The sequence below is a fragment of the Vibrio intestinalis genome (assembly GCF_025195085.2).
GTDB classification, from domain to species: domain Bacteria; phylum Pseudomonadota; class Gammaproteobacteria; order Enterobacterales; family Vibrionaceae; genus Vibrio; species Vibrio intestinalis.
The window spans coordinates 1-113783 of record NZ_JANAVY020000012.1 but is presented as its reverse complement, the minus strand read 5'-3'; the positions used below and the strand labels follow the sequence as shown (position 1 = coordinate 113783).

108 protein-coding genes, 2 tRNA genes and 1 pseudogene are annotated in these 113783 nt (G+C 45.0%); 82 read left to right on the top strand and 29 right to left on the bottom strand.

Features of this window, described 5'->3' with window-relative positions:
* The first annotated feature begins 38 nt into the window (after positions 1 to 38).
* Together MU515_RS14975 and MU515_RS14970 are read left to right on the top strand one after the other, a co-directional pair.
* Positions 39 to 115 (top strand) — tRNA-Asp (locus tag MU515_RS14975).
* A gap of 36 nt (positions 116 to 151) precedes the next feature.
* Positions 152 to 228: transfer RNA gene (locus MU515_RS14970), tRNA-Trp, on the top strand.
* Positions 229 to 705: 477 nt separating this feature from the next.
* On the opposite strand, the gene MU515_RS14965 is transcribed toward MU515_RS14970, so the two are convergent.
* The gene (locus MU515_RS14965) at positions 706 to 2178 is read right to left on the bottom strand and encodes a phospholipase D family protein (protein ID WP_260261226.1); all 1473 of its coding nucleotides are present in this window, start codon (positions 2176 to 2178) and stop codon (positions 706 to 708) included.
* Between the two features lie 237 nt (positions 2179 to 2415).
* Positions 2416 to 3219, bottom strand: coding sequence for an inositol-1-monophosphatase (gene suhB, locus MU515_RS14960; protein WP_260261225.1), 804 nt, complete (start codon positions 3217 to 3219; stop codon positions 2416 to 2418).
* Between the two features lie 176 nt (positions 3220 to 3395).
* Between suhB and trmJ the strand changes: the two genes are divergently transcribed.
* From trmJ to ndk, 11 genes are all read left to right on the top strand, one after another.
* Positions 3396 to 4124, top strand: a complete 729-nt coding sequence (trmJ, locus tag MU515_RS14955; RefSeq protein WP_260261224.1) for a tRNA (cytosine(32)/uridine(32)-2'-O)-methyltransferase TrmJ — start codon at positions 3396 to 3398, stop codon at positions 4122 to 4124.
* A gap of 116 nt (positions 4125 to 4240) precedes the next feature.
* Complete coding sequence (iscR, locus tag MU515_RS14950) at positions 4241 to 4744, top strand: Fe-S cluster assembly transcriptional regulator IscR (RefSeq protein ID WP_260261223.1); 504 nt, start codon at positions 4241 to 4243, stop codon at positions 4742 to 4744.
* 30 nt (positions 4745 to 4774) lie between these two features.
* Positions 4775 to 5989 carry an IscS subfamily cysteine desulfurase gene (locus MU515_RS14945; protein ID WP_260261222.1) on the top strand — a complete coding sequence of 405 codons (1215 nt, stop codon included), beginning with the start codon at positions 4775 to 4777 and terminating at the stop codon, positions 5987 to 5989.
* 50 nt (positions 5990 to 6039) lie between these two features.
* A complete protein-coding gene (iscU, locus tag MU515_RS14940; protein WP_260261221.1) occupies positions 6040 to 6420 on the top strand; it encodes a Fe-S cluster assembly scaffold IscU in 381 nt (126 codons plus the stop codon).
* A gap of 69 nt (positions 6421 to 6489) precedes the next feature.
* Complete coding sequence (iscA, locus tag MU515_RS14935) at positions 6490 to 6813, top strand: iron-sulfur cluster assembly protein IscA (RefSeq protein WP_260261220.1); 324 nt, start codon at positions 6490 to 6492, stop codon at positions 6811 to 6813.
* Positions 6814 to 6868: 55 nt separating this feature from the next.
* On the top strand, positions 6869 to 7384 hold the full coding sequence (gene hscB, locus MU515_RS14930) for a co-chaperone HscB (RefSeq protein WP_260261219.1): 516 nt from the start codon (positions 6869 to 6871) through the stop codon (positions 7382 to 7384).
* A 20-nt stretch (positions 7385 to 7404) separates the two neighbouring features.
* Positions 7405 to 9258 (top strand): Fe-S protein assembly chaperone HscA, encoded by a 1854-nt coding sequence (gene hscA / locus MU515_RS14925; protein ID WP_260261218.1) that lies wholly within the window; start codon positions 7405 to 7407, stop codon positions 9256 to 9258.
* Between the two features lie 12 nt (positions 9259 to 9270).
* The gene (gene fdx / locus MU515_RS14920) at positions 9271 to 9609 is read left to right on the top strand and encodes an ISC system 2Fe-2S type ferredoxin (protein WP_260261217.1); all 339 of its coding nucleotides are present in this window, start codon (positions 9271 to 9273) and stop codon (positions 9607 to 9609) included.
* A gap of 25 nt (positions 9610 to 9634) precedes the next feature.
* On the top strand, positions 9635 to 9829 hold the full coding sequence (gene iscX, locus MU515_RS14915; RefSeq protein ID WP_260261216.1) for a Fe-S cluster assembly protein IscX: 195 nt from the start codon (positions 9635 to 9637) through the stop codon (positions 9827 to 9829).
* Between the two features lie 218 nt (positions 9830 to 10047).
* Positions 10048 to 11334 (top strand): aminopeptidase PepB, encoded by a 1287-nt coding sequence (pepB, locus tag MU515_RS14910; RefSeq protein ID WP_260261215.1) that lies wholly within the window; start codon positions 10048 to 10050, stop codon positions 11332 to 11334.
* A 71-nt stretch (positions 11335 to 11405) separates the two neighbouring features.
* Positions 11406 to 11831, top strand: coding sequence for a nucleoside-diphosphate kinase (ndk, locus tag MU515_RS14905; RefSeq protein WP_260261214.1), 426 nt, complete (start codon positions 11406 to 11408; stop codon positions 11829 to 11831).
* Between the two features lie 72 nt (positions 11832 to 11903).
* Here ndk and csdA read toward each other — a convergent pair whose 3' ends face one another.
* From csdA to MU515_RS14885, 4 genes are all read right to left on the bottom strand, one after another.
* Positions 11904 to 13115, bottom strand: a complete 1212-nt coding sequence (gene csdA, locus MU515_RS14900; RefSeq protein ID WP_260261213.1) for a cysteine desulfurase CsdA — start codon at positions 13113 to 13115, stop codon at positions 11904 to 11906.
* A complete protein-coding gene (locus MU515_RS14895) occupies positions 13115 to 13714 on the bottom strand; it encodes a DJ-1 family glyoxalase III (RefSeq protein ID WP_260261212.1) in 600 nt (199 codons plus the stop codon). The genes csdA and MU515_RS14895 overlap by 1 nt, the downstream gene beginning before the upstream one ends.
* A gap of 5 nt (positions 13715 to 13719) precedes the next feature.
* Positions 13720 to 14601, bottom strand: coding sequence for a 2-dehydropantoate 2-reductase (gene panE / locus MU515_RS14890; protein ID WP_260261211.1), 882 nt, complete (start codon positions 14599 to 14601; stop codon positions 13720 to 13722).
* A 107-nt stretch (positions 14602 to 14708) separates the two neighbouring features.
* Positions 14709 to 15581 (bottom strand): nucleoside-specific channel-forming Tsx family protein, encoded by an 873-nt coding sequence (locus MU515_RS14885; RefSeq protein ID WP_260261210.1) that lies wholly within the window; start codon positions 15579 to 15581, stop codon positions 14709 to 14711.
* A 341-nt stretch (positions 15582 to 15922) separates the two neighbouring features.
* On the opposite strand from MU515_RS14885, the gene MU515_RS14880 reads away from it, so the two are divergent.
* Genes MU515_RS14880 through MU515_RS14870 form a run of 3 tightly spaced genes read left to right on the top strand, consistent with a single transcriptional unit; the run spans position 15923 to position 17798 of the window.
* A complete protein-coding gene (locus tag MU515_RS14880) occupies positions 15923 to 16495 on the top strand; it encodes an LON peptidase substrate-binding domain-containing protein (protein ID WP_260261209.1) in 573 nt (190 codons plus the stop codon).
* Positions 16496 to 16554: 59 nt separating this feature from the next.
* Positions 16555 to 17139, top strand: a complete 585-nt coding sequence (locus MU515_RS14875) for an RNA polymerase sigma factor (RefSeq protein WP_260261208.1) — start codon at positions 16555 to 16557, stop codon at positions 17137 to 17139.
* Positions 17136 to 17798 carry a ChrR family anti-sigma-E factor gene (locus tag MU515_RS14870; RefSeq protein ID WP_260261207.1) on the top strand — a complete coding sequence of 221 codons (663 nt, stop codon included), beginning with the start codon at positions 17136 to 17138 and terminating at the stop codon, positions 17796 to 17798. Before MU515_RS14875 ends, MU515_RS14870 begins: the two co-directional genes overlap by 4 nt.
* A 53-nt stretch (positions 17799 to 17851) precedes the next feature.
* Here the strand turns inward: MU515_RS14870 and MU515_RS14865 are convergent, their stop codons facing one another.
* The 4 genes from MU515_RS14865 to MU515_RS14850 all read right to left on the bottom strand — a co-directional run bounded on the left by MU515_RS14865 (position 17852) and on the right by MU515_RS14850 (position 21617).
* Positions 17852 to 19204, bottom strand: a complete 1353-nt coding sequence (locus MU515_RS14865; RefSeq protein WP_260261206.1) for an AmpG family muropeptide MFS transporter — start codon at positions 19202 to 19204, stop codon at positions 17852 to 17854.
* Positions 19205 to 19314: 110 nt separating this feature from the next.
* Positions 19315 to 19860: a peptidylprolyl isomerase gene (locus MU515_RS14860; protein ID WP_260261205.1), complete on the bottom strand. Its 546-nt coding sequence runs from the start codon at positions 19858 to 19860 to the stop codon at positions 19315 to 19317.
* Entirely contained in the window at positions 19860 to 20429 is a 570-nt protein-coding gene (locus tag MU515_RS14855; RefSeq protein ID WP_260261204.1) for a YajG family lipoprotein, read from the bottom strand. The genes MU515_RS14860 and MU515_RS14855 overlap by 1 nt, the downstream gene beginning before the upstream one ends.
* Before the next feature lie 57 nt (positions 20430 to 20486).
* Positions 20487 to 21617, bottom strand: coding sequence for a methyltransferase (locus MU515_RS14850; protein ID WP_260261203.1), 1131 nt, complete (start codon positions 21615 to 21617; stop codon positions 20487 to 20489).
* A 179-nt stretch (positions 21618 to 21796) separates the two neighbouring features.
* Here MU515_RS14850 and MU515_RS14845 point away from each other — a divergent pair, with 179 nt between their 5' ends.
* From MU515_RS14845 to nqrM, 9 genes are all read left to right on the top strand, one after another.
* Positions 21797 to 22102 carry a BolA family protein gene (locus MU515_RS14845; protein WP_260261228.1) on the top strand — a complete coding sequence of 102 codons (306 nt, stop codon included), beginning with the start codon at positions 21797 to 21799 and terminating at the stop codon, positions 22100 to 22102.
* A 433-nt stretch (positions 22103 to 22535) separates the two neighbouring features.
* Complete coding sequence (locus MU515_RS14840) at positions 22536 to 23876, top strand: Na(+)-translocating NADH-quinone reductase subunit A (RefSeq protein ID WP_260261202.1); 1341 nt, start codon at positions 22536 to 22538, stop codon at positions 23874 to 23876.
* Between the two features lie 5 nt (positions 23877 to 23881).
* The gene (locus tag MU515_RS14835) at positions 23882 to 25126 is read left to right on the top strand and encodes an NADH:ubiquinone reductase (Na(+)-transporting) subunit B (protein WP_260261201.1); all 1245 of its coding nucleotides are present in this window, start codon (positions 23882 to 23884) and stop codon (positions 25124 to 25126) included.
* The gene (locus tag MU515_RS14830) at positions 25116 to 25886 is read left to right on the top strand and encodes a Na(+)-translocating NADH-quinone reductase subunit C (protein WP_260261200.1); all 771 of its coding nucleotides are present in this window, start codon (positions 25116 to 25118) and stop codon (positions 25884 to 25886) included. Before MU515_RS14835 ends, MU515_RS14830 begins: the two co-directional genes overlap by 11 nt.
* Positions 25886 to 26518, top strand: coding sequence for an NADH:ubiquinone reductase (Na(+)-transporting) subunit D (locus tag MU515_RS14825; RefSeq protein ID WP_260261199.1), 633 nt, complete (start codon positions 25886 to 25888; stop codon positions 26516 to 26518). The genes MU515_RS14830 and MU515_RS14825 overlap by 1 nt, the downstream gene beginning before the upstream one ends.
* A 7-nt stretch (positions 26519 to 26525) precedes the next feature.
* Positions 26526 to 27122 carry an NADH:ubiquinone reductase (Na(+)-transporting) subunit E gene (gene nqrE / locus MU515_RS14820; RefSeq protein ID WP_260261198.1) on the top strand — a complete coding sequence of 199 codons (597 nt, stop codon included), beginning with the start codon at positions 26526 to 26528 and terminating at the stop codon, positions 27120 to 27122.
* 33 nt (positions 27123 to 27155) lie between these two features.
* Positions 27156 to 28382: an NADH:ubiquinone reductase (Na(+)-transporting) subunit F gene (gene nqrF, locus MU515_RS14815; RefSeq protein WP_260261197.1), complete on the top strand. Its 1227-nt coding sequence runs from the start codon at positions 27156 to 27158 to the stop codon at positions 28380 to 28382.
* A 271-nt stretch (positions 28383 to 28653) separates the two neighbouring features.
* Positions 28654 to 29658: an FAD:protein FMN transferase gene (locus MU515_RS14810; RefSeq protein WP_260261196.1), complete on the top strand. Its 1005-nt coding sequence runs from the start codon at positions 28654 to 28656 to the stop codon at positions 29656 to 29658.
* 21 nt (positions 29659 to 29679) lie between these two features.
* The gene (gene nqrM, locus MU515_RS14805; RefSeq protein WP_260261195.1) at positions 29680 to 29913 is read left to right on the top strand and encodes a (Na+)-NQR maturation NqrM; all 234 of its coding nucleotides are present in this window, start codon (positions 29680 to 29682) and stop codon (positions 29911 to 29913) included.
* 66 nt (positions 29914 to 29979) lie between these two features.
* Here nqrM and MU515_RS14800 read toward each other — a convergent pair whose 3' ends face one another.
* Positions 29980 to 31194, bottom strand: a complete 1215-nt coding sequence (locus tag MU515_RS14800) for a diguanylate cyclase (protein ID WP_260261194.1) — start codon at positions 31192 to 31194, stop codon at positions 29980 to 29982.
* Between the two features lie 228 nt (positions 31195 to 31422).
* Between MU515_RS14800 and dinB the strand changes: the two genes are divergently transcribed.
* Positions 31423 to 32487, top strand: a complete 1065-nt coding sequence (gene dinB, locus MU515_RS14795) for a DNA polymerase IV (RefSeq protein ID WP_260261193.1) — start codon at positions 31423 to 31425, stop codon at positions 32485 to 32487.
* On the opposite strand, the gene MU515_RS14790 is transcribed toward dinB, so the two are convergent.
* A complete protein-coding gene (locus tag MU515_RS14790; protein WP_260261192.1) occupies positions 32484 to 34409 on the bottom strand; it encodes a RecQ family ATP-dependent DNA helicase in 1926 nt (641 codons plus the stop codon). The genes dinB and MU515_RS14790 overlap by 4 nt on opposite strands.
* Before the next feature lie 132 nt (positions 34410 to 34541).
* Between MU515_RS14790 and MU515_RS14785 the strand changes: the two genes are divergently transcribed.
* The 3 genes from MU515_RS14785 (at position 34542) to MU515_RS14775 (ending at position 37428) form a co-directional block, all read left to right on the top strand.
* A complete protein-coding gene (locus MU515_RS14785) occupies positions 34542 to 35027 on the top strand; it encodes a GreA/GreB family elongation factor (protein WP_260261191.1) in 486 nt (161 codons plus the stop codon).
* A gap of 63 nt (positions 35028 to 35090) precedes the next feature.
* Positions 35091 to 35834 (top strand): YggN family protein, encoded by a 744-nt coding sequence (locus tag MU515_RS14780; protein WP_260261190.1) that lies wholly within the window; start codon positions 35091 to 35093, stop codon positions 35832 to 35834.
* A gap of 229 nt (positions 35835 to 36063) precedes the next feature.
* Complete coding sequence (locus tag MU515_RS14775; RefSeq protein ID WP_260261189.1) at positions 36064 to 37428, top strand: sodium-dependent transporter; 1365 nt, start codon at positions 36064 to 36066, stop codon at positions 37426 to 37428.
* A gap of 102 nt (positions 37429 to 37530) precedes the next feature.
* Here the strand turns inward: MU515_RS14775 and MU515_RS14770 are convergent, their stop codons facing one another.
* The 4 genes from MU515_RS14770 to MU515_RS14755 all read right to left on the bottom strand — a co-directional run bounded on the left by MU515_RS14770 (position 37531) and on the right by MU515_RS14755 (position 41793).
* Positions 37531 to 38595 (bottom strand): succinylglutamate desuccinylase/aspartoacylase family protein, encoded by a 1065-nt coding sequence (locus MU515_RS14770; RefSeq protein ID WP_260261188.1) that lies wholly within the window; start codon positions 38593 to 38595, stop codon positions 37531 to 37533.
* Complete coding sequence (gene rimK / locus MU515_RS14765; protein ID WP_260261187.1) at positions 38582 to 39487, bottom strand: 30S ribosomal protein S6--L-glutamate ligase; 906 nt, start codon at positions 39485 to 39487, stop codon at positions 38582 to 38584. The genes MU515_RS14770 and rimK overlap by 14 nt, the downstream gene beginning before the upstream one ends.
* The gene (locus MU515_RS14760; protein WP_260261186.1) at positions 39487 to 39930 is read right to left on the bottom strand and encodes an ATP-dependent zinc protease family protein; all 444 of its coding nucleotides are present in this window, start codon (positions 39928 to 39930) and stop codon (positions 39487 to 39489) included. The genes rimK and MU515_RS14760 overlap by 1 nt, the downstream gene beginning before the upstream one ends.
* Positions 39931 to 40320: 390 nt before the next feature.
* A complete protein-coding gene (locus MU515_RS14755; protein WP_260261185.1) occupies positions 40321 to 41793 on the bottom strand; it encodes an aminoacyl-histidine dipeptidase in 1473 nt (490 codons plus the stop codon).
* Between the two features lie 407 nt (positions 41794 to 42200).
* Here MU515_RS14755 and vcdP point away from each other — a divergent pair, with 407 nt between their 5' ends.
* The 15 genes from vcdP to pgpA all read left to right on the top strand — a co-directional run bounded on the left by vcdP (position 42201) and on the right by pgpA (position 55576).
* Complete coding sequence (gene vcdP / locus MU515_RS20095; protein ID WP_490723103.1) at positions 42201 to 42344, top strand: small protein VcdP; 144 nt, start codon at positions 42201 to 42203, stop codon at positions 42342 to 42344.
* 471 nt (positions 42345 to 42815) lie between these two features.
* Entirely contained in the window at positions 42816 to 44105 is a 1290-nt protein-coding gene (locus MU515_RS14750) for an NCS2 family permease (protein ID WP_260261184.1), read from the top strand.
* Between the two features lie 307 nt (positions 44106 to 44412).
* Entirely contained in the window at positions 44413 to 44877 is a 465-nt protein-coding gene (gpt, locus tag MU515_RS14745) for a xanthine phosphoribosyltransferase (RefSeq protein WP_260261183.1), read from the top strand.
* Positions 44878 to 45106: 229 nt separating this feature from the next.
* Positions 45107 to 46354 (top strand): esterase FrsA, encoded by a 1248-nt coding sequence (gene frsA / locus MU515_RS14740; RefSeq protein ID WP_260261182.1) that lies wholly within the window; start codon positions 45107 to 45109, stop codon positions 46352 to 46354.
* An 87-nt stretch (positions 46355 to 46441) separates the two neighbouring features.
* A complete protein-coding gene (gene crl, locus MU515_RS14735; protein ID WP_260261181.1) occupies positions 46442 to 46831 on the top strand; it encodes a sigma factor-binding protein Crl in 390 nt (129 codons plus the stop codon).
* A gap of 117 nt (positions 46832 to 46948) precedes the next feature.
* Positions 46949 to 48088, top strand: a complete 1140-nt coding sequence (proB, locus tag MU515_RS14730) for a glutamate 5-kinase (protein ID WP_260261180.1) — start codon at positions 46949 to 46951, stop codon at positions 48086 to 48088.
* 29 nt (positions 48089 to 48117) lie between these two features.
* Positions 48118 to 49368, top strand: coding sequence for a glutamate-5-semialdehyde dehydrogenase (locus tag MU515_RS14725; RefSeq protein WP_260261179.1), 1251 nt, complete (start codon positions 48118 to 48120; stop codon positions 49366 to 49368).
* A gap of 144 nt (positions 49369 to 49512) precedes the next feature.
* Positions 49513 to 49962 (top strand): transcriptional regulator NrdR, encoded by a 450-nt coding sequence (nrdR, locus tag MU515_RS14720; RefSeq protein WP_260261178.1) that lies wholly within the window; start codon positions 49513 to 49515, stop codon positions 49960 to 49962.
* Positions 49963 to 49972: 10 nt separating this feature from the next.
* Positions 49973 to 51079, top strand: a complete 1107-nt coding sequence (ribD, locus tag MU515_RS14715) for a bifunctional diaminohydroxyphosphoribosylaminopyrimidine deaminase/5-amino-6-(5-phosphoribosylamino)uracil reductase RibD (RefSeq protein WP_260261177.1) — start codon at positions 49973 to 49975, stop codon at positions 51077 to 51079.
* Between the two features lie 2 nt (positions 51080 to 51081).
* Positions 51082 to 51735 carry a riboflavin synthase gene (locus MU515_RS14710; protein ID WP_260261176.1) on the top strand — a complete coding sequence of 218 codons (654 nt, stop codon included), beginning with the start codon at positions 51082 to 51084 and terminating at the stop codon, positions 51733 to 51735.
* Between the two features lie 38 nt (positions 51736 to 51773).
* Positions 51774 to 52883 (top strand): bifunctional 3,4-dihydroxy-2-butanone-4-phosphate synthase/GTP cyclohydrolase II, encoded by a 1110-nt coding sequence (gene ribBA / locus MU515_RS14705; RefSeq protein ID WP_260261175.1) that lies wholly within the window; start codon positions 51774 to 51776, stop codon positions 52881 to 52883.
* A gap of 164 nt (positions 52884 to 53047) precedes the next feature.
* Entirely contained in the window at positions 53048 to 53518 is a 471-nt protein-coding gene (ribH, locus tag MU515_RS14700) for a 6,7-dimethyl-8-ribityllumazine synthase (RefSeq protein WP_004415274.1), read from the top strand.
* Entirely contained in the window at positions 53518 to 53985 is a 468-nt protein-coding gene (nusB, locus tag MU515_RS14695; RefSeq protein ID WP_005473507.1) for a transcription antitermination factor NusB, read from the top strand. Before ribH ends, nusB begins: the two co-directional genes overlap by 1 nt.
* Positions 53986 to 54071: 86 nt before the next feature.
* A complete protein-coding gene (gene thiL, locus MU515_RS14690; RefSeq protein ID WP_260261174.1) occupies positions 54072 to 55058 on the top strand; it encodes a thiamine-phosphate kinase in 987 nt (328 codons plus the stop codon).
* Between the two features lie 11 nt (positions 55059 to 55069).
* Positions 55070 to 55576: a phosphatidylglycerophosphatase A gene (pgpA, locus tag MU515_RS14685; protein WP_260261173.1), complete on the top strand. Its 507-nt coding sequence runs from the start codon at positions 55070 to 55072 to the stop codon at positions 55574 to 55576.
* 62 nt (positions 55577 to 55638) lie between these two features.
* Here the strand turns inward: pgpA and MU515_RS14680 are convergent, their stop codons facing one another.
* The 3 genes from MU515_RS14680 to map form a co-directional block, all read right to left on the bottom strand.
* Positions 55639 to 56022, bottom strand: a complete 384-nt coding sequence (locus tag MU515_RS14680) for a DUF3461 family protein (protein WP_260261172.1) — start codon at positions 56020 to 56022, stop codon at positions 55639 to 55641.
* Positions 56023 to 56129: 107 nt separating this feature from the next.
* Entirely contained in the window at positions 56130 to 58754 is a 2625-nt protein-coding gene (glnD, locus tag MU515_RS14675; protein WP_260261171.1) for a bifunctional uridylyltransferase/uridylyl-removing protein GlnD, read from the bottom strand.
* A gap of 102 nt (positions 58755 to 58856) precedes the next feature.
* Positions 58857 to 59735, bottom strand: a complete 879-nt coding sequence (map, locus tag MU515_RS14670; protein WP_260261170.1) for a type I methionyl aminopeptidase — start codon at positions 59733 to 59735, stop codon at positions 58857 to 58859.
* 483 nt (positions 59736 to 60218) lie between these two features.
* Here map and rpsB point away from each other — a divergent pair, with 483 nt between their 5' ends.
* From rpsB to MU515_RS14570, 20 genes are all read left to right on the top strand, one after another.
* Entirely contained in the window at positions 60219 to 60947 is a 729-nt protein-coding gene (gene rpsB / locus MU515_RS14665) for a 30S ribosomal protein S2 (protein WP_260261169.1), read from the top strand.
* 131 nt (positions 60948 to 61078) lie between these two features.
* Entirely contained in the window at positions 61079 to 61921 is an 843-nt protein-coding gene (gene tsf, locus MU515_RS14660; RefSeq protein ID WP_260261168.1) for a translation elongation factor Ts, read from the top strand.
* 168 nt (positions 61922 to 62089) lie between these two features.
* Positions 62090 to 62821: a UMP kinase gene (gene pyrH / locus MU515_RS14655; RefSeq protein ID WP_260261167.1), complete on the top strand. Its 732-nt coding sequence runs from the start codon at positions 62090 to 62092 to the stop codon at positions 62819 to 62821.
* Positions 62822 to 62913: 92 nt separating this feature from the next.
* Positions 62914 to 63471, top strand: coding sequence for a ribosome recycling factor (gene frr / locus MU515_RS14650; protein WP_260261166.1), 558 nt, complete (start codon positions 62914 to 62916; stop codon positions 63469 to 63471).
* 93 nt (positions 63472 to 63564) lie between these two features.
* Positions 63565 to 64320 carry a polyprenyl diphosphate synthase gene (gene uppS / locus MU515_RS14645; protein ID WP_260261165.1) on the top strand — a complete coding sequence of 252 codons (756 nt, stop codon included), beginning with the start codon at positions 63565 to 63567 and terminating at the stop codon, positions 64318 to 64320.
* Between the two features lie 11 nt (positions 64321 to 64331).
* On the top strand, positions 64332 to 65174 hold the full coding sequence (locus MU515_RS14640; RefSeq protein ID WP_260261164.1) for a phosphatidate cytidylyltransferase: 843 nt from the start codon (positions 64332 to 64334) through the stop codon (positions 65172 to 65174).
* Positions 65175 to 65220: 46 nt separating this feature from the next.
* On the top strand, positions 65221 to 66429 hold the full coding sequence (gene ispC, locus MU515_RS14635; protein WP_260261163.1) for a 1-deoxy-D-xylulose-5-phosphate reductoisomerase: 1209 nt from the start codon (positions 65221 to 65223) through the stop codon (positions 66427 to 66429).
* Entirely contained in the window at positions 66426 to 67784 is a 1359-nt protein-coding gene (gene rseP / locus MU515_RS14630) for a sigma E protease regulator RseP (protein WP_260261162.1), read from the top strand. Before ispC ends, rseP begins: the two co-directional genes overlap by 4 nt.
* A 40-nt stretch (positions 67785 to 67824) precedes the next feature.
* On the top strand, positions 67825 to 70227 hold the full coding sequence (gene bamA, locus MU515_RS14625) for an outer membrane protein assembly factor BamA (protein WP_260261161.1): 2403 nt from the start codon (positions 67825 to 67827) through the stop codon (positions 70225 to 70227).
* Between the two features lie 15 nt (positions 70228 to 70242).
* A complete protein-coding gene (locus MU515_RS14620; protein ID WP_260261160.1) occupies positions 70243 to 70752 on the top strand; it encodes an OmpH/Skp family outer membrane protein in 510 nt (169 codons plus the stop codon).
* A gap of 3 nt (positions 70753 to 70755) precedes the next feature.
* On the top strand, positions 70756 to 71787 hold the full coding sequence (gene lpxD / locus MU515_RS14615; RefSeq protein ID WP_260261159.1) for a UDP-3-O-(3-hydroxymyristoyl)glucosamine N-acyltransferase: 1032 nt from the start codon (positions 70756 to 70758) through the stop codon (positions 71785 to 71787).
* 213 nt (positions 71788 to 72000) lie between these two features.
* Positions 72001 to 72453, top strand: coding sequence for a 3-hydroxyacyl-ACP dehydratase FabZ (fabZ, locus tag MU515_RS14610; protein ID WP_260261227.1), 453 nt, complete (start codon positions 72001 to 72003; stop codon positions 72451 to 72453).
* A 1-nt stretch (position 72454) separates the two neighbouring features.
* The gene (gene lpxA / locus MU515_RS14605; RefSeq protein ID WP_260261158.1) at positions 72455 to 73243 is read left to right on the top strand and encodes an acyl-ACP--UDP-N-acetylglucosamine O-acyltransferase; all 789 of its coding nucleotides are present in this window, start codon (positions 72455 to 72457) and stop codon (positions 73241 to 73243) included.
* A gap of 79 nt (positions 73244 to 73322) precedes the next feature.
* Positions 73323 to 74465: a lipid-A-disaccharide synthase gene (lpxB, locus tag MU515_RS14600; protein WP_260261157.1), complete on the top strand. Its 1143-nt coding sequence runs from the start codon at positions 73323 to 73325 to the stop codon at positions 74463 to 74465.
* Positions 74465 to 75082 carry a ribonuclease HII gene (rnhB, locus tag MU515_RS14595; RefSeq protein ID WP_260261156.1) on the top strand — a complete coding sequence of 206 codons (618 nt, stop codon included), beginning with the start codon at positions 74465 to 74467 and terminating at the stop codon, positions 75080 to 75082. The genes lpxB and rnhB overlap by 1 nt, the downstream gene beginning before the upstream one ends.
* Before the next feature lie 115 nt (positions 75083 to 75197).
* Complete coding sequence (gene dnaE, locus MU515_RS14590; RefSeq protein WP_260261155.1) at positions 75198 to 78677, top strand: DNA polymerase III subunit alpha; 3480 nt, start codon at positions 75198 to 75200, stop codon at positions 78675 to 78677.
* Between the two features lie 37 nt (positions 78678 to 78714).
* On the top strand, positions 78715 to 79674 hold the full coding sequence (gene accA, locus MU515_RS14585) for an acetyl-CoA carboxylase carboxyl transferase subunit alpha (protein ID WP_260261154.1): 960 nt from the start codon (positions 78715 to 78717) through the stop codon (positions 79672 to 79674).
* 116 nt (positions 79675 to 79790) lie between these two features.
* Entirely contained in the window at positions 79791 to 81110 is a 1320-nt protein-coding gene (tilS, locus tag MU515_RS14580; protein ID WP_260261153.1) for a tRNA lysidine(34) synthetase TilS, read from the top strand.
* Positions 81111 to 81181: 71 nt separating this feature from the next.
* Positions 81182 to 81520, top strand: a complete 339-nt coding sequence (gene glnB, locus MU515_RS14575; protein ID WP_040987526.1) for a nitrogen regulatory protein P-II — start codon at positions 81182 to 81184, stop codon at positions 81518 to 81520.
* 69 nt (positions 81521 to 81589) lie between these two features.
* Positions 81590 to 82465, top strand: a complete 876-nt coding sequence (locus tag MU515_RS14570; RefSeq protein ID WP_260261152.1) for an endonuclease/exonuclease/phosphatase family protein — start codon at positions 81590 to 81592, stop codon at positions 82463 to 82465.
* Positions 82466 to 82484: 19 nt separating this feature from the next.
* Here the strand turns inward: MU515_RS14570 and MU515_RS14565 are convergent, their stop codons facing one another.
* The 3 genes from MU515_RS14565 to gloB all read right to left on the bottom strand — a co-directional run bounded on the left by MU515_RS14565 (position 82485) and on the right by gloB (position 85568).
* A complete protein-coding gene (locus MU515_RS14565; protein ID WP_260261151.1) occupies positions 82485 to 83171 on the bottom strand; it encodes a YIP1 family protein in 687 nt (228 codons plus the stop codon).
* A complete protein-coding gene (locus tag MU515_RS14560) occupies positions 83168 to 84739 on the bottom strand; it encodes a LysM peptidoglycan-binding domain-containing protein (protein ID WP_260261150.1) in 1572 nt (523 codons plus the stop codon). The genes MU515_RS14565 and MU515_RS14560 overlap by 4 nt, the downstream gene beginning before the upstream one ends.
* Before the next feature lie 70 nt (positions 84740 to 84809).
* Positions 84810 to 85568, bottom strand: coding sequence for a hydroxyacylglutathione hydrolase (gene gloB / locus MU515_RS14555; protein WP_260261149.1), 759 nt, complete (start codon positions 85566 to 85568; stop codon positions 84810 to 84812).
* Positions 85569 to 85588: 20 nt separating this feature from the next.
* On the opposite strand from gloB, the gene MU515_RS14550 reads away from it, so the two are divergent.
* Entirely contained in the window at positions 85589 to 86323 is a 735-nt protein-coding gene (locus MU515_RS14550; protein ID WP_260261148.1) for a class I SAM-dependent methyltransferase, read from the top strand.
* Positions 86324 to 86329: 6 nt separating this feature from the next.
* On the opposite strand, the gene rnhA is transcribed toward MU515_RS14550, so the two are convergent.
* Positions 86330 to 86794, bottom strand: a complete 465-nt coding sequence (gene rnhA / locus MU515_RS14545; protein WP_260261147.1) for a ribonuclease HI — start codon at positions 86792 to 86794, stop codon at positions 86330 to 86332.
* Between the two features lie 56 nt (positions 86795 to 86850).
* Between rnhA and dnaQ the strand changes: the two genes are divergently transcribed.
* The 5 genes from dnaQ (at position 86851) to MU515_RS14520 (ending at position 92221) form a co-directional block, all read left to right on the top strand.
* Positions 86851 to 87591: a DNA polymerase III subunit epsilon gene (gene dnaQ / locus MU515_RS14540; RefSeq protein WP_260261146.1), complete on the top strand. Its 741-nt coding sequence runs from the start codon at positions 86851 to 86853 to the stop codon at positions 87589 to 87591.
* Positions 87592 to 87599: 8 nt separating this feature from the next.
* Entirely contained in the window at positions 87600 to 88853 is a 1254-nt protein-coding gene (locus MU515_RS14535) for a TIGR03503 family protein (RefSeq protein ID WP_260261145.1), read from the top strand.
* A gap of 250 nt (positions 88854 to 89103) precedes the next feature.
* Entirely contained in the window at positions 89104 to 90642 is a 1539-nt protein-coding gene (locus MU515_RS14530) for a tetratricopeptide repeat protein (protein ID WP_260261144.1), read from the top strand.
* Between the two features lie 151 nt (positions 90643 to 90793).
* Positions 90794 to 91684, top strand: coding sequence for an alanyl-tRNA editing protein (locus tag MU515_RS14525; protein ID WP_260261143.1), 891 nt, complete (start codon positions 90794 to 90796; stop codon positions 91682 to 91684).
* Between the two features lie 309 nt (positions 91685 to 91993).
* Positions 91994 to 92221, top strand: coding sequence for a zinc ribbon domain-containing protein (locus tag MU515_RS14520; RefSeq protein WP_260261142.1), 228 nt, complete (start codon positions 91994 to 91996; stop codon positions 92219 to 92221).
* 42 nt (positions 92222 to 92263) lie between these two features.
* Here MU515_RS14520 and xseA read toward each other — a convergent pair whose 3' ends face one another.
* Positions 92264 to 93619, bottom strand: a complete 1356-nt coding sequence (gene xseA / locus MU515_RS14515; RefSeq protein WP_432816155.1) for an exodeoxyribonuclease VII large subunit — start codon at positions 93617 to 93619, stop codon at positions 92264 to 92266.
* A gap of 233 nt (positions 93620 to 93852) precedes the next feature.
* Here xseA and guaB point away from each other — a divergent pair, with 233 nt between their 5' ends.
* The 6 genes and pseudogenes from guaB (at position 93853) to MU515_RS14485 (ending at position 101778) form a co-directional block, all read left to right on the top strand.
* Complete coding sequence (gene guaB, locus MU515_RS14510) at positions 93853 to 95316, top strand: IMP dehydrogenase (RefSeq protein WP_260261140.1); 1464 nt, start codon at positions 93853 to 93855, stop codon at positions 95314 to 95316.
* A 116-nt stretch (positions 95317 to 95432) separates the two neighbouring features.
* Entirely contained in the window at positions 95433 to 96986 is a 1554-nt protein-coding gene (guaA, locus tag MU515_RS14505) for a glutamine-hydrolyzing GMP synthase (RefSeq protein WP_260261139.1), read from the top strand.
* Between the two features lie 240 nt (positions 96987 to 97226).
* Positions 97227 to 98747: a Na+/H+ antiporter NhaC family protein gene (locus MU515_RS14500; RefSeq protein ID WP_260261138.1), complete on the top strand. Its 1521-nt coding sequence runs from the start codon at positions 97227 to 97229 to the stop codon at positions 98745 to 98747.
* Between the two features lie 249 nt (positions 98748 to 98996).
* Positions 98997 to 100442, top strand: a pseudogene (locus tag MU515_RS14495) (chitinase); the annotation flags it as partial.
* Between the two features lie 238 nt (positions 100443 to 100680).
* Positions 100681 to 101274, top strand: coding sequence for an acetate uptake transporter (locus MU515_RS14490; protein ID WP_260261136.1), 594 nt, complete (start codon positions 100681 to 100683; stop codon positions 101272 to 101274).
* A 153-nt stretch (positions 101275 to 101427) separates the two neighbouring features.
* Complete coding sequence (locus MU515_RS14485) at positions 101428 to 101778, top strand: MerR family transcriptional regulator (RefSeq protein WP_260261135.1); 351 nt, start codon at positions 101428 to 101430, stop codon at positions 101776 to 101778.
* 8 nt (positions 101779 to 101786) lie between these two features.
* Here the strand turns inward: MU515_RS14485 and MU515_RS14480 are convergent, their stop codons facing one another.
* The 4 genes from MU515_RS14480 to metN form a co-directional block, all read right to left on the bottom strand.
* Positions 101787 to 102740 carry an aldo/keto reductase gene (locus tag MU515_RS14480; protein ID WP_260261134.1) on the bottom strand — a complete coding sequence of 318 codons (954 nt, stop codon included), beginning with the start codon at positions 102738 to 102740 and terminating at the stop codon, positions 101787 to 101789.
* Positions 102741 to 102916: 176 nt separating this feature from the next.
* Entirely contained in the window at positions 102917 to 103726 is an 810-nt protein-coding gene (locus tag MU515_RS14475) for a MetQ/NlpA family lipoprotein (protein WP_260261133.1), read from the bottom strand.
* Positions 103727 to 103784: 58 nt separating this feature from the next.
* Positions 103785 to 104462, bottom strand: coding sequence for a methionine ABC transporter permease (locus MU515_RS14470; RefSeq protein WP_260261132.1), 678 nt, complete (start codon positions 104460 to 104462; stop codon positions 103785 to 103787).
* Positions 104452 to 105486, bottom strand: a complete 1035-nt coding sequence (metN, locus tag MU515_RS14465; RefSeq protein WP_260261131.1) for a methionine ABC transporter ATP-binding protein MetN — start codon at positions 105484 to 105486, stop codon at positions 104452 to 104454. Before metN ends, MU515_RS14470 begins: the two co-directional genes overlap by 11 nt.
* Positions 105487 to 105710: 224 nt before the next feature.
* Between metN and gmhB the strand changes: the two genes are divergently transcribed.
* The 5 genes from gmhB to treC all read left to right on the top strand — a co-directional run bounded on the left by gmhB (position 105711) and on the right by treC (position 111081).
* A complete protein-coding gene (gene gmhB, locus MU515_RS14460) occupies positions 105711 to 106262 on the top strand; it encodes a D-glycero-beta-D-manno-heptose 1,7-bisphosphate 7-phosphatase (protein ID WP_260261130.1) in 552 nt (183 codons plus the stop codon).
* Between the two features lie 58 nt (positions 106263 to 106320).
* Positions 106321 to 106680 carry an MliC family protein gene (locus MU515_RS14455; protein WP_260261129.1) on the top strand — a complete coding sequence of 120 codons (360 nt, stop codon included), beginning with the start codon at positions 106321 to 106323 and terminating at the stop codon, positions 106678 to 106680.
* Positions 106681 to 106760: 80 nt separating this feature from the next.
* Entirely contained in the window at positions 106761 to 107708 is a 948-nt protein-coding gene (treR, locus tag MU515_RS14450; protein ID WP_260261128.1) for a trehalose operon repressor TreR, read from the top strand.
* A gap of 167 nt (positions 107709 to 107875) precedes the next feature.
* Entirely contained in the window at positions 107876 to 109300 is a 1425-nt protein-coding gene (gene treB / locus MU515_RS14445; RefSeq protein ID WP_260261127.1) for a PTS trehalose transporter subunit IIBC, read from the top strand.
* A gap of 98 nt (positions 109301 to 109398) precedes the next feature.
* A complete protein-coding gene (gene treC, locus MU515_RS14440) occupies positions 109399 to 111081 on the top strand; it encodes an alpha,alpha-phosphotrehalase (RefSeq protein ID WP_260261126.1) in 1683 nt (560 codons plus the stop codon).
* A 73-nt stretch (positions 111082 to 111154) separates the two neighbouring features.
* Here the strand turns inward: treC and MU515_RS14435 are convergent, their stop codons facing one another.
* Complete coding sequence (locus tag MU515_RS14435; protein WP_260261125.1) at positions 111155 to 111754, bottom strand: DUF6198 family protein; 600 nt, start codon at positions 111752 to 111754, stop codon at positions 111155 to 111157.
* A gap of 343 nt (positions 111755 to 112097) precedes the next feature.
* Between MU515_RS14435 and glyA the strand changes: the two genes are divergently transcribed.
* Positions 112098 to 113348, top strand: coding sequence for a serine hydroxymethyltransferase (gene glyA / locus MU515_RS14430; RefSeq protein WP_260261124.1), 1251 nt, complete (start codon positions 112098 to 112100; stop codon positions 113346 to 113348).
* The last annotated feature ends 435 nt before the right edge of the window (positions 113349 to 113783 follow it).

Below are 113783 nucleotides of genomic sequence, written 5' to 3'. Positions count from 1 at the left end.
CCAGGCTTTAAATTTAGACTCAAGAGTCTAACCAGTGCGGAGCGGTAGTTCAGTTGGTTAGAATACCGGCCTGTCACGCCGGGGGTCGCGGGTTCGAGTCCCGTCCGCTCCGCCACTTATTCCGAGAGTCGTCTCATTAAACACGAACAACAGGGGTGTAGCTCCAATTGGCAGAGCAGCGGATTCCAAATCCGCGTGTTGGGAGTTCGAATCTCTCCACCCCTGCCATATTTAAGGCTCTAGTCGAAAGACTAGAGCCTTTTTCGTTTATCCTAGAAAACTCCAGTTGGCAGAGCTGTGGATTCCCCTAACCACCAAAACAGCGCGTGTTGGGGCGAAGCTTTCGAACCTCTGGATCGCCAGCTCGGTCCACCCCTGCCATATTTAAAGCTCTAGACTAGGCGTCCCCGACGAAAAACTAGAGCCTTTTCCTTTTATCCCTAAAAACTCCAGTTGGCAGAGCAGCGGATTCCCCTAACTACCAAACAGCGGGTGTTGGGGCGAAGCTTTCGAATCTCTGGATTGCCAGCCCGGTCCACACCTGCCATATTTAAGGCTCCAGATTAGGCGTCCCCGCCGAAAGACAGGAGCCTTTTCGTTGGTATCCATAAAAATAGCGAGTATTAGGTACTCGCCATTTTTAACCAAAGAAGGCAACGCGCTTGGTTTTTTGCCATCATCGCAGTCTTTGTCTTTAGTCATTATTTAGAGAATATTCTTAGGCACTATTCTTCGAATCTTCACCTTAATTTGCTTTATCAAGCTAACCTCGCTATCGGGGTTAAAGTCTTCACTGATACGCCATGCGTTCTCTGGTGCCATTTCGATGTTTATCGAGGTGTTTAGAATTTCTGTGATTTTCGGTGAGTGTATGATGGCAAAACTTTCTGTGTTTAAGTTGGCGCTTCGAGGGTCGAAATTGTAGGTTCCGATGACGGACGTTTTGTTATCTATCGTCATCGTTTTCGCGTGTAATCCGAATATAGGCGTTGTCGGCAAGCGTTTGAACATGTGATCTGTCATGACCCGCTGCCTCACTTTAGCATCGGGTTTGAACTCATAAATTTCCACACCTGTATCCAGTAATTCAGAACGATTTCGCTGATAACCACTAAATGCTTCTAGGTTGTCGTTGGAAGCTAAGCTATTAGTAAGGATTTTTACTTTTATCCCTTTATCAACAAGCTGTTTGAGGAATTGACGATCTGCTTTTGTCGTTACTAAGTAGGGAGTTTGAATCAAGATGTTTTGTTGTGCGTTTTCAGCGAGTTCAACGAGTTTTTGTTGAGTTGTACTGCCTCCACCTAAGAATGAACTTTGATTATTTTTACCAGGTTCATCGGAAATATACTCAACGTGTTCAATGAACTGGAAACGCCCTTCTGTTATCAAATGATTGAAAGTATCAGGGACTTTTTGAATTTCTGCGCGTATCTCAGGATGAAAGTTTTCCGGGTTGCAGGCATAGGAGTGCAATCGAGAAAAGTCTGGGTTGTTAGGGTAGGGGTTACTATCGATAAGGCTGGCTACGTTGACGCTTAGGTCGTTGTTCCAGTACTGTTCAAAGGAACGCTCAACATCGGTCACCGCTTTTCCAGCTAAGAATACATCTCTATCTCGAAAGTTATATTCATGGTCAAATCCAAAGTATTCATCGGCGACATTTCTACCGCCGGTAATTGCAATTTTCCCGTCAACGAGAAAGACTTTGTTGTGCATTCTTTGGTTCAAACCATGGAAGTCTGTCAGTACTACCCCAAGTTTATTTATTATATTTTTCCCTATGTTGACATTGGGGTTGTAGATTTTAATCTCGATATTTTCATGTGCTGATAGCATCAAAAGTTCGTCACCTTTTGCATCGAGCATGATGTCATCAACGAGAACTCGAACTTTCACTCCTCGCTCAGCTGCGTGAACAAGATAGTCTGTAGCAATAAGCCCGATATTATCGACTGAGAATATAAAATACTGAATATCAATACTGCGCTCAGCTCTTTCTGTAAGCCAAGCCCGAGACATCATCGCTTCAGCCCCTTGCTCTAAAACGTAGACGCCTGTTTGATTGCTAAGTTTCGATTGGTATGGTTCTAGAAAGAGAGATAAGGGTTTAACTTGATGTTGTGGGATAGCGTCACAATAGTTTTTATCAGATAGTGGGACGCTATCTGGGGTCATATCACAACCAACTAACAATAAGTTGAGTGAGCATAAAAGAGGAACTGTTTTCTTCATCGTCTTAGCAGGGAATTATAAATTGTTCATAACTTATACACTAACCACTGGTTTATATCACCAATTTTGCCTGCTAGCATAGAGAAGCTGACGATTGGAACTGTGTAACGCATATTAGAGGTAATAAAAAAGCCCCGCTCATTGAGCGGGGCTTTTTATATTCAGCTGTGACGGAGCTTATTATTTTAGGATAGCTTCGTTACCGTTTTCACGGATGTTCTTAAGAAGACCTTTCACACCACGTGCGCTTGAAGCAACAACGTTACCAGACTTCATGTAGTCAGTGCCACCTGCAAAGTCAGTTACGATAGCGCCAGCTTCACGAGCGATCAGCTCACCCGCCGCGATGTCCCATGGCTTAAGGCCAAGTTCGAAGAAACCGTCAACACGGCCAGCTGCTAGGTAACATAGGTCTAGAGCAGCAGAACCTGTACGACGGAAGTCAGAGCAGTCTACGAATAGAGAAGACATGATCTTGAAGTAAGATTCAGAGTGTTGCTTCTGCTTGAATGGGAAACCTGTTGCTAGAACAGTACCTTGAAGGTCTTTAAGTTGCTTAACGCGAATACGAGCGTTGTTTAGCTGAGCACCAGCGCCGCGTTGTGCAGTGAATAGTTCGTTTAGCATTGGGTCGTAAACACACGCAACCTCTGTTTTGCCACGGAAGCGAACAGCGATTGAAACTGAGAAGTGTGGTAGACCTTTAACGAAGTTGGTAGTGCCATCCAGTGGGTCGATGATCCATTGTACTTCTTTATCTTTACCTTCGATAACGCCATTTTCTTCAGCAACGATACAGTGCTCTGGGTAAGACGCTTTGATTGTATCGATGATGATAGCTTCCGCTTCTTTGTCTACGTTAGTAACAAAGTCGTTTACGCCTTTCTGAGTCGATTCGATCTTCTCAGCATTTTCTAAAGATTTAGCAATATGGTTGCCAGCTTTTCGTGCAGCACGAATAGCGATATTAAGCATTGGATGCATACTAATTTCCCAACGGATGTTAAAGAACAGAAAAACGAGCGCGAGTATAACAGAATAATGAGCAAATGGAAGTGGTGAATTATTGCACTATTGAGTGCTTTAACGTAAAGCCTAACTCCATTTATTTTTTCTATGTGTTAATATCTCGCAGCTCTAATTTGCTACAGGTTTATTACATGCTTAACAACGTAAAAGTCGTTCTAGTAGGAACTTCTCACTCAGGAAATATCGGCTCTGCAGCCCGCGCGATGAAAGTGATGGGTTTAACAAATATGGTGCTTGTTGATCCTCAATGTGACGTTGATGGACAAGCTATTGCCTTAGCAGCAGGGGCCGCAGATATCGCGCAAAACGCTCAAGTCGTGAGTACTTTGGAAGAAGCTGTTGCAGATTGTGCTTTAGTTGTTGGCTCTAGTGCGCGCTCTCGTACTCTTGAGTGGCCAATGTTAGAACCTCGTGAGTGCGGTGAAAAATGCGCACAAGAAGGTTTAACCAGTAATGTTGCGATTGTATTTGGTCGTGAACGTACAGGCCTTACAAATGAAGAGTTACAAACGTGTCATTATCATGTTTGCATCCCTGCAAATCCCGAATACAGCTCGTTGAATTTAGCGATGGCTGTTCAAACCATCAGTTACGAAATTCGAGTTGCCCATTTAGAGCAAGAAAAAGCGCAGCATCCAGAGCAAGCTCCGGCAGAGTATCCTCGCCATAAAGAACTAGAAATGTTCTTTGAACACCTTGAAAAAGTAATGTTGGATACCCAGTTTATTGCTGAGGACCAGCCTGGAAAAGTAATGAACAAGATGCGCCGCCTATTTAGTCGTGCACGACCAGAGCTGCAAGAAATCAATACACTGAGAGGCGTATTAACTGCTATCGAGAAGAAGATTGGTAGTCGATAATTACGATTTTTGGTCAGCAACTTAATACCTGACTAAATTAGTCAAATAAATACTTGACCATTTTAGTCGGGTATGGAAAACTTCATACCACATAAACGATGTGGATATGGTGTTATATGAGACTTACATCTAAAGGAAGATATGCAGTTACAGCTATGCTAGATGTGGCTTTACACTCTCAGCAGAATCCTGTACCGCTAGCCGACATTTCAGAGCGACAAGGAATATCACTGTCTTACTTAGAGCAGCTTTTTTCTAAGTTACGTAAAGCAGGATTAGTTGCAAGTGTTCGTGGCCCAGGCGGCGGTTACCGCTTAGGTGCTGATGCACACACAATTGCAATAGGAACAGTGATCGCGGCCGTTGATGAGTCCGTAGACGCGACCAAATGCAATGGGAAAGGCGACTGCCAAGGTGGCACGCGTTGTTTAACGCACACCTTATGGCGTGATTTAAGTTCACGCATTAGCGACTTTCTCAACAACATCACTCTTGGCGAGTTGATGAAAGATAACGAAGTATTAGAAATTTCAGACCGACAAGACTTAGATCTTGCGGTTAACCACGGCCTCGCAAATCATACAAATAAAGCGGTTGTGGGTTTAGACGTCCGCTCTTAAGCGGTCAGCAATGTTACATTGGAGTAGAGAATGAAACTGCCGATTTATCTTGATTACTCGGCGACTTGCCCGGTTGACCCGCGAGTTGCAGAAAAGATGGTTCAGTACATGACGATGGACGGAACGTTTGGTAACCCTGCGTCTCGTTCACACCGTTACGGTTGGCAAGCCGAAGAAGCAGTCGATAATGCTCGTGAGCAAATTGCGGAGCTGCTAAATGCTGACCCAAGAGAAATTGTTTTTACATCTGGCGCGACAGAGTCAGATAACCTAGCAATTAAAGGTGCAGCCCACTTCTACGCGAAGAAGGGTAAGCACGTTATTACTTGCAAAACAGAACACAAAGCAGTGCTAGATCCATGCCGTCAGTTGGAACGTGAAGGTTATGAGGTAACTTACCTTGAGCCCGAATCTAACGGTCTTATTGATCTAAATAAGCTTGAATCGGCAATGCGTGACGACACTGTATTAGTGTCAATCATGCACGTAAATAACGAAATCGGTGTTATTCAAGATATCACTGAAATCGGTGAACTTTGTCGTTCTCGTAAGATTGTGTTCCATGTAGATGCAGCGCAATCAGCAGGTAAGATCCCGCTAGACGTTCAAGAAATGAAAGTGGATCTAATTTCACTTTCTGCACACAAAGCATACGGCCCTAAAGGTATCGGTGCATTGTATGTTCGTCGTAAGCCTCGTATTCGTCTTGAGGCTCAAATGCACGGTGGCGGTCATGAGCGTGGTTTCCGCTCTGGCACACTAGCAACTCACCAAATCGTGGGTATGGGTGAAGCATTTGCTATCGCTAAGCAAGATATGCAAAAAGACTTTGACCATGCACTCGCTCTGCGTAACCGCCTGTTTGAAGGTGTTAAAGACCTTGAAGCAGTAACGGTAAACGGTGATTTTGACCAACGTGTACCTCACAACCTTAATATCAGTTTTGCATTCGTTGAAGGTGAATCACTGCTAATGTCTCTAAAAGACTTAGCGGTTTCTTCAGGTAGTGCATGTACTTCTGCAAGTCTAGAACCTTCGTATGTACTTCGTGCATTAGGTCTTGACGATGAGCTAGCGCATAGCTCAGTTCGTTTCTCATTCGGTCGTTTCACGACAGAAGAAGAAGTGGATTACGCAGTAGAACAAATTCGTACAGCAGTAACTAAACTGCGTGACATGTCTCCTCTATGGGATATGTACAAGGAAGGTGTTGATCTAAGTACCGTTGAGTGGGCACACCACTAAACACTAGATCACGCCAATGATGTGTAGGTAGAGGATTCGAGGTAAAGACAATGGCATACAGTGAAAAAGTAATCGATCATTATGAGAACCCACGTAACGTAGGTTCATTTGACAAAGAAGACCCAGCGGTTGGTAGCGGCATGGTTGGCGCGCCAGCATGTGGTGACGTAATGAAGCTTCAAATCAAAGTAACACCAGAAGGTATTATTGAAGATGCGAAGTTCAAAACGTACGGCTGTGGTAGTGCTATCGCTTCTAGCTCACTAGTAACAGAGTGGGTTAAAGGTAAGAGCATTGATGAGGCAGCAGCAATCAAAAACGCTGAAATTGCAGAAGAGCTAGAACTTCCACCAGTAAAGGTTCACTGCTCTATTCTTGCAGAAGATGCAATTAAAGCAGCAGTTGCTGACTACAAGAAAAAACATCAGTAAACTCTCTTTGTCATTAATGGGAGCGAAGTGCTCCCATTTCATTCATAACCAGAACTATCAGGGTGCAGTATGGCCATCACATTAACAGAAGCAGCAGCAAGTCGAGTTAGTGCTTTCTTAGCCAATAGAGGCAAAGGCATTGGGCTACGTCTTGGCGTGAAAACAACAGGCTGTTCCGGTATGGCTTATGTACTTGAGTTTGTCGATGACCTTAATGAAGAAGATGAAGTGTTTGATCATTCAGGGGTTAAGATCATCATCGATAAGAAGAGTCTTGCGTACTTAGATGGAACACAGCTAGATTACGTTAAAGAAGGCTTGAACGAAGGTTTTGAGTTCAACAACCCAAATGCGAAAAGTGAGTGTGGTTGTGGTGAGAGCTTCAACGTCTAACGACTGCTCTCCTGCTGGTTCTTGGTAGGAGAGATTCCCAAGGATCAGAATAACCATGAATCACTTTGAATTATTTGGGCTACCAACTCAGTTTAAGCTGGATGGTAGCCTTCTTTCTTCTCAATTCCGTGAATTGCAAAAGCGTTTTCATCCAGATAACTTTGCTACGGCTTCTGAACGTGATCGCCTAATGGCGGTACAAAAAGCGGCTCAAATCAACGATGCGCACCAAGTTTTAAAGAACCCAATTTCCCGCGCGGAGTACCTGCTGGCAGAAAACCAAGTAGAGATTCGAGGCGAGCAACAAACAATGCAAGATCCTATGTTCTTAATGGAACAAATGGAATTGCGCGAAGAACTCGAAGAGATCCCATCTAAAGGCGATCCTGAAGCGGCTTTGTTTGACTTTGATGGCAAAGTATCAAAGATGTATAAGCAGCAGCTACAAACAGTAGAACAACAACTTAACGATGCTCTGTGGTTGGAAGCGGCAGACAGCGTTCGTAAACTTAAATTTATTGCCAAACTAAAAAATGAAATCGAGTTAGTCGAAGACAAACTACTCGGTTAATTCCAGAGCAAGGATTAACAATGGCATTACTCCAAATTGCAGAACCGGGCCAAAGCTCGGCACCTCATGAGCATAAACTTGCGGCAGGTATCGATTTAGGGACCACTAACTCGTTAGTGGCGTCAGTTCGTAGTGGTAACGCAACCACACTCGCTGATCAGCAAGGTCGTAGCATTCTTCCTTCTGTCGTGCATTATTCAGCAGACACAACTCATGTTGGCTACACGGCTCAAGCGCATTCAGAAACCGATCCAAAGAACACGATTATTTCGGTTAAGCGCCTTATCGGTCGCTCATTGAACGACATCCAGCAGCGTTACCCATCATTGCCTTACGCATTGAAAGAAAGCGATAACGGCTTGCCTATTTTGCAAACTGCGAGTGGTGATAAAAACCCAATCGAAGTGTCGGCAGATATTCTAAAAGCACTTGGTCAACGTGCAGAGCAAACCTTAGGTGGTGAGCTTGCAGGCGTAGTGATTACTGTTCCTGCCTATTTTGATGATGCGCAGCGTGCAGGTACAAAAGATGCCGCTAAGTTAGCGGGACTTCATGTGCTGCGCCTATTAAACGAACCAACCGCAGCAGCTATTGCTTATGGCTTAGATTCAGGCCAAGAAGGCGTTATTGCGGTTTATGATTTAGGTGGTGGTACGTTTGATATTTCTATTCTTCGTCTTTCAAAAGGCGTGTTTGAAGTATTAGCAACCGGTGGTGACTCGGCGCTAGGCGGCGATGATTTTGACCATCTATTGGCAGACCATATTCAAGCTAAAGCCGGAATTGATCAGGCTCTTAGTGCAGAGCAGCAGCGCATCCTGCTAAACACCGCTTCACAGACTAAAATCGCCTTCTCTGAGCAAGAGTCCGTTTCTGTTGACGTGTTGGGTTGGCAAGGTGAAGTGACTCGCGAAGAGTTTGAAGATCTGATTCGCCCACTGGTTAAGAAAACACTCATGTCTTGCCGCCGCGCGTTGAAAGATGCCGAAGTTGAGCTAGACGAAGTGAACGAAGTAGTGATGGTTGGCGGTTCTACACGTACTCTGCTGGTTCGTGAAATGGTTGGGGAGTTCTTTGGCCGAACGCCACTCACCAGCATCAACCCAGATGAAGTCGTCGCGATTGGCGCCGGCATTCAAGCGGATATCTTAGCGGGTAATAAGCCAGATTCTGAAATGCTATTGCTGGATGTAATTCCACTGTCACTTGGTATTGAAACCATGGGTGGCTTAGTAGAAAAAATCATCCCGCGTAATACAACTATCCCTGTCGCGCGCGCACAAGAGTTTACCACCTTTAAAGATGGTCAAACCGCAATGAGTGTTCACACTGTTCAAGGTGAACGTGAAATGGTGGACGACTGTCGTTCACTAGCGCGATTCTCTTTAAAAGGGATCCCGCCAATGGCAGCAGGTGCTGCGCATATTCGCGTGACATACCAAGTGGATGCAGATGGCCTATTATCTGTTACCGCAATGGAAAAGAGCACCGGTGTACAATCTGAAATTCAAGTTAAACCTTCTTATGGCCTAAGTGATGATGAAGTAGCAAACATGCTACGTGATTCGATGACCTATGCTAAAGAAGACATGCAATCTCGCGCACTCGCAGAGCAACGAGTTGAGGCAGATCGTGTGATTGAAGGTTTAATTGCAGCCATGCAAGCGGATGGTGACGAGTTATTGTCAGAGCAAGAGAAACAAGATTTGCTAAGCGCAATCGAAGCTCTGATTGAACTGCGTAACGGCGATGATGCCGATGCGATTGAAGTCGGCATCAAACAGACGGACAAAGCTAGCCAAGATTTCGCGTCACGTCGCATGGATAAATCAATTCGAGCAGCACTTGCTGGTCAATCTGTAGATAATATTTAAGAGTTGGAAGCTATGCCTAAAGTTATTGTATTGCCACACGATGAGTTGTGCCCAGAAGGCGCAGTGCTTGAAGCCGCAACAGGTGAAAGCGTATTAGATGTGGCGCTTAAAAACGGTATTGGGATTGAGCATGCGTGTGAAAAGTCTTGTGCGTGTACAACCTGTCACATCGTAGTTCGTGAAGGTTTTGACTCACTAGAAGAGAGCGACGAGCTAGAAGATGACATGCTAGATAAAGCATGGGGTCTAGAGCCTGAGTCTCGCCTAGGTTGCCAAGCGTTGGTAGCTGATGAAGATTTAGTGGTTGAGATTCCGAAGTATACTCTGAACCACGCATCTGAAGATCATTAATCAATTCAAGTAAAGGGAGTAAGCAATGAAATGGACGGATTCGCGCGATATTGCGATTGAACTGTGTGACAAGTTCCCTGATGTTGATCCTAAGACGGTACGTTTTACCGATTTACATCAATGGATTTTGGATCTTGAAGACTTCGATGATGAACCAAATCGTTCAAACGAGAAGATTCTAGAAGCAGTGATTCTAATGTGGATGGATGAGGCAGATTAACCTGCTGTGACAAATCCTACGCAGTTAACAAAATTTAGTAAAACTAACGGGCCAAGTGGCCCGTTTTTTTATCCAATTGACATTTTTCACTGACAAAATGCTAACATCAAGCAATATGCTTAAGTGTCGGTAACGCTTCTAAAATTCCACTTTAAAGATTACTTGAGTATACAAAACAAAAGGCGTAGGCAGCGCCATGATTAAGACAAGGAGAAACCATGTCTACACAGATGTCGGTATTTTTAAGCCAAGATGCAGCTGCTCCACAGTGGGGTGACAAAGCGATTCTTTCTTTTGCTGAGCAAGGCGCGACTATTCACCTAGGTGAAGGTCACGATCTTGGTGCGATTCAGCGAGCTGCTCGAAAGCTAGATGCGCAAGGTATTACGCAAATCTCATTACAAGGTGACAGCTGGGATCTAGAAAGTGTTTGGGCTTTCCATCAAGGCTACCGTGGCCCTAAAAAGCAAAATCAACTTGAGTGGGTTGCACTAGAAGAAGCCGCGCAAACTGAACTGGAAGCGCGCATCAAAGCAACGGATTTTACTCGCGATATCATCAACAAAACCGCTGAAGAAGTCGCACCGCGCCAATTAGCGACAATGGCCGCTGAATTTATTAAGTCTGTTGCGCCTCAAGGTACTGTGAAAGCGAAGATCGTTAAAGATAAAGATCTACTGACTGAAGGTTGGGAAGGTATTTACGCGGTGGGTCGTGGCTCTGAGCGCACATCAGCAATGTTACAACTAGACTTCAACCCAACGGGTGATGAAAATGCGCCGGTTTATGCGTGTCTAGTGGGTAAAGGTATCACTTTTGACTCTGGCGGTTACAGTCTAAAACCATCAAACTTCATGACTGCGATGAAAGCGGATATGGGCGGCGCAGGTACAATTACCGGTGGCCTAGGTCTAGCGATTCTTCGTGGCCTTAACAAGCGTGTTAAGCTAATCCTTTGCTGTGCAGAGAACATGATTTCTGGTCGAGCGTTGAAGCTTGGCGATATCATCACTTACAAAAATGGTAAGACAGTTGAAATCATGAATACGGACGCAGAAGGCCGTTTGGTTCTTGCTGATGGCCTTATTTACGCAAGTGAACAAAAGCCTGAGCTAATCATTGATTGCGCGACTCTAACTGGCGCAGCGAAAAACGCACTAGGTAACGATTACCATGCATTGATGAGTTTCGATGAAGAACTGTCTCATCAAGCGCTAACTTCTGCTCGTGAAGAGAAAGAAGGCTTATGGCCACTACCATTAGCGGATTTCCACCGTGGTATGCTGCCATCGAACTTTGCTGATCTGTCTAACATCGGCAGTGGTGATTACTCTCCAGGCGCAAGCACAGCGGCAGCGTTCCTTTCTTACTTTGTTGAAGATTACAAGAAAGGTTGGCTGCACTTTGACTGCGCGGGCACTTACCGCAAGGCGCCATCTGACAAATGGGCAGCAGGTGCGACAGGCATGGGCGTACGTACCCTAGCTCGCATTTTGACGCAATAAACAGAACAACAGAATGAGCAGCGTTTAGACTGCAATTAAGATAAATATTAAGAGAAGTAGAAGGAAACCTTATGGCTCTAGAGAGAACATTTTCCATCGTTAAGCCTGACGCAGTAAAGCGTAACTTGATTGGTGAAATTTACAATCGTATTGAAAAAGCAGGTTTAAGTGTAGTAGCGGCTAAAATGGTTCATCTAACGGATGAGCAGGCGAGCGGCTTTTACGCGGAACATGAAGGTAAAGAGTTCTTCCCATCACTGAAGGAGTTTATGACTTCTGGCCCAATTATGGTGCAAGTGTTGGAAGGCGAAGATGCAATTTGTCGCTACCGTGAACTGATGGGTAAAACCAACCCAGAAGAAGCAGCTTGCGGTACGATTCGTTCTGATTACGCATTGAGCATGCGTTATAACTCTGTGCATGGTTCTGACAGCCCTGCATCGGCGGAACGTGAGATTGCTTTCTTCTTCCCAGAGTCTGAGATTTGTCCTCGATAATTCTCATCCAAATGAAAGAGCCTCACTTGTGAGGCTCTTTTTGTATCTGATGATAGTTAGTTTGGTCGCTAACTAAAGCATGTCGAGTGCTTTCTCGATCGCAGCGATAACTCGTTCGACATCTTGTTGATTATTGTAGATTGCGTAAGAGATACGAATCGTCCCTTTGATATTAAGGGCATCCATTAATGGATGGGCACAGTGATGGCCAGCTCGTACTGCGATTCCTTGTTGATCGAGTAGGGTCGCCACATCTTGATGGTGAACCCCATCAACGGTAAATGACAGTACCGATGCATCAGGTTGATAACCGATTACTTTAACATCAGGATGTTGGCTCAGCGCTTGATAGGTTTGAGTTACTAGATTGCGAATATGGCTTTCGACTTGCTGCTGTTCAAATGTTTGATACCACTCCACCGCTTTAGCCAGTGCTATTGCGCCAGCAACATTCGGTGTTCCAGCTTCAAATTTACCCGGTAATTCACTGTAGGTTGTACCTGAGAAGGAGACCTTTTCTACCATTTTTCCGCCGCCATGCCATGGGGGCATAGCCTCGAGTAGTGCGAGCTTACCAAATAGAACGCCAATGCCAGCAGGGGCAAAAATCTTGTGTCCGGAAAACACCAAGAAATCTGCATTGAGCTTTTGTACATCGATAGACTCATGCACGATACCTTGCGCGGCATCGACTACCACGATGGCCTGTTGAGCGTGGGCAATGTCAATCGCTTGCTCAATCGGCTGGCGTGTACCTGTGACATTAGAGGTATGAGCTAACGCAACAATTTTACAGCGTTCGGTACACAGCAGGCGAAAAGCATCCATATCTAGCTGACAATCAGCCGTTATTGGGATTTTAACTACTTTAGCCCCCGTCTGCTCAGCGACTATTTGCCAAGGTACGATGTTAGCGTGGTGCTCCATCTCACCAATCAGAATTTCATCACCCGCTTGTAATGTATTTCGGGCGTAAGTTTGTGCAATGAGATTCAATGCTTCAGTCGCGCCGCGAGTCCAGATAATCTCTTTTTCACTTGTAGCGTTAACTAATGTCGCCATGCGAGATCTGGCTGCTTCAAATTGGCTGGTGGCATGCGCGGTTAAACTATGACTACCACGATGAACATTAGCGTTTTGCGCACTGTAATATTGGCTGATCGCATCGATCACCACTTGTGGCTTTTGCGTGGTGGCCGCACTGTCTAGATAGACTAATGGTTGACCATTGATGCTTTGTTGTAGTGCGGGAAATTGCACACGAATATCTGCGATATCCAACATTAGGCTTCACCCATCTTATGATATTGCAGAGTCGGAATAGTCACCATTGGCTCGGCAACAGTCCAAGCGTGTGCTTTGCCTGATAGACGAATAATGATCTCCATCGCAAACTCAAGTGCAGTGCCAGGGCCTTGGCTAGTAATGAGGTTATGAGTCACATCTAAAGTCACGCGCTTAACACGCCAATTTTGCTCGGTAATATGATCTTGGAAGCTTGGATGGCAAGTCATTAACGCATCTGGATAAAGCTTATGATGTGCAAGAACCAAAGCTGGCGCCGCGCAAATAGCGGCAACCAGTTTACCCTCATACATTTGTTGACGAAGGATCTCAATAAGTACTGTGCTATCACGGAATATTTCTGAACCGCCTACACCGCCGGGTAAAATGACTGCATCAAACTCGTCATCAGCCACATCAACCAAACGACAATTTGCATTGAGGGTGATACCGCGAGAGCCTGTCATGGTCAATTGACCAGAAAAATCAGCGCTAGCAACCACCACTTCGTATCCGGCGCGTACCATCATATCTATGATGGTGACAGCCTCCATTTCTTCACTACCCGTAGCGATAGGGATTAATACTTTTTTACTCATAAGGGTTACCAGCTTTGTTCGATTTGTTTAATTGAATTGTAGAGCGATTGGTTAAAGGAAACATCTATTTGATGATGCTTTGCTCTGGCTATGAGATATCCCGTAATGAAGTCTATCTCGCTAGTCCTTCGATGAGCGATATCCTGCTGCATTGAAGAATAGTTTGCGGCCGTCGCCTCAATGACATGTTGGATCGTTTTTGTGAGCGCCTGCATCTCTACCGCAATTGCTTCAGCATGCATCACTTCAACCACTTCATTAATGATCTGTTGTAAGTCGTATTGATACGCCTGCTGAGATAACGTGCCATTGTTGACGTTGTTGATTGCTGTCAGTGGGTTTATGGCGCAGTTGATAGCCAGTTTGTTCCATAGAGCTTGTTGGATATTGGAGTGCCATTCGACAGTTGGTAGCGCATTGTTGAGCACATCGACAATAAACTCACACTGATGCCCCAACGAGTTTGTAGCACCGAGCTGTGTGTTGCCCTTACCTGTGTGCAGCACATGTTGTGGTGTAGGACGGTATGCACCGTGAGTGGTTGTCGCAAGCAACAGTGGGTTATTAGGGAACAATGATGATACTGGTTCAGCTGTGCCCATACCGTTGTGCATTAGAACGATAATCGCATCAGAATGAATATGCTCTACTAAACTTTTTAGACCTGAAAGCACAAAGGGCGCTTTTAGCGTCACCAAAACAACATCACTGTTTTTCAGTGCTTGATGGTCATTATTGGGCAGTGTTAAAGGCAGGTGGTTGTCACACTGAATAGTCAGTTGATTGTCTGTTTGACGGCTCCACAGGTTTATATTGTGGCCCGCATGGCTGAGGCTGCTTGCCCAAAGTGAACCAATTGCACCAGGGCCAACGATGGCAAAATTCATGGTATGAAATCAAATTGAGGCGAATGCCAAGAGGATAATGTCATACCGGAGGAAAGCAAATAAAAATGGCACCTTTCGGTGCCATTTTAGGGGAACTGTCAAGTCTATTAGAACTTGTAAGTTGCAGCGATGTAGTGCGCAACGCCAGAAGTCTTACCAGCAATGCCACCATCAGCTAGGCCATATACTTCGTTGTAAAGCTTTAGACCGTAACCTAGAGCAAATTGGTCATTGTGCCAGTAAATACCGTTGTACATAGCACCACCGTTTGAAGAGTTCAGTGGAGTGCCTGCAATTTCAGTCTTCTCAATACCGAATTCGTAATCTAGGTAACCTTGGTATGAAATGAATGAACCGTTCTCAAAGAAGTGGAAAGGCTTAAACCAGTTTAATGACACTTGGTAACCATTAAACTCTTTAGCATTCATGTCATATTTAGCGTATGCGTTAACACCAACTTTTCCGAACCATGGAACCATCACATCTGAACCAATACCAGTGTAGATGTTGTATGTAGGCTTATCAGCTTTACGGATATTACCGTCGCCATCAACCATTGGCTGGCCGTTGCTGTCTAGGTAAGTGTACTCACCACCACCGTTGATCACGATTTGGTTTGCAAAGTACAGTTCTTGAACTGGACCGAATGATAGGTCTTTACCTGTTAGGCCGTCTAGAGACATGCGAGGGTTAATTTTCGCGAAGATACGGTCAGAGCCGCTCTTATCACTGCCATCACTGTTTAATACGTTGAAGAAATCGATGTAGCCGTATAGATCAAAAATGCCTGAACGACCGCCAAACTCCATCTCAATGTAGTCGTGAGATGATTCACCAGGAAGCTCATCAAATGCGCCCATGATGTTAAATTGGAACCATTTGTAGTCATTTTTGTGAGTATTGCCATCTGAATAGTCAGCAGCCATTGCAGGTGTAGACATTGCAGCTACAACACCAAGAGCTAAAAGTGATTTACGCATAAGTGGAACTCTCTAGTTGGTATGAAAAAGGTTGTTTAATTGCTAGTTGCACTATTGTGTCTGTGCTTATTTGCTGAGCGGAATAATATCGATATATTTCGCAAATAAAAGTGTCGAGTTGTGAAAAGTTCAAATGATTTGGAGATGTAGATCACAATTAATAACAAAACACTCAATGAGAAAATTCGTTTCACTAATTTGCACAAAAAATGAAATGGAAATCGATTACGCAAGCGCTTGCGCTTTTTTTTATGTTGATCTCCTAATCAACATAAAAAGTGAATGATCGTAGAGGGACTTAGCCTCGTAGAGATAAGAAACAAGAATTTTGGGAGTCGAACATGGACGATATCATGCTATTTCCTCTCAGTTCCGTGGTACTTCCTGAAGGTAAAATGAGACTGAGGATCTTCGAGCCTCGCTATAAGCGATTAGTGACACAAGCGCTCAAGCAAGACGGCACATTTGGTATCTGTTTACTCGAAAAACAGAAGCAATCAGGCACGGGTGGGTTATCTCGGATTGGTTCTTTAGTCCGAATTGTTGACTTTGAAACGCTCGAAGACGGTTTGCTCGGCATAACTGTAGTGGGTCAAAAACGTTTTAGTGTGCAAACCGTGCGAACTGAGTACGATGGCTTACGCATTGCTCAAGTATCTTGGTTACCAAGTTGGCAAATGCAAGATTTGTCCACTGAACAGCAGTATCTCGCGCTACAATTACAAAGGGTGTACATAAAGTTTCCTCAAATAAAGACACTCTACGACCAATGCTTTTTTGAGGATGCGAGTTGGGTTTCTCAGCGATGGCTTGAGTTGTTACCGCTACCTAAGCAGCAGTTCGACTATCTAGCCAGACAAAGTGACTGCCAAGAAGCATTGCGCTTTTTAACCACTGCGATAGAACCTGAGTGATCGATTGATGTGAACCTTCGTAGGAAGGTAGATACATCTGATCTGCAAGGATGATGAAAATGACGTTCCAACAAACCAGTACGTTTGGCCGAGAAGATTGGTCACGATGTATGGATAAAGTGAAAGCCCAAGACAGGCAAGCCTTTGCGCTGGTGTTTAGCCACTTCTCTCCGCGTCTTAAGCAATTCGCTTTAAAGCATGTAGGCAATGAGCAAGTCGCGCTAGAAATTGTGCAAGATACTTTGGCAACGGTGTGGCAAAAAAGTGCGTTATTCAATGGCGCGAAAAGTTCTCTCTCTACGTGGATCTATACGATAGCGAGAAACTTATGTTTTGATTTATTGAGAAAGCAAAAGGGTAGAGACGCTTATTTACTGTCGGAGGATATTTGGCCGAGCGATTTTTTGCCACCCGACTTAGTTGATCATTACGCTCCCGAGCATGAGATGCTCAAAGAGCAGGTGGTTAAGTTTTTAGACATCTTGCCTGACGCGCAAAAGAAAGTGGTTCAGGCGGTCTATTTGGAAGAGTTACCACACCAACAAGTCGCAGACATGTTTGATATTCCATTAGGTACGGTAAAGTCGCGTTTACGACTTGCCGTGGAGCGTTTAAGAAATACTATCGAGGCTGAGCAATTATGAGTTATCAACCCAAGCAGGAAATGCTGCAAGCTTACGTTGCGGGTGAGCTCGATGCAGCAAACAGTTTTGCTATCGCTACGCATTTGGAATTGTCATCGTCTAGCCGCGAACACGTGATGCACTTAGAGCGGTTAGCTGGATTAGATTTACAGAACCAAATCGTTGAGCAAGACTTTGATTTTGGCGATATGTTTGATCACATCGTCGCTCTTGAGCCGCAGGAAAATGTCCAGGTTCAAGAAGCAGAATCCACATCAATCGAAGTGAACGGCAAAACGTTCCAGCTTCCAAGATCTTTGAGCCGTGTCGCCCCTAAGATTGGTGATTGGCGCAGTTACGGTGGAAAAGTGTTTAGTGCCAACATTGATTTGGGCGAAGAGGCAAAAGTGAACCTTCTTTACATTTCAAAAGATGTGTCTATTCCGCAGCACACACACAAAGGGCTTGAAACAACCTTAGTGCTACATGGCAATTTTAGTGATGAAGAGGGTGAGTATCACCAAGGCGACTTTTTGGTTAAAGACGCGTCCGATAAGCACAGTCCACAAACTAGCATGGAAGAAGATTGCTTGTGTTTAACGGTGCTGACTGAGCCAATGATCTTTACGCAAGGTGTGGCAAGGCTATTTAACACGTTCGGTAAAGGGATGTATCCCTAAATCCAAGCAAGTTCCAGAAATTCAAAGGGTCGCTGCCGCGACCCTTTTTCGTTTTAATCTTTTCGTTTACGTGCTTTTTCGAGAATATCGTTAAAGTAATGACGTAGCGAGTAAAGCATTATCAAACTCGGAATAACCATTAGCGCCGTTAACACAAAGAACATTGACCAGTTGTCGAGTAAGTCGACTAAGCTGCCGCTGAAAGAGGCCAACGTGGTTCGCCCTAAGTTGCCCAAAGAGGCTAGCAAGGCGTATTGAGTTGCTGAGAAGGCTTGGCCTGTCACAACGGTTAAGAACGAGACAAACGCAACTGTGGAGAACGCTGAGGTAAAGTTATCGACCACGAGTGTCGCTAAGAATAGGTGTTCGTTCGGCCCCACATTCGCCATCCAAGCAAACATCAAATTACTTGCAGCCATGGCGGTACCACCAATCAGTAAGCCGCGAACAATACCAAATTTCACATTAACCATACTGCCTAGTAGGGTGAACATGATGGTTAAGCCCCAGCCAATCAGTTTGGAATAATAGCCAATTTGTTCGTTTGAGAAGCCGATCTCTTTGTAGAAGGTAATCGACATACGTCCTAGGAAGGCTTCACCAATCTTGAACAAGAAAACAAACATCAGCAAAGTGATCGCAACTTGAAATCCATTGCGACGGAAGAAGTCGATAAATGGTTCTAACACCGTTACGCTCAACCACGCCACAACGGGATTACCCACATACTGGTTATGACGTTGCTCAGCTTCCGTTTGCAATTGCTCTCGTTTCGTCGTGGGTTCTTTGGTTAGAAGCGTAAACAGCAATAATACACCGACAATCGCCGCCATTCCGTAGTAAACCCCATTCCAGCCAATTTGGTCGGCGTTAATGAACGCTAAATAACCCGGTACAGAGTAACCTGTCCACCAACCAATCACGGCCATGGCTGAAGCTTGTGGTAGTTTTGATGCTTCAGATTTAGGGAAGGTATCAATGCGGTAGGCATCAATGGCAATATCTTGCGTGGCTGAAGAGATAGCAATACACAGCGCTAACATTGACGTAAGCATTAAGTTATTGGCTGGATTAACCCCAGCGATCAGTAACGTACACACTAGTACGATCGATTGACAGAAGAAGATCCAACTGCGGCGCTGTCCTAGCGCTGAGTGTAGGAAAGGCAGTTTTACTCGGTCTACCAGTGGCGCCCAGAGGAAGTTGATCGCATAAACAGCAAACACACTGCCAAAGTAGCCAATGGCGGTACGAGTTAAGCCTGCGTCTTTTAACCAACCAGACATGTTGGAGCCAATCAAGACCCAAGGGAAGCCGCTTGAGCAACCGAGCATGAACACCCACATAAGTCGGCGGTCTAGGTAGCTGCGAAAAGTGTCGTACCATGACATGGAAGCGTTGGCCATTGTATTCCCTTGAATAGATAGGTTTGAGAGGGTTAAGTTAGAGAAGTTGAGTTAAAAATAAAAGGCTCTCACCGAAAAGTAAGAGCCCAATTCACGTAATCACAGCAAACTTATTTGATTAGAGTCGCTTTGGTGATGATGATTGCTTCAACGGGTACGTCGCGGTAACGACCAACCGTGTGAGTTGGCTTGCGCGCCATCTCTTGTACAACGTCAAAACCTTGCGTGACTTTGCCAAACACAGCGTAACCCGGTGGGCGAGCGCCATAGTTCAAGAAGTCGTTATCGACTAGGTTAATGAAGAACTGACGAGTCGCTGAATCTGGATCGTTAGTACGAGCCATTGCGATGGTCGCCGTATCATTGTTTAGACCGTTGTTCGCTTCATTTTTGATTGGCGCATAAGTGTCTGCGCGATTCATATCTTTATCAAAGCCGCCGCCTTGCGCCATGAATCCCGGAATTACGCGGTGAAACTGAGTGCCAACATAACTGCCATCTTCAACGTATTTGATGAAGTTAGCCACAGATACAGGCGCTTTCTCTTCATTGAGTTCGATTGTGAAATTACCGATATTGGTCTCAACTTCCACTTTTGGTCCGGCAAAAGCGAGTTGGCTAACTAGCGCAAAGCTTGCGACAAGGTACTTCCACATTAGAAGCGCTCCTGCATGTAGCTTTGTAGTTCACGGTCAGCAGCTACTTCACGTAGAACAAGGTTTGCTACATCGTTTAGTACTAGCTCAATTTCTTCATTCGATGCACTTAGTGCGCCATTGCGTTGAGCTGTACCAGTGTAAGTTTTAACTAGCTTACCTTTTGGTGTTTCTGCGGTAACTTCAATAACCAGCTTAGCATCCATTTGGTTTTCCATAACGGAGTGCTTAACCGATACAAGCGCTTCTTGAACTTCAACATCAATCGTATTTTCGCTGTTTACTGAACTGCGGAAACCTTGTGATTGGAATTGCTCAAGTAGAGCATTCTCTAAAGCGATGCGTACATTCTGCTTAGAGTGGATAGGTTCGATATTTGCGCGGCCTGTATCAACCAATGCAACGTATTGTGCAGAACGAACATCTTTACTCGTTAGGGAAAATGTACTGCCATTAACGATATTACTGTTACTCAGCTCTGCGCGTGGCATGAAATTGAGTTGTTCTTGCTGAGGCGCAGAACAAGCAGTAAGTAGTGCCATTGACGCGGCTAGAACCAGTTTTCTCATTGTCATTTCCTTTTCTATTAATGCTGAGAAGTCAAAATCTAATTGGATAATAGTGGACTATTTAGTAGCTTGTAAAATAACAAATTTCTTATTTGCATCAACCACCTTCACCTGTGACTTCCCAAAGAGTCTTGCTAACTTCACATCGTAGCCGAGGTGACGGTTACCGATAACTAATAATTGCCCACCAGTGCTAAGAACATGCTTTGCATCACAGAACATCTGCCATGCGATATGATCTGTGACGGCTTGTTGCTGGTGGAACGGAGGGTTACACACCACCATATCGGTCTCATTGGCCGGAAATCCATCCAAGCAATTATTCGCCACGCAGTGAAAATCGATGTCATCCCCGACATTGTCGATTATGTTTTGCTTCGCAGAGGCCACTGCCATGTGGCTCTCATCCACACTGGTTAGTGCAATGAGTGGGTTTAGCTGAGCTAATTTGACCGAGAGCACCCCATTACCACACCCTAAATCGATCGCCTTAAACGCATCATCTCGTTGTGGTAGGTGTTTTAGAATAAACCGAGCCCCTTGATCTAACGTCTCGCCTGAGTAAACGTTCGGTAAGTTTTTCAACTGGATCGGGTGTTCATCTACCGGCCATGTTGTAAAAGGCTCAACCTCTGACGTCTGTGCCGAGTTAGCAAAGCTGAAGACTAAACGGTGTTTTTTCCAAGCGAGAGAGGTCGATGTTTCACCCAGATGTTTTTCGAACAGTTTGAGCGTCGATGAATGGATCTCTTTAGCTTTATTGACCGCTATAACAGGTACATTGCTTGGTAGTACTTTGCGCAGTTGGCTTAACTGCCAAGTAAGAAAACGGTTATTACGCGGAATCTGCATCAAAACAAGATCAATGTTCTGCGGCAGATCATCCAAGCTAGTGGCAAAATCAACTTTATTACACTGATTGCGTTGCAGGTTTTGTAAGGTCGCTTTTTGTGCGATGAAAGAATCGCTAAGCATAGTCACCGAGTGTTGATGTGAAAACCAACAACTCAAGGCGCCAAAGTTATCGTTGAGCAGCAATATGTTTTGCTTTTCAGGTAACGCTAGCTCTTCGACATGATTGATTAGGTATTCGTCACCGGCGTCCCAGGCTTGCAGCGTTTCATTACTTCTCTTAGGGAAACGAAATAGGGTTAAGGTTCTGTCGTGCAGGGTAAGCTCAGTTTTCATATATGGAACGTTCGGTATTAACAGATTAAGAAATTGTCGCAGATGATGGGGGAAGTGAAAACTAAAACCTTTTGATTTACGTATCTTCAGACTATGATGCAAGCATAATAATCAGGGCAACGCTCAATATGTCCATCAGTAATAATCAGTCATACTATTCATGGGAAGTGGTGAAGCACATGCTAGAAGAAGTGATTCAAACTAAGCTCCATCAAGAGCTATCCCCACAGCATCTTGATGTTATCAATGAAAGCTACATGCACAATGTTGCTCCAGGCTCTGAAAGCCATTTTAAAGTCATCGTGGTGAGTGAGGCCTTTGAAGGGCTGAGGCTCATTGCTCGTCACCGACGAGTTAACCAAACGCTAGCGGACGAGTTAGCCAATCATATTCATGCCTTAGCTATTCATACCTATACGCCCACAGAGTGGCGTGAAATGCAAAAAGCACCGGATAGCCCTATGTGTTTAGGTGGTGGCAAATAAAGGCATCAAAAGGGCAGCTTTCGCTGCTTTTTTTTATTTTGCTACTCTATAACTATTAACAACGTAGAAACATAAGAGCGAATGCGTCTAAATAAAAGTAATTGTTTCATTATGTTAATTGTTAATACGGGTGCAGGGGTTTTATTGGTCTTTATTGGTGTGCGATGGCTCAAAGTTATGACTATTCCTTAGCCTTTTAAACTCAATTCCTCGCAAATATTCGCTCTATACCTCTGATTGGTCATGGCATCACATTCTAAAAAGATGCTAAACTATTGCACCTGATAAATCTCGCTTATTTTATGTGACGAGAGTTTTAATAGGATGTTGCGATTTTGGTGGTTAAAATTTGCACCAAAACCGGACACTAATGTCGTGTCTTAAAGTTACGCAATCAAAGAATCTTTTTCCCGATAAAGTAGTGCAAGTGCGTATGATTACAATAAAGAAGGGTCTGGATCTTCCTATCGCAGGAGCTCCTACCCAGGTGATTAATGATGGTAAGACCATCAAAAAAGTCGCCTTGCTTGGCGAAGAGTACGTTGGCATGCGTCCAACCATGCATGTCCGCGTAGGTGACGAAGTGAAAAAAGCGCAAGTTCTTTTTGAAGATAAAAAGAACCCAGGCGTGAAATTTACTTCGCCAGTTAGCGGTAAAGTGATCGAAGTTAACCGTGGCGCTAAACGTGTCCTTCAATCTGTTGTGATTGAAGTGGCAGGTGAAGAGCAGGTAACGTTCGATAAGTTTGAAGCCGATAAACTAGCAGGTCTAGATCGTGAAGCGATCAAGTCTCAACTGGTTGAATCTGGTCTTTGGACGGCTTTACGTACTCGTCCGTTCAGCAAGGTTCCAGCTATTGCATCTTCTACACAGGCTATTTTTGTAACTGCAATGGATACTAATCCACTAGCAGCTCAGCCTGAGTTGATCATCAACGAGCAAGAAGAAGCATTTGTCGCTGGTCTAGACATTCTTTCAGCCCTCACGGAAGATAAGGTTTACGTTTGTAAATCTGGCTCAAGTCTACCTCGTTCCGCTCAATCTAATGTAGAAGAGCACGTTTTCGATGGCCCACACCCAGCAGGTCTTGCGGGTACCCACATGCATTACCTATACCCAGTAAATGCAAACAATGTGGCATGGAGCATCAACTATCAAGACGTTATCGCTTTCGGTCAATTATTCCTAACTGGTGAGCTACACGCAGAACGCGTGATTTCATTAGCAGGCCCAGTAGTGAATGACCCACGTCTAGTTCGTACAATTATTGGTGCAAACCTTGACGAACTTACTGACAGCGAATTGATGCCTGGCGACGTTCGTGTGATTTCTGGCTCAGTACTTACTGGTACTCATGCTACAGGTCCTCACGCTTACCTTGGTCGTTACCATCAGCAAGTGTCCGTATTACGCGAAGGCTATGAGAAAGAACTGTTTGGCTGGGCGATGCCTGGTAAAAACAAGTTCTCTGTGACTCGCTCTTTCCTTGGTCACTTATTCAAAGGTCAGTTGTTCAACATGACAACCACGACCAATGGTAGTGAACGCTCAATGGTTCCAATCGGTAGCTACGAACGTGTGTTGCCATTAGACATGGAACCTACACTGCTACTTCGCGATCTATGTGCAGGCGATACCGACAGTGCAGCAGCACTAGGTGCGCTAGAACTAGATGAAGAAGATCTAGCATTGTGTACCTATGTATGTCCGGGTAAATACGAGTACGGTATGTTACTTCGTGAATGCCTAGATACGATTGAGAAAGAAGGGTAATTCTCATGGGCTTAAAAAAGTTTCTTGAAGATATCGAGCATCACTTTGAGCCGGGTGGCAAACACGAGAAGTGGTTTGCCCTGTACGAAGCTGTAGCGACAGTTTTCTACACGCCGGGTCTAGTGACTAAGAAAAGCTCGCACGTTCGTGATAGCGTTGATTTAAAACGTATCATGATCATGGTTTGGTTTGCGGTATTCCCAGCAATGTTCTGGGGTATGTACAACGCAGGTGGCCAAGCTATCGCAGCGCTAAATTACCTTTACCAAGGTGATGCGCTAACTGACATTATCGCAGGTAACTGGCACTACTGGTTAACCGAAATGCTGGGTGGCTCTTTAGCGGCCGATGCAGGTATCGGTAGCAAGATGTTGCTAGGTGCGACTTACTTCCTACCTATCTATGCGACAGTATTCCTTGTCGGTGGTTTCTGGGAAGTATTGTTCTGTATGGTGCGTAAGCACGAAGTTAACGAAGGTTTCTTTGTTACTTCTATTCTATTCGCGCTAATTGTTCCGCCAACACTTCCTTTATGGCAAGCAGCACTAGGTATTACCTTCGGTGTTGTAGTTGCTAAAGAAATCTTTGGCGGTACTGGTCGTAACTTCCTTAACCCAGCTCTAGCTGGCCGTGCTTTCCTTTTCTTCGCTTACCCAGCACAAATCTCGGGTGACGTAGTATGGACTGCGGCTGATGGCTTCTCTGGTGCAACTGCACTGAGCCAATGGGCACAAGGCGGTGCTGCTGGTCTTCATAACGCAGTGACTGATCAAACTATCTCTTGGTTAGACGCATTCATCGGTAACATCCCTGGCTCTATCGGTGAAGTATCAACCCTAGCACTGATGATCGGTGCAGCAATGATCGTATACATGCGAATCGCATCGTGGCGCATCATTGCGGGTGTAATGATCGGTATGATTGCAACAGCAACGCTGTTCAACGTGATCGGTTCTGATACTAACCCAATGTTCGATATGCCTTGGCACTGGCACCTAGTTCTTGGTGGCTTTGCATTCGGTATGTTCTTCATGGCAACTGACCCTGTATCAGCTTCATTTACCAATAAAGGTAAGTGGTGGTACGGCGCGCTAATCGGCGTGATGTGTGTGTTGATTCGTGTAGTTAACCCAGCATACCCAGAAGGTATGATGCTGGCGATTCTATTCGCTAACTTATTCGCACCACTGTTCGACCATGTAGTGATCGAAAAGAACATCAAGCGGAGACTAGCACGCTATGGCAAGTAATAACGACAGCATTAAAAAGACGCTGGGTGTTGTTGTCGGGTTGAGCCTTGTTTGTTCAATCATTGTATCAACAGCAGCAGTCGGTCTACGCGATAAGCAAAAAGCAAATGCGGTCCTAGATAAGCAAACTAAGATCGTTGAAGTCGCGGGTATCGATACAGAAGGTCAGAAAATTGCTGATCTTTATGGCCAATACATTGAACCACGTCTAGTGGATTTCGAAACGGGTGACTTCGTTGAAGGTGATGCAGCATCTTATGACCAGCGTAAAGCGGCTAAAGATCCAGCACTATCAACTAAGCTAAGTGCAGAAGAAGACAAAGCGAAGATCCTACGTCGTGCTAACACTGGTATTGTTTACCTAGTGAAAGATGGCGATGCAGTTTCTAAAGTGATTCTTCCTGTTCACGGCAACGGCCTATGGTCAATGATGTACGCATTCGTTGCGGTTGAAACTGACGGCAACACTGTTGCTGGTATCACATACTACGAACAGGGTGAAACTCCTGGACTTGGTGGTGAAGTTGAAAACCCATCTTGGCGTGATCAGTTTGTTGGTAAGAAACTATTCGATGAGCAACACAAGCCTGCAATTAAGATTGTAAAAGGTGGTGCTCCTGAAGGTTCTATCCACGGTGTTGACGGCCTATCAGGTGCAACACTGACTGCGAACGGTGTTCAAGGTACATTTGACTTCTGGTTAGGTGACATGGGCTTTGGTCCATTCCTAACAAAAGTACGTGACGGAGGTCTTAACTAATGTCTAGTGCAAAAGATGTTAAAAAGAGTCTTCTAGCGCCAGTATTGGATAACAACCCAATCGCGCTACAAGTTCTTGGTGTATGTTCTGCTCTTGCGGTAACCACCAAACTTGAGACTGCATTCGTTATGACGCTAGCGGTTATCTTTGTAACGGCTCTGTCTAACTTTTCAGTTTCTCTAATTCGTAACCACATTCCTAACAGTGTACGTATCATCGTTCAGATGGCGATCATCGCGTCACTTGTAATCGTGGTTGACCAAGTATTGAAAGCTTACCTATACGATATCTCTAAGCAGCTATCTGTATTCGTTGGCCTAATCATTACTAACTGTATCGTAATGGGTCGTGCTGAAGCCTTCGCTATGAAGTCTGAGCCTCTTCCATCACTTATCGATGGTATTGGTAACGGTCTTGGTTACGGTTTCGTTCTTATCACTGTTGGTTTCTTCCGTGAACTGTTTGGCTCAGGCAAATTGTTTGGTATGGAAGTTCTACCTCTAGTGAGCAATGGTGGTTGGTACCAGCCTAATGGTCTGATGCTTCTTGCACCATCTGCATTCTTCCTAATCGGTTTCCTAATTTGGGCAATCCGAATTCTGAAACCAGAGCAAGTAGAAGCGAAGGAGTAAGGACGACATGGAACATTACATTAGCTTGCTAGTTAAATCGATTTTCATCGAAAACTTAGCACTATCGTTCTTCTTAGGTATGTGTACTTTCCTTGCCGTATCTAAGAAAGTTAAGACTTCTTTCGGTCTTGGCGTAGCTGTTGTTTTCGTACTGACTGTTGCAGTACCAGTGAACAACCTACTATACAACCTAGTTCTAAAAGAGAATGCGTTACTTGAAGGTGTGGATCTAAGCTTCCTAAACTTCATTACCTTTATCGGTGTAATCGCAGCCCTAGTACAGATTCTAGAGATGGTGTTAGACCGTTTCTTCCCGCCTCTGTACAACGCACTAGGCATCTTCCTACCGCTGATCACAGTAAACTGTGCAATCTTCGGTGGCGTATCCTTCATGGTACAACGTGACTACAACTTTGCTGAGTCTGTAGTGTACGGCTTCGGCTCAGGTGTGGGCTGGATGCTAGCTATCGTTGCTCTTGCAGGTATCCGTGAGAAGATGAAGTACTCTGATGTTCCTCCAGGCCTACGTGGCTTAGGTATTACGTTCATCACTGTAGGTCTTATGGCGTTGGGCTTTATGTCTTTCTCTGGTGTTCAACTGTAAGTCGGGTAAACCGCAGCAAATAAGGAATAGTCAATGTTTACTATTATTTTTGGTGTAGTGATGTTTACTCTGATCATCCTAGCTCTAGTTTTAGTGATTCTTTTCGCTAAATCGAAGCTGGTACCAACAGGTGACATTACAATTTCTGTGAACGATAACCCTGAGTTGGCTATCGTTACACAACCAGGCAGTAAGCTTCTGGGTGCTCTAGCTGGTGCTGGCGTATTCGTATCTTCTGCTTGTGGTGGCGGTGGCTCTTGTGGTCAGTGTCGCGTAAAAGTTAAATCAGGCGGTGGCGATATTCTACCTACTGAGCTTGACCATATTACTAAAGGTGAAGCTCGTGAAGGTGAGCGTCTAGCGTGTCAGGTAGCAATGAAAACTGACATGGACATCGAACTTCCTGAAGAAATCTTCGGCGTTAAGAAGTGGGAATGTGAAGTTATCTCGAACGATAACAAAGCAACATTCATTAAAGAGCTTAAGCTACAAATTCCAGATGGCGAATCAGTACCTTTCCGTGCTGGTGGTTACATCCAGATTGAAGCGCCAGCTCACCACGTAAAATACGCTGACTTCGATGTACCAGAAGAGTACCGTGAAGACTGGGACAAGTTTAACCTGTTCCGCTACGAGTCTAAGGTTTCAGAAGAAACTATCCGTGCTTACTCAATGGCTAACTACCCAGAAGAAGAAGGCATTATTATGCTAAACGTGCGTATCGCTACGCCGCCGCCTAATAATCCTGATGTTCCACCGGGTATCATGTCATCGTTCATCTGGTCTCTTAAAGAGGGCGACAAGTGTACTATTTCTGGTCCATTTGGTGAGTTCTTCGCAAAAGACACAGACAACGAAATGGTATTCGTGGGTGGTGGTGCAGGTATGGCTCCGATGCGTTCTCATATCTTCGACCAACTTAAGCGTCTAAACTCTACTCGTAAGATGTCTTTCTGGTACGGTGCGCGTTCTAAACGTGAAATGTTCTACGTAGAAGATTTCGATGGCCTACAAGCTGAGAATGACAACTTCGTATGGCACTGTGCGCTGTCTGATCCTATGCCAGAAGATAACTGGGATGGTTACACAGGCTTCATCCACAACGTATTGTACGAAAACTACCTGAAGGACCACGAAGCGCCTGAAGATTGTGAGTACTACATGTGTGGTCCACCGATGATGAACGCAGCTGTTATCGGCATGCTGAAAGATCTTGGTGTGGAAGATGAGAACATTCTTCTAGATGACTTCGGCGGTTAAATTTCTGCGTATTTGAAGCTGTAGCGGTGTTGGCTTCTTAAACCCACCGGTTCGCCGGCCGTCCTAATCACATAGACAATCTATGTTTTTAGGATAGGGTTTACTGATCGCCTAGCTACAACTCCAACTACTTGAAATTATGCATATGCGATGGCTGGCTGATTAGTCAGCCATTATTTTTCTAAACACTAACTTGATAGTTAATAGAGAAAATCGTCTTAATCTACGGATTATTTCCTCTATTTATTCTCAAACAATGGGAGTCAAACAAGTGAAAAAGTGGCTTGTTGCTTTTGCTTCTCTATTGATTTTAGCTGGCTGTGAAAAGCCTGTTGAACAAGTACATTTAAGTGGTCCGACTATGGGTACGGGCTACAACGTTAAATACATCCAAGCGGAAGGTATTCCTAGCCCTGAGTTGGTTCAGCAAGAGATTGATCGCTTGCTAGAGCAAGTGAACGACCAAATGTCGACTTATCGCCCAGACTCTGAATTGAGCCGCTTTAACCAATATCAAAGCCGTGATGCGTTTACTGTTTCAGAGCAAACAGCCACGGTAGTGAAAGAAGCGATTCGTTTAAACGGTCTAACTTTAGGTGCATTAGATGTTACTGTTGGGCCTTTAGTTAACCTGTGGGGGTTTGGCCCAGAAGCGCGCCCGGAAGTTGTTCCAAGTGATGCAGAGCTTGCAGAGCGCAAAGCCAATATTGGTATTGAGCATTTGAGCGTTGAAGGTAATCAGCTGCATAAAGATATCCCACACTTGTACGTTGACCTATCAACCATTGCTAAAGGTTGGGGTGTGGATGTGGTTGCCGACTATATTGAATCTCAAGGCATTCACAATTATATGGTTGAAATCGGTGGTGAGATTCGATTAAAAGGCCATAATCGTGAAGGCATCAAATGGCGTATCGCTATCGAGAAACCAACGGTTAATGAGCGCTCGGTACAAGAGATCATCGAGCCGGGTGACATGGCGATTGCGACATCAGGCGATTACCGTAACTATTTCGAGCGTGACGGCGTACGTTACTCTCATATTATTAACCCAGAAACGGGCAAACCTATCAACCATAAAGTAGTGTCGGTGACGGTATTGGATAAATCGTCAATGACGGCAGATGGCCTAGCCACAGGTTTAATGGTGTTAGGTGAAAAGCAAGGCATGGACGTAGCCAACAAACACAATATTCCTGTGTTCATGATTGTGAAAACAGCAGACGGATTTAAAGAACTGGCATCGGAAGCATATAAGCCATTCTTAAACAAATAACTTATAAGTGAGCATGTCATTATGAATACTTTTCTAATTACATTCGGTGTCTTTTTAGCAGTAATTACAGCAATGGCTGTTGGTTACATCTTCCAAAAGAAAGTGGTAAAAGGCAGCTGTGGCGGCTTAGATGCGGTAGGCATTGATAAAGTGTGTAACTGCCCTGAACCGTGTGACGCTCGTAAAAAGCGTGAAGCGCGTGAAGCTGCTCGTGCTGAAAAGCTAGCCGCATGGGAAAAAGACCGTATTGCTTAAGCTTAGCGAAGCAATAGAACGTAAAAACCGACCATTAGGTCGGTTTTTTGCTTTTTAGAGTAATGTTTAACGACAAATCAGCATATTTCGGCCATGTTCTTTGGCTAGATAGAGCCTGTCATCGGCGAGCTTGATTTGCGAATCAAGGGTATTTTGAGCACTCGCGACACCAATGCTCACCGTAATATTGATTTGGGTATCATTGTAGTGAATCGGGGTACTTTCCACACGTTGGCGCATCTTTTCTAAACGAGTCGAAAAGTCCGTAAAAGTGCCGCAGGCTTGGATGCAAAACTCTTCACCACCGAAGCGCGCTACCACGTCTTCAGGAAAATAAATCTTCAAGATATTGGCGAGTGTAACCAGTGCAGCATCGCCACCATCATGACCATAGGTGTCGTTGACCTTTTTAAAGTGGTCAATATCGAGCATAGCGATATTACGCTTATCACAACCACCACAGGCTTGATTAAACAAGAAGCGACGATTCCATAGGCCAGTAAGCGAGTCTTGGTTTGCCATGCGATACAGCTCGTTATTGGCCTCTTTCATATCCAACACTTGGTGAACTCGGCAGTAGAACTCTTCTTGGTTAAATGGCTTATAGAGAAAATCATTTGCGCCAGCTTTTAGGAACTGTGCGGTTAATGAATGATCATCGCTACCAGAGACACCTAATACCGCAAGGCTGTTTTTATCCCAGCTTTGGCGGATCTCTTGGATCATACTGATGCCGTCTTTTTCAGGCATATCATGGTCGGTAATCACAAACGTGATTTCAGGATCTTGTTGTAAGATCGCTAATGCTTCAGCGCCGTTAGTGGCCTGAGTGGTCCGAATGTACTGATGTTCAAGCAACTGCACTACGTGGTTTCGTACTGTGGATGAATCATCGACCACCAGGCATTTATGTTGATGGTTGTTAGTTAGGCGTTTGATTAACGGCAATAAATACGAGACTGAGGCCATGCTGTTTTTAAGCAGATAATCCACCACACCTTTCGCCAACATACTCTCGCGAAGTTCATCCTGAAACATTGCGGTGAGTACTATTACTTTGTGTTGGGCTTTTAATACGAGTTCTATAATTTCGCCGTCTTGACCATCGGGTAAACAATAGTCAAGCACCGCACAGAGCAAATCAGGTTGGTGGGCTAAGATCTGTTTGGCTTGGGCGATGTTTTCGGCAGACAACACTTCATAGCCTGCTTGGCTCAATAGCTGCTCAAGATAATTTCTAAATGCACGACTGTCTTCAACGACTAAGACTTTGTTCTTCACACAGCTTCCCTACTACTTGATTGGTTCCTAGTTCAAGTGACATCAAATTACGGCTATTAGCTAGCACTTTAGCGTTAACTTGGTGTTTCTTGAGTGTAAACATAATAGAACTTATTGATTATTTACACTATGAGGAATTCCACAGAATGAGTGCTGATAAATTGATTTTTATTCTTTAGAGTTATTTATTATACTGTGTTTTTAGACAGTGTTTAATTGAGTTTAGGTATGTCGGATCGCCAACGTAAAATCATTCATGTTGATATGGACTGTTTTTATGCCGCAGTGGAGATGCGTGATAACCCTGAGTATAGGGGGCGACCTTTAGCGGTCGGAGGCCACGAAAAGCAGCGTGGTGTGCTGAGTACCTGTAACTATGAAGCGCGCAAATTTGGTATTCGTAGTGCCATGCCTACCGCACGAGCTTTACAGCTTTGCCCGCAATTGCTGGTGGTTCCGGGCCGAATGCAAGTTTACAAGGATGTGTCTAAGCAGATCCGTGCAATCTTCGAACGTTACACCATGATCATTGAGCCATTATCGCTAGATGAAGCATACCTCGATGTGACCGATGCGACCGCGCATCACGGCTCTGCAACACTGATTGCCGAAGCGATTCGACGTGATATTTGGCAAGAACTTAATCTCACCGCTTCAGCCGGTATAGCACCAATTAAGTTCTTGGCGAAAGTGGCCTCGGATATGAACAAACCCAATGGGCAATATGTCATTCCTCCCGAACGAGTACAGCAAGAGATCGATAAGCTACCTTTAGAAAAAATCCCGGGAGTGGGGAAGGTCAGCTTGGAGAAGCTGCATCAAGCTGGTTTTTATGTTTGCCAAGATATTAAGAATAGCGATTATCGAGAGCTGCTACTGCGCTTTGGCCGCCAAGGTGAATCATTGTGGAAACGTAGCCACGGCATTGATGAACGTGACGTTGAGGTAGAGCGCGAGCGTAAATCGGTCGGCGTAGAGCGCACTTTTACTCAAAACATATCGAGCTATGATGAATGTTGGCAGGTGATTGAACAAAAACTGTTCCCCGAGCTTGAAGTTCGACTAGCCAAGGCGCGCCCTGATAAAGCGATCATTAAGCAGGGCATAAAGCTCAAATTTGCCGATTTTCAGCTTACCACCATTGAGCACATCCACCCTCAACTTGAGCTTGAAGACTTTAAGCAGTTGCTGCGCGATATTCTAAAACGCCAAAATGGCCGAGAGATTCGTCTGTTAGGTTTGAACGTGATGCTCAAGCCCGAAGACGAATCGAAACAACTCAGTTTCTTTTAAGCGGTTAGTCCACCAGTAACGCGCTCGACTTGTTTTAGTACTTGGCCAAATGAAACATGGCTTAGTGCGCTGAACCCTGACATTTTGCTCGCTTTTATCTGCGTTAATTTTGGTGTCGTGATGCCACACAAAAATCGAGCCAGTAACGGGTTAGACATTAATCCGTTGGAAGGTTTTAGCAGTGGTTCAATCCATTGCTTTACCTGTTGATCATCGACGCCATGACCCTCTATTGGTGCAAACTGCGCTATTTGGCCTCGACAAACTGAACAATGACCACACTGCTGAGGAGCATTGTGATCGGCAAAGTAATGGGCGAGCTGCTGGCTGATACAACTCTCTGCTTGAAATAGCTGCAACATATGATGAATACGTTGAATGTCTTTTAGTTCTTTTTGCTCAAACAACTGTGCCAATTCCAGTACCACAGAATCAATTGGGGTAGGGTTATTCAATACCTGATAAACATCGGTCAACTGTTTGGATTCAAGCTCTATCCAACCTTGTTGGTCAAAGTAATCTAACGCCGCCACCACGCGGCTGCGCTCGGCTTGATAGTCCATCCAAAGCACTTCAAAATCAATCTGGCACCACACTCTTGCTTTAGTCATTGATTGGAAAATGGCTTCGATGAAGTGCTTACGTTCGCCTGAGAATTGCTCGATTATTTGCTGTTGAGGCATCACGAACTTGAAGCGATAGTCGGCAAAGAAGCTGTATTTTGCTTCAATTTCTTGGGCTAGCTCGAGATAGACCAGTAAGGTCTTTAAAGGTAACTGGCGAATATTGCTCTCTTTGGATAAGCGCGTAGTAATCACTTGCCATTCAGGGGCATTGCTACGCAATTGATCAACCACGGTTTGAATTGAGCTTGATTCTGGCGTGTCGCCATAAACAAAGTTTTCTAATACCGTTAAGCCAGACAAATTACCCAGAACAATACAGTGAGACAGGTTGCCATCACGACCAGCTCGACCAATTTCTTGAGCATAGTTCTCGACTGACTTAGGCAAATCAAAATGGATCACGCGGCGAATGTCTGCTTTGTCTACCCCCATTCCAAAGGCGATGGTTGCCACAACACAATCGACTTGACCCTGCATGAATCGGTTTTGGATCTGTTCGCGAAGCTCGTGGCCCATACCCGCATGGTAAGCTTGCGCATTGATACCTTGCTGATCCAGCGCACTGGCAACGTGCTCGGCGGTTTGTTGTTGGGTCACGTAGACGATGGTTGGTAAGTTTGGCTCAGGTAGTAATAGCTGGTTAAGTTGTTGCTGCTTATTTTGCTCGTCGCAAGGGATAACTGAGATATCCAGATTTGAGCGATAAAAACCTGTCACCGTCACATGTTTAGGAGCAATAGCAAACTTGGTTTGCATGTCTTCAATCACGGCAGGTGTTGCAGTGGCGGTGAGTAGTAGTACTTGTGGGATGTTTAGCTCTTGCTGGTAATTCGGCAATTTTAGGTAATCTGGGCGAAAGTTATGACCCCATTCTGAAATACAGTGCGCTTCATCGACCACCAATAATGAGATCGGCACTTGGCGAATAAATTGACGAAATCGCTCGTTTTTCAGCCTTTCTACCGAGATCATCAGCACCTTGATCTGACCGTTTTTCACATCAGCCATGATGCGCTGAGCTTCTTCACGAGTTTGGCTGCTATCAATGGAGGCGGATGGAATGCCTTTCGCGGCAAGAAACTCTAATTGGTCTTTCATTAGCGCCAGCAGCGGTGAGATGACTAATGTAAGGTGAGGCAGCAAAGTGGCAGGCAGTTGGTAGCAAAGAGATTTACCAGAACCGGTCGGGAAAATGGCAGCGCTTGAGTGACCCGCCATCACGTTTTCAATAACCGTTTGTTGACCACTTCTCAAATGCTCAAAGCCGAATGTTTGCTGCAGAGTTTGCTGAATCACAGAGTTTGTCCTTTTTGTTCGCCTGAGACTATTCTACCGTAACTCTTTGGTGGCGTATGGTGGAATTTTATCGATAGTCCGAGAGCCGTTTCATGCTAATCTTGCGCTTCTCAATTTTTATTCTATTTGGTTATGAACGTTAATAAATCGCACCTAATTGCGCTGATTGTGCAAGCATTGGAAGCAAAGCTACAAGTCGCGTATTCGTCAACGCAGCGAGCGATTGATGCTGCAACCGACGAAGAAACTGTCCCTGAGCATAAATATGACACGCTAGCTTTAGAGGCGGCCTATTTAGCTCATGGTCAGGCGATGCGTGTACAAGAGTGCGAGCAACAGTTGAGCCAGTTTCGAGCGATGCCTATTGTCGATAAACAAGGCTTGGCCGTTTCGGTCGGTTGCTATGTAGAACTAGAAGATGAGAATGAGCAGATAAAGCGTTTTTTCATCGCGCCTAATAACGGCGGTTTATGCGTGAATTACGATGGGCTTGATGTATTCTTGCTCACCGCAGAATCTCCAATGGGTAAGGCGCTAATGGGCAAGCATCAAGATGATGACATCGAGCTGGTGATTGCAGGAAAGCGCACAGAGTATTATTTGGTGACAGTTTGCTAACACACATAGGCTAAACTGATGGTATATTAACGTTTAATCACAGCGTGTATTTAAGAGTTCAAAATGAAAAAAGTAATGGCCTTATCTCTTCTGTTGGTCAGTGTTGGTAGCCAAGCGGCGCAATGTCGAATCGACATTAAAAACCAAGTGAGACTTGACGGGCAGAATATTGAAATCGCTCAGGAAAACGGTGAGAAAGCCGTGGTGAACAGCGATAACTCGCTCACCATTCATGGTGAAAAAATCGAGCTGAATGATGATCAGCAAGCCGCGATTGCAGCTTATCGTGAGCAGATGAATGACTACCTACCGCGAGCGAAAAAAGTGGCGGATGATAGCCTAGCGTTGGCAAACGATATTATTGATGACCTTGCACAAAGCCTCGATGCTCCGGGTTCATTTGATAACGTAAAAACGGCGCTAAAAGAGTTCTATGCGGATGTGGAGTCACGCTACTACAAAGATGGTGACTTAGTGTTACCTGCGCAGAGCTTGTCTGAAATGACTTCGTCATGGTCGGAAGACTTCCAAAAAGCGAAAGAGTTGTTCAATACTGAGTTTTTAAGTGACGCAATGGGTGTTCTATCGGAAAAGATGAAAAAAGATGGCGGTTTGAATCTAACCGAATTGTCTGACTCTATGTATGAGCTGAAAGCGAAAATTGAACAGCGCATGGCAGAGCATGCCAAGAAGGCAGAGCAACAGGCTCAAGATTTCTGTGAATCTTTGGATGACATGGCAGAACAAGAGCAGCAACTGATGGAAAAAATTCCTGAGTTGAAAGATTACCAAGTTTTCACTATCTAAACTGATAATGTTTGAACTAAGAGCGCCAATCGGCGCTCTTTTTGTCTATATGGGTTTAAGGAAAGTATTAACCCGCAATAGAGCGGTTATCGCGTGTAATGTTTATTTTACGAACAGTTGGATAGATAGATTCATACATTTGCCGAATAATTGGCTAATTGATCTTGCAATTGCAGATGTTTATTTATAATGTACTAGTCAACTAGTTCATTGGTATTGTGTGAGTAGTATGACACAGCAAGTAGCATCTCAACCTCGTGAGCATTTTGGCTCGCGATTAGGCTTTGTTCTCGCCGCCGCAGGCGCGGCAGTTGGTCTAGGTAATATTTGGGGTTTCCCAACCCAAGCTGCCAGTAATGGTGGCGGCGCATTTCTTTTAGTTTATCTAGTAATGATCCTAATCGTTGCTTTCCCTATGCTGGTGGTTGAAATGGCCATTGGTCGTTATGGCCAAGCTAACCCAGTAGATAGTATGCGCTCACTAACAAGTAACCCGAAAGGTAAAGTTTTGGGCGGTTTAGTTGGCTGGATAGGTTTAAGCGTGCCAAGCGCAGTATTGGCTTTCTATAGTATTGTCGGCGGCTGGTTGATCTGTTTCCTATTAGGTGCCATTACTGATGTCTTTGGCTTAGAGGCTGCAACCGCATGGTTTAAAGGTTTTAGCGTAGAGCGCAACTTATTTGGCACAATTACCTTTTATGTTCTTACTATTTTAATTGTGCAAGGCGGCGTAAAACAGGGTATTGAGAAGTGGTCGACACGTTTAATGCCAGCACTGTTTGTGCTTTTTGGTTTGCTGTTTATTTACATCATGTCGCAAACAGGTGCGATGGAAGGGTTGAAGCACTACCTAGTACCAGATTTTGAGAAAGTGTTCGATCGTAAACTGATCTTATCTGCAATGGGGCAAGGCTTCTTCTCGTTGACCATTGGTGGCTGTTCGATGCTAATTTATGGTTCTTATCTGAGTAAGAAAGAGAACCTACCTAAGATGGCGATGAACGTAACATTAGTCGACACTGCCGTGGCGTTTATTGCTGGCCTTGTGGTGATGCCTGCGATGTTTGTTGCGATGCAAAAGGGCGTGCAAATCTACGCAGAAGATGGTTCTCTGCTAAGTTCTAATACGCTTGTGTTTACGGTGCTGCCATTGATGTTTGATAGCTTAGGTTTGCTTGGTCAGCTGTTTGCTATCGTGTTCTTCTTACTTCTGACAATTGCTGCGTTAACCTCTTCCATTTCAATGCTTGAGTGTCCGGTTTCTTTGGTCGGTGAGCGCTTTAATACCAAACGCAGCACAACGAGCTGGGTATTAGGTGGTTTGATTGCGCTAGGCAGTGTTGTGATCGTATTTAACTTTGGTCAGCTGTTTGGTTTAGTAGCGACGATTGCCACTCAATACCTACAGCCAACAGCGGCGCTATTGTTCTGCCTATTTGGTGGCTGGGTTTGGAATCGTAATGCCAAGATTAAAGAACTTGAGCAAGGTTGCCCTGATTTCACCCAAGGCTGGTTTGGTAAGCTATGGCCAGTTTACGTGAAGTTTGTTTGTCCGATTCTCGTCGCGACAGTGATATGGGCTTCATTTGGCTAAGCCTCCAATTCGACTCAAAAACAAAAAGCCCGCGATTTTCATCGCGGGCTTTCTATTCAAGTCACTTACGTAATTAACAGATGTCGTTTACTTGGGCGCTAGTTAAGACGGAGAGTTGATTTGACCTGTAGTCAAAGGTTCTAGATCCGCGTCAATCACTTCTTCTATAAACTCTTCAACAACCTGTTCAACATCTTGGTCATCTTCCTCAAAGTAGGCTAAATGGAAGATAGCATCGCCTTCGTTTACCAGTGGTAGCGTTTGTTGGCCGATAACAATACCGCCTTTGCGTGCCTTTAGTTCGATTTCACTATGGCCAAGAGGCGCACTGATGTATGCCAAGGTTTGACCTTTCGCGACTTTCTCACCCAGAGTCACGACCGTACGTAAAATACCGTCGCTCTCAGCTCGCAGCCAGCTGGTGGATTTAGCAATCACTGGTGTTGGTAGCTTTTTACGGCTTGCGCGTAGCATGCCAATAGCCTGCATTACACGCTGCACACCAATGTAGCCAGCACTGATACAAATCGGTTCAAAGCGCAGCGCTTCACCCGCTTCGTAAGTCAGTACAGGAATGCCTAAACGTTCTGCTTCACTGCGTAGTGAGCCATCGCGAAGTGGAGCATCGACGATCACTGGTGTTGCAAACGCTTGAGCAATTCTTAGTGTCTCTTCATTGCTTAAGTCAGCTCGAATTTGCGGTAGGTTAGTGCGATGAATCGCGCCTGTGTGCAAATCCAAGATGTAGTCACAACGTTTTGCTACTTGAGAGAAAAAGGTATGAGCCATGCGAGAGGCCAAAGAACCTTTTTCACTGCCCGGGAAGCAGCGGTTTAAATCGCGTCTGTCCGGCAAGTAACGTGACTTATGAATAAAGCCAAATACGTTGACGATTGGCACAGCAATGAGCGTGCCTTTCAGTTTGCTGGTATCAATGGTGTTGATCAGCTGGCGTACAATTTCTACGCCATTCAGTTCGTCGCCATGGATTGCAGCATTGACCATTAGTGTTGGGCCTTCCAACTTGCCATTAATGATCTCGACAGGAATCGATAATGGTGAGTGAGTGTAAAGCTTTGCAGCTTCAAGCTCGACTACCTTACGTTCGCCCGGCAAGATTGACTCGCCGAGAAACTCAAAAGCGCGATTCTTTTTAGCCTTTGCCACGAGTTTTTGTCCTTTTAGTTGCCGCTTTCTTTTCAATAAATTCGACAATCATTCCAGCAATGTCTTTACCAGTTGCGGCCTCAATACCTTCAAGACCTGGAGATGAGTTTACTTCCATGACTAATGGACCGCGGTCAGAACGTAGAAGATCCACCCCAGCCACATTTAGACCCATTATCTTCGCAGCAGCAACCGCAGTACGGCGCTCTTCTGGTGTGATTTTGATTAGTGATGCGCTACCGCCACGGTGCAGGTTAGAGCGGAACTCGCCTTCAGCACCTTGACGTTTCATCGCAGCAATCACTTTGTCGCCAATCACGAAGCAGCGGATGTCAGCACCGCCAGCTTCTTTAATGTATTCCTGTACCATGATGTTGGCTTTAAGGCCCATGAACGCTTCAACTACGCTCTCTGCCGCTTTACGCGTTTCAGCCAACACAACACCGATACCTTGAGTACCTTCGAGCAGTTTGATCACGACTGGCGCACCGCCAACCATTTCAAGTAGATCTTTCACGTCATCTGGTTTGCTTGCAAAGCCAGTAATCGGCATACCGATGCCTTTACGTGATAGCAACTGCATTGAGCGTAGCTTGTCGCGAGAGCGAGTAATTGCCACAGACTCATTCACTGGGTATACACCCATCATTTCAAATTGACGCAGAACTGCTGTGCCGTAGAAGGTCACAGATGCACCGATACGAGGAATGATCGCATCAAAACCAGACAGCTCTTCACCTTTGAAATGGATCTCTGGCTTCTCTGAGTTGATATTCATGTAACAGCGCAGAGCATCGATCACTTTGACTTCATGGCCACGGGCTTCAATCGCTTCAATTAGACGGCGAGTGGAGTACAGTTTGGCGTTACGAGATAGAATACCAATTTTCATTATTTGTTTTCCTCGAAAGGGATTAAAAATGATTCAACAGGGTCAACTTGAATGCGGTGATGCATTGCCGTGCGACCTAGCAACATGCGAAATGCCATGTTGTCACGGTTCGTTAATGTGATTTCAATTGGCCAAGTTTGGCCACCAATGCTCAGTTCAGATTCAATCACATAGCGGGATTCTTCATGGCCGCCTGAATCTCGAACGGTGCGTTCATCAATAACTTTAGCTTCACAAACCATTTCAACTTCCGTGTTGTGTTGAATTGGGTGAACCCAAAAACGCACCCATTTCTCTTGGTCCTTTTCAAAGCTCTCTACTTTGAACGCGTGTAAGCAAGATGTTCTGGCTCCGGTATCGATTTTTGCATTAATTTTTTCAATACCAAGGCCCGGTAGGCTTAACGTTTCGCGCCAGCCTACAAGTAATTTTTCTTTCTTCATCGCAGTAATCAGTTTTTTTAATACTAAAAGTAATAAGAATGCTGAATATGCACTTGAGTTAGCGAACAATAGGGCAATAAGTCAGCCCTGATATATACGTAACAATTGTTCGGTGCAGTGCAACTATTCAACGGCTACTTATACAGATTAGTATAAGAGAGAATAAAGACACTCCAGGATGGAGTGCTACCAACATAACAACACGGTGTTATGGCTTGAAGAAGGCAAGATGGTTTGCCCTAAGACGCTTCAAGGACGGCGAATGTAGCAACCTGATTCTCTGATGACTAACGAAAACATTTTTCCTTAACGACAAAAAATATTTATTACAGACACAAAAAAAGCCAGCTAATGCTAGCTGGCTTTTTGGATAAGAAAAACTAATCTAAATTATGCTTTTTCAGGGATGCTTTCTAGTAGAGCAACCATCTGTTCCCAGAATAGAGCAACAGTGCTGATTTCTACTTTTTCATCAGGAGAGTGTGGGAATTTGATTGTTGGACCGAAAGAAACCATATCCATGTTCGGGTAAGGTTCTTTAAATAGACCACACTCAAGGCCAGCGTGAATAACCATGATGTTTGGCTTGCGGCCGTATACGCGCTCATACATGTCACGGAATACGTGCATGATTTCTGAGTCTGCGTCTGGTTTCCAACCTGGGTAAGCACCAGTGAACTCAATTTGAGCGCCAGCAAGTTCAGCAAGAGAAGTCAGAGTGCCTTCTACTTGTTGACGGCCAGAGTCAATCAAAGAGCGCACTAGGCAAAGAATAGATACTTTGTCTTGCTCTGTTTCTACAACACCCACGTTTAGAGATGTTTCTACTACGCCTTCAATTTCATCACTCATGCGGATAACACCGTTTGGTGCTGCATTCATGATAGCGATGAAGCGTTGTTGGTCAGCGACTGTGAATACTTGATGTGCTGTCGCAACTGTTTCATTGAAGCTAACGATATCAGTTTCTACGCGGCCAAGCTCAGAACGAAGTAGCTCTGTGTAGAAAGTAAATAGCTCAGCTAGCTTAGCTTCGTTTGCCGTAGGAACAGCAACCGTTACAAAAGCTTCACGAGGAATTGCGTTACGAAGGCTACCACCGCGGAACTCGATTAGACGTAGGTCTAGCTCTTGCGCGTGGCCAGCTAGGAAGCGAGCAAGCAATTTGTTTGCGTTGCCACGGCCAGTGTGGATATCACAACCAGAGTGGCCACCTTTAAGACCTTTTAATACAAGTTGACGCGTTGTGTAACCTGCAGGGATTGCTTCACGAGCGATAGTCAGTGAAATCTCACCATCGATACCGCCAGCACAACCCATGTACACTTCACCTTCTTGCTCTGAGTCAGTGTTAAGAAGGATGTCACCTTCTAACCAACCAGCTTCAAGACCGAATGCACCAGTCATGCCCGCTTCTTCATCTACAGTAAGCAACACTTCTAGTGGGCCGTGTTTGATGTCATCAGCGGCAAGCACTGCTAGACAAGAAGCCATACCCATACCGTTATCAGCGCCTAGTGTTGTACCTTTTGCAGTAACCCACTCGCCATCAACGTAAGGTTGGATAGGATCCGTAAGGAAATCGTGGTCCGTATCTTCGTTCTTCTGCGGCACCATATCGATGTGTGCTTGCAGAACCACGCCTTTCTTGTTTTCCATGCCCGGTGTAGCTGGCTTTTTAATGAATACGTTGCCAGTTGGATCGCGGCGAACATCTAAGCCTTGCTCTTGAGCCCATGTAACAATGTATTGTGCAAGCGCTTCTTCGTGAGCAGAAGGGTGAGGAATAGAACAAATTTTATCAAAGAACTGCCAAAGTGGAGCAGGTGATAACTTGCTGATTTCAGAATGGAATTCAGACACGGATGACTCCTTATTAAGAATAAGACCAGATCATGTTTTGTTGTTTGGCTATTTATCTAGCACGAAATACTAGACTGGCCTTTTGAGTAGAGGCAGCAAGAATACCACTCCTTTATATTAGGGAATAGTGGCTTGAGCACGGTTTTCTATTGCTGTAATCACAATTTGAGCAAACGTTTCGCTGTTCTAATGCGCAATCGTTTTCATTTGTGTTGTGCTGAAATTTACAGATAACTTGATAATTCTGTAATTAACTTTCAGTTTTGGCATGATCTAAATCAATTATTAAAGCAATTGTGACTTTTATCACCAAAAGGGTTGTAATTTTTTTTCTGTGAGGTATATTTGTAACCAACTTCCCAAGCGAAGAAAAAATGCTCAAAGGATGAGTCCGATTTATCGCCTCCATGGAACCGAGAAATCAACGTTTTACTGTTAATTGCATTGATTTAAAAGGTGATAGTATGAAAGGTTTACCAAGTGCAACGTTCTGGCTAAACAACTCTGTTTACACTAGTAACTTTGTATACCCAACAAGTTTTGGCTACTAAGTTTTAACTTGTTTATCGAACAGTTTTGTTCACCCCCTATTATTGGAATTTATTTTCAGTTGCATTTCAGCTGACATGATTCAACCGCCACTCAAATTGAGTGGCGTTTTTTTATCTGCTGTTTTTATAGCCAACTGTGGCCCCATTTCTTGCTTTTGCTTATCCCTTATCTATTTTACTCGCATAAACTCATATCTAAGCACGATATCAATTCAATAAATACGCTGAAAGTTTACAACATGGCTCGAAATATCACCAAATGGATTGAGATAGCTTTCATTATCTTATTTATTGAAAAATAGGTGTTTTTTTCTTTATCTTGGGTGTTTCTTCTGTCGTTTTATCGATCCTTTGCCTGAAAATATCGATTAGAGTGATAATTCTATCTGGAATTTGCTAATTGATGACTTTATAATCCGTAGCCAATCGTTTACGCAATCGCTTACTTTTAAATCTGGATAGGATTCGACCATGTTCGAGAAGCTATTTAAACTCAGTGAAAACGGCACGACCGTCAGAACTGAAATCATCGCAGGTATTACTACCTTCCTGACGATGGCTTACATCATTTTTGTTAACCCTGCGATGCTTGCTGATGCGGGTATGGACAAGGGCGCTGTATTTGTTGCGACATGTTTGGCTGCAGCAATCGGCTGTTTCATTATGGGTTTTGTGGCTAACTACCCAATCGCACTTGCTCCGGGTATGGGTTTAAACGCCTTCTTTACCTACGGCGTTGTTCTTGGCATGGGTCATAGCTGGCAAGTAGCGCTAGGTGCGGTATTCATTTCAGGTTTGATCTTCATGGCTTTGAGTATCTTCAAAGTACGTGAGTGGATCATCAACTCTATTCCAATGTCATTGCGTACAGGTATCTCGGCAGGTATCGGTCTTTTCCTTGCGTTCATTGGTCTGCAAAATGCGGGTATCGTTATTGATAACCCAGCGACATTGGTTGGTCGCGGCGATATTACTAGCCTTAAACCAGCACTTGCTGCTCTCGGTTTCTTTTTAACTATTGCACTTGTATACCGAGGCGTGCGTGGCGGCGTAATGCTGGCGATTCTTATCATTACGGGTATCGGCCTTATTTTAGGTGATGTGCAATGGGGCGGCGTTATGTCTGCGCCACCAAGCATCGCGCCGACGTTCATGGAAATGAACATTGCTGACGTTTTCGAAGTTGGCATGATCTCTGTTGTGTTTGCCTTCTTGTTCGTTGACCTTTTCGATACCGCAGGCACGCTAGTTGGTGTTGCAACCAAAGCAAACCTAATCAAAGAAGATGGTAAACTACCTCGTCTAGATAAAGCACTATTGGCTGACTCTACAGCGACATCAGTAGGTGCGGTATTGGGTACATCAAGCACGACATCATTTGTTGAATCTACTGCAGGTGTTGCGGCGGGTGGTCGTACTGGTCTAACGGCGGTTGTTGTTGGTGTTCTATTCCTACTGGCTATCTTCTTCTCACCACTCGCAGGTATGATTCCAGCTTACGCAACAGCAGGTGCGCTGTTCTACGTGGCTATTTTGATGATGTCTGGTCTAGTGAGTGTTGATTGGCGTGACCTAACGGAAGCTGCGCCAGTAGTTGTAACTTGCCTACTGATGCCTCTGACTTACTCTATCGCGGAAGGTATTGCACTCGGCTTTATTTCTTACGCTGCGATTAAAGCGCTCAGTGGTAAAGGCCGCGAAGTATCAATCAGTGTTTGGGTACTATCAGCTATCTTCGTAATTAAATACATGCTGAGCTAATACTCTTCGGTGAGGCAAGCATCACCATACTGATTAAAGCGCCACGCGAGTTTATACTTGGGTGGCGTTTTTGTTTTTGGAGAGACACTCTAGCGGTGATTTGAGAGTTTATGTTGAACGTTTGTTCTTTGTCTCGTTTATTTCTATTTGAACAGGATTTCTGATTGGTATTGTAGTTGGCTTTCGGTAGAATAAACGTTTGCGTCGCTTTTCCCCATACATGCCTGTTGCGATATGCGAAGTGAAGTGTGATTCACTTTACGACCGATTACGGGGATGCAGATTTTCAAACATTTAGGTTATTACAATGAGCAATAAATTCATTATTACTTGGGACAACATGCAGACTTACTGCCGTCAACTAGCTGAAAAACAAATGCCTGCAGAACAGTGGAAAGGTATTTGGGCGGTAAGCCGTGGTGGTCTAGTTCCTGGTGCTATCTTGGCACGTGAGCTTGGTATTCGTTACGTAGATACTATCTGTATCTCAAGCTACGACCATGATCATCAGCGCGATATGAGCGTTCTAAAAGCGCCAGAGGGTGATGGTGAAGGTTACCTAATCGTTGAAGACTTAGTAGACAGTGGTGACACTGCGCGTAAACTGCGTGAAATGTACCCGAAAGCAAAACTTATCGCGGTATGTGCTAAGCCATCAGGTGCTGCGCTGTTAGATGACTACGTTGTAGACATCGCACAGGATACTTGGATTGAGCAACCATGGGATATGTCTATCCAATATGCTGAGCCAGTAAACCGCAAGCAAAAATAACGCTTGATAAAGATTTGAAAAATGACCCTTCTGGGTCATTTTTTGTTTGTGGCTAAGTCAAAGTTTGTAACCTCAATCTAATCATGTTGTAGGTGAGAAGGGGATACATTGGATTTTAGCGATTCCCTTTGCATTTCTTCTTGTAGGTATCGCATTGATTGATGCAAATTGTGCTTAGGTCAATGATTTGAGTATATGATGTTCATGAGAATTTTAGTTAGGGACCGTCATGTCAGAAGCTGATAACAAAAACATTTCAGAAACCTTGTTTGCTAAACATAAACAAGCCAAAGAAACCTCTGAGCTGACACGCTATATGCCGACCAATAAAGCCGCTCTAGACGAGAAGCGTGAGCAGTCGGGTCAGAAGTGGTATCGCAATTTACATCGCTTACAGTGGAGTTGGCAGGGGCTCGATCCGATTGAGATGGAAGAGACACTGGCTAAGATTGCTAACTCTACGCATTCACGAACCCATGACCAATGGCTTGATACCGTAATGGGTTACCACAGTGGTAACTGGACATACGAGTGGACAAAATTGGGTATGCGTCATCAAAAGCGCGCCAATGATAAACAAGGCGAAGATGCCGCAGATGAGTTGTTTAATGCCTCGCTGTGTTACAGCATCGCAGGCTACCCACACCTAAAAAACGACAATTTAGCGATTCAAGCGCAAGTGCTCGCGTCTAAGGCTTATCAAGAGGCGGCGAGCAAAACTAAGTACGTGATCAAAAAGATAGAAGTTCCGTACAAAGGTAAGAAAATTGTCGCTCATTTACACCTAGCTAATACAGATAAACCTAAACCGGTCGTGATAGTCAGTGCTGGGTTAGACAGCTTACAAAGCGATATGTGGCGTTTGTTTAGGGATCACCTAGCCGATAAAGACATCGCGATGCTGACGGTGGATATGCCTTCAATTGGCCACTCTAGTCATTGGTCGCTAACTGAAGATTCTTCATGTTTACATCAGGCGGTACTTAACGAGTTGCCAAATGTGCCTTGGGTGGATCATCATAGAGTCGGTTTGATTGGTTTTCGATTCGGTGGCAACGCGCTAGTGCGTTTGTCATTTATGGAGCAGACCAAAATCAAAGCGTGCGTCTCAATGGGCGCACCAATACATGATGTGTTGTCGTCACCAGCCAAGTTAAAACAGATGTCGAAGATGTATTTAGATGTACTGGCGACTCGTTTAGGCAAAGAAGTAGTTGATATCAACAGTCTTGCAGGGCAATTGATGGCTTGGTCTTTGAAAACACAGGGGATTTTGTCGAGTAGAAAAACCCGAGTGCCGATTCTTGCTATGAGCTTGGAGGGAGATCCCGTTTCGCCATATAGTGACAACCAACTTGTTGCATTATTTAGTGATTACGGTAAGGCAAAGAAAATAAGTTCCAAGACAATTACACAAGGATATGAGCAATCCCTCGATTTAGCGATTAAATGGCTCGAAGAAGAGTTAATGAGATGACATCTTTCTTAAATTAGTTAACAGTAATGTAAGGTTAACTTTTATAACCTTATGATAACTAAAATAGAAAAACTATGGAGAGTCTACATGTCAAAAGTGACGAAAATCCCGACTCATTTTCGCTTGATTACCAGTTTAAGAGCTATCGGTCCTTATCTACGCGAATCTCAGAGTAAAGACGGATTTTATCTGTTCGACTGTTTAGGTGTGTGTGTTGATGACAAGAAGTCACCAGAAGAGCGTGAGTTCTGGGGATGGTGGCTAGAATTAGAGTTAGTAGAACATCAGTTTGCGGCGCGATATCGGGTTGGTAAATACGATAAGAGCGGCCAGTGGGTTGATGAATCCATTCCGAAAGATGCCATTGCCGAGGTGAATCGCATTCAGATTGGTTTCCACGAAAAGCTGGTGGAAATGTTGAGTAAAGATTACGAAATGACGGTGTCTATGCATGACAAATCGGTCGAATTTGTCTAGTTTCATCTATTTATCCTCATTGACTAGTAAAAAGGCGCTTTTTAGCGCCTTTTCTACTTGTTAAATTCAGATTTGATTGTTAAAACATCAGCTCTTATTTTTTATTTTTAGTAGATCATGACAACGAATCAACAAAGCGCAAAAGTAGCTCAACCTCAAACTGTGGTTGTGAAACTTGGTACCAGTGTGCTAACTGGCGGTACTTTACAGCTTAACCGTGCTCATATGGTTGAGTTGGTACGTCAGTGTGCAGAGCTCAAAAAACTAGGCCACTCAGTGGTTATCGTCTCGTCTGGCGCTATCGCCGCGGGTCGTGAGCATCTTGGTTACCCCGCACTGCCCAACTCGATGGCAAGTAAACAACTGCTTGCTGCAGTAGGGCAAAGCCAGTTGATTCAAACTTGGGAATCTCTTTTCGCCATCTATGGTATGAAAATCGGCCAGATGTTGCTGACTCGTGCTGACTTAGAAGATCGCGAGCGCTTTTTGAATGCGCGCGATACCATCAATGCCTTGGTGGAGCATGACATCATCCCAGTCGTGAATGAAAACGATGCTGTTGCCACTAGCGAAATCAAAGTGGGCGACAACGACAACCTTTCAGCTTTGGTTGGTATTTTATGCGGCGCAGACAAGTTATTACTGCTGACTGACCAAAAAGGTCTATTTACCGCTGACCCTCGCAAAGACCCAAATGCCGAACTGATCAAAGAAGTGAAAACCATTGATGACACCTTGCGTAAAATTGCTGGTGGCAGTGGTACAACACTGGGCACTGGTGGTATGGCGACAAAACTGCAAGCGGCAGATATTGCCCGCCGTGCAGGTATTGAAGTGATCATTGCAGCAGGCAGTGCGCCAAACGTAATTTTTGACTCATTAGGTGAAGAGCCACAAGGAACGCGCTTCTTACCTTGTGAAGAGTCGTTAGAAAACCGCAAGCGTTGGATCTTAGCTGGCCCTGCCGCATCAGGCGATATCGTTATTGATGAAGGCGCAGTGAATGCAGTGATCGGCAAAGGCAGTAGCTTACTCGCGAAAGGTGTGGTGAAAGTGAGTGGAGAGTTTGCTCGTGGCGATGTAGTACGTATTACCACTCCGTCGGGTCAATTGATCGCTCGTGGTATTTCAGCTTACTCAAGCCAAGATATGACCAAAATTATTGGCAAACACAGCAAAGACATTATTTCTATATTAGGTTATGACTACGGCGCAGAAGTGCTGCACCGCGATGATATGGTCGTAATTCAAGAGTAATAATAAGAACAAATTTGAAAGGAAGTGACGTGGAATTAATTAACATGGGTAAAGCAGCTAAAGATGCTGCTTTCGCACTCGCAACGGCCTCTACAGCGCAAAAGAACCAAGCGCTAGCGATTATCGCGGATGAACTTGAAGCGAACGCTGATGTGATTCTAAAAGCCAATGCAAAAGATATCGAATTAGGTCGTGAAGCGGGTCTTACAGATGCTTTGCTAGACCGCTTGCTACTTAACGAGCAGCGTTTAACTGGTATTGCTAATGACGTGCGCAACGTGATCAGCTTGAATGATCCAGTTGGCAGTGAAATTGACAGCAAAGTGCTAGAAAACGGTATGTCACTGTCTCGTCGTCGCGTACCACTTGGTGTCGTTGGCGTAATTTACGAAGCGCGACCAAACGTGACTATCGATATTGCCGCACTATGTTTGAAAACCGGTAACGCAAGTATTCTGCGCGGCGGTAAAGAAACCTTCTTCTCAAACATGGAGTTGGTGAAAGTCATTCAATCGGCATTGGATAAAGCGGGCTTGCCGTCGGCATCGGTGCAATACATTGAAAAGCCTGATCGTGAGCTTGTTTCTCAGTTGCTTAAACTTGATGACTACGTGGATATGATCATTCCTCGTGGTGGTGCTGGCCTACACAAAATGTGTAAAGAGAACAGCACGATTCCGGTCATCATTGGCGGTTTTGGTATTAGTCACATCTTTGTTGATGAAAGTGCGGATCTTGAAAAATCACTTAACGTGGTAGAAAACTCGAAAGTGCAGCGCCCATCAGCGTGTAACTCTCTAGATACCTTGTTAGTGCATGAGAAGGTTGCGGCTGAGTTCCTACCAAACTTAGCAGAGCGTTTGAATGGTCAAGTTGCTCTTGTTGCAGAACCAAAGGCGAAAGCGCTGTTAGCGAACGCAGCAGAACTGCGTGATGCGGGCGAAGGGGACTTTGATACTGAATGGCTAAGCTACACCTTAGGTGTAAAAGTTGTGACTGATGTGGTTGAAGCGGTTGACCATATGCGTGTTCATAACGCGAGCCACTCTGATGCCATCATGACCAATAGCCTAGAAAACTCTGAGCGTTTCATTAACTCAGTAGGTTCTGCTGCAGTATACGTAAATGCATCAACCCGCTTTACCGATGGCGCGCAGTTTGGCCTAGGTGCAGAAGTGGCGGTATCGACGCAAAAGCTTCACGCTCGTGGCCCAATGGGCTTGGAAGAATTGACCAGCTATAAGTGGGTAGGCAAGGCGAACTACTTAGCTCGCCCTTAATGGTCGGTCGTGGTTGAAGCGGCTGACAACACCAACTATTTACATGTTGGGTGAAGTATCTAGTAAAAAGGGGCGAAGTCGCCCCTTTTTCTTTTCTTCAAGTTGTTAATTCCGCTACACTACTGGCATTGATATGGAGGTGATATGCATTGTCCTTTTTGTTCTGAGAACGATACTAAAGTTATCGACTCTCGTTTAGTCGCTGACGGACACCAAGTTCGTCGTCGTCGACAGTGTCTTGCATGTAGTGAACGTTTCACTACGTTTGAAACCGCTGAACTGGTTATGCCACGCGTGATTAAATCTAACGGTAACCGTGAACCATTTAACGAAGACAAAATGGTCGGTGGTTTGCAGCGTGCGTTAGAAAAACGTCCTGTTGCGGCTGATTCCGTGGAACTTGCGATCAGTATGATCAAATCGCAATTGCGAGCCACGGGTGAGCGCGAAGTACCAAGCGAAATGATCGGTAACTTAGTTATGGATCAGCTCAAAGAGCTCGATAAAGTGGCGTACATCCGCTTTGCATCCGTTTACCGCAGCTTTGAAGATATTCGAGAGTTCGGTGAAGAGATCGCCAGATTAGAAGATTAGGTAGGAAACCATGACACAGTTTAGCGCCCAAGATTATGCAATGATGTCCCGAGCAATTCATCTCGCTCGCCAAGGCAACTATACAACCGCACCTAATCCTAAAGTTGGCTGTGTTATTACCCGCAATGGTGAAATTGTGGGTGAAGGTCTGCACTATCGTGCGGGTGAACCACATGCAGAAGTGCATGCATGGCGTATGGCTGGAGAGAAAGCGGTTGGCGCAACTGCCTATGTTACCCTTGAACCATGCTCTCACTATGGGCGCACACCTCCATGTGCCGAAGGGCTAATTAAAGCGAAAGTGGGCAAAGTGATTTGTGCTATGACCGACCCAAATCCCTTAGTGGCGGGCCGCGGCATCAAAATGTTGCAAGATGCGGGCATAGAAGTTCAAGTGGGTTTGCTTGAGCAAGATGCGATTGCACTTAACCCTCCATTTCTCACGCAAATGCAAACAGGTATGCCATTTGTTCAGCTAAAAATGGCGGCCAGTATTGATGGCCAAACCGCACTAGCCAATGGTGAAAGCAAGTGGATTACTTCACCACAAGCTCGCCAAGATGTTCAAGATTATCGTGCCAAAGCGTGTGCGATTTTATCGACCAGCAAAACCGTGATTGAGGACAACGCATCACTTAATGTGCGTTGGGATGATTTACCTCAATCGACGCAAGCTAAATACCCTCAAGATCAATTACGCCAGCCGACCCGCGTTATCTTAGATCGCCAATCTCAATTGAGCTCTGAGCTCAAGTTGTTTAACTGCGAAGGCGATGTTTTGACGGTTGGCCCTAATGGTGATGTTGTCGCTCCTGTTGATGCGAATAACCTTATTGATTTGCGCGCGACGTTCGCGACCTTAGCCAAAGATCATGGCATTAACCATTTGTGGGTGGAAGCTGGCGCGACGCTAGCGGCCAGCCTTATCAAGCAAGGTTTAGTGGATGAAATCGTGCTATACATCGCGCCTAAATTGATGGGCAGTGATGGCCGTGGCCTATTTGGTCAGCTTGGGTTAGAAAGCATGGCTGAGGTCATTGATCTAGAATTTAAACATGTCACCCAAGTAGGCCCTGATCTACGTTTAGTTGTGACACCAAAGTACAAAGATAAGTAATCATGTTTACAGGAATTGTCGAAGCAGTAGGCACGCTTGCTGCGATTACACCAAAAGGCGAAGACATCAGCGTAACAGTGGACTGTGAGTCGCTAGATATGGCCGATGTAAAGCTTGGTGATAGTATTGCTACCAATGGTGTATGCCTAACCGTGATTGAGTTTAATGATCACAGCTACACCGCAGACTTATCGCTAGAAACGCTCAATAAAACAGGTTTTGCCGATTACTCGGTTGGCGATAAAGTCAATTTAGAAAAAGCGATGTTACCGACAACGCGTTTTGGTGGCCACATCGTCTCTGGGCATGTAGATGGTGTTGGCGAGATCGTTGAACGCAACATTGTTGGTCGCTCGATTGAGTTTTGGGTTTCAATGCCGCAAGAGATCAGTAAGTATGTGGCGGAGAAAGGCTCAGTTACGGTCGATGGTATCAGCCTAACCGTGAATGCTTTACGTAAAAATGCATTCAAGCTGACGATCGTACCGCACACCAGTGCAGAAACCACGATTGATGACTTTCAAGTCGGTCGCAAAGTAAATCTAGAAGTCGATGTATTAGCTCGATACATGGAACGCCTTCTAACCAGCCGTGAAGCTGCTGAGCCAGAGTCACGAATTACGATGGAATTCTTACAACAAAATGGCTTCGCTTAAGCGCAAGTTCATATAACCAGCCACAATAGGAACAAGAGATGCCAATTAGTACGCCACAAGAAATTATTGAAGACATTCGCCTAGGTAAGATGGTCATTCTGATGGATGATGAAGACCGCGAAAATGAAGGCGATTTGATCATGGCTGCGGAGTGCGTGACTCCGGAAGCGATTAACTTTATGGCGACTTATGGTCGTGGCTTGATTTGTCTGACGATGACAAAAGAGCGTTGTGAGCGTTTAGGTTTACCACCTATGGTGCAAGACAACAACGCGCAGTACACCACTAATTTCACGGTATCGATTGAAGCGGCTGAAGGTGTAACCACAGGTATTTCAGCAGCTGACCGTGCTCGTACTGTTCAAGCGGCAGTAGCACAAGATGCAAAAGCGGCAGATTTGGTTCAGCCGGGTCATATCTTCCCACTTGCTGCGCAAGAAGGTGGCGTATTAACACGTGCTGGTCACACTGAAGCAGGTTGTGATTTAGCGCGCTTAGCTGGTCTAGAGCCTGCATCTGTGATTGTTGAGATCCTAAATGACGACGGCACGATGGCGCGTCGCCCTGACCTAGAAGTGTTTGCAGAAAAGCACGACATTAAGTTGGGTACAATCGCTGATCTAATCGAATACCGTAACAACACAGAAACCACTATTGAACGTGTTGCTGAGTGCAAATTGCCAACAGAATTTGGTGAGTTCAACCTAGTGACTTACCGAGACACTATCGACAACCAAGTGCACTACGCATTGTGTAAAGAAGCACCGGCAGATAAAGCGCCTCTAGTTCGTGTACATCTGCAAGATACCTTTACTGATTTACTTCGTAGCGACCGTAACGCAGAGCGCAGCTGGACACTCGATAAAGCGATGACGCGTATCGGCCAAGAAGGTGGTGTTTTGGTTATCCTTGGCAATGAAGAGTCAACCGATCTTCTGATTCACCGCGTGAAAATGTTTGAAGCGCAAGATAAAGGCCAAGCGCCGACGCTAGCGAAAAAGCAAGGCACCTCGCGCCGCGTGGGTGTTGGTTCTCAGATCCTACAAGATCTGGGCGTGCATGATATGCGTTTACTCTCTTCCGCTGATAAGAAATACCATGCTCTGGGTGGTTTTGGTTTGAACGTGGTTGAATACGTTTGTGAGTAAAGCTCGCGACTAAGGTAACTTAAGTATACGGAGCGAGATGTCATTGGTATCTCGCTTTTAATTTTTTAGCGCCAGATTTATGCAAAATCCTATTAGATATTGCTCACAGTTTTATGCTAGAATCCGGCGATTCTCACTTGATGAACATAGTTAAAGGAAAGCTTATGAAAGTGATCGAGGGTGGCTTCCCAGCGCCAAACGCAAAAATTGCTATCGTTATTTCTCGTTTCAACAGTTTTATTAACGAAAGTCTATTGTCTGGTGCAATCGATACTTTAAAGCGTCATGGACAAGTTAGCGAAGACAACATCACTGTTGTTCGTTGCCCTGGTGCAGTTGAACTACCATTGGTTGCTCAACGTGTAGCTAAAACAGGTAAATTTGATGCTATCGTTTCACTAGGTACAGTGATTCGTGGCGGTACACCGCACTTTGACTATGTTTGTAGTGAATGTAACAAAGGTCTTGCACAAGTATCTCTGGAATACAGCCTTCCAGTAGCATTCGGTGTATTGACGGTTGATACAATTGACCAAGCAATTGAGCGCGCAGGAACCAAGGCTGGTAATAAAGGTGCAGAGGCTGCACTAAGCGCACTTGAGATGATTAACGTTCTTTCAGAAATTGATTCCTAATGGGGGCCAGTGTGAAACCAGCCGCACGTCGTAATGCACGTCGATTCGCTCTACAAGCGATCTACTCTTGGCAAATTACTAAAGAAAATGTTGCCACAATTGAAGAGCAGTTTTTATCTGGTGGTAAGTATGATGAAGAAGAGCATCATGCATCAGAGCCAGCTCTATCTACACCAGACACAGACGTTGCATACTTCCGTGACCTACTAACAGGTGTTGTGCTAAGTCACACAGAGCTAGACAGTAAGATTCGTCCTTACACAGCGCGTCCAATGCAAGATTTGGATATGATGGAGCTAGCATTGCTTCGTCTTGCTATGTACGAGATGACTCGTCGCGAAGATGTTCCTTACAAAGTGGTTATCAATGAAGCTATCGAACTTGCAAAAGTATTCGCAGCGGAAGAGAGTCACAAATTTGTGAACGGTGTGCTTGATAAAGCAGCACCGCACGTTCGTAAGAAATAATTACGTGAATTATTGAAAAAAGGCCAGCAAATCGCTGGCCTTTTTTTTAACATATTCCAGTGTAACAAGTGATAGGCAAATAGCGCATGTCCGGTGAATTTAGTTTAATCGACAAATATTTGGTTAATCGTCAAAAGTCGCGTAAAGATGTATTGTTGGCTGCGGGTGACGACTGCGCGTTAGTTGAAGTGCCACAAGGTGTTTCTGTCGCAATCAGCACCGATACCTTAGTGGCAGGGACGCATTTTTTATCTCAAGCGAATCCTGCTTGGGTTGCACATAAAGCATTGGCCTCTAACATCAGCGATTTGGCGGCAATGGGGGCAACCCCGGCATGGGTCTCATTTGCTTTGACTATGCCAGAAGTGGACGAAGCTTGGCTGAAGCCATTTTGTGATAGCTTTTTTGAGTTAGCGGACTACTACGATATTCAATTGATTGGTGGTGATACCAGCAAAGGGCCGTTAAGTTTAACTTTGACCGTACAAGGTTTAGTTGATCCAAGCAAAGCGCTACGTCGAGACGGTGCCAGTGTTGGTGATTGGATTTATGTCACCGGTAATCTAGGTGATAGTAAAGCTGGCCTTGATGTGATTTTGGATGAAGCCGTGCGTGCTAAGCCAAATGCGCAAGAGTTAGAAAAGCGTCACTACCTATCAAGCCCTCGCGTGCTTGTTGGTCAAGCGCTGCTTGGTTTGGCAAGTTCAGCTATTGATATCTCAGATGGTTTAATTTCAGACCTCAAGCATATCTTAAATCGTTCTAACGTCGGAGCGAGTGTAAACTTAGATGCTTTACCGATCTCAAATGAACTGGTCGAATTTGTAGAGGGCGAGCAAAGCGCTTTACAATACGCCCTCTCTAGCGGAGAAGAGTATGAACTGTGCTTTACTGTTCCTGAGCAGAACAAAGGCTCTTTGGACAGTGCACTAGCCCATTGTGGCTGCAAGGTCACCTGTATTGGCCAAATTCGTCCGTTAGGAAACGCTCAGCCATCTGAATCGGTGGAATTGTTACACCATGGCCGCGCTGTCACTTGGCAGTTAAGTGGTTATGATCATTTTAAAGCCTAAAAGAAGTTGTTATGGCCAATCCTTTATCTCTAATCTCTTTAAAAAATCCGTGGCATTTATTGGCGACCGGATTTGGTAGTGGTTTATCTCCGGTTGTTCCGGGAACCATGGGTACGCTCGCCGCCATTCCACTCTATTTATTGTTAGTACAACTGCCGCTTAGTTTGTATTTGGTCGTAGTGGTTATCGCTTGTGTGATTGGTATTAAAATTTGTCAGGTTACCTCGGATGATATGGGCGTACACGATCACGGCTCTATCGTTTGGGATGAGTTCGCTGGTTTTTGGATCACTATGGCAGTGGTGCCGATGTTTCAACTATCAGCGACGGATTGGAAATGGCTTCTGACTGGTTTTGTTCTGTTTCGCTTTTTCGATATGGTTAAACCATGGCCAATAGGCTGGTTAGATAAGCGCGTACATGGCGGGCTGGGCATTATGATTGATGATATTGTCGCGGGTATCATGGCGGGCGTTGCTTTATACCTAGTGGGTAAATACGCTGGCTGGATGGTATAAGTAACCCACTTATCGAATGATCAAAAAGGCTTCCGATTGGAAGCCTTTTGTTGTTTAGACGCTTATTTGAGTTTTTCTAAATCGGACTCTATTTCGGCTATCTTACTCGATACCACTTTTTCTAAGTGGCGCAGGTCAGATAAGATTTTTTGTTTCACATCCACTTCGGCCATTTTTTCTGGCTTAGTCAGTTTATTTAACTCATCAATCACCAAAGTAAGGTTGCGGTTAATCTCGGTCACTTCTTTGTATTTATGACTGCCGCTGTCGACCAGAACGTTTTTCACTTGGCGCGGGTATTTGAACTTGACGCTTTTGGCAAACAGCTCGCCTTTTTGTTTACGAAAGTAAATCTTCAGCACGTCTTTATGCGCTTCTTGGCGAAGGGAATAGCGCTCGATTTGTTTTGGATCTTGAATGCCTAAACCAGTGAGATTAGGAAACATAGGCTACCTCATGCAATGTGAATTGAAAGCTATCACATTTAATGTAGCAGCCTATTTTTGAGCTAGATAGTTGAAGCGCAGGCTATTTTATCAACTTGTGCACGAGATCAGTGTGGCGCGAGTTCGGCGACATTCGCGCATAGTTGCTCACGTAATGTCTGTTGCTCTTGCTCGGTGAGCTGTCCACCTTCTGCGCCTGTGATGATAAACAAGTCTTCTGCTCGCTCGCCGATGGTGGTGATTTTAGCCGCATGCAGGCCAATATTTAGGTCCGCAAACGTAGCGCCAACAATGGCAAGTAACCCTGGTGTATCCAACGCGACAAACTCAAGCGTGGTGCGTTTTTTACTTTTACTTGGTAAGAAGTCGACTTTGGTTTTTACCGTGAAGTGCTGCAAGTTACGCGGTGTGCGGCGAGTCTTAATTTTAGTTGGTCGACCATCTTCCAGCACATGAGTTAGGTGTTTGTATACCGCTTTATGACGGGTTTCATCTACAGCATCACCATGTTGGTCTAACACCATAAAGGTATCGAGTACGTAGCCATCTTTACTGGTCATGACTTGAGCGTCATGGACGTTAAAGTTGCGCCTATCAAGCTCTGCTACCACGGTGGCAAACAGTGCTTCTTGGTCTTTGCTATAGACGAATACTTCGGTACCGCCACGGGTCGGCTTCTTACTGATCAAAATCAGCGGTTTTGAATGGTCTTCATGACTGAGTAGATTCGAGCAATGCCACGCAATTTGTTTATGGGTATGGCGCAAGAAGTAATCTGCTTTAAAGCGCTGCCACAACACATCGATTTCTCGACTTGAGAAGCCTTCTTTGCGCAGCAGTGCTGAAGCCATTTGCTGGTTGTGACGAATACGTTCACGTACATCCACCGGGTTTTCTAGGCCGCGGCGCAGAGCTCTTTGCGTGGAATAGAATAGCTCCGCTAATAGGGTTCGCTTCCAACTGTTCCATAGTTCTGGGTTCGTCGCGCAAATATCAGCCACGGTTAAGCAGACAAGGTATTCTAGATACTCTTCATCGCGCACTTGCTTAGCAAATTCGGTGATCACTTCGGGGTCGTAAATATCACGGCGCTGGGCGGTAACAGACATCAGTAGGTGGTTACGTACAAGCCATGAAACCAACTTGGCTTCGGGTTTAGATAGGCCATGTTCAATACAAAAATCGTAGGCTTCTACCGCGCCAATTTCAGAGTGGTCACCACCACGGCCTTTGCCGATGTCATGGAAAATAGCCGCAATGATCAGCAATTCCTTTTTCTGAATTCGCGGATAGATTTCACAGCAAATAGGGTGTTTGCTGTGGTTTTTTGCATAACTGAAAGTATTGATGTGTTTGAGCAAACGGACACTGTGTTCGTCCACCGTGTAAACGTGGAATAGGTCAAACTGCATTTGGCCAACAATTTGGCTCCATTGTGGCAAATAGGCCGCTAATACTCCTAACTTGTGCATCAAAACGAAGGCGCGATGCAGGGCGTTAGGATGGCGACATAAATCGAGGAATTTCTCTCTCGCCGCGGGAATGGTATGCAGGAATTTATTTAAACGGCGACGTGCAGTGCGCAGTTGGCGTAAAGTCGATGGCGCAACGCTATCTATGGTCGAGTCATTCGCTATCAGCAAGAACATGTCGAGAATGGTCCCTGGTCTTGCTTGGAATAGGGCAGGCTTGCGAGCTTCTATTAAACGGCCTCGACGCTGAAAGTCATCATTGATAATTTCTGGGCGAATTTCGGTGCCATTGTTGAGAATCGCTTGATCAAACAGCTTTAGCAGCATCTTGTTGAGTTCAGCCACACGGCGCAGCGTGCGGTAGAACTCCTTCATCATCATCTCTACGCCGCGGTTACCTTCGCCAGTAAACCCCAAGTTTTCTGCCACTTGTGCTTGGTGGGCAAAGGTTAAGCGGTTGTCGTAGCGGCGTAAGTCGATATGCAGAGCAAAACGCACTCGCCACAAGAACTCTTGGCACTCGACCAATTCACGATATTCGGCATCGGTCAAAAAACCATAGCGACTCATTTCAAACAGCGAGGTAGCACCAAAGTGGCGACGGGCTACCCAACTCAAAGTATGGATATCGCGCAAGCCACCGGGGGTTGATTTGATATCTGGCTCAAGGTTATAGGTGGTGTCGTGGTAGCGAGCGTGGCGGGTGATTTGCTCTTGCAGTTTGGCTTTGTAAAACACTTCACTTGGCCAGAAAGACTCAGAGTGGATCTGCATTTTTAGCAGGTGGAAAGTCTCTTCACAGCCACACAGTAAACGCGATTCTTGCAGGTTGGTGGCAACGGTTAAGTCTTGCTTACCTATTTCGACACATTCTTCAATGCTGCGTACCGCATGGCCAATCTCCAAACGCAAATCCCACAGTAGCGTAATGAACTCACTCACTTTCGCGGCTAGATGATTTGGCAGGGTTTTCTTGGATACCACTAAAATGTCGATATCAGAAAGTGGGTGAAGTTCGCCACGGCCATAGCCACCAACCGCAACCAAGCTGATACTAGGCAGCTGAGCGAAGCCATAATGCTGCCATAATCGATTCAGTAATAGATCGATATAGTCAGCGCGTCCAAGCACTAAATCATTCACCGGGTGATGATTGAGAAACTCTGCTTTTTGATATTGTGCAAAATGGTCCAACTGCTGTTTAAGTTCGGCAACGTTGATTTGTTCATCAGCGAACGTGAGCGGAGATTGAAATGGCATAGCGGCTTCCGTGCTTGGTTTAGAAGTTCACTTTAGCAAATGCTGGTAGATAAAAAAATATCCCCGACGAGGCGGGGATATTGAAAGTGATGTTTGATGTGACTATGCGTTTTTCATAAAGCGAGGAATGGTGTCATCACTACGCAGGGTTAGCACTTCACAACCTTCTTTGGTTACAACGATAGTGTGCTCGTACTGAGCTGATTTCTTACCGTCGCCTGTATATACCGTCCAATCATCTTGCGCATCGACAGTACAGCCGAATTTACCCGCGTTAATCATTGGCTCGATAGTAAAACACATGCCTTCTTTCAGCACACGGCGGTCTGCGTTTTTGTAGTGTACAACTTGCGGCTCTTCGTGGAACTCGCTACCGATACCGTGACCACAGAAATCCTTCACGATAGAAAACTTATTACGCGGGTTCTTTTTGTTGTTTTCCTTGATGTACTTTTCAATCGCAGTACCGATATCGCCAACCGTTGAACCTGGCTTAACCGTGCGCATACCGACGTATAGGGCTTCTAGCGTTACCATGCATAGGCGTTTATCCGCAGGAGAGGTTTCACCCACAAGGAACATCTTAGAGGTGTCGCCGTGGTAACCATCAGGGCGGACGCTTAGGTCAACGCCTTCTTCGTTAGGCACGATAACTGTGATATCCACGTTGATGATGTCGCCGTTTTTCAATACCGCAGGTTTTACTTGGCCATTGCTGCCCACTTCATCTTGAGTTGCTGGAATGCCGTGACAAACAATGTGGTTGATAGAGGTACAAATTGATTTAGGGAAACCATGGTAATCTAGAGGTGCCGAGTAAGCGCCTTTTTCGATCCCGTAATCGTGACAGATTTGGTTCAACTCATCTGTTGTTACCCCTTCTTTGATGTGGGGTTCGATCATCTCTAGGATTTCAGCGGCTAAAGCGCCCGCTAAACGCATACGTTCGATTTCTTCAGCAGTTTTAATCTTGATTGACATTGGCTTTACTCTGTTACTAGCAGCGCCCAGATTGGCGCGAATGGACGCATTTTAGCAGGAAGAGTTGAGAATGTGTATTTGTGTTATTTGGATCAAAGTTTTTGGCCTAGCTTCATTGGCCTTCCAAGCAGTGAAAAGTACCAATCTATTTGACTGTCATCGTGAAACGGATTGGGATACAGGGCATTAGTGCTTTTCGGGTGGTCTAAGCAATAGCTTAGCGATTTGAAACTGGGTATTTCAATCGCTCTGAATTTGGCGCAAATAGATTTTTTACTAGCCAATTAGACTGCAAATATGGTATAAAGCGCGCCGGAAACGTGTTCTGTATTCTTCCTACTTGTTAGTGGCGAGGCAGCACACTTCCATAAACCTATATCTTTAAATCACACACATTCCGACACATATTCCGGGGTGCCCAACTGATAGTTAGGGTCGGAGTTATGGGGAATGTGGAGGCCTAACCCCATAGAGGATTTTAAAATGGCAACTGTATCAATGCGCGATATGCTAAAAGCTGGTGTTCACTTCGGTCACCAAACTCGTTACTGGAACCCAAAAATGAAGCCATTCATCTTTGGCGCTCGTAACAAGGTTCATATCATCAACCTAGAAAAAACTGTACCAATGTTCAACGAAGCTCTAGCTGAACTAGCTAAAGTTGGCGAGAAGAAAGGTAAAGTTCTATTCGTAGGTACTAAGCGCGCTGCATCTGAAGCTGTTAAAGAAGCTGCAATCGCAAGCAACCAGTTCTACGTAAACAACCGCTGGTTAGGCGGTATGCTTACAAACTACAAAACTGTTCGCCAGTCAATCAAGCGTCTGAAAGATCTTGAAGCTCAAGCTCAAGACGGTACTTTCGACAAGCTAACTAAGAAAGAAGCTCTAATGCGTACTCGTGAAATGGAGAAGCTAGAGAAATCTCTTGGTGGTATCAAAGACATGGGCGGTCTACCTGACGCTCTATTCGTAATCGACGCTGATCACGAGCACATTGCGATTAAAGAAGCTAACAACCTAGGTATTCCAGTTTACGCTGTAGTAGATACTAACTCTAACCCAGACGGCGTTGACTACATCATCCCAGGTAACGACGATGCGATCCGTGCAGTACAGCTTTACCTAAACGCTGCTGCAACTTCAGTAACTGAAGGTCGTAACAAAGACGTAGCTGTTGCTGCTGAAAAAGATGGTTTCGTAGAAGCTGAATAATAGCGGCTCCGAGTCACACTTGGTCTATGTGCAACATAGTTGTAGCATAGACTGAGTTATAGTTATCAGCAGGGGCCGACATTTTAGGCCCCTGTTTTTTACCAAATTCTGAATCAACTGAGGAATAGAGAATGGCTGTAACTGCTGCTCTAGTTAAAGAACTTCGCGAGCGCACTGGCGCTGGCATGATGGAATGTAAAAAAGCGCTTGTTGAAACTAACGGCGACGTTGAACTAGCAATCGAAAACATGCGTAAATCTGGCGCTGCTAAAGCTGCTAAGAAAGCAGGTAACGTTGCTGCTGAAGGCGCAATCATCATTAAAGAAGAAAACGGCGTTGCTGTTCTTCTTGAAGTTAACTGCCAAACTGACTTCGTTGCTAAAGACGGTAACTTCACTGCATTTGCTGAAGAAGTTGCAGCTGACGCTCTAGCAACTAAAGCAACTGCTGAAGAGCTACAAGCGAAATTCGAAGAAGCTCGCGTTACTCTTGTTGCTAAGATCGGTGAAAACATCAACATCCGTCGCGTACAGTACGTTGAAGGTACTGCAATCGCTTCTTACCGTCACGGTGAGAAAATCGGTGTAGTTGTTGCTGGTGAAGGCGACGCTGAAACTCTTAAGCACGTTGCAATGCACGTAGCTGCTTCTCGTCCAGAGTACGTTAACCCTGAAGATGTACCTGCTGACGTAGTAGAAAAAGAGAAAGCTGTTCAAGTAGAAATCGCTATGAACGAAGGCAAACCAGCTGAAATCGCAGAGAAAATGGTTGTTGGTCGCATGAAGAAATTCACTGGCGAAGTTTCTCTAACTGGTCAACCTTTCGTTATGGAACCTAAGAAATCTGTAGGCGAAATCCTTAAAGAGCGTGGCGCTTCTGTTGCAACGTTCGTTCGTCTAGAAGTAGGTGAAGGTATCGATAAAGGCGAAGAAATGAGCTTCGCTGACGAAGTAGCAGCTGCTCAAAAAGGTTAATCCTTAGAGTTAGTTTACTTTAAAGACCGTAGCCAAGGCTGCGGTCTTTTTATGACTAGCCGTGATGAATGGGTATCAGAAGCGAGAGCTAATTTCAGGTAGAATGTCGCTAAATTCTGTATCTATTCATGACTGTTAATCAATAACTCTCTTTGGAAGGTAAACTCCATGACAACGAACCCTAAGCCAGCGTATCAACGTATTCTGTTAAAACTGAGTGGTGAAGCACTTCAAGGTGAAGAAGGCTTTGGCATTGACCCTACGATCCTAGAACGTATGGCACAAGAAGTAAAAGAGCTGGTTGAACTCGGCGTTCAAGTGGGTGTAGTTATCGGTGGTGGTAACCTTTTCCGTGGTGCAGGCCTTGCAGAAGCGGGTATGAACCGCGTTGTAGGTGACCACATGGGTATGCTAGCAACAGTAATGAACGGCCTAGCTATGCGTGATGCGCTACACCGTGCATACGTAAATGCTCGCGTAATGTCTGCAATTCCTCTTAAAGGCGTATGTGACGATTACAATTGGGCTGACGCTATTCGTGAATTGCGCCAAGGCCGTGTTGTTATCTTCTCTGCAGGCACTGGTAACCCGTTCTTTACGACTGATTCTGCAGCGTGTCTACGTGGCATTGAGATCGAAGCGGACTTGGTTCTAAAAGCGACGAAAGTAGACGGTGTATTTACTGCTGACCCAGTAGCAAACCCAGACGCAGAGCTGTATAGTGAACTGACGTACGCAGAAGTTCTTGATAAAGAGCTAAAAGTAATGGATTTGGCAGCGTTCACTCTAGCGCGTGACCATAAAATGCCAATCCGTGTATTCAATATGAATAAGCCAGGCGCACTACGTCGCGTGGTTATGGGTGAAGCTGAAGGTACGCTAATCAGCGATAAGGCTTAATCTGCGTAGATGCCATCGAATATCGGTGGCATTTGGCTTTGCTCACCCCTAAAGAGCTTTCTTGAAGAAAGATGAATCATTAAGGTGAAACCGTGATTAACGAAATCAAAAAAGACGCGCAAGAGCGCATGGAAAAAAGCGTTGAAGCGCTAAAAAATAACCTTTCAAAAGTTCGTACTGGCCGCGCTCACCCAAGCCTGCTATCTGGTATCTCTGTAGAGTACTACGGTGCGCCAACGCCTCTTAACCAAGTGGCGAACGTTGTTGCTGAAGACGCTCGTACTCTTGCAATCACTGTTTTCGACAAAGAGCTAACGCCAAAAGTTGAAAAAGCGATCATGTCTTCTGACCTAGGCCTAAACCCAATGTCAGCGGGTACTATCATTCGTGTTCCACTTCCACCGCTAACAGAAGAACGTCGTAAAGATCTTGTTAAGATCGTTCGTGGCGAAGCTGAAGGTGGCCGTGTTGCTATCCGTAACATCCGTCGCGATGCAAACGGCGAGCTAAAAGCTTTACTGAAAGATAAAGAAATCTCTGAAGATGAAGATCGTAAAGGTCAAGATGAGATTCAAAAGCTGACTGACGCAGCTGTTAAGCAAGTTGATGATGTACTTGCTGCAAAAGAAAAAGAGCTGATGGAAGTTTAATTCTTCAGTCCTCTTCAAAAAAAAGCGCTGTACTCGCAGTTCAGCGCTTTTTTGTGCTACTCTTTGTCCCCAGCTCGTAATCCATTAACCTCTATGTCAAACTCACAACTCTCACCTGAATTACTTCCTAAGCATATTGCTATTATCATGGACGGAAATGGCCGTTGGGCTAAAGCTCAAGGCAAACCTCGCGTTTTTGGTCATAAGAACGGTGTGGCAGCAGTAAGAAAAACCATCACAACTTCGGCTAAGCTAGGCATTAAAGCCGTGACGTTATTTGCTTTTAGCAGCGAAAACTGGCGTCGCCCAGAAGAAGAAGTCGGTGTGTTAATGGAGTTGTTTATCAGTGTTTTATCTTCAGAAGTAAAACGTCTGCATAAGAATAATTTAAGACTACGAGTGATTGGTGATAAAAGTCGATTTAATGACCGTTTGCAAAAGAAGATTGCGCAGGCGGAAGAGTTAACTGCGGGTAACTCAGGCATGGTGATCAACATTGCGGCTAACTATGGCGGAAAATGGGATATCATGCAGGCGACCAAAGCGATTGCAGCTATGGTCGAGAAGGGTGATATCAATGTTGATGAAGTCAGCGAAGAGCTGATCACCCAGCACCTAACGATGGCAGACTTGCCAGAAGTTGATCTATTAATCCGTACTAGTGGCGAATGCCGAATCAGTAATTTTATGCTGTGGCAGATGGCTTACGCGGAAATGTACTTTACGCCAATCTATTGGCCAGAATTTAATGAAGACAGTCTGATTGACGCGATTTCGTGGTTTATTGATCGTGAACGTCGTTTCGGTTGTACTGGTGAACAAATCAAATCTTTGATGGAAAGTAACTAAAGGACTCAAGTTTGAAACAAAGAATAATAACGGCACTTATCCTTGCTCCATTAGTTATCCTTGCGATTTTTAAACTTTCATTGCCCCTTTTTATCGCACTAATCGCAGCCGTCACTTTGATCGGTTTTTGGGAGTGGACTCAGTTTGTTGATGCGAAATCTCGTATCTTAGCCCTAATTCCTGGATTAACTGTATCTGCGTTGAGTTTGGCATTCATTCCGTTTGATGCATTTAGCCTCAATAATCTCACATCAGCACACTATTCAGTGCTCGCTGTCGGTGGTGTTTGGTGGGTTTTCTCCAGTTTGTTAGCCATCACTTACCCTAAATCATCGGCATTATGGCAAGGTTCTAAAGTTTTACGCCATATTTTCGGCATGTTGACTCTGCTGCCGTTCTTTTGGGCGATCGTCATGTTGCGCGCGGAAGGTATCACAACCGATGCTTACCACGGTTCTAAACTGGTGCTATACGTTTGTTTCATCGTTTGGGCTGCTGATAGCGGAGCTTACTTTGCAGGTAAGAGCTTTGGTAAGCGAAAAATGGCGCCTCACGTAAGCCCGAATAAAACCATTGAAGGCCTGGTTGGCGGCATCATCACTGCGATTTTAGTTGGATGGGCTGCGGCGACGAGCTTTGACATTGAATTTAGTAGCCTCGGCGCATTTGTCATCATCACTCTGGTTACTGTTGTCATTTCAGTGTTAGGTGACTTGGTTGAAAGCATGTTTAAACGAGTGTCAGGAATCAAAGACAGCAGCAATATTATTCCTGGGCATGGCGGGGTTTTAGATCGCGTCGATAGTCTCACAGCTGCGTTTCCTGTCTTCGCTCTTCTATACTTCTCATTCTAATGATATGGCGAGTGTTATGCTCGCCTGATTACTTACTGGTTATGCTATGCGTAAGTTAACAATACTGGGTGCGACTGGCTCTATTGGAGCAAGCACATTAAAAGTTATTGAAAACAATCCTCAACACTTTCAGATTGTCGCACTGGTTGCCGGCAATAATGTTGAGAAAATGACTCAGCTTTGTCACAAGTGGCAGCCTAAGTATGCGGTGATGGCAACGGATGTCGCCGCGCAACAGCTTCAACAAGCTCTGTTTTCTATTGGCTCAAAAACTCAAGTTTTTGCGGGCGTTGATGCGATGTGCCAAGTCTCTTCTTTTTCTGAAGTAGACACTGTTATGGCTGCGATTGTCGGCGCGGCAGGTTTGTTACCGACCATGGCTGCCGTGAAAGCCGGTAAGCGTGTTTTGCTAGCTAATAAAGAAGCTTTGGTGATGTCTGGTCAACTGTTTGTTGATGCAGTGAAAGAGAGCGGCGCAGAGCTGCTACCAGTAGATAGCGAACACAATGCAATTTTCCAATGTCTTCCTGCTGAAATTCAAACTCAGTTAGGGCATTGTGACCTCGAAAAACAAGGTATCTCTCATATCTTACTCACTGGCTCTGGTGGGCCGTTTAGATACAGTGACTTATCAGAACTGGAGTCTGTCACTCCTGAGCAAGCGATAGCGCATCCTAATTGGTCTATGGGACCAAAAATCTCAGTAGATTCTGCAACCATGATGAATAAAGGGCTCGAGTATATCGAGGCTAAGTGGTTGTTTAATGCCAGTCGTGAACAGTTGAAAGTGGTGATTCACCCTCAATCAGTGATTCACTCAATGGTGCAATACAAAGACGGTTCGACACTTGCTCAAATGGGCGAACCTGATATGGCGACGCCAATTGCATTAACACTATCTTATCCGCAACGCGTAACTGCGGGTGTGGCTCCGCTTGATTTTACTAAAGTCGGTGAGCTGACCTTCCTCGAGCCTGACTATAATCGCTACCCTTGTTTGAAGTTGGCTATAGATGCTTGCTATGAAGGCCAACATGCCACCACGGCACTCAATGCTGCAAACGAAATCGCAGTTGAATCATTTTTGAACAAAAAAATCGCATTTACAGACATTGCAAAGGTCAATAGCGGAGTAACTTCAAAAATTTGCGCGATGAATGCTCAGCTAAGCTGCGATGACTTGGAAAGCATTCTTGAGGTCGATAGAATGGCACGCACTTTGGCTGTCGAAATAATCAACGGGCGTAAACTATGACCGGTATTTTGTGGAATTTTGTCGCATTCATTATTGCCTTAGGCATTTTGGTTGCGGTGCACGAGTTTGGCCACTTTTGGGTCGCACGTCGTTGTGGGGTCAAAGTAGAAAAGTTCTCGATTGGTTTCGGTAAGTCTTTGTGGAGCAAGATCGGCAAAGATGGCACGGAATACAGCATTTCGATCATTCCATTAGGCGGCTTCGTTAAGATGCTTGATGGACGCGTTGATGATGTGTCTGATGAGATGCAGCAATATGCTTTCGACAAGAAACCATTGTGGAAGCGTGCTTCAATTATTGCCGCAGGTCCTGCCTTTAATTTCTTGTTTGCGATCTTTGCTTATTGGCTGGTTTTCCTTATTGGTGTGCCTGCTGTTAAGCCTGTTGTCGGGGAAGTGACACCCTATTCGATTGCCGCTGAGGCAGGTTTAGAAACAGGAATGGAACTAAAAGCTATTTCTGGCGTCAAAACCGCGGACTGGGAATCAGTAAACATGGCGCTTGTTTCTCATATCGGTGACAAGCAGATGCAGATAACGGTGTTGCCTGAGCAAGGTGTTGGTGTTGAGCAGACGAAAACCTTAGATCTTTCTAGCTGGCAAATTGACCTTGAAAGTGAATCAGCATTAACCACATTGGGCTTTCGACCTTATACCCCTGAGATCTCTACTCAGCTGAGTAATGTGACGCAAGGGAGTGCGGGTGAAAGTGCAGGATTAATCGCTGGTGATGTGATTGTTGCTATTAATGGTCAAGCTATTGAACAATGGACTCAAATTGTTGAGTTGATTCGTAGTCATCCAAATAAACCAATGGCTCTTGCGGTTGAGCGTGCTGGTGAAAAGCAATCACTGACTTTAATTCCGAATAGTCGTGAAATTAAAGGTGGTGAGCAGATAGGTTTTGCGGGAATCGCTCCTGAAGTCGCAGAATGGCCGGAAAACTATCGCTTCGAGCTGCAATTTGGTGTATTTGATTCTATCGGTAAAGCGGTAGAGAAAACCGGTCAAGTGATTGACTTAACGCTCAGTATGCTCAAAAAACTGATCGTTGGCGATGTTGGCTTAAATAACTTAAGTGGCCCTATTTCTATCGCAAAAGGTGCAGGAACCACAGCTGATTACGGCTTAGTGTATTTCTTAGGTTTCCTTGCGCTGATTAGTGTTAACTTGGGCATTATTAACTTAGTACCACTACCAATGTTAGATGGTGGTCATTTACTATTTTTAGCTATTGAGGCGGTGATTCGACGTCCAGTACCCGAGAAGGTACAAGAGATGGGATACCGACTTGGTGGTGCGATAATTTTTACCCTTATGGCTGTAGCGATATTTAACGACTTTGCGCGCTTATAAAGTGGATTAAAGGTTGTAGTAAGGAATAACTAAAACAAATATGGCGATGAAAAAAATTTTGCTAGCAACACTGCTTGCAACCAGTGTTTCTGCTCATGGTGCTGACAACTTTGTGGTTCAGGACATTCAAATAGACGGTTTGCAACGTGTGGCGCTAGGCGCGGCATTGCTCAAGATGCCTATTCGTATCGGTGATACCGTTAGTAACCAAGATGTGGCTGAGATCATTCGTGCACTGTATTCAACGGGTAACTTTGAAGACATCAAAGTTTCACGTGATAACAATGTCTTGGTTATTCAGGTGAAAGAGCGTCCGACAATCGCAAGCATCTCTTTCTCAGGAAATAGCGCGATTAAGGATGAACAACTACAGCAAAACCTTGATGCGTCAGGTATTCGTACGGGTGAAGCATTAGATCGCACCACGTTATCTAACATTGAGAAAGGTCTAGAAGACTTTTACTACAGTGTGGGTAAATACAATGCCAGCGTTCAAGCGGTTGTTACTCCACTGCCGCGTAACCGTACCGACCTGAAGTTTGTCTTCACAGAAGGTGTATCGGCTAAGATTCAACAGATTAACTTTATCGGTAATGAAGTCTTTACCGATGATGAGCTACTAGGCCGTTTCAACTTGAATGCCAATGTTTCTTGGTGGAACTTCCTTTCTGACGATAAATACCAAAAGCAAGTACTTGCCGGCGACATTGAAGCGCTGCGTTCTTATTACTTAAACCGTGGTTACTTGAAGTTCCAGCTGACTTCGACGCAAGTGGCTATCTCTCCTGACAAGAAAGGGGTTTACATTACCCTTGGCCTTGATGAAGGCGCGGCATACAGCGTTAAAGATGTTGAGTTCCGTGGCGAATTGATTGGTAAAGAGCATGAGTTTGAGCTGATGGTGCCGTTTGAGAAAGGCGATATCTACAGTGGTGCGTCGGTAACGGCTTTAGAGGACAGCGTGAAGCGTGCTCTAGGCGAAGCTGGTTATGCTTACCCAGAAGTTAGAACTATCCCTGAATATGACGAAGAGACGAAAGAAGTTTCTCTGATCGTTAATGTTCAAGCAGGCAAACGTATTTATGTTCGTGATATTCGCTTTGTTGGCAACAACGCAACCAAAGATGAAGTATTACGTCGTGAAATGCGTCAAATGGAAGGCAGTTGGCTAAACTCTAAAGCGATTGAGACAGGTAAAGGTCGTCTTAACCGTTTAGGTTTCTTTGAAACAGTAGACGTTCAAACTGTTCGTGTTCCTGGTAGCGATGACCAAGTTGATTTGGTTTACAACGTCAAAGAGGCTAACTCGGGCAGCGTAAATTTCGGTATCGGTTACGGTACTGAATCAGGCATTAGTTTCCAAGTCGGCCTTCAACAAGATAACTTTGCAGGTACTGGTAACCGCGTTGGTGTTAGTGCCATGATGAATGATTACCAAAAGAACTTAACGTTAGAATACCGTGACCCTTACTGGAACCTTGATGGTGTCAGCATGGGTGGTAAAGTGTTCTATAACGAGTTTGAAGCATCTGAAGCTGGCATCATCGACTATACCAACGAAAGTTACGGTGCGAGCCTAACATGGGGTTTCCCGTTCGATGAATTAAACCGTGTTGAGTTTGGCCTTGGTTATACTCACAACAAGATTGGTAACGTACCAACTTACGATCAAGCAGAACTGTTTGCGCAAAGTATCGGTCAGCCAGATGGTGATATTAAGACCAACGACTTTGATATGAACTTGTCGTGGACGCGAAATAACCTTAACAAAGGTTATTTCCCAACAGCTGGTAACTATCAACGTGCATTCTTTAAGATGACCGTACCTGGCTCTGACGCACAGTACTTTAAAACTCAGTACGATATCCGTCAGTACATTCCATTGACTAAAAAGCATGAGTTTACTTTCTTAATGCGTGGTCGTTTGGGTTACGGTAACGGTTATGGTCAAACGGATGGCAACGATAACTTGTTCCCATTCTACGAAAACTACTACGCCGGTGGCTTTACTACCTTGCGTGGTTTTGGTTCGAACAGTGCAGGCCCTAAAGCGGTGTATACTGACCGTTCAGGTACATGTGGTAACAATGGTTGTGTGACAGCAACAGATGACTCTGTTGGTGGTAACGCAATCGCGCTAGCAAGTATGGAAGTGATCTTCCCTGTGCCATTTGTGTCTGAGGAAGCGCGAAGCCAGATTCGTACCAGTGCGTTTGTTGACGCTGCGAGTGTTTGGGATACTGAGTTTGTCTACCGTGAAGGTGTAACAGACGCTGAGTATTATGATTATTCTGATCCAACCAACTTCCGCGCCTCTTATGGTGTGGCGTTGCAATGGATGTCTCCTATGGGGCCGCTAGTATTCTCAGTAGCGAAACCAATTGAAATTTATGAAGGTGATGACGAAGAATTCTTCACTTTCACTATCGGCAGAACCTTCTAATAGAGGAAAATTAAAGTGAACAAAATGATTAAAGCGGCTGGTGTTAGCCTTGTTGTTATGACGTCTTCTTTCTTTGCAAATGCTGCTGAAGCTGCGCAAAAGGTTGGCTATGTAAATACCGCTCAAGTATTCCAAGCGCTTCCTCAACGTGAAGTTGTTTTGCAGAAAATGCAAAGCGAATTTAAAGATAAAGCGGACGAGCTAAAAGCTATCCAAAAGCAGATCCAAACGAAAGTTGAAAAACTTAAGCGTGATGGCCAACTGCTAGGTGAAGACGAAGTTGAAAAACTACGTATTGAAATTGGTCAGCTACAGAGCAAATTCAAGATCAAAGGCCAAGCACTAGAGCAAGCTTCTGCTCGTCGCGAAGCTCAAGAGAAACAAAAACTATTTAAAGTAATTCAAGATGCTGTGAAGAAAGTATCTGAAAAAGAAGGCTACGACATCATCATCGATGTACAAACAATGCAATATGGTAAGCCTGAATTTAACATCTCTGAAAAAGTAATCGCAGAACTAAAATAATTTATGACACAACTGACTTTAGCCGAATTGGCGACTATTACCGGGGGTGAGCTACATGGCGATGCTAACGCATCCGTCACCATGGTAGCTCCAATGGATAAAGCACAGCCGGGCCATGTGACCTTCTTGTCTGATTCTAAATACGCGAAGTATTTAGCTGATTGCCAAGCGACGGTTGTCATGGTTAAACAAGCGCAGCGTGATCTTTGCAGCGGTAACGTATTAGTGGTAGCCGACCCATACGTAGCCTTTGCCAAGGTTGCTCAAGCTTTGGATACTACGCCTAAAGCGGCAGAACAAATCGCGCCATCAGCGGTCATTGCTGAGGACGTAACATTGGGTGAAAACGTAGCAATTGGCGCGAATGCGGTAATTGAAACTGGCGTGACACTTGGTGATAACGTTGTGATAGGGGCTGGTTGCTTTGTCGGTAAAAATGCTTCGATAGGAGCAAACAGCCAACTGTGGGCTAATGTCAGTGTGTATCATGAAGTGCAAATTGGCACAGATTGTTTAGTTCAAGCAAACACGGTTGTCGGTAGCGATGGTTTTGGCTATGCCAATGAAAAAGGTGAGTGGATTAAAATTCCTCAACTTGGCACTGTTGTCGTCGGTAACCGCGTTGAAATCGGTTCTTGTACGACCATCGACCGTGGTGCTCTAGAAGATACGATTATTGAAGATAACGTTATTCTAGATAATCAGATGCAAATCGCTCATAACGTACAGATCGGATATGGTACAGCCATGGCTGGTGGTACGATCGTCGCTGGTAGCACTAAAATCGGTAAATACTGCATCATAGGTGGTGGTTCTGTTATTAATGGTCACATAGAGATCGTTGATGGTACAACCATTACAGGTATGGGTATGGTGATGCGCAGCATTGATGAAAAAGGTGTTTATTCATCGGGTATTCCGCTACAAACCAACAAAGAGTGGCGTAAAACCGCGACTCGAGTTCATCGTATCGATGATATGAATAAACGTCTAAAGGCGGTAGAAAAACAGCTAAAGCCGAGTGCTGACGCTTAACCCCAATGCTGTGAAGAAAGGCTCGCTTAATGCGAGTCTTTTTGTTCTGCGCAACCGTTTGATGCAAAATTACTTGCTTAATAAATAGACGACAATGCTAAGTGGATTCAACTAGACTTGTTGAAAGTACAGCGAATTATGCACCTAGCTTGAACTTCGGTATATAATACCGACCAGATACTCAGTTTAGAATTTGAAAATAGGATAATGACTTTGACTACTGAAAAGAAAACGATGAACATTACTGAAATCCAGGAATTGTTGCCTCATCGCTACCCATTTCTGTTGATTGACCGCGTTACTGATTTCGAAGAAGAGAAATACCTAACCGCGATTAAGAACGTTTCAGTAAACGAGCCACAGTTCACGGGTCATTTCCCTCAACTTCCAGTATTCCCTGGCGTACTTATTCTTGAAGCTATGGCTCAAGCGACAGGCTTGCTTGCATTTAAATCTTTTGGTGCGCCAGAAGGTAATGAACTGTACTACTTTGCAAGTGTTGATAACGCTAAGTTCCGTAAACCGGTAACCCCAGGCGATCAATTGGTTATTGAAGTTGAATTTGTTAAAGAGCGCCGTGGTATTGCTGCATTCAAATGTGCAGCAAAAGTAGATGGTGACGTTGTTTGTTCTGCTGATCTTAAGTGCGCTCGTCGAGAGTTTTAATATGATTCATGAAACCGCTCAAATCCACCCAGCGGCGGTGGTAGAAGAAGGTGCAAAAATTGGCGCTAACGTAACCGTTGGCCCATTCACCTACATCACAGGGAATGTGGAAATTGGCGAAGGCACCGAAGTGATGTCTCACGTCGTGATTAAAGGTCATACCAAAATTGGTAAGGACAACCGCATTTTTCCTCACGCAGTGATCGGTGAAGAGAACCAAGACAAGAAATACGGTGGTGAAGACACCACGGTTGTTATTGGTGATCGCAACGTAATTCGTGAAGCGGTTCAAGTACACCGTGGTACAGTTCAAGATAAAGCCACAACAGTGATTGGCGATGACAATCTACTGTGTGTAAATGCGCATATTGCTCACGATGTTATCGTAGGTAATCATACCCACATTGGTAACAACGCGATTCTTGGCGGCCACGTAACAGTAGGTGACTACGCGGGTGTTATGGCTCTATCAGCGATTCACCCATTCTGTAGTGTAGGCTCTTACGCATACATCGGTGGTTGTTCGGCTGTTGTGCAAGACGTACTTCCATATGTACTTGCTCAAGGTAACCATGCGACACCTTATGGTCTAAACCTTGTTGGCTTGAAGCGTAATGGTTTTGAAAAACCAGAACTACGAGCACTGCAAAAGGCGTACAAAGAAATTTATCGCTCAGGTAAGACAATGGAAGAAGTGAAACCAGCTTTGGCTGAAATGGCGAAAGAGTTCGCTTCCATTGAACCAATGCTAGCGATGCTAGAATCGACTGAACGTGGCATTATTCGCTAACTCAGACGTGAATTGATGAAAAAGATCGCATCTGTATAGTTGCGGTCTTTTTGTGTTTTTATGCTTAGGTAAAACAGATATGGACAAACCTCTTACTATTGGCATCGTGGCTGGAGAGCTTTCCGGCGATACGCTTGGTGAAGGCTTTATCAAGGCGATTAAAGAGCAATACCCTAATGCTCGCTTTGTCGGCATCGGCGGCCCCAAAATGATAGCGCAGGGCTGTGAATCGCTGTTTGATATGGAAGAGTTGGCAGTTATGGGTTTGGTTGAAGTGCTTGGTCGACTGCCGCGACTGCTTAAAGTGAAAGCGGAGTTGGTGAAGTATTTCACGACTAATCCGCCGGATGTCTTTGTTGGCATTGATGCGCCAGATTTTAACTTGCGTTTGGAACTAGATTTGAAAAATGCAGGCATAAAAACCGTTCATTACGTCAGCCCGTCAGTTTGGGCATGGCGCCAAAAACGTATTCATAAAATTGCGGCTGCGACCAATTTGGTTTTGGCGTTCTTGCCGTTTGAAAAAGCCTTTTACGATAAGTTTGATGTGCCGTGTGAATTTATTGGCCATACCTTAGCTGATGCGATTCCAATGGAGTCCGATAAGAATCAAGCTCGAGCTCTACTTGGGCTTAAGCAGGACAAACGCTGGCTTGCGGTTTTGCCTGGTAGCCGTGGCAGCGAGTTAAAGATGCTATCAGAGCCGTTTATTCGAGCCTGTCAGCAGCTTAAAAAACGCTTCCCTGATTTGGGCTTTGCGGTAGCTTTGGTTAATGAAAAGCGCCGAGAACAGTTTGAAGCCGCGTGGCAAGAGCTCGCGCCTGAGCTGGACTTTAAGCTAGTTAATGATACGGCAACAAACGTTATCACTGCCTCAGACGCGGTGATGCTCGCCTCTGGTACGGTTGCTCTAGAATGTATGTTGATCAAACGCCCTATGGTTGTTGGTTATCGAGTGAATGCCATTACGGCATTTATCGCCCGTCGTTTAGTGAAAACCAAGTACGTTTCTTTGCCAAATATTCTTGCTGACCAAGAGTTGGTGAAAGAGTTTTTACTCGAAGATTGCACGCCGGAAAATCTGGCTAATGAAGTAACTCGCCTACTTGAAGGCGGTGGTGATGCGATGGTCGAGAAATTCACTGAAATGCATCATTGGATTCGTAAGGATGCAGACCGTCAAGCGGCAAACGCAGTGTTGAAATTGATTGAGAAACAATAATGGCAAAAGAGACAAAAGAATTACCACCATTTGAATACCCACAAGGTTTTAGCTTAGTGGCTGGTGTTGATGAAGTGGGCCGTGGTCCGCTAGTGGGTGATGTGGTAACCGCGGCAGTGATCTTAGATCCTAACAACCCTATTGAAGGGTTAAATGACTCAAAGAAGCTGTCTGAGAAAAAACGCTTAGCACTATTGCCAGAAATCAAAGAGAAAGCACTCGCATGGGCTGTGGGTCGTTGTTCCCCGACAGAAATTGATGAGCTGAACATTTTGCAGGCCACTATGGTGGCGATGCAGCGCGCGATTGCAGGTTTGAAAGTACAACCAGACTTAGCGCTTATCGATGGTAATCGTTGTCCTGAACTACCAATGGCCTCGCAAGCAGTGGTAAAAGGTGATTTGCGTGTCGCTGAAATCAGTGCCGCGTCAATTATTGCTAAAGTCGTCCGTGACCAAGAGATGGAAGAGCTAGATAAACTGCACCCAGAGTTTGGTTTTGCTAAGCATAAAGGTTACCCAACCAAAGCGCATTTTGAAGCGATTGAGCAACATGGCGTGATTGACGAACATCGTAAAAGCTTTAAACCGGTAAAACGAGCGCTTGGCTTGGAGTAGCGTTTCGCGCATCCCTTAGCCACACGTCTCACTAAGTGCAAATATAGCCGAACTTAGCGTTTAAGTTCGGGTATACTCAACTCAAATCGACAGTCTACACCCTCGGAAATTTTTAATGTCAGATCCAAAGTTTGTCCACCTTCGCATCCATAGTGACTTCTCCATGGTTGACGGCCTATCTAAAGTGCCGCCACTGGTTAAAAAAGTCGCCGAGATGGGCATGCCCGCGATGGCGCTTACCGATTTCACCAACCTTTGTGGCTTGGTGAAGTTCTACGGCACAGCGCATGGTTGTGGTGTTAAGCCGATCATAGGTGCAGACTTTGCCATGCAGTCGGCTGAATTTGGTGAAGAGCTGACTAAATTGACCGTTCTGGCGGCAGATAACGACGGTTATAAAAACCTGACGTTACTTATCTCTAAGGCTTACTTACGTGGTCATGTTCAGCATCAACCAGTGATCGACAGAGAATGGCTGATTGAACATAGTAAAGGCTTGATCCTGCTCTCTGGTGGTAAAAGTGGTGAGATAGGTAAAGCGCTGCTTAAGGGTAACCAGATGCTGGTTAACCAGTGTGTTGAGTTTTATCAGACCCATTTTGCGGATCGCTTTTATTTAGAGTTGACTCGTACTGGCCGAGCAGACGAAGAGTCCTATTTACACTTTGCGTTGGAGTTGGCTGAAACTCATGAACTACCAGTTGTTGCAACTAACGATGTGGTGTTCTTAGGCGAAGAATCATTTGATGCCCATGAGATTCGCGTTGCAATTCACGATGGTTATACGCTAGAAGATCCTCGTCGACCAAAAAACTACAGCCCTCAGCAATATCTGCGTAGTGAAGATGAAATGTGTGAGCTGTTTGCCGACATTCCAGAAGCGCTCGAAAACAGTGTAGAGATTGCTAAGCGTTGTAACGTTACAGTCCGCCTCGGTGAATACTTCCTTCCAGCCTTCCCAACCGAAGGGATGGAAGAGACGGAATTCTTGGTTAAGAAATCAGAAGAAGGCCTCGAAGAACGTCTAGAATTCCTATTCCCCGATGAAAAAGAGCGTGCTGAACGTCGCCCTGAATACGATGAGCGTCTCCAGATCGAACTGGAAGTTATCAACAACATGGGCTTCCCAGGTTACTTCCTGATCGTAATGGAGTTCATCCAGTGGTCGAAAGATAACGATATCCCAGTTGGTCCTGGACGTGGTTCGGGTGCCGGTTCGTTAGTTGCATACGCGTTAAAAATTACCGACTTGGATCCACTTGAATACGACTTGCTATTCGAACGTTTCTTGAACCCAGAGCGTGTATCCATGCCCGATTTCGATGTCGATTTCTGTATGGATAAGCGTGACCAAGTAATTGATCACGTAGCCGAAATGTATGGCCGTGATGCGGTATCACAGATCATTACTTTTGGTACCATGGCGGCGAAAGCGGTAATCCGCGACGTTGGCCGTGTACTCGGTCATCCGTTTGGTTTCGTTGACCGTATTTCCAAACTGGTTCCGCCTGATCCGGGTATGACGCTAGAAAAGGCCTTTAAAGCCGAGCCAGCGCTGCCTGAGCTGTACAACAACGATGAGGAAGTGAAAGAACTCATCGACATGTGTCGCATCCTTGAAGGTTGTACACGTAACGCCGGTAAACACGCGGGTGGTGTTGTAATCTCACCGACTACAATTACCGACTTTGCGCCGATTTATGCCGATGCGGAAGGTCACTTCCCCGTTACTCAGTTTGATAAAAACGATGTAGAAACAGCGGGTCTAGTAAAATTCGATTTCTTGGGTCTTCGTACCCTAACTATCATCGATTGGGCGTTGGGACTGATTAACCCAAGGCTAGAGCGTGAAGGCAAAGAAGCGGTACGTATTGAGTCAATTCCTTTGGTTGATGAAGCCTCGTTCCGATTGCTGAAAAATTCAGAAACAACCGCGGTATTCCAGTTGGAATCGCGTGGTATGAAAGAGCTTATTAAGCGACTTCAACCAGACTGTTTCGAAGATATTATCGCATTGGTGGCACTATTCCGTCCGGGGCCACTGCAATCGGGCATGGTAGATAACTTTATCGACCGTAAACATGGCCGAGAAGCCATATCATACCCAGACGAACAGTGGCAACATGAATCTCTGAAAGAAATTCTAGATCCGACCTACGGCATTATCTTGTATCAAGAACAGGTAATGCAGATTGCACAGGTACTTTCTGGTTACACCCTTGGCGGCGCGGATATGCTTCGTCGTGCAATGGGTAAGAAGAAACCGGAAGAGATGGCCAAGCAGCGTGCGACCTTCGAACAAGGTGCGATAGAAAACGGCGTCGACGGTGAGTTGGCGATGAAGATTTTCGACTTGGTAGAAAAGTTTGCAGGTTATGGCTTTAACAAATCTCACTCGGCGGCTTATGCGCTGGTTTCCTACCAAACACTATGGCTGAAAACCCACTATCCTGCGGAATTCATGGCGGCAGTAATGACCGCGGATATGGATAACACCGAGAAAGTGGTTGGTCTGGTAGACGAATGTTTCCGCATGAAGCTTAAAGTGTTACCACCTGATATCAATGCAGGCCTGTATCGTTTTAACGTTGATGAAACTGGCGCGATTGTTTACGGCATCGGTGCCATTAAAGGGGTAGGTGAAGGCCCGATTGAAGCTATCTTAGAATCACGCAACAAAGATGGTCACTTTAAAGACCTATTTGATTTCTGTGCTCGAATTGACCTGAAAAAGGTCAATAAGCGAGTGATTGAAAAGCTGATTTACGCCGGCGCGCTAGACCGATTAGGCCCACACCGTGCTGCTTTGATGGCCTCTCTGAATGATGCAGTTAAAGCGGCTAGCCAACACCACCAAGCAGAAGCTTTCGGTCAAAGTGATTTATTTGGCGTACTCACCGAAGCGCCTGAAGAAGTTGAGCATAAGTACACGAAAGTACCGCCATGGCCAGAGAAGGTATGGCTTGAGGGCGAGCGCACAATTTTAGGTCTTTATTTGACCGGGCACCCAATAAATGCCTATATAAAGGAACTTGGCAAGTACACCAGTTGTCGACTAAAAGATGCAACACCAACAAGACGTGATCAATCGGTTACTGTAGCAGGTTTGGTGATTGCCGCTCGTGTGATGACAACTAAGCGCGGAAATCGTATCGGAATCATGACTCTTGATGACCGAAGTGGTCGAATGGAAGTGATGTTGTTCTCAGATGCGCTTGATCGTTACGCCGAACTGCTAGAAACTGACAAAATATTAGTGGTTTCCGGACAGGTCAGCTTTGATGATTTCAATGGTGGTCTTAAAATGTCCGCGCGCGAGGTTATGGACCTCGGCTCTGCACGTGAAAAATACGCACGTGGATTATCCGTTTCGATCGAGCAATCTCAGATCGACGGCCAGTTTTTTGATCGCTTTAGCAAAATCCTAGAGCCTCACCGAGCAGGTACAGTGCCTGTTCATATTTACTATCAACGTAACGATGCCCGTGCCCGTTTAACGCTTGGCACAGAATGGCGAGTCACACCAAGTGATGCGTTGATTGACGATTTAAAGCAGTTGCTTGGTAATAGCCAAGTTGAACTCGAATTTAACTAAAATTCAGCACATAAGCTGAATCAGAAAGGACCGATAGATGAGCCTAAACTTTTTAGAATTTGAAAAGCCTATCGCAGAACTTGAAGCTAAAATCGAAGCTCTTCGCGACGTTTCACGCCACGGCGGTGATGACGGTGTAGATCTAGATAAAGAGATCGAACAGCTTGAAAAGAAAAGCCTAGAGCTGAAGAAAAAAATCTTCAACGACTTAGGTGCATGGGAAACAGCTCAGTTGGCGCGTCACCCATTGCGTCCTTACACGCTTGATTACATCGAGCACGTATTTACCGAGTTTGATGAACTGGCTGGTGACCGTGCATACGCGGACGATAAAGCTATCGTAGGTGGTATTGCACGTCTTGAAGGTCGTCCAGTGATGATTATTGGTCATCAAAAAGGTCGTGAGACGAAAGAGAAAGTGAAACGTAACTTCGGCATGCCTAAGCCAGAAGGTTACCGTAAAGCGCTTCGTCTCATGGAGACGGCTGAGCGTTTCAAGATGCCAATCATCACTTTCATCGATACAGCGGGTGCATACCCAGGTGTTGGCGCTGAGGAGCGCGGTCAATCAGAAGCGATTGCGAAAAACCTAAAAGTAATGGCAGGCCTTAAAGTGCCTGTAATTTGTAACGTTGTTGGTGAAGGCGGTTCTGGTGGTGCATTGGCGATCGGTGTTGGTGACTACGTAAACATGCTGCAATACTCAACGTACTCAGTAATCTCTCCAGAAGGTTGTGCTTCAATCCTATGGCGTGATTCTGACAAAGCGCCGCAAGCCGCTGAAGCAATGGGTCTAATTGCACCACGTTTGAAAGAGCTTGAGCTTATCGATGAAATCATCGAAGAGCCACTAGGTGGCGCACACCGCGATCATCAAGCGGTTGCTGCTAACATGAAGCAGACTCTGCTACGTCAGCTTGAAGAGCTGGAGCAGTTTGATGATGAAGCGCTAATGGCGCGCCGTTACCAGCGCCTAATGAGCTACGGTTACTGTTAATTGCATTCTTCGCAGTTTTCGAAAGGGTTGAGCATGTCTCAACCCTTTTTGTTTTCTCCCGATAGAAGATTAACGGTAGAATAGCCGCAGACCTACTTGAAAGACGAATAGTGACCATGAGCCAACTCGCCGACATTTTTACCCAAGTTATTGAGCAGTATAGTGCGGAGTTTTCTGTTACCAATAAGCTTGTCTTAGGGTTTAGTGGCGGGGTAGATTCTCGGGTGATGTTGCAGTTGCTTGCTGAGTATCGACAATCTAAAGGTTGTGACGTGTTGGCTGTTCATGTCCATCATGGTTTGAGCGACAAAGCCGATAAGTGGGCAGAGCAATGCAAAACGTGGTGCCAGCAGCTCAACATTGAGTGTGTTGTGGAAAGAGTCGCGTTGGAGACTCAAGGCCAGAGCATTGAAGCTGCAGCGCGAGAAGCACGCTACAACGCAATTGCTTATCATGTTAATTCGGGTGATCTATTGTTGGTTGGCCAACATGCGGATGATCAAATTGAAACCTTTCTACTAGCGCTCAAACGAGGCAGCGGGCCGAAAGGTTTATCCGCTATGGCTGAGTGCATGCCGTTTGCCGGTGGTCAATTAGTACGTCCGCTATTGAATGTTACCCGAGAACAAATTGAACAGTACGCCAATGATCTGCAATTAGAGTGGCTAGAAGATGAAAGCAATCAAGACACTCGTTTTGACCGAAACTACATCCGTCATTGCGTAACGCCTTTGCTTACTGAGCGCTGGTCTAGCATTCACCGAGCGGTTAATCGTTCGGCTCAGTTATGTGCTGAGCAAGAGTCTTTATTAGCAGAGCTGCTGAGCGATAAATTTGCTGCGGTTATCGGAACCGACAACAGCCTCGCAATTGATGGATTAGATCAAGAAAGTGAGCGAGTAAGGTCGCATTTGATTCGATTGTGGTTTGAACGCGCTCATTTACCTATGCCAAGTCGAGAGCATTTATACGCTATCTGGCAACAAGTAGCGCAAGCGGCTCAAGATGCGAATCCGATTTTAAAATTGGGTGATATCGAAGTGCGCCGCTTTGCTGGGCGCCTATATCACGTAGGTGTATCGCAAGATGTGTCAGGTTGGAGTAGCCCACTAGTGCTCAACCAAGCTATCACTTTGCCCGACCAGCTTGGCGGTTTAGTCGTGAGTTCAGCGCCATCAGGTCAGATATCGTTGACCGAAGATCAACTCAGTAGACTTACTGTTACCTTCAACCCCGAAGGTTTGTCTGCGCACCCTCAAGGGCGCGGTCATAGTCGTAAGCTGAAAAAACTGTTTCAAGAATACCAGGTGCCAAGTTGGCTGCGTCGCCGGATGCCAATTATCATGTGTGATGAACATGTGGTAGCGGTTGTTGGATTATTTATTGATAAACGTTTTTCTGGCGGTGATTATCAAATTGAATGGCAACGCAAGTAACGTATTGTGTCCACTCTTTTTATTAACCGCGCTTCGTGTGATAATAAAGAAAAATAGTTTAAGGGATGAACATGAAAAAAATTGAAGCGATCATTAAGCCATTCAAGCTTGATGATGTGCGTGAAGCATTGGCTGAAGTAGGCATTACAGGTATGACGGTTTCTGAAGTGAAAGGCTTTGGTCGTCAAAAAGGTCACACTGAACTCTACCGCGGCGCAGAGTATATGGTGGATTTTCTACCTAAAGTTAAACTTGAAATTGTCGTCACAGATGAAGTGGCTGACCAATGTGTCGATACTATTATTGAAACGGCGCAAACAGGTAAAATCGGCGACGGTAAAATCTTTATCACAGACGTTGAACGTGTAGTGCGAATCCGTACTGGCGAAGAAGACGAAGACGCTATCTAAGATTACTAAAAAGAGCCGCAAGGCTCTTTTTTATTATGTTGGCTGTGGGTTATTTGGATTAGGGTATTAATGAACAAGAAACGTCTCGCTTTGTTACTTCCATTTGTCTTGGTGAGTACCACGATGATTGGCTACCACACTATTTTCAAATTACCAGAATCTCCTCAATTAACCACGGTATCGGGCCAATCTTCTGAGCTGGCCATTTCTACCCAGCAAGGACAACCAGAGCTTACCTGTTATGAAAGCCAGACAGCAGAACCTATCGATCTTGATGGCCAAATTAATCTGTTGGTTTGGAACATCTATAAGCAAAATCGCAGCAATTGGCCGCAAGTGAGCCAAGAGGTCACGCAAGACAAGCAGCTACTTTTATTTCAAGAAGCGAGCATGACAGAACCGCTGAAAGCTTGGATAAATCAAGAGAGTTGGAGTGGTAACTTAGTTGATGCATTTAAAGCATTTGATACTTCGGCTGGGGTGCTTAACCTCGCGCATCAATTACCGATGAAGGCCTGTGCTTATACAGAGCTGGAGCCTTGGCTGCGATTACCTAAATCGGCTTTATACGCGGAATACAGATTGTCTAACGGGCAATCTCTTGCGGTAGTTAACATCCATGCGGTGAACTTCACTTATGGAACCGAAGAGTATCATCGCCAGTTATCCACGCTGGCCAATGCACTAAAGCAACATCTAGGGCCAATGATTGTCGCGGGCGACTTTAATAGTTGGAGTGAGCAACGTATGGCCATAATGCGTGAAGTGTTACAAAGCGTTGGCGTGAAAGAGGCACATTATCAGCCGGATAATCGCACGCAGTTTGTTACAGGACTGCCGCTTGATCACCTGTTTTATCGTGGCTTGGTGCTAGAAACAGCAGAGGCATCCACAACGGATGCCTCTGATCATAACCCGATTGAAGCGCGCTTCTCTATTGAGTAATGCGCCTTAAGCTACCCTATTAGAAAATCGCTAAGTAGAGCGCCCAAATTAGGTAGTAAGCCAGCCAAGGAAGCGCTGAAATTGCTAAGGCTTGACCTCGCTCAAACTCAGTCCAAGTACCAACAGCCGCATAGCCAAGTGCAATGTACCAAGGCATCAATAGTGGCAGTGAGCTTGCGAAATGGAACCATTCACTGGTCATCGGCAGTTTAATCAGACCGTTTAGACTATTTAGGTCTGCTGCATAGCTCATGACTGCGCCGTGTTTAAGTAGCACACTGATGTAGCTTGCTAAGTCACCAATGACCGCTGGGAACATAATTGCGCTGCTTGCCGCAAACCATTTCCAATAGCCATGCTGATGTTGGCTAGGCTTAGTGGCGAGCATAAACCAGAATGCCAGCAGAACAATATTAGTAATACGTCCAATCACATCATTAATGATTTCAGAGGCCATTAATGTATCGGCATCTAATGCATTTACGTTACCGGCATTAAGTACTTCTAGCTGAGGCATTAAACCTGATTTTAGCCATTCGAAATCGACAATATCGAAATAAGCTCCCCAAAACAGAAACGGTGATAACAGCAAGAAGATAAACGGCTGCCATCCCCACATCCCACGTTGGTAGAGGGCTAAAAAGCACACGCTAGGCGAACGGAAAATATCGACTAGCATCATTAAAGGGTTGCTAGACGGGGTCATACGCTCACCTTAGTGACGTCAACATAAAGCTTAAGCTTTTGCCCAGGCTGCAGGTACTTTTTCTTCTGCAGATTGTTCCATTTCACCACGTCTTTTGATTTCACTTTAAATTTATTGGCGATACCGCTCACTGTGTCACCTGAGCGTACTTTGTAGAAAACAGTACGGATAATGGCGCCATCAGAGCCGTTCTTCCAGATAACGAGCTTTTGACCAACGCGAAGCGTGTCACGCGGGCCCATACCATTCCACTTAGCTAGCGATTGGTGAGACACTTTATGCTTTTTAGCAATGCCCCAAAGACTGTCGCCTTGTTGTACTGTGTGGGTCAGCTTGATTTGACCACGAGCTTTAGATTGCGTTTTGGCTAGGCGATTAGACGCACTCAGTGTGTAAGCTTTGTCATCTTTGGTCGATACCGGAATTAATAGATGTTGGCCAACACGAATGTTGTTGTTGCTCATCTGGTTCGCGGTACGAATAACCTTACTGGTGGTGTTGTACTTAGAGGCAAGCACGCTTACCGTATCACCAGATTTCACTTTGTAGCGAACGACCTTCATGCCTTTGCCACGGTTTTCTTCAAGCTTTTTGTTGAATTGCTCAACCGATTCGATTGGCAGAAGAAGTTTGTCTTTACCGCTTGGTGATGTGGCCCATTGGTTATAGGCAGGGTTTAAGCTTTGCAGCTCTTTTACCGAAATACCGGCATAGCTTGCTGCGATAGCAAGATCGAGCTGTTCTTTAGGCTCGACAATTTGTACTACAGGTTTGTTGGCAATCGGTGGGATAGAGATACCATACTTCTCTTGGTTTGCCACAATGTCAGCAAGGGCTAGAAGTTTTGGTACATAACCACTGGTCTCTTTTGGTAAATCTAACGAGAAGAAATCAATGGGTTTTCCTGCTTTGGTGTTTTTGCGGATCGCACTCGACACGCGGCCACCACCACTGTTGTACGCTGCAATAGCGTGGTTCCATTCGCCGTCAAATCGTTTGTTGAGACTGGTTAAAAATTCGAGGGCTGCATCCGTTGCTGCATCCACATCGCGACGACCGTCGTACCAGAAGTTTTGCTCTAGGCCATACATTTTTCCCGTCGATGGAATGAACTGCCACAGACCCGCTGCACTGCCATGAGAATATGCAAAAGCATCAAAGGAGCTCTCTACGACAGGTAGAAGCGCCAGTTCCAGTGGAAGGCCACGCTGCTCAATTTTCTCTGTAACAAGATACAAGAACGGTTCTGCACGCTGGGAAACCGTTTTGAGATGATTAGGGTGTTTTAAATACCAAGTACGGTAGTAGTCGACCGTTTTATGGTCTGGAATTGGCATTTCAAGCTGCATTGCAATGCGTTTCCACACATCTTGCTGCATCTGTGGAGTAACAACAACAGGTGCGGTCACCTCTGGCTCTACAGGTGTGGTTACCGGTGTCGCTGGAGTTACTGCAGTGGAAGATGTGTTATTCGAATTGGTTTCAGTGTCCGAATCTTGTGTAGTGTGCTGGGTAACCTGACAGCCTGACAGGAGTAATGCCAATACCCAGCTGTGTTTCAATCGCATTGTACAGCCCTTTTTTTCAACGGCTGCTGATAATACTTTCCTCGTTAGCGTAGTGACAAGCAAGAAAACGTTAAAATTCGTTCTTCCACTCACGTAATGCCGCAAAAATTGACACAGGATCGATTTGTGAAGTTCGATTGCTCACGGATTTTATGACACTAGGCTCATCGGTTCGCAAAAATGGGTTTATCCACTTTTCCTGTCTAAGCGTAGTCGGCAACGTTGGCTTGTTTTGTGCGCGAAGTCGATTCACCTCATCACGATATTTATGCAGCTGTTGATTGTCAGGCTCAACGGCTAATGCAAACGCAACATTGCTTGCGGTATATTCGTGAGCGCAGTAAATTTCTGTTTCAATCGGCAGCGCAGCGATTTTACTCAGTGATGTAAACATCTGCTCCATAGTGCCTTCAAACACTCGACCGCAGCCTGCTGCAAACAAAGTGTCGCCACAAAACAGTTTTCCATCCCCTACATAGCCAATATGGCCAAGGGTATGGCCTTCAAGACCGAGCACGAGAAATACTTCATCAAACAGATCTATTTGGTCTCCCGCTTCTACTGCGTGAGCAAGAGTCGGCACCGGCTCGTTTGCTGGGCCAACGACATCAATGTTGGGAAACTGCCTAACTAACTCAGGTACACCGCCAATATGGTCATTGTGGTGGTGGGTAATCAAAATAGCTTCTAAGGTCAGATCATGTTGCTCTAAATAGGCTAGAACAGGTGCAGCGTCGCCCGGATCAACCACAGCACAACGGCGATCGCTATTTTCAATCAGCCAGATGTAATTATCGTTAAATGCAGGTATGCTTTTTATATCTAACATGGTTGGATCTCCAGTAGGCTATGAAACCAGCGCGCAGTGAAAAACAGCTTGAGCAACCCCACTCTTGGTCACAACTTAAGAACGGCCAATGGGTGAGTGAGTCCATTCAAACACGACTTGATGAGTGGTGTCCAAGGTTGTTTGGCTATCACATGCTTAAGATGGGTGGCTTAAGCTGCGAGCTAACCAGTTGCAACTGTAATATTCAACATCAAGTCAATCTAGATATCCAGAACCCTTTGCACAATGTGATTGCAGATGGTTACGATTTACCCTTCCTTGAAAAAAGTTTTGATTCAGTGATTCTTTCTCATCAATTGGATTACTGTAATGATCCCCACCGAATGCTACGCGAAGTTGACCGAGTCATGATTGATGACGGTTATTTGATCATTACCGGGTTTAACCCAATTAGCTTTACAGGTTTGGCGAGTTTGATGCCGTGGCGCAGGAACAACTTGCCATGGAGTGGACGTATGTTTACCCCAAACCGCATTAAAGATTGGTTGGGAATTCTGAATTATCAGGTGGTGGAGTGTGACCAATATGGCCTGTTTCCCATGCAACGTTACAGAACCATGTGGACATGGCTGGAAAATGGTATTGGTGATTGGGCTTCGCCACTAGGCAGTTTGTATTTTATAGTTGCTCGTAAGCGAACTTATCCACTGAAGCCAATCAAACCGCATTGGAACTTTAAACGAAAATTGACGCCCTTAGGCGTCAATTACAAAGTGTCCGATAAGCATTCTTAATTTTGCTTAGCTTGGCTGATAACCCGTATCTTCATCGGTTGGGTTTTCTGCTGCTGTACGTGCCAGTTCATCACACATTTCGTTTTCACGGTGGCCCGCATGGCCTTTGACCCAGCGCCAATCAATGTCATGGCGCTCAGTTTCTGCGTCGAGCGCTTTCCATAAATCGGCGTTTTTCACTGGTTTTTTGTCGGCAGTTTTCCAACCACGTTTTTTCCAGTTATGAATCCATTGAGTGATACCTTGACGAACATATTGACTGTCAGTAGTCAAAATAACTTGGCATGGCTCTTTTAGCGCTTTGAGAGCAACGATAGTCGCGAGCATTTCCATGCGGTTGTTAGTGGTCAGCGTGTAGCCTTTGGCGAGAGTCTTCTCGGTCTGTTTGTATCGCATAACAATACCGTAGCCACCAGGGCCCGGATTGCCTAGACAAGAACCATCTGTGAAAATTTCCACTTGTTTCGTCATGTTTTGGTACTATTGGTGTTTGCACATAATTCCCATAGTCTGACACATAGTTTGCAATGAATACCAGTAACAATTCTAATCAGCATCGTATTGTGGTTCTCGATACAGAAACCACAGGTATGAACCAAGAGGGTGGCCCGCACTACCTTGGCCATCGCATCGTCGAAATCGGTGCGGTTGAGATCGTCAACCGTAAGCTGACTGGGCGTCATTTCCATGTCTATATTAAGCCCGATCGCGAAATTCAACCGGATGCGATAGAAGTTCACGGTATCACCGACGAGTTCTTGGTTGATAAACCAGAATATCGTGACGTGCATCGCGAGTTTTTAGAATTTATTCAAGGTGCTGAGTTAGTTGCCCATAATGCTCCCTTCGATGTGGGCTTTATGGATTATGAGTTTGAGAAGTTAGACCCCTCAATTGGCAAAACTGACGACTTCTGTAAAGTGACCGATACCCTTGCCATGGCGAAGAAAATCTTCCCGGGCAAGCGAAACAACCTTGATGTGTTGTGTGATCGATACGGTATTGATAACTCGCACCGTACTCTCCACGGGGCATTGCTCGATGCGGAGATCCTCGCTGACGTCTACTTATTAATGACGGGTGGACAAACATCATTGCAGTTCAATGCGGGTGAAAATAGCGAAGGAGTGGGAGGAGAGTCAATAAAACGAGTATCCAGCCAACGAAAAGCGCTAAAGGTTTTACGTGCAAGCGCCGATGAAATAGAAGCGCACAATAGCCGTTTAGATATCGTCGAGAAAAGCGGAAGCTGCCTCTGGCGTCAATAGGAGACAAGATGTTGAGGATTTGGTTTGCCCTGATAGGGCTTTTAGTCAGTTCACTGGGTTATGCAGCCCAGAGTTCCTCAATGTCTCTGCTCGACAATCGCTTTCGTGTCGATCCTAGCATTCAACAAATTACCTTTGTAATTTATCGTTCAGAAGCTTCTAAGCCAGTAGTCTTGGTTCGTCCTGATGGTAAAAAATATTACGCTCACCGTAGCCCAGATAATGTGCGTTGGTATCAAGAGTCGGCGATGGATATCGTTTCGATTGATAAGCCGATGGCAGGGCCGTGGCAGGCGATTGGCAAGGTGACGCCAAAAAATAAGATCAAACTGATTTCCCATCTTAAGCTAACGGCTGATCAATTACCGAATCGACTATTTCTTGGTGAAGACATTAAGTTTACCGCGCGCTTAACCTCAAATGATGAACCTTTAGTTCTGCGCGATTTTTTAGACAGAGTTAAGCTTAAAGTTACTTTTACCAAATATGTTGAGAACGAAGAAACTTTAATCAAAGAAGCGCGCCCAGTACCGATTGAAATTGGTGAGTTCGCCGACGACGGCTTAGGGCTGGATGAAAAAGCGGGCGATGGCGTATTTACTGTCTCTTTGCCGATCACCTCTCAGCCGGGTAAGTATCGAGTCCGAATTACTTCGGGCAACGGCGTATTTTTAAGAGCGCAAGAACAAGAAGTGTTGGTTTACCCAACGCCTGTACAAACGTCGTTTATTCAATCTCGCGATGAAGGCAAACCTCATGAAGTGATTTTCTCCGGTGAGCAGGGGATGATTGCACCTGGTTCTATTGCCGCTCATATTGAACATACTGATGCCAGCAATGTTACGGTTAGTGTTGAAGGTGCGGCGGCTTCTGAAGAAGATCAAAAAGTGACGTTGACCATCCCATACAGTGGTGAACTGGGTAACTACTCTTGGACGGGTAAAGTTTTTGCCACTGAAATGGGGTCTAACCGTGAACTCATCTTCCCGCTGACAGAACATACTTACAGCGTAGTAGACGATATTGATCTGGAAGAAACCAGACGCTTGCAAGAGCAAGAACGTTTGAAACAGCTCAAGCGATTGGAAGAGATCCGCATCAAGCAAGAGCGTGAAGCCAAACGTAAGCGTAGCATGATGATTATTGCTATAGGCAATGTGTCAGCCATTGTTATCGGTTTATTGATTTGGTTTGTGGTGCGTAAAGTGAAAGCCAAGCGTGCAGCCATCCCTGAAATGCAATTAGAGATGCCAAAGAAATAGTACATCGACCATGATTTAGCAGAGAGCCATTTAGTTTTACTAAGTGGCTTTTTTATTGTCTAGAGAGTCAAATTATGGCGTGCAAGTATCGTTTACGGATTGTTTTTATTGAGTTTTATAAATAAAAGTCAGACACTTGCGCCCAATGAGTTTCTATTCATTACATCGTCAGTTGGTTGTCTCAAATAGAGTTTAGGCGTTTCAATCAACAATTTCCCCATGCCATTATTTAGTTGAATTAGAGAGAGCTATGGAATCTACAGGCCTATTTTTTGTGGTACTCGGTATCGTTGTCGTCACCGTGTTCATCGTTGTCAGCATTAAATCAAGAACACCAATGAAAACCGCGGTCAATTTGATTAACCAAGGTAAAGGTGAAGAAGCGCTGGCGATATTGGAACAACAGGTTGAAGAAGGGAACTTTGAGGCCGCTGTGATGTTGGCTGAATTGTGTCAGGTGGTGAATAAAGATCAGCAATCGGATGAAAAACTCACCCCTGCTTATTGGTACAGTCGTGCTGCCGATCTTAATGAAGATTTCCGCAGCGGCTATATCTTATTGCTCCAAGATGGCCGCCTACCCAATGGAGAAGTTTGGGAAGGGGCAGACGATAAACTGCTGCAAATCCTAAGCTTAGATGCGCAAAAGGGCAATATTGATGCGCAACTTAACCTAGCTAACTTTTATAGCCTACGCCCTAGCATTGAAAACCATAAAGAGAAGCAGTTTCAATGGCTATCGATTGCAGTAGAGAGTAATGAGCCTAAAGCACTGTCTGAATATGCAGATTATTATTATGACCAACTTGATTGGGAAAGTGATGACAAGCAGTCAGAACTAGCGGTTAAGGCTCGCCAAGCGTTTAAAAAAGCGATGTTAGGTGGTGACAGTTCAGCTAAAGAGCGCTACGCAAAAATGGCGCTATTTGGTCTCGGTGGTGAGCAAGATATCCTGCAGGCTGAGCAGTTACTGATTGAAATAGCGCGCGAAGAAGATGATCAGTTTACTTATGCTGAACTCGCAGAACGTTACCTAACCGGTGAAGAGCTGACGCAAGATATCGACAAAGCTCATTATTGGTTTACTAAAGCGGGTGAAGCGGAAGACATTAACGAGTATATCGCGATAAAAGTGGCTGAGTTCTCAATTGAGCATCCACAAAACGATGCCGATTTGTTAGAGGCAAAACAAACGCTAGAGACATACTCTAAACAGTGGCAAACCCAAGCTTTGACGGCATTAGGCAAAATGCACGAACGTGGGCTAGGCGTTGAAGTTAATCTACAAAAAGCGGCCATGCATTATCAATTAGCGGCAATGACCAAAGACCCTGACGTCATCAGCCATTATCAACGAGTAATCGAGCAATTACGCGGTGATGAGAAAAAAGAAGTCGAGATAATGGTAACGCGATTTAAGTCTTCTCATCCTATTACCCAAGAGCAGCAATCTGAAATCGAGTACCAATACGGTCACAACCTGCTCACGAGCGATACTGCGTCAGATAAAGAGAAAGCGAATGCCTTTACTGTCATGCGCCGTTCAGCGCTAAATGGGCACTATATTGCGATTCATGAGATGCCTCATCACGCTAAAAGGCTAGGGCACGATCTTGAATCTTTAGTTTGGGATCTGATTGTGGCGAAAACCATTAACTCTACCTTTGGCCACGGCAAAGCGGATGAATACCGTGTCGAGCAAGCCTTAGAAAAATTGAGCGAAAAAGATCGCCAATGGTTTGATGAACAAGTGGCGGATCTGCTGCCTAAAATCGACGCTTTGGTGTAAATTCTGTCGATCGTAAATGCGATCCCAATAAAAAAACCAGTATACTGTAAGCGCCTATTTGATAGGCGCTTTTTTGTTTCGACCGTTATAAGCACGTCTTAAGTTCGCTGCTTAGGTTGGTCTGTCGCTCACTTGATAAAGAGCTATTTCTATGTCGCAAATCACTCCTACTATTACTCAGTTTTGTCATCAAACATGGCAACTTACCTCATCACTTTTGCTCGCTCAGCAAGACAAAAAGCATCTGTATATAGTGACAGAGCAAACTCCCTTTCATCCTGTCAGCCACATTTGGCCAGATCATCCGGCAGATAAAGGAAGCCTAACCATCAATGGGCAAAGTTATGATGTGACTGACTGCCGAGTTGGCGCGGTAGAACTTGCTAGTGGAAAGTTATACGTGGACAAAGATATTCCCGTAAAACGAGATACCGAAGGTTGGGTGTTTGTTGTCGCGCACGCAATTGATGCTGATGTAGCGAGCTTCGAGCTGGGCTGTAAGGTTGAACTTACGGTCGATAAAGCACATCAACAAGCGTTGAGCCGTGGTCATAGCGCAGGGCACTTGGCTTTCTTAGCGTTAAACAAAGTATTAGCGACAGAGGGATATTGGCGTAAAGATGCTGATCGTAAAGACCCTCATGGCCATTACGACTTTAACAGTTATGCCCAAGAGACCAGCTTCGTTACCGAAGATAAGTGCTTAGATACTTACCGATTAGGTAAAACACTCCGTAAACGTGGCTTAAACAGCGCAGAAATGCTGAATGACTTAGCCAAGATTGAACAGCTGGTGAATCAACAACTTGCTTCTTGGCTAGAGCTTTCAAGTGTCGTTGAAATGAAATGTCATGGCCCGTATTTAACGGATTCACGCTACTGGCACTGTGACCTAAAAGAAGGTGTAGAGGCCGTCATTCCTTGCGGTGGGAGCCATATATCCTCATTAAAAGAGCTACCCGTATTGAAAGTTAACTTGCGCCAGTTGGACGCACAGAACATTGAAATGCAGACCGATGTAATTGGATTTGTGGCAGGTTAGCGATCTTTTTACTAAATTCTAAAATATTGCATTTTTAAATCATTATTAGAGTTTAATTCTTTTAAAAATCCAAATGCAGCACATGTAACTTATGCTTTCGGTGTGTGGTGATATAAATATTCTTTTAGAGGCAGATCGCTGATCAAAGTGGATTTAGCAGATGATCTTATAAAGATCATGGTTGTCCAAAAAGTGCTCATGGTCAACGAATGCCGAGAAGATATGTGAAGTGACTAAGATCAATAGACATCTGCTGAAAACACGCAACAATGATGCGAGTAGCAGATTTGAATATAGAAAAGGCAAAGTATGAATCAGAATCAATGCCCAACATGTGACAGTGAGCTGGACTGGCAAGGCCACTATCAATGCACTCAATGTGATGTGAGTTTTAAGAAAGTAGGATTTTGTCCTGATTGTGAGGCAGAGTTAGAGAAGCTTCAGGCTTGTGGCGCAGCAAACTACTTCTGTAATAGCTGTAATGAACTCAAATCAAAATCACGTGTTCGCTTTGAGTTTCACAAGTTAGATTCTTAATGGATTTTCTAGATAGTGGACAAATAGTGAAGGAGTTGGCGGCTAATTAACCGTAGAACGAACTTCGCCTTCGGCTAAACGGGTGACCAGTGTGTCGCCCGTTTTTACATCACTCGCAGCTTGAATGACTTGGCCATCTTGGTTCTGAGTGATCGAGTAACCACGTTTTAGAGTTGCAAGTGGGCTTACTGTATCAAGCTTTTCTGCCGCTAAAGCCAATTGATGGCCAGTTTGCAGCAGTTTTCTATCCATTGCATCCAGCAGTTTCTGCTCAGCTCGTGCTAGCTGAGTTTGCTGGGCGCTTAAGCGCTTAGCTGGGGAGTTAAGTTGCAGGCGATGTAGTTGACGTTCCACTTTCTGCTGGTGGCGGCTTATTAGCATCGCCATCGCACGTTTTAAGCGGCCATCTAAATCATCTAACTGTTGGCTTTGGCGCTCTAGTTGCTGTTTAGGATGCTGGCGCTCTAAGCGATGCTGCAACTGAGTTAGCTGCTGCTTTTGCTCGGTAAAGTAATGTTTTACTGCGCTGGCGAGTTTTTGCTGCCGAGTCGATAGACCTTGCGCTTTATGGCTATTATCTCTGCTCACCAATTCGGCGGCAGCAGATGGGGTCGGCGCACGCATATCAGCAACGAAGTCAGCAATAGTGACATCAATTTCGTGGCCAACGGCACTGATAATCGGGATCTGGCTAGCGGCAATTGTGCGCGCTACGATCTCGTTGTTAAAGCACCAAAGATCTTCCAGTGAACCACCACCACGGCCGACAATCAGTACATCACACTCGTTACGGCTATTTGCGCGGCCAATCGCTTGAGCGATTTGAATAGCTGCTTCTTCACCCTGTACCATAGTTGGATACACCACCACAGGTAGGGAAGGGTCTCGGCGTTTAAGCACATCAAGAATATCAAACAGAGCTGCGCCCGTTTTGGAGGTAATTACACCCACACACTTTGGGTGCTCAGGTAAAGGCTGCTTGTTGGTTTGGGCAAACAAGCCTTCGCCAGCTAACTTCATTTTTAGCTCATCGAATTGCTGTTGAAGTCGGCCATCACCTTCTGGCTGCATGCTTTCGATAATTAGTTGGTAATCACCACGCGGCTCATACAGAGAAAGGCGAGCTTTAACTAATACTTGATTGCCGTTTTGTGGCTTAAAGGTAACGCGACGATTATTACCACGGAACATGGCGCATTTTACTTGGGCGCGAGAGTCTTTAAGGGTGAGATACCAGTGACCGGAAACCGGCGCAGAGAAGTTGGAGATTTCGCCAATCAGCCACACAATGCCCATTTCGTTTTCTAACAGAAGACGTACTTCGGCATTGAGACGAGAGACCGTGAAGATGTTCGTGTTGCTATTACTACTGGTGTGGGAATAGGTCAGAGATGACACAGCTAATCTCGAAGGCGTGAGTATGGAAATTAGCGGCAATATAATACATAGCAAGGGGGTAAATGCAAGAAAAAAATTAAAAAAATTGGTGGTCAAGCGATTACGTTGAACGTATAATCCCTCCGCAATATCTAATCCAAATGTAACTGATTTCCTAACTTTGGTTACCCTCATTATGCGAAACGATGAGATTGGATTGTTCTTTTTACTCCTCTAATTGTGAGATATTGCAAATGCTAAGAATTGCCAAAGAAGCGCTGACATTCGACGACGTATTACTTGTGCCAGCACACTCCACCGTTCTCCCAAACACAGCTGACCTTCGCACTCAGCTAACCAAGAACATCGCCCTAAACATCCCTATGATCTCGGCGTCTATGGACACCGTGACTGAAGCTCGTCTAGCGATTGCGCTAGCCCAAGAGGGGGGCATTGGCTTTATCCACAAGAACATGTCTATTGAGCAGCAAGCAGAGATGGTTCACCAAGTGAAGATCTTTGAAGCTGGTGTTGTGACAAATCCGGTAACGGTTCACCCTGATGCAACGATTGCAGATGTGGTTGAGCTAACTAAAAAGCACGGTTTTGCGGGTTTCCCTGTTGTGACTGAAAGCAATGAGCTAGTCGGTATCATCACTGGCCGTGACGTTCGCTTCGTGACAGACCTAAGCAAAAAAGTAAACGTAGTAATGACGCCGAAAGAGCGCCTAGCTTCTGTTAAAGAAGGTGCATCTCGTGAAGAAGTTCAAGAGAAAATGCACAGCGCACGTGTTGAGAAAGTTCTAGTAGTAAACGACGACTTCCAACTGACTGGTATGATCACTGCGAAAGACTTCCACAAAGCAGAACGTAAACCAAACGCATGTAAAGATGCGCAAGGTCGTCTACGTGTTGGTGCTGCGGTAGGTGCAGGTGCCGGTAACGAAGAGCGTGTTAAAGCGCTAGTTGAAGCGGGCGTTGACGTTCTACTTATCGACTCTTCACACGGTCACTCAGAAGGTGTTCTAAACCGTATCCGTGAAACTCGTGAAGCGTACCCAGATCTAGACATCATCGGTGGTAACGTGGCAACAGGTGCAGGCGCTAAAGCTCTTATCGAAGCTGGCGTAAGCGCAGTGAAAGTAGGTATTGGTCCTGGTTCAATCTGTACAACACGTATCGTCACTGGTGTTGGTGTTCCTCAAGTAACGGCAATCGCAGATGCTGCTGAAGTAGCGAATGAATACGGCATTCCAGTTATTGCTGATGGCGGTATCCGCTTCTCTGGCGATATCTGTAAAGCAATCGTTGCTGGCGCATCATGTGTAATGGTTGGTTCAATGTTCGCTGGTACTGAAGAAGCGCCAGGCGAAGTGATTCTATACAACGGCCGTTCATACAAAGCATACCGTGGCATGGGCTCTCTAGGCGCAATGTCTCAAGGTTCTTCTGACCGTTACTTCCAATCAGACAACGCAGCGGACAAGCTAGTACCAGAAGGTATCGAAGGTCGTATCGCGTACAAAGGTCGTCTAAAAGAGATCGTTCACCAACAAATGGGTGGTTTACGTTCAAGCATGGGTCTAACTGGCTCAGCGACGGTAGAAGACATGCGTACTAAAGCAGAGTTCGTTCGTATCTCTGGTGCAGGTATGAAAGAGTCTCACGTACACGACGTTCAGATCACTAAAGAAGCACCAAACTACCGTCTAGGCTAATCGCAACGCGATTAGTATTAATCTGACGTAAACGTTTGCTTTTTTCTTGAAGCATTTCTGTGGGGCGGGTAAACTCGCCCCCGATCATATTTCTTAGCTTATAAAGACGGCTCAAAATGACTAAAAATATCCATGACCAACGTATTCTGATCTTGGACTTCGGTTCTCAGTACACTCAACTTGTTGCACGCCGTATTCGTGAAATCGGTGTTTACTGTGAACTATGGAGCTGGGATGTAGAAGAAGCGGATATTCGTGAATTCAATCCAGATGGCATCATCCTATCTGGCGGCCCTGAAAGCGTAACGGAAGAGAACTCTCCTCGTGCTCCTCAATACGTATTTGATTCAGGTGTACCTGTATTTGGTATCTGTTACGGCATGCAGACGATGGCTGAACAACTTGGCGGTAAAGTAGCAACCTCTACTGAGCGTGAGTTTGGCTATGCAGCAGTACAAATCTCTGGTGAATCAGCACTTTTCGCAGGCCTAGAAGCATCACAAGATGTTTGGATGAGCCACGGTGACAAGGTTGTAGAGATTCCAGCTAACTTCGTTAAAACAGGTGAAACAGACACTTGTCCATTTGCAGCAATGGCGAACGAAGAGAAGAAATACTACGGTGTTCAGTTCCACCCAGAAGTAACGCACACTAAGAACGGCCTAAAGATGCTTGAGAACTTCGTTCTTAACGTTTGTGGCTGTGAAGGTCTATGGACTTCAGCATCTATCATTGAAGATGCGGTTGCTCGTATTAAAGAGCAAGTAGGCGACGACGAGGTTATTCTTGGCCTATCTGGTGGTGTTGACTCATCAGTAGTCGCGATGCTTGCGCACCGTGCGATCGGTGACAAACTAACATGTGTATTCGTTGATAACGGCCTGCTACGTCTAAACGAAGCTGAGCAGGTTATGGATATGTTCGGCAACAAGTTTGGCCTAAACATCATCCACGTTAACGCTGAAGACCGTTTCCTAGAAGCGCTAAAAGGCGAGAATGATCCTGAGGCTAAGCGTAAGATCATCGGTCACGTATTCGTCGATATTTTCGATGAAGAGTCTAAGAAGCTTAAGAATGCGAAATGGCTAGCGCAGGGTACTATCTACCCAGATGTTATTGAGTCAGCAGCATCTAAGACGGGTAAAGCACACGTCATCAAATCTCACCACAACGTTGGTGGTCTTCCTGATGATATGGAAATGGGTCTTGTTGAGCCGCTACGCGAGCTATTCAAAGATGAAGTTCGTAAGATTGGTCTAGAGCTTGGTCTTCCTTACAACATGCTTTACCGTCACCCATTCCCAGGGCCTGGTCTAGGTGTTCGTGTTCTTGGTGAAATCAAGAAAGAGTACTGTGATCTACTACGTCGTGCTGATGCTATCTTCATTGAAGAGCTACATGCAGCAGACCTTTACCACAAAGTATCTCAGGCATTCACGGTATTCCTACCAGTACGCTCTGTTGGCGTAATGGGCGATGGCCGTAAGTACGATTGGGTTGTATCGCTACGTGCGGTAGAAACTATCGACTTTATGACTGCTCACTGGGCGCATCTACCATACGACTTCCTAGGTAAGGTTTCTAACCGTATTATCAATGAAGTAGATGGCATATCTCGCGTGGTTTACGATATTTCAGGTAAGCCACCAGCAACAATTGAATGGGAATAATATTCCCTTCATATTTGAAGTAGCAACGTTGTCGCCTAGTTGCAACTCCAACTATTTTGGGAATTAGTTGGAGTATTATACGTAAAGCTTAAAATAGTATAACCAGCCTTCGGGCTGGTTTTTTTGTGTCCAATGTCCACGAGATACTGATCTAAACTTTTTTATTAGAATGCATATACAACACGATATTTTGCATGTATATTCATTTTTGTTGTTTAAATATTTTAATTGGTGTTTGCTATGGAACAGGCTGAATTTACCTCTCTTATTCCCATTTTAATAACTTTAGCCTTAGCTCTGACGACTCGAAATGTAGTCGTGGGTTTGTTTGCTGGTGTGGTCAGTGGTGTGGCCATGCTAGAAGGCACTTTTGTTGAATCTGGCCCATTAGATTCATTTGGTGCTCTGATGAAAGGTTACTTATTACCTCAATTGACAGATAGCTATAACGCGGGGGTTATTCTGCTATTAGTCTTCATTGGCGGCTTTGTGGCGCTAATGGAAAAATCAGGTGGTGGTGTCGCGTTTGCTGAGCGCGTTACTAAGCTGGTTGCAAGTAAGTGTCAGGCTCAAATCTCAGCTTGGTTTGGTGGTATTGTTATATTTTTCTCCGACTTAGGTACTCCGCTGATCGTAGGTCCTGTGTTTAGGCCGTTGTTTGATAAGCTGAAAATCTCTCGTCAGAAACTTGCGTTTATTATCGACTCTACCTCGTCACCGGTGGCTATTTTGATACCTTTCATCGGTTGGGGGGTATACATCATGGGATTAATCCAAAAGGAGTTCTCTCAGCTTGATGTTGGCATGAGTGATTGGGATGCTTTTATTGGTGCGATTCCTTATCAGTTTTACGCATTTCTAGCGATCGCAATTGTGCCAATCATCTCTATTTTTAAGTGTGATTTTGGTCCGATGGCAAAGGCTGAGCAAGAAGCTAAGCAGGGGGTTATTAGCCAACCAATTGGCACTGAACAGCATCAGGCGTTCTCGCATAAAAATGCGAAAGCATCCTTTGTTTGGGCTCCGCTGCTAGTGATGTTAATTGTTCTGTGTTCAATGCTTGTACCGCTGGGCTTCCCGTTCCAAAAGGTTGCAGGTTCAACGTTCCGTGCTGCGCTCTCTACGGCATATTTATTTGCGGCCTTTACTTTGATTAGCTTAATGGCGTTCTACGGGGTAAGGAAAATCGCCGATAGCATTCAAGTTTACTTAAAAGGTATGTCGGGAATGATGTCTGTAGCGGTCATTCTCGTTCTAGCATGGGCGCTGAGCTCGGTTGGCAAGGAGTTAGGAGCAGCGGCTTATATTGCAGAGCAAGCGCAAGCTGGATTCCCTAGTTGGTTATTACCAGCGATGGCATTTTTGTTGGCCGGGATCATTTCATTCGCAACGGGCTCATCATGGGGAACCTTTGCCATCATGATGCCGCTGGTGATTCCAACTGGCGTGGCGATTGATGCGCCATTATTGGTGTGCATTGGTGCGGTACTGTCTGGCGGTCTGTTTGGTGACCATTGTTCACCAATTTCAGAAACGACCATTTTGTCATCGACCGGCGCCGCTTGTGAGCAGTACGAGCACTTTAGAACGCAGCTTCCTTATGCGTTAGTAAATGGTGCAATAGCGTTGATCAGTTTTGTTGTGGCAGGCTTGTCTGAATCCCCTTTGACACTGCTTGCGGCACTGACGGTTCAGATAAGTTTTTACCTACTGATGACCAAAACTCAAGTAGGGCAAAAGCTGTATAAAGCCAACGTATAAATACGCAATTTAGTGCCCTTATCTGTAACGCGTAGCCTAAAGATCGGCTACGCGTTTTTGTTCATACGGTAAGCCATTCAGTTTTGGGAGCGCAATCAATATGTCATCTTAATTGTGCTGTCTATCAATGGAAAATTTCTATAGTCTTATCGCAAGATTATTATGTGCCTAAGGGCTTTTGACACCAAATTATCCTCGTTTTTCTATGCTTTCGTTGGACGTTAATATTAATTAGAGGACTCCAACAACATGAAAACAATAACTAGCATTGCAGCGGCTATCGCCGTGGCCAGTGCATCAAGTGTCTGGGCTAGCCCTAACATTCAACCTGACCCTCAAAACCCAACTGGCTACGTGATGGATCGCGCGGATATCCAAGCGATGGAAGCCAGTAAAACCTCCGACCCTATGTATGCAGTTTGGGCTGATGCACTTCGCACAGCAAGCAACACGGTCGTCGAGGCGATAGAGCCGGGCCTTGCCACCAACCCAGAGAACGTAAAACGCGCAGAGTTAGTTTTCCCTCTCGCGGAGTGGGATTACTTAACGCAAATGGCGGCGCCTGAATACACCTACACTAAATTCTTACGTGCGATTGGTAAGTTCCCAGCGTTTTGTGCCACTTATACCGATGGTCGAGACTCCGATGCGATCTGTAAAAAATCCATCATTACTGCGTTTGCGCACTTCGCTCAAGAAACGGGCGGCCACATCGCGAAGGATAACTATTGGGATAACCCACTAGGCCTTGAAGAGTGGCAGCAAGCATTAGTGCATGTGCGTGAAATGGGGTGGTCAGAAGGGCAAGAAGGATACACCACAGGTTGTGGTCAGAATGATTGGCAAAACCGCAAGTGGCCATGTTCTCCAGGGCAAGGTTACTTCGGTCGTGGCGCTAAACAGCTTTCTTACCACTTTAATTACGGCGCATTTTCTGAAGCGATGTACGATGGCGATGCGACGGTATTGTTAAATAATCCTGCGCTCGTGGCAGATTCATGGTTGAACTTAGCCTCAGCGATTTGGTTCTTCTTAACACCGCAAGCGCCTAAGCCAGCAATGCTGCACGTGATTGATCGCACTTGGGTGCCTTCACAACGTGAAATCGATGCAGGCATTGGCTACGGCTTTGGTACCACGATTAATATCATCAATGGTGGTATTGAGTGTGGTGAACAAAACAAAAACAAAGGTCAACCAGTCAACCGAATTAAATATTGGGAAGGCTTATCAGCGCATTACCAGATCCCTATTGAAGCGGATGAAGTTAACACCTGTTGGCAGCAAACTCCTTACGCAAGTTTGAACTTAGATGGCGCTACCGATGTGCTTTACACCAACTGGGATGGTAACTGGAAATACTATGCTGACCGCCCTGAAGGTTACTCATTTGAATGTGAACTAGTGGGCTTCCAAACGGCTTACTCTGCATTGGTAGAAGGGGATTACGAGAAATGTGTCACCAATTTCTATCAATCGCATGCCAGTTGGCCAGAAGTGCGTGTTGTCGATAACCTTGCTCCACCACCAGTTGATCCACCGGGTACAGCACCTGCGTGGGACGTAAATAAGGTATACAACACCGGTGATCAGGTTACTCATCAAAACGCGATTTATGAAGCGAAATGGTGGACACAAGGTGATGATCCTACCAAAGGCGACCCGTGGAAATTTATCTCTGCAGTACCCGCTCAATAAAGTGTTTTTAGCTGAAATCTAATTTTAGCTGTTTTTAAGCCTGCAACTGTGTGTTTATGCCTATTTGCAGGCTTTTTCTCGTCTTTATATTTAGTGAATGGTGTTTGACCAGATAAATCAACTAATTGCTGTTTTGTGCAATCTAAGATTGCGCGTAAGGCTTATTGTGTTTGTAGGATTGCCCTTTAAAATTCGCGCGTAATTTTTATCAACTTTTTTGAAAAGGTACACGCCAATGTCGACTAAACTGGCTAACCCAGCGCCGCTAGGCCTTATGGGTTTCGGTATGACAACCATCCTGCTAAACATCCACAATGCAGGTTTTTTCCCTATTGATTCTATGATCCTAGCAATGGGTATTTTCTACGGTGGTCTTAGCCAAGTTCTTGTTGGCATGATGTGCTTTAAGCGTGGTGACACGTTCGGTACCACTGCATTTACTTCTTACGGTCTATTCTGGCTAACGCTTGTTGGTCTAATCGTAATGCCATACATGGGCCTTCCAGCAAGCCCACATAGCTTCATGGGCTGGTACCTAACACTTTGGGGTATCTTCACTGGTTTCATGTTCATTGGCTCACTATGCTACCCAGTAGCGAAGCAAGTAGTATTCGGTTCACTAACCATTCTATTCTTCCTACTTGCAGCTCGTGATTTCACTGGTAGCGAACTGATCGGTACTATCGCTGGTTTTGAAGGTATCTTCTGTGGCGCGAGCGCAATCTACTTCGCTATGGCTCAAGTGCTAAACAATGAGTACGGCCGCACTATTCTTCCTATCGGTGAGAAAAAGCCTGCAGCGACAGCAGCTGAGCAAGTAGCTGCTTAATTAAATCGTATTGATGAGAAAGGGTTAGCAATCTGCTAACCCTTTTTTTATGTCTGATGTGTCGCATGTACACTTTTGTATGAGCGAAATACGAGGAACAACGTGAGGTGAGTTGATATTTTTGACTATTAGTGAATTAGTCGAGGTAAAGGAATGCGAATTCAGCAAGTTGCAGAGGATACGGGATTAAGCCAACATACATTACGTTACTATGAACGGCAGGGGCTGATTTGGGCGGTGCCAAGAGATGAATTCGGTCATAGGTATTATCGCGAACAAGATGTCCATTGGCTCAAGTTTATCCAATGCTTGAAGATGACAGGGATGCCATTAAAAGACATCCAAGCCTATGCTAAGCGTGTAGTGTCTGATGATAAGCAGCCACAGTATTTGCTGAAAATACTAACAGAACATAAACAACGTTTAGAGAGCAGTCGCACAGAGATCGATGAATGCTTAAATCATATTGATTGGAAAATTGAGCACTATCAAAACTTACTATAGATTTTGATTCACTGCTGAAATAGCTGTTCAATGATGGTCATTTCTTGGTTAGTTATATCTACCTCTGTAGCTGGCAATAATTGGTTGAGCTGTTTTTCTGTTCGTGCTCCGATAATTGTACCTGTTGTGGCGGGATGAGCTAGTGTCCACGCTAAACTTAATTGCGCGGTTTGACATTGCTTGCTGTTTGCTAAGTCCTTTAACTTAGTTACTGCCTCCACAATCCGATCGAACTCTGGTTGCTGGAATTGATTACTTTTATGTCGCCAATCTCGTTTATCTAAGTGGTTCAGTCTTTCTATGCTCCATGTTCCTGTTAAGAGTCCGTGGCTCATCGCCGAATGGTGAATGACTCCAATATTGTTCTCTGTACACCAAGGCAGTACGTCTTGCTCTATGCTACGGTTGAGTAGGGAGTAGGGGGGCTGTAGTGAGGTGATAGGAGCTATTTCTTGTACTCGCTGCAACTGCGGTTGCGAAAAGTTGGACACGCCAATATGTCTTACTTTTCCTGCTTGTTGCAAATCTGCTAGTGTTTGCCATGACTCTTCAAGTTGAGCTGATGGATTTGGCGAATGAATCTGGTACAAGTCGATGCATTCAATATTAAGGCGGCTAAGACTGCTGTCTACTTCTTGTAGTATCGATTGCTTGGTGAGGCAAGGTTGTAACTCTGATTCACCATCATTCCAGCGAAAACCACATTTAGTAAAGATAAATGGTGTGTAATGCGTTTGATGAAGCGCTTTAGCGATAACTTTTTCGGCATTGCCTAAGCCATAAGCAGGTGCGGTATCGATCCAGTTAATCCCTTGGTCTAGTGCTGCATGAATGACTTTTATGGATTCCCGTGTCGATTGAGTACCCCATCCCCAATCGCCTATATCTCCTCCAATAGCCCAACTTCCTAATCCCAGTGTAGATATCTTGAGTTGCGAGTTTCCAAGTGTACGTTTTTGCATTACGTGTCCTTCTTATATTCAATATAAAGAAGTTAAAGTTATGCGGGTTTGAGTTAGCTCTAACACAATGTGAAATGTTGATAGCTGTGAAATAGCTCGCATTAGATTGGAAAAAGCAGATATGAAAAAGGCTAGCCGAAGCTAGCCTTTGAGTTTTTTTGGTGCAGTAAAAGTGATTACCAACCTTTAACAACGCCACCTTGGAAGATGTCAGATGCTGCTGAGTAAACTTCTTCAGTTTGGTACGCTTTTACAAAGTTCACGACGTTTTCTGCTGCTGCATTGTCTTCACGAGCAACAACTAGGTTTACGTATGGAGATTCTTTGTCTTCAACGAATACGCCATCTTTTTGTGGAGTAAGGTTGATAGAGCTTGCGTAAGTAGTGTTGATTACTGATAGCGCTACGTCATCAAGAGAACGAGGTAGTTGCGCAGCATCTAGTTCAACGATAGTGATGCCTTTCGGGTTTTCTACGATGTCGCGAACTGTCGCTAGCAGACCAGCACCTTCACGCAGTGTGATTAGGCCTTGTTGCTCAAGAAGAAGTAGAGAACGACCAAGGTTAGTTGGATCGTTTGGTACGGCAATGCGCGCGCCTTCTTGGATTTCATCCACTGATTTTACTTGCTTAGAGTAACCTGCGATTGGGTAAACAAACGTGTTACCAGCGATCACTAGCTTGTAACCACGGTCAGCAACTTGCTGATCTAGGTATGGTTTGTGTTGGAATGCGTTGATGTCGATTGAGCCATCATCCAGAGCTGCGTTTGGTGTTACATAGTCAGTGAAAGTTACTAGCTCAACATCTAGGTTGTACTTTTCTTTTGCTACTTTAGCCGCTACTTCAGCTACTTGTGCTTCAGCACCTGCCATTACGCCTACTTTGATCTTACTAGTGTCAGCTGCTTTCTCACCGCAACCAGAAAGAATAAGGGCAGAGGCCGCTGCTGCGATGGTAAGTAAACCTTTAAGATTAAATTTCATGACTATCTCCTTGTATAAATCTTAAAATTCTTTTTTAAGTCTTTGTTTTAAAATTGGGTTATCTGTGGTCTACGCGGCGAACAATCGCATCACCGATAGATTGAATAATTTGTACTAACACAATAAGCATCACTACTGTCACGGCCATGATTACAACATCATAACGGTGGAAGCCATAACGAATGGCAACGTCACCTAAACCGCCGCCACCTACAGTACCTGCCATTGCTGAGTAACTCACTAGCGTAACCAGTGTGATTGTTACTGAGTTAACGATGGTTGGCATTGCTTCTGGTAGCAATACTTTAGTAATGATCTGCATTGGTGTTGCGCCCATAGATTGCGCTGCTTCTACCAAGCCAGTCGGTACTTCTAACAATGCACCTTCAATCAGACGCGCGACAAATGGAATAGCGCCAATAGTCAGCGGTACGATTGCTGCGGTAGTGCCGATAAAGGTGCCAACAAGTAGTTTAGTGACCGGAATAATCGCCACCATCAAAACTAGGAAAGGCACTGAGCGACCAACGTTAACGATAGCGCCGAGCACACCATTTAACTTGGTGTTTTCAAGCAAACCGCCTTTCTTAGTGGTATGAAGAATCACGCCCAGTGGAATACCAACGGCAAAGCCAACGATACCGGCAACGGCAACCATGTATAGCGTTTCCCATGTCGCGCCTAAAAGCAGTTTACTGTTCAGGCTTAGCCATTCTGAAATCGTATTAAAGGACATAGCCAAGTACCTCAACTTTTACTTTGTTGTCACGTAGGAATTCAATTGCGTTGTTGTCATCTTGTTCTGAACCAAACAGTTCAGCGACCATCATGCCGAACTTAACGCCGCCAGCGTAATCAAGATCTGAACTTAAAATGCTGACATCGATGTTAAATTTGCGTGCGATTTGAGTCATTAATGGCGCATCAACGGTCGCGCCAGTGAACTCTAAACGAACTAATGGGTAGCTGCCCTCTACTCGTGTTTCTTGTAGACGAGCTTGGTAATCTTCTGGAATAGATAGATCGAGTGTTGAGCGAATGAACTGATGAGCGAGTTCTGTTTTCGGGTGAGCGAAAATTTCACCGACCGTGCCTTTCTCGACCAGTTCACCACCACCAATGATCGCCACTTCGTGACAGATACTTTTTACTACATCCATTTCGTGAGTGATGATAAGAATCGTAATGTTGAGTTTGCGGTTAATCTCTTTTAGTAGCTCAAGAATCGACTGTGTGGTGGCAGGATCCAGTGCGCTGGTGGCTTCGTCACATAGCAATACTTTTGGATCAGATGCCAATGCGCGTGCAATTGCCACACGCTGCTTTTGGCCACCACTAAGGTTAGCAGGGTAAGTCTCATACTTATCTTCTAAGCCTACGAGCTTTAATAGCTCAGTTACTTTTGCTGTGATTTGGCTTTGCTCTTTTCCTGCAAGCTCTAGAGGTAAGGCAACGTTACCAAACACAGTGCGAGAAGACAGTAGGTTAAAGTGCTGGAAAATCATGCCGATGTTACGGCGTGCTTCGCTTAGCTGAGATTTAGTTAGCTTAGTTAGGTCAACACCATCAACAATGATCTCACCGCTTGTTGGCGCTTCTAGCATATTCACACAGCGAATCAGGGTACTTTTACCCGCACCTGATGAGCCGATAACACCGAAGATATTACCTTGCGGAATATGAAGATTGATGTCTTTTAGGGCAGGAATTTCTTTCTTGCCTTGGTAGAACACCTTGTTGACTTGGTTAATGCTAATCATTGAGAAACCTACTTTTTGCTCGGGTTCGGAACAGAAGAATATGTTGAGCTACATCTCATTTAGTAGAAGATGCTATGGCTTTGTTGGTTTTGTGTCAATAGATATTTTTACGTCTAGACGTCTAAATGGTTGTTTTAAGCAAACGATTAGGTAATTAGATAGTGATGAAAGAAATAAAGCATGCAATAATTCTCGGGTATTAGATTAAAAACGAGAACCAAATTTTGGCGAAACCAGCAGTCTTTCTAGATCGCGATGGCGTGATTAATGTCGACCACGGCTATGTACACGACGAGCACGACTTTGAATTTATCGAAGGTGTGTTTGAAGCGACTAAGCAACTTAAAGAGATGGGTTATTTACTTGTGTTAGTGACTAACCAATCGGGCATTGCACGCGGTAAATTCAGTGAAGATCGATTCTTATCCCTCACTCAGTGGATGGATTGGAACTTCGTTGATAACGGTGTAGAGCTTGATGGCATCTATTACTGTCCGCATCATAGTGAGCATGGTATCGGCAAGTACAAAGAAGATTGTGAGTGTCGCAAGCCAAAGCCTGGTATGTTTATTTCAGCGCGTGATTTTCTAAAAATAGATATGGCCAATTCAGTCATGGTTGGTGATAAGCCTGAAGATATGATGGCCGCTGACGCTGCTGGTGTCGGCACTAAGATCTTGGTGCGCACTGGTAAGCCTGTTACAGAGCGAGGTGAGGCGGTAGCCACAACTGTGCTCGATAGTCTCAGAGATGTACCAGCCTATCTAAAAAAATAGTCTACCCTGTAAAGGTCGCTTATCAGCGGCCTTTATTTCTATAGGAGGTAACTATTTTATGGCAGGGACAATGATTAAAATCGGCTTAACCCTTTTGAGTAGCGCTTTCTTGTTTGCTTGTTCTAGTGGTCAATCTCAGGACGATATGGCAAAGGTGAATAGCGAAGAACTCTATCACTACCAATGTGACTCAGACTTAACCTTTGATGTGGCCTACTTGATAGAAGAGCAAGGCGCATTACTTAGAATCGATCAAGCCGACTTCGCTTTAGTGCAAGTTCCTTCTGGTTCGGGGACGCGTTACTCATTACCACAAAATTCCCAATCCAACATTCAGCCTGTGACGTTGTACACGAAAGGCGAGTACGCCCGCTTAGAATTAGGGCGAGAGATTTACAAAAACTGTAAAACGCAATAATGTTAGTCACCTAACCTTGGGGCATCTTATGTGGTAATGCCCTGTAGGCACTTTCCTTTTATCTATTGAATTCTTGTTGTATGAGCAAAAAACTTACCATTCTTGATATCGCGCGCTTGTCGGGAGTCGGTAAGTCGACCGTGTCTCGCGTGTTGACTAACGATCCTAAGGTTAAGCCTGAAACTCGTGAAAAGGTTCTCCAAGTGATTGAAGAGTCTGGTTATGTGCCGTCTAAGTCCGCTCAATCGATGCGCGGTGGTAGTCAGAAGGTAGTAGGGGTGATCATTTCGCGCCTTGATTCTCCGTCTGAAAACAAAGCTGTTGGTAGTATGCTGCAAGCCTTGTATCAAGCCGGCTATGATGCGGTGATCATGGAAAGCCAATTTGACCGCGAAAAAACCAATGAGCATCTGCAAGTATTAAAAAGACGCAACGTGGATGGCGTTATCGTGTTTGGTTTTAGCGATTTTGACTTGGACAAGCTAGAGGCGTGGCAAGGTAAAGCGGTCGTTATTGCGATGGATACTCAGCAAGTCTCTTCTATTAATTACGACAACAGCGGCGTAATTACTCAGGCCTTGCAGTATTTGTATCAGCAAGGTGCGCGTAATATCAGTTACATCGGCGTTGACCCAAGCGATAAAACCACAGGTAAGCTGCGTTTAGAGGCTTATCAATCTTGGTGTGCGCAGCAAGGTATCGCGAGCAATTATCAAACCGGTGACCTCAATCATGAAAGCGCTTACCAACTCGTCGAACAAGTGCTGAGCGTACAAACTCAAGCGATAGTGTGCGCCAGCGATAGCCTTGCGCTAGGTGTGATCAAGAGGCTGCAAGAACTCTCTCGTGAAGATGTGGTGGTGACTGGCGTTGGCGGCAGTGAGCTGCTTTCTTTCTTATTTCCGAATGTATTCAGTATTGATCCTGGCTACGCTGAGGCCGGGGTAAAAGCGGCTAACCTTCTGATCTCTCATATAAACGGAGAGTTAGAGCTAACTCATCTCACCCAAGACCCTGTTCAAAATTAAGTGACTCTTTTTCAATTGGTTTAAAATTATACTGTGATCATTCTCAATTAATGGGACTGTTCCCATTTTCGAGTTAAATAGATTCTGCCAATATAATGAACAATAAATGGGAACATTCCCAATTTAAAGAAAGTATAAACTGAATTTCCAATAGGGTGGACAAGGTTATGAGTAAGATTGCTAAACAAGATGTGGCGCGTCTGATCGAACTCGTCGGTGGATCTGAAAATATTGCCAGTGTGAGTCACTGTCTAACGCGTTTGCGTTTTGTATTAAACGATACAGATAAAGCGAATGAGAAAGGGCTAGAAGCATTAAGCCTAGTTAAAGGCTGTTTTACTAATGCGGGTCAATTCCAAGTCGTGATCGGCACTGAAGTTGATGAGGTCTACAAAGTTTTGATCTCCTTAACGGGCAAGCAAGCAGCTTCAAAAGATGAAGCTAAGCTCGCCGCTCGCCAAAACATGAACATCTTAGAGCGCGGTATTTCCCATCTTGCTGAAATTTTTGTGCCGCTGCTGCCTGCGATTATCACTGGTGGTCTGATCCTTGGCTTCCGTAACGTCATTGGCGATATCAAGATGTTTGATGGCCAATCTCTTACTGAAATCAGTCAGTTTTGGGCGACGGTTCATAGCTTCTTATGGTTGATTGGTGAAGCGATCTTCTTCTTCCTACCGGTTGGCGTGTGTTGGTCGACAGTGAAAAAGCTCGGTGGTACGCCAATTCTTGGTATCACTCTAGGTGTCACCTTAGTCTCACCACAGTTAATGAACGCTTACTTGATTGGTAAACAGGTGCCAGAAGTTTGGGACTTTGGCTTGTTTGTGATTGAGAAAGTTGGTTACCAGGCCCAAGTGATCCCAGCCATGTTGGCGGGTGTGGCGTTAGCCTTTATTGAGACCAATTTGAAACGCATTATCCCTTCATACCTATACCTAGTGGTAGTGCCTTTCGTTTCTATCATTCTCTCGGTTGTGTTAGCGCACTCGCTGATTGGCCCATTCGGTCGTATGTTGGGTGATGGTGTGGCATTTGCGGCTAAAGCTGCCATGACGGGGAATTTTGCCGTGATTGGTTCTATGATCTTCGGCTTCTTATACGCCCCACTTGTGATTACTGGTATTCACCACACTACCAACGCGGTAGACCTACAATTGATGCAAGACCTTGGTGGTACGCCGATTTGGCCATTGATTGCACTTTCTAATATTGCCCAAGCATCAGCAGTCGTAGGCATCATCATTATTAGTAAGAAGCATGGTGAGCGTGATATTTCGGTACCCGCGGCTATTTCTGCCTACCTTGGTGTGACAGAGCCTGCGATGTACGGTATTAACTTGAAATACAAGTTCCCAATGCTGAGCGCCATGATCGGCTCTGCAATTGCAGCTGCTATTTGTGGTATGGCTGGGGTGATGGCCAACGGCATCGGTGTGGGTGGCCTGCCGGGTATTCTATCTATTCAACCACAATACTGGGGCGTGTTTGCCATTGCGATGCTGGTAGCGGTTACCGTTCCTGTTACGTTGACTCTATTTCTTTATAAGCGCGCTCAAGCCAAAGGTGAGCTTGAAACCGCGACAGCTTAAACCGACTTAAGCGAGGTTGACTCCTCGCTTTATTCTCTTCTTTTACCATGTTGTGCATGGTCTATTTATCTTCATTTTATTGGTAAGTGAGTTTTGCGATGACAGCACTCAATCAAGATGCTAACTGGTGGAAAACAGCGTCTATCTATCAAATTTATCCGAAAAGCTTTTGTGACAGCGGCAGTCAAGGCACCGGAGACATTAAAGGCATTATCTCTAAGCTTGATTACTTAAAACGCTTGGGTATTGATGCTATCTGGTTAACGCCGGTTTACCAATCACCAATGGTAGACAATGGCTACGATATCTCTGATTACTACGCGATAAATCCGGAGTTTGGCACCATGGACGACTTCGACCGACTGCTAGCCGAGGCGCACCAGCGTGGTATTCGCATTATTATGGATATCGTCGTAAACCACACCTCGACCCATCATCAATGGTTTCAGTCTGCTTTAGGCGATAAACAAAGCCCGTATCGTGATTACTACATTTGGAAAGATCCTGTCGATGGCGATGTACCTAATAACTGGCAATCAAAGTTTGGTGGTAGTGCGTGGCAACTAGATCAAGCGACCAATCAATACTACCTGCATTTATTTGCCACTGAGCAAGCTGATCTCAATTGGGAAAATCCAGCGGTGCGCGAAGAGGTTAAACAGGTCATTAGCTATTGGGCTGAAAAAGGCGTTGATGGTTTTCGCTTAGATGTGATTAACCTTATCTCGAAGCAGCAAGACTTCACTAATGATGACATGGGGGATGGTCGACGTTTTTACACTGACGGCCCGCGTGTGCATGAATATTTACAAGAGATTAGTGAAGCAGTATTTCAAAAATACGGCAGTGTGACTGTGGGTGAGATGTCTTCAACTACCTTAGAACATTGCCAGCAATACTCATCACAAGATGGCAAAGAGCTATCTATGGTCTTTAACTTTCATCATCTTAAAGTCGATTATCCAAATGGCGAGAAATGGAGCAAAGCGCCATTTGATTTCATTCAACTTAAGCAAATCTTCAATCACTGGCAGACAGGGCTTAATGGCCAAGGTTGGGGGGCACTATTTTGGTGTAACCATGATCAGCCACGCGTGGTAAGCCGTTTAGGTGATGATACAACTTACCGTGTTGAGTCAGCCAAAATGCTGGCAGCATCACTGCATATGATGCAGGGCACACCATACATCTACCAAGGTGAAGAGATCGGCATGACCAACCCAGCCTATACCGATATTGCCCAATATAGAGATGTGGAAAGTACCAATATGTACGACATCATGGTGAATCAGCAAGGTATTAGTCATGAGGATATGATGGCGATTCTCGCGCAGAAATCTCGTGACAACTCGCGTGCGCCAATGCAGTGGGATGATTCAGAAAATGCAGGTTTCACTCAGGGTAAACCTTGGTTAGAAGTCGCTAAGAACTATCCGCAAGTGAATGCGAAAGCGGCAGTAGAAGATGGGGACTCGGTATTTTACTTCTATAAAGCCTTGATTGAATTACGTAAGCATTTGCCTGTTATCACTAACGGCAGCTATCAAGATTTGCTTCCAGAGCATCAACAATGTTGGGCTTACTTACGTGAAGATGCTGTCCATCAATTATTGTGTGTAAGTAATTACTACCCTCAAGATGCTTGTTGTCAAATACCTGAAGGTATAGTGTTTGAAACATCAGAATGCTTGCTAAGCAATTACTCACATTCATTAGATGTTGAAGGTAATCGCATCAACTTAAAACCTTACGAGACGCGAATTCTCCTGATAAAAAAGTAACCCCTATTACTTTTGAGTAAAGAAAAAGGCTTTGGTCTCGTCAACAAAAACCTTTGTTTTTGTAGTTTGCGTTCTAACTGTAACTCACCGTATAACGTTGAGGTTTGTGGTTCATTGCCAATACCAAGTTGAGTGCCACCGCACCCAGAACTGAGTACATGATGGTTGCAGTATCAACAAAGAAGAATGAAGCAATCAGAATCGCGCAATCAATCGCAAGCTGAGTTTTACCAACAGAGATGCCAAATTTGTCTTGGATGTAAAGGCATAGAACATTAAAGCCACCAAGACTAGAGCGATGACGGAATAGAATGAGCATACCTAAGCCCATCAATAATCCCCCAGCGACTGCGCAGTAGGCTTGGTTGATTTTATCAAGGCTAATGACCAAGTAGAGGTGATCGGCCAAAATCGATACCACAGCGCCAGAAAGAGCACTGTTAAATGCGAAGCGTGCGCCAAAACGTTTCCAAGCCAACAGGTAGAATGGACAGTTCGCAATAAAATAGAGCGTGCCAAAAGACCAAGTTGCAAACTGGCTAACTAAAAGCGCTAAACCTGTTGTTCCGCCAGTCAGCAGTGTGGCGGATTGAAGAAAGAAAATACCTTGTGCGACTAAGAAAGTGCCAGTCAGTATCGCGATCCAATCTTCTTTACGTGAGTGTTTTTCCATCAATGAGCAATTAAAGGTTGAACGAATGGCGAGCATAGTATGTAAAAGATGAGGTTTTCGGTAGCTTGAGAGCGAAATTTAAGGTAAACCTATGTAATTATCGTTTTACGGGGTGTAAAGGATAAATTTGACACTTTTCCTCATTTTGCAATGAGATAGGGGTCAACATGACAAACCTTGTAAACCAGTATGAAAAAACTGCATGAGAAAAATGAAATTTTCTCTTTATGACCTAGATCAAATTATGTAAAATGCGCGCCATTAGGGTGACGAAAACGTTTGCGTCGGGGTCGTTAACCGGTTTTTTGTAACTTTCAGTCAAAATCTGAGTCAGGAGATACAGATGCTTAAGCGTGATATGAACATCGCAGATTACGATGCGGAACTGTTCGCAGCTATCCAAGAAGAAACTCTTCGCCAGGAAGAACACATCGAACTTATCGCTTCAGAAAACTACACAAGCCCACGTGTAATGGAAGCTCAAGGTTCTCAGCTAACTAACAAATACGCTGAAGGTTACCCAGGCAAGCGTTACTACGGTGGTTGTGAGTACGTTGATAAAGCAGAAGCTCTTGCAATTGATCGTGCTTGCGAGCTATTCGGTTGTGAATACGCGAACGTACAGCCTCACTCTGGCTCTCAAGCAAACAGCGCAGTGTACATGGCGCTACTAAACCCAGGCGACACAGTTCTAGGTATGAGCCTAGCGCACGGTGGTCACCTAACTCACGGTTCACCAGTAAACTTCTCTGGTAAGCACTACAACGTTATCCCTTACGGTATCGATGAAGCTGGCCAAATTAACTACGACGAGATGGAGCAACTAGCGGTTGAACACAAGCCTAAGATGATCATCGGTGGTTTCTCTGCTTACTCGCAAATCGTAGACTGGGCTCGTATGCGTGAAATCGCAGACAAAGTAGGCGCTTACTTCTTTGTAGATATGGCTCACGTTGCTGGTCTTATCGCAGCGGGTGTTTACCCAACACCAGTACCACACGCTCACGTAGTTACAACTACTACGCACAAAACACTAGCGGGTCCACGTGGTGGTCTAATCCTGTCAAACGCAGGCGAAGACATGTACAAAAAACTGAACTCTGCAGTATTCCCAGGTGGCCAAGGTGGCCCACTAATGCACGTTATCGCAGGTAAAGCTGTAGCGTTCAAAGAAGCAATGGAACCAGAGTTCAAAGCGTATCAGCAACGCGTAGTAGACAACGCAAAAGCGATGGTTGCTCAATTCCAAGAGCGTGGTTACAAAATCGTATCAAACTCAACAGAGAACCACCTGTTCCTAGTTGACCTGATCGACAAAGACATCACAGGTAAAGATGCAGATGCAGCGCTAGGCGCAGCAAACATCACAGTGAACAAGAACTCAGTACCAAACGATCCACGTAGCCCATTCGTTACTTCAGGCATCCGTGTAGGTACACCAGCGATCACTCGTCGTGGCTTCACAACAGAAGACGCGAAAGAGCTAGCGAACTGGATGGCAGACGTTCTAGATAACATCGGTAACGATGATGTTATTGAAGCGACAAAAGCGAAAGTGCTAGAAATCTGTAAGCGTCTACCGGTTTACGCTTAATTTTTCGTCGTAGAATGAACGAACTTCTGTGTCGAACATACTCATTTGCTAGCGCAAACTCCGTGTGTTCTCCTTGAATTTCGTCCAGCTACTTTGAAAACTATTAGAAAGGGCTCTCATTGAGCCCTTTTTGCGTTTAATAGGTGCTTATTTACAGTTGTAAACTGCGCGCCTTTTCCTTGAACTAGAGACAATTCAGTTTGAAAATCGTGATAGAAGCTCCTTGATGGGAGCTTTTTTATGCGCGCAAATCCGGTGTGTTCTCCTTGAATTTCGTCCATCTACTTTGAAAACTATTAGAAAGGGCTCTTATTGAGTAATGCCAGTCAGTTAAGCTGACTGGCATTTTTCCTATTTGTTGCGTACTTCTTGGGTTTCAACTTAACCCATCGAGGATAACTTCTATCTTCTCTTCGAGGCGGTAGGATAAACATG

Coding starts and splice junctions, on each gene's coding strand:
- MU515_RS14965 (WP_260261226.1), bottom strand. CDS start 2,178: ATGACCCCAGATAGCGTCCCACTATCTGATAAAAACTATTGTGACGCT.
- suhB (WP_260261225.1), bottom strand. CDS start 3,219: ATGCATCCAATGCTTAATATCGCTATTCGTGCTGCACGAAAAGCTGGC.
- trmJ (WP_260261224.1), top strand. CDS start 3,396: ATGCTTAACAACGTAAAAGTCGTTCTAGTAGGAACTTCTCACTCAGGA.
- iscR (WP_260261223.1), top strand. CDS start 4,241: ATGAGACTTACATCTAAAGGAAGATATGCAGTTACAGCTATGCTAGAT.
- MU515_RS14945 (WP_260261222.1), top strand. CDS start 4,775: ATGAAACTGCCGATTTATCTTGATTACTCGGCGACTTGCCCGGTTGAC.
- iscU (WP_260261221.1), top strand. CDS start 6,040: ATGGCATACAGTGAAAAAGTAATCGATCATTATGAGAACCCACGTAAC.
- iscA (WP_260261220.1), top strand. CDS start 6,490: ATGGCCATCACATTAACAGAAGCAGCAGCAAGTCGAGTTAGTGCTTTC.
- hscB (WP_260261219.1), top strand. CDS start 6,869: ATGAATCACTTTGAATTATTTGGGCTACCAACTCAGTTTAAGCTGGAT.
- hscA (WP_260261218.1), top strand. CDS start 7,405: ATGGCATTACTCCAAATTGCAGAACCGGGCCAAAGCTCGGCACCTCAT.
- fdx (WP_260261217.1), top strand. CDS start 9,271: ATGCCTAAAGTTATTGTATTGCCACACGATGAGTTGTGCCCAGAAGGC.
- iscX (WP_260261216.1), top strand. CDS start 9,635: ATGAAATGGACGGATTCGCGCGATATTGCGATTGAACTGTGTGACAAG.
- pepB (WP_260261215.1), top strand. CDS start 10,048: ATGTCTACACAGATGTCGGTATTTTTAAGCCAAGATGCAGCTGCTCCA.
- ndk (WP_260261214.1), top strand. CDS start 11,406: ATGGCTCTAGAGAGAACATTTTCCATCGTTAAGCCTGACGCAGTAAAG.
- csdA (WP_260261213.1), bottom strand. CDS start 13,115: ATGTTGGATATCGCAGATATTCGTGTGCAATTTCCCGCACTACAACAA.
- MU515_RS14895 (WP_260261212.1), bottom strand. CDS start 13,714: ATGAGTAAAAAAGTATTAATCCCTATCGCTACGGGTAGTGAAGAAATG.
- panE (WP_260261211.1), bottom strand. CDS start 14,601: ATGAATTTTGCCATCGTTGGCCCTGGTGCAATTGGTTCACTTTGGGCA.
- MU515_RS14885 (WP_260261210.1), bottom strand. CDS start 15,581: ATGCGTAAATCACTTTTAGCTCTTGGTGTTGTAGCTGCAATGTCTACA.
- MU515_RS14880 (WP_260261209.1), top strand. CDS start 15,923: ATGGACGATATCATGCTATTTCCTCTCAGTTCCGTGGTACTTCCTGAA.
- MU515_RS14875 (WP_260261208.1), top strand. CDS start 16,555: ATGACGTTCCAACAAACCAGTACGTTTGGCCGAGAAGATTGGTCACGA.
- MU515_RS14870 (WP_260261207.1), top strand. CDS start 17,136: ATGAGTTATCAACCCAAGCAGGAAATGCTGCAAGCTTACGTTGCGGGT.
- MU515_RS14865 (WP_260261206.1), bottom strand. CDS start 19,204: ATGGCCAACGCTTCCATGTCATGGTACGACACTTTTCGCAGCTACCTA.
- MU515_RS14860 (WP_260261205.1), bottom strand. CDS start 19,860: ATGTGGAAGTACCTTGTCGCAAGCTTTGCGCTAGTTAGCCAACTCGCT.
- MU515_RS14855 (WP_260261204.1), bottom strand. CDS start 20,429: ATGAGAAAACTGGTTCTAGCCGCGTCAATGGCACTACTTACTGCTTGT.
- MU515_RS14850 (WP_260261203.1), bottom strand. CDS start 21,617: ATGAAAACTGAGCTTACCCTGCACGACAGAACCTTAACCCTATTTCGT.
- MU515_RS14845 (WP_260261228.1), top strand. CDS start 21,797: ATGCTAGAAGAAGTGATTCAAACTAAGCTCCATCAAGAGCTATCCCCA.
- MU515_RS14840 (WP_260261202.1), top strand. CDS start 22,536: ATGATTACAATAAAGAAGGGTCTGGATCTTCCTATCGCAGGAGCTCCT.
- MU515_RS14835 (WP_260261201.1), top strand. CDS start 23,882: ATGGGCTTAAAAAAGTTTCTTGAAGATATCGAGCATCACTTTGAGCCG.
- MU515_RS14830 (WP_260261200.1), top strand. CDS start 25,116: ATGGCAAGTAATAACGACAGCATTAAAAAGACGCTGGGTGTTGTTGTC.
- MU515_RS14825 (WP_260261199.1), top strand. CDS start 25,886: ATGTCTAGTGCAAAAGATGTTAAAAAGAGTCTTCTAGCGCCAGTATTG.
- nqrE (WP_260261198.1), top strand. CDS start 26,526: ATGGAACATTACATTAGCTTGCTAGTTAAATCGATTTTCATCGAAAAC.
- nqrF (WP_260261197.1), top strand. CDS start 27,156: ATGTTTACTATTATTTTTGGTGTAGTGATGTTTACTCTGATCATCCTA.
- nqrM (WP_260261195.1), top strand. CDS start 29,680: ATGAATACTTTTCTAATTACATTCGGTGTCTTTTTAGCAGTAATTACA.
- dinB (WP_260261193.1), top strand. CDS start 31,423: ATGTCGGATCGCCAACGTAAAATCATTCATGTTGATATGGACTGTTTT.
- MU515_RS14785 (WP_260261191.1), top strand. CDS start 34,542: ATGAACGTTAATAAATCGCACCTAATTGCGCTGATTGTGCAAGCATTG.
- MU515_RS14780 (WP_260261190.1), top strand. CDS start 35,091: ATGAAAAAAGTAATGGCCTTATCTCTTCTGTTGGTCAGTGTTGGTAGC.
- MU515_RS14775 (WP_260261189.1), top strand. CDS start 36,064: ATGACACAGCAAGTAGCATCTCAACCTCGTGAGCATTTTGGCTCGCGA.
- rimK (WP_260261187.1), bottom strand. CDS start 39,487: ATGAAAATTGGTATTCTATCTCGTAACGCCAAACTGTACTCCACTCGC.
- MU515_RS14760 (WP_260261186.1), bottom strand. CDS start 39,930: ATGAAGAAAGAAAAATTACTTGTAGGCTGGCGCGAAACGTTAAGCCTA.
- vcdP (WP_490723103.1), top strand. CDS start 42,201: ATGGAACCGAGAAATCAACGTTTTACTGTTAATTGCATTGATTTAAAA.
- MU515_RS14750 (WP_260261184.1), top strand. CDS start 42,816: ATGTTCGAGAAGCTATTTAAACTCAGTGAAAACGGCACGACCGTCAGA.
- gpt (WP_260261183.1), top strand. CDS start 44,413: ATGAGCAATAAATTCATTATTACTTGGGACAACATGCAGACTTACTGC.
- frsA (WP_260261182.1), top strand. CDS start 45,107: ATGTCAGAAGCTGATAACAAAAACATTTCAGAAACCTTGTTTGCTAAA.
- crl (WP_260261181.1), top strand. CDS start 46,442: ATGTCAAAAGTGACGAAAATCCCGACTCATTTTCGCTTGATTACCAGT.
- proB (WP_260261180.1), top strand. CDS start 46,949: ATGACAACGAATCAACAAAGCGCAAAAGTAGCTCAACCTCAAACTGTG.
- nrdR (WP_260261178.1), top strand. CDS start 49,513: ATGCATTGTCCTTTTTGTTCTGAGAACGATACTAAAGTTATCGACTCT.
- ribD (WP_260261177.1), top strand. CDS start 49,973: ATGACACAGTTTAGCGCCCAAGATTATGCAATGATGTCCCGAGCAATT.
- MU515_RS14710 (WP_260261176.1), top strand. CDS start 51,082: ATGTTTACAGGAATTGTCGAAGCAGTAGGCACGCTTGCTGCGATTACA.
- ribBA (WP_260261175.1), top strand. CDS start 51,774: ATGCCAATTAGTACGCCACAAGAAATTATTGAAGACATTCGCCTAGGT.
- ribH (WP_004415274.1), top strand. CDS start 53,048: ATGAAAGTGATCGAGGGTGGCTTCCCAGCGCCAAACGCAAAAATTGCT.
- nusB (WP_005473507.1), top strand. CDS start 53,518: ATGGGGGCCAGTGTGAAACCAGCCGCACGTCGTAATGCACGTCGATTC.
- thiL (WP_260261174.1), top strand. CDS start 54,072: ATGTCCGGTGAATTTAGTTTAATCGACAAATATTTGGTTAATCGTCAA.
- pgpA (WP_260261173.1), top strand. CDS start 55,070: ATGGCCAATCCTTTATCTCTAATCTCTTTAAAAAATCCGTGGCATTTA.
- MU515_RS14680 (WP_260261172.1), bottom strand. CDS start 56,022: ATGTTTCCTAATCTCACTGGTTTAGGCATTCAAGATCCAAAACAAATC.
- glnD (WP_260261171.1), bottom strand. CDS start 58,754: ATGCCATTTCAATCTCCGCTCACGTTCGCTGATGAACAAATCAACGTT.
- map (WP_260261170.1), bottom strand. CDS start 59,735: ATGTCAATCAAGATTAAAACTGCTGAAGAAATCGAACGTATGCGTTTA.
- rpsB (WP_260261169.1), top strand. CDS start 60,219: ATGGCAACTGTATCAATGCGCGATATGCTAAAAGCTGGTGTTCACTTC.
- tsf (WP_260261168.1), top strand. CDS start 61,079: ATGGCTGTAACTGCTGCTCTAGTTAAAGAACTTCGCGAGCGCACTGGC.
- pyrH (WP_260261167.1), top strand. CDS start 62,090: ATGACAACGAACCCTAAGCCAGCGTATCAACGTATTCTGTTAAAACTG.
- uppS (WP_260261165.1), top strand. CDS start 63,565: ATGTCAAACTCACAACTCTCACCTGAATTACTTCCTAAGCATATTGCT.
- ispC (WP_260261163.1), top strand. CDS start 65,221: ATGCGTAAGTTAACAATACTGGGTGCGACTGGCTCTATTGGAGCAAGC.
- rseP (WP_260261162.1), top strand. CDS start 66,426: ATGACCGGTATTTTGTGGAATTTTGTCGCATTCATTATTGCCTTAGGC.
- bamA (WP_260261161.1), top strand. CDS start 67,825: ATGGCGATGAAAAAAATTTTGCTAGCAACACTGCTTGCAACCAGTGTT.
- lpxD (WP_260261159.1), top strand. CDS start 70,756: ATGACACAACTGACTTTAGCCGAATTGGCGACTATTACCGGGGGTGAG.
- lpxA (WP_260261158.1), top strand. CDS start 72,455: ATGATTCATGAAACCGCTCAAATCCACCCAGCGGCGGTGGTAGAAGAA.
- lpxB (WP_260261157.1), top strand. CDS start 73,323: ATGGACAAACCTCTTACTATTGGCATCGTGGCTGGAGAGCTTTCCGGC.
- rnhB (WP_260261156.1), top strand. CDS start 74,465: ATGGCAAAAGAGACAAAAGAATTACCACCATTTGAATACCCACAAGGT.
- dnaE (WP_260261155.1), top strand. CDS start 75,198: ATGTCAGATCCAAAGTTTGTCCACCTTCGCATCCATAGTGACTTCTCC.
- accA (WP_260261154.1), top strand. CDS start 78,715: ATGAGCCTAAACTTTTTAGAATTTGAAAAGCCTATCGCAGAACTTGAA.
- tilS (WP_260261153.1), top strand. CDS start 79,791: ATGAGCCAACTCGCCGACATTTTTACCCAAGTTATTGAGCAGTATAGT.
- glnB (WP_040987526.1), top strand. CDS start 81,182: ATGAAAAAAATTGAAGCGATCATTAAGCCATTCAAGCTTGATGATGTG.
- MU515_RS14570 (WP_260261152.1), top strand. CDS start 81,590: ATGAACAAGAAACGTCTCGCTTTGTTACTTCCATTTGTCTTGGTGAGT.
- MU515_RS14565 (WP_260261151.1), bottom strand. CDS start 83,171: ATGACCCCGTCTAGCAACCCTTTAATGATGCTAGTCGATATTTTCCGT.
- MU515_RS14560 (WP_260261150.1), bottom strand. CDS start 84,739: ATGCGATTGAAACACAGCTGGGTATTGGCATTACTCCTGTCAGGCTGT.
- gloB (WP_260261149.1), bottom strand. CDS start 85,568: ATGTTAGATATAAAAAGCATACCTGCATTTAACGATAATTACATCTGG.
- MU515_RS14550 (WP_260261148.1), top strand. CDS start 85,589: ATGAAACCAGCGCGCAGTGAAAAACAGCTTGAGCAACCCCACTCTTGG.
- rnhA (WP_260261147.1), bottom strand. CDS start 86,794: ATGACGAAACAAGTGGAAATTTTCACAGATGGTTCTTGTCTAGGCAAT.
- dnaQ (WP_260261146.1), top strand. CDS start 86,851: ATGAATACCAGTAACAATTCTAATCAGCATCGTATTGTGGTTCTCGAT.
- MU515_RS14535 (WP_260261145.1), top strand. CDS start 87,600: ATGTTGAGGATTTGGTTTGCCCTGATAGGGCTTTTAGTCAGTTCACTG.
- MU515_RS14530 (WP_260261144.1), top strand. CDS start 89,104: ATGGAATCTACAGGCCTATTTTTTGTGGTACTCGGTATCGTTGTCGTC.
- MU515_RS14525 (WP_260261143.1), top strand. CDS start 90,794: ATGTCGCAAATCACTCCTACTATTACTCAGTTTTGTCATCAAACATGG.
- MU515_RS14520 (WP_260261142.1), top strand. CDS start 91,994: ATGAATCAGAATCAATGCCCAACATGTGACAGTGAGCTGGACTGGCAA.
- guaB (WP_260261140.1), top strand. CDS start 93,853: ATGCTAAGAATTGCCAAAGAAGCGCTGACATTCGACGACGTATTACTT.
- guaA (WP_260261139.1), top strand. CDS start 95,433: ATGACTAAAAATATCCATGACCAACGTATTCTGATCTTGGACTTCGGT.
- MU515_RS14500 (WP_260261138.1), top strand. CDS start 97,227: ATGGAACAGGCTGAATTTACCTCTCTTATTCCCATTTTAATAACTTTA.
- MU515_RS14490 (WP_260261136.1), top strand. CDS start 100,681: ATGTCGACTAAACTGGCTAACCCAGCGCCGCTAGGCCTTATGGGTTTC.
- MU515_RS14485 (WP_260261135.1), top strand. CDS start 101,428: ATGCGAATTCAGCAAGTTGCAGAGGATACGGGATTAAGCCAACATACA.
- MU515_RS14480 (WP_260261134.1), bottom strand. CDS start 102,740: ATGCAAAAACGTACACTTGGAAACTCGCAACTCAAGATATCTACACTG.
- MU515_RS14475 (WP_260261133.1), bottom strand. CDS start 103,726: ATGAAATTTAATCTTAAAGGTTTACTTACCATCGCAGCAGCGGCCTCT.
- MU515_RS14470 (WP_260261132.1), bottom strand. CDS start 104,462: ATGTCCTTTAATACGATTTCAGAATGGCTAAGCCTGAACAGTAAACTG.
- metN (WP_260261131.1), bottom strand. CDS start 105,486: ATGATTAGCATTAACCAAGTCAACAAGGTGTTCTACCAAGGCAAGAAA.
- MU515_RS14455 (WP_260261129.1), top strand. CDS start 106,321: ATGGCAGGGACAATGATTAAAATCGGCTTAACCCTTTTGAGTAGCGCT.
- treR (WP_260261128.1), top strand. CDS start 106,761: ATGAGCAAAAAACTTACCATTCTTGATATCGCGCGCTTGTCGGGAGTC.
- treB (WP_260261127.1), top strand. CDS start 107,876: ATGAGTAAGATTGCTAAACAAGATGTGGCGCGTCTGATCGAACTCGTC.
- treC (WP_260261126.1), top strand. CDS start 109,399: ATGACAGCACTCAATCAAGATGCTAACTGGTGGAAAACAGCGTCTATC.
- MU515_RS14435 (WP_260261125.1), bottom strand. CDS start 111,754: ATGGAAAAACACTCACGTAAAGAAGATTGGATCGCGATACTGACTGGC.
- glyA (WP_260261124.1), top strand. CDS start 112,098: ATGCTTAAGCGTGATATGAACATCGCAGATTACGATGCGGAACTGTTC.